Raw genomic sequence first — 112,980 nt, forward strand, 5'->3', positions numbered from 1 at the left:
CCGCACCCGGGCCGTCCTGGACGGCAACGAGTGGGTGATCAACGGCAGCAAGATCTTCATCACCAACGCGGCCACCGACATCACCGGCGTGATCGTGGTGCAGGCCGTGACCGGCAAGAAGAGCGACGGCCGAAACGAGCTCTCCTGCTTCCTTGTGCCGGCCGATGCCCCGGGGCTCACCCGCAAGGCCATGCACGGCAAGATGATGTGGCGGGCCTCCAACACGGCGGAGCTCTACTTCGACGACGTGCGGGTGCCCAAGGACGCTCTCCTGGGCAAAAAGGGCGACGGGTTCCGCCAGATGCTCTCCACCCTCGACGGCGGCCGGCTCTCCATCGGGGCGATGGGCCTCGGAGGGGCCCAGGGGGCCTTCGAGCTCGCGCTGCGCTACGCCCAGGAACGCCGCCAGTTTGGCCAGCCGATCTTCGAGTTCCAGGCCATCCAGTTCAAGCTGGCCGACATGGCCATGGAGATCGAGGCGGCCCGGAACCTGCTGTACAAGGCCTGCTGGCTCAAGGACAACGGCCGGCCCTTCGGTAAGCACGCCGCCATGGCCAAGCTCTACTGCTCCGAGGTCATGGGCCGGGTGGTGGACGCAGCCGTCCAGATCCACGGGGGCTACGGCCTCATGCGCGACTACGACGTGGAGCGGTTCTACCGCGACCAGAAGCTCCTGACCATCGGCGAGGGCACGAGCGAGATCCAGCGCCTCGTGATCTCCCGCCACCTGCGCGACTGATCCCCCAGCACGACGAACCGACCCACGGCCCGGGCTCGCCCGGGCCGTTTTTCATTGGGAACGTAGCGGCCATCTTGAAGGGGCTGCTCGTGGTGTGTAGTATACACACCATGAGCAGCGAGGAGGTGATCCGCCGCTTGCGAAGGGAAGGGTGGGTGCTCCACCACGTGAAGGGGAGCCACCACCAGTTCAAGCACCCGGAAAAACCGGGAAAGATCACCGTGCCCCACCCGAAGCGGGACCTCCCGGTGGGCACCCTTCGCTCGATTTTTCGGCAGGCGGGATGGGAGTGGAGGTAGACGTGCGTTACGCGGTGGTGATCCACAAAGACCCAGAGAGTGATTACGGCGTGACGGTACCGGATCTTCCGGGTTGCTTCACGGCGGGCTCCAGCGTGGAGGAGGCGCTCGAGATGGCCCGCGAGGCGATTGAGTGCCACCTGGAGGGGCTCATCCTCGACGGGGAGCCCGTTCCTGCGCCACGTCCCATAGAAGAACATCAGGCCAACCCGGAGTACGCGGGAGGAGTGTGGGCCCTCGTGGACGTGGACTTTTCCGCGTTGGACGACCGGGTGGAGCGGGTGAACATCACGCTGCCCAGGCGGCTGCTCACGCTCATCGATGCCCACGCCAAGCGCCACGGCGAGACCCGGTCGGGGTTCCTTGCCCGTGCGGCACTCGAAGAGATGCGTCGTCCTCACGAGTAGATGGGGTGGAGGAGACACACGCGCTCGCTGCTTGAGGTCCTGGCCGCCCAGGCCGGGGTGCTCGTCCTGAGCGGGCCGCTGGGGGTTGCCGTGGGCACCCTGGTGGCCGCGGTCGTCACCCTCGTGGCGGCCCCGGGTCGCGGGGAGGGGGGCTGGGGGTTCGCCGGGGTGTTTGCCCTGTGGGGGCTGCCCCTGGGATACGGGTTCTCCTACCTCGTCTTGTCGTTTGCGGCCTGGCGGGTTTGGTTCCGGAGCCGCCTCGAGCCCGGCCGGTTCCTGCTGGCCTGGCTCGCGTCTCTTGCGCTCCTGTCCCTCGGGTGGGTGGCATGGAGCATCGTGGCGGGGTACCTGCGGTGAGCGGGGCGGCGAAGCGGTGGAGAAGGCTCCGGCTCTCCCGGCGAAAAGCGGCCCGGGCGTCGCCCGGGCCGCTTCGCACGCTATAGCAGCCGGTAGGGCAGGGCCCGCTTCGTCCACGGGCTGTCCGGGTAGTCGGCCGCGAGCTTCTCGTAGGCCTCCTTCAAGGGCTTGGGGTCGCCGGTGTGCTTATACCGGGCCACCCCGCGCACGAAGATCGCCTCGGGAGCCGCGTCGGACTTGGGGTACTGGGAGAGCAGTTCGTCGAGTTCCTTGAGGGCGGCCTCGAACCGTTCGGCGTCGAAATGGCACTTGGCCGAGCCCAGAAGGAGCGACGGGATGAGCTCCTCCGGCGGCAGGAACCCCAGGGTCCGGTGGTGCTCGGTGCCGTCCCGGTCGAGGGTGACCAGGGTCGGGGTCCACTTCACGTTGAACTGGCCAGCGTAGGGCTGGGCGTCCGACGGGATCCGAAGCGGCACCATCCGGGTGGACACGAACTCGGCGACGGCTTCCTGTGGATACGTGACCGCATCCATCTGTTGGCAGCCGATTCACCCCGGGTTAAAAAAGTCGAGGAGTACCGGTTTGTCCTCGGCCTTCGCCCGGGCCACGGCCTTCTGAAAATCGGTTTCCCACTGGATCTGTGGCATGGTCGCTCCCTCCTTCGTTGACGAGCGGGGTCGGATGGACCACCACTGTGCCAGAGGAAGCGGGCCTGTCAAGCCGACCGATCGTGTCGGAGTTTGGGGCGGCGAACCGGGGTAGGACGGGAGAATGCGTGGGGGCGTGGCCTCGTCCGCGGGGGTCAGGTGCGCAAATGGAAAGAACAACTTGCAAACCGCACGAAAGGTCCGTAGCCGGTCATCCTGAGCCGCCGCGATATGACCCGGGGCCTCCTCGAGAACGCCGCCGGGTGAGGCCGGTGGTCCTGGAGCACCTGGAGGCATCCATTTCCGAGAACGAGGAATGGGGGCGACTCCTGGCCGAGTGAGGCGGCTTCGTTCCTCAGGGTGTGCCGCGCACCACGTCTCCCCGTTCGTGCTGGCCCAAGCCCGACCCTTCCGTCCCTTGAACGACTGGTAGTTCGGGGGGGCCCAACGACGCGTATCGGTTCCCGATGGGGCTCCTGGAACGCGGGGAGAGCGACTACGAGCACCTGTTCCCGTGGATCCGGGAGCACATGGTGCGGTTGCACGCTGGTTGACTCACGGCCCCCGTCGCCCCCCAGGACGCCCTTCGTCGCCCCTGGCATGCCAGGGCGTTCGCCGGGCCCGAACCGGGGGCCCAAACAACTTATGAAACCGAACAACGTCCCCCCGATCCCTGCTGGTCTCCGGATTTTCTGGCGAAGGGGGGGTGGCGACCTTGAAGTCGCGGTGTTTTCCCATTACGCTTTGAGTATCGATCGCAAGGAGGTAAGAACAATGCACGCGGCCACCCTCACGTCCAAGTTCCAGATCTGCATCCCCAAAGCCGTGCGAGAGCGCCTGCGGTTGAAGGCGGGCCAGCAGTTCGTGTTCGTCACCAAGGGCGACACCATCAGTCTGGTGCCGAAGCGGGACATCCGGGATCTGCGAGGCGTCCTGCGCGGAGCCGATACCCGCGATGTGCGGGACCGGAGCGACCGCGGTTGAGCGTCGTCGTGGACACGAGCGGGTGGATCGAGTGGCTCACCGACGGGGCCCTCGCCGACCGCTTCGAACCGTTCCTCACCCAACCCGAATCTGTCGTCGTTCCCACTGTCGTCCAGTACGAACTCCACCGGTGGATCTGCCGAGAACGCGACGAACCGACCGCCCTGGAGATCATCGGGGCAACCGAGCAGGGCACGGTGGTCCCCCTGGACACGTCTCTCGCTCTCCTGGCCTCGGACCTGGCCGCCCACCACCGCCTGGCCATGGCCGACGCGATCGTGTACGCCACCGCCCAGCAAGCCCGCGTCGACCTCGTAACCTGCGACGCCCACTTCAAAGACCTTCCCGGAGTGCGATTCTTCGAGAAGGTGTGACCGGCACGCCCTGCACCAACATCCGCGGGGGGTCCCTGAGGAGTTCTCGCGTTGAGGATCCGGCGACCCGACGGCGGATGGCCTCCCCACGGGCAACCCTGGCCGGTGCACCACGTGGGTGCACGCCGTGGCAGCCGCAAATACTCGAATAGTCATGGGACGCCGTAGCGTGGAAAACGGCGAGGTCCGGGGTTCGCCGAGGGAGAGGGATCGCCGGCCCTTCCGTTCCAAGGACTCGTGTGCCCTGAAGCCGCACAAAACCACAAGATTCGATAATTATTAGATATTTTTCTCATTGGCGGAGGACCTACGGAGTGTCCCGCCTGTCACCCCGAGGAACATCTCGCGGTCCTTCTCGTCGCGAAAGATCGCCGCCCCCTTGAGGCCCCGGGCCATCACGTGTTGCACCACCCCCAACACGTCCAACCGCGCCATCCCCGGCATCACCACTCTCGCTTGCCGGCCGCTGAAACCCAAGGACCCGCCCCGAACAACTTCATAACTTGTCAACGTTATCGATCCCACACGTCAGCAATGTGCCCATCGCCACCCCTCCACGCTTCAATGGGGCCGCGGCTCTACGGCCGCGGATACCGCCGTGGACCAGATTCGGTTCTGCTGGACCAACAACGCGCTTCAATGGTGCCGCGGCTCCTACGGCCGCGCATACTTCGATCGAAACCTGCTGGTGCGGGCGGTCGAGGAGCTTCAATGGGGCCGCGGCTCCACGGCCGCGGATACCTCGTGGCCGAACTCCAGCAGGGCGACGCCTACACGCTTCAATGGGGCCGCGGCCCTACGGCCGCGGATACGTCCCGGGCTCCACGTAGTCGAAGCAAAGCCCGTACTCGCTTCTATGGGGCCGCGGCTCTACGGCCGCGGATACGGGCCGAACTCGGTGTAGATGCGGCGCTCCGTGATGCTTCAATGGGGCCGCGGCTCTACGGCCGCGGATACACTCTGAAGCAGTACGGTAACTACATCACGATTACCGAGCTTCAATGGGGCCGCGGCCCTACGGCCGCGGATACCTCGTCGGCCGGCGGGATGATGAGCCGGCCCTTGGCGCTTCAATGGGGCCGCGGCTCTACGGCCGCGGATACACCGGGCCCGGGGCCCCCAGTGCCACAGCTACGCCTAGCTTCAATGGGGCCGCGGCTCTACGGCCGCGGATACGCGACCACCAGGAGCACGCCATCATGATCGGTGCGTCGCTTCAATGGGGCCGCGGCTCTCCGGCCGCGGATACCCCTGACGACTCTCCCGCGTTTATCGGGTGCCCTCCGTCCTTGCGAAGACACCCAGGCCGCAGTGCCGGCCGGCCCCCAGCGCCACCGGGCCCGGAATCGGCTCCCGAAAACCGAGTCGCACGTGCCAACCCGGAAGGTGCCTGAGGTAATGCGGCCGACGATACAGGCGCGGGTGCTGCGACCCGGGCCAGAATGGTGCCTTCCGCAGCGTCAATTCAGCCAGGGCGTCAAGTGGGTAACCCGCCTGGGTGATGGCCTTGAGGAGCAACTTCTCCGCCTTCCCATGTTTTCCATCATCGAACCCGGGCGGGAACACCGGCGTCACGGTGGACCAGTCCCGACCTTCTCCGACATACCGATCTAGCATCGCCTTGGACGTGCTCGAGCGGAGATCGAGGAGCACGCCCCGCTCATTCCCCGCGTTGTCGCGCAGGACCTGATTCGGAAGACGAGCCCGCGCCCAGCGGGCGTGCGAACCGTCTCCCCCATATGGCTCGGCGAGCAAGAGGCGGCGGATCAGACCGTCGGCGTGCTCGTGGCCGATCGACGGAAGGGGTAGATAAGAGAAGCGAGGTGGTGTCGCGCCGTTCTTCTCGGTAACGTGCCCCGCTACGTAGGTCGCCGAGCCGCCTGGAAATTCATGCGTATCCGCCTTGGCACAGGCGCAGGCCAGGGAGCGAAGCATTGCGGCGACCTCGCTCGCCGCCTCTTGGCGAAAGGCGACACCCGCTGGGAGTTCGAATGCCGCGTAATGGCGGGGCGGCATCGTCGTGCCTGTCAAGTAGAGAACCGTGTCGAACTGCCTGGGTTTGCGGGGTGGATGGTATGTGCCGCGGTCGATGCGTTTAGCGAACGACTCGTAGCACTGCTCGAGATCCTCAAGGGACCCTTGGCGGGGAATGCGCCACACTCGCCCCCCGCTTCCTGCTGCACGCCACGGACGCCACCGCTGGCCAGGAAGGCGGGCAACCTCATCGCCGCTGAGGATCCAGCCGTCACCGATCGCCTGATCAATGCCCCAGCCCAAAGCGACGATGTGGCGTGCCTCGCGGCAGATCGCCTCCGCGTGCGAAGCGTTGTCAATTCGCCACACGTAGTAAATTGTGTTCCCCTCGATCAGGCGGTGGGGGTGCGCGACCTTGCTCGTCAAACGCTCTTGGCGTTCGAATACAGCATCGCTGTCGTTGTTCGGGACGAAAAAGGTATATTCCGTGGCCTGCCGCGCCTCGGGGGCCACGATCAGAGGCGGTCCCTGGCGCTCCAGCCACCGGAACGCGGCTGCACGACTTTCCTCCCACCTCGCGCCCCGACATCCCGTGCGTGCACCTGCGAGCAGCGCCTGGAAGAGGCGCATCGGAGACGGGGGCCACTCGGGCTCGCCATCATCGCCCTTGCCGTGGAAGAGCGGGTCGAGCAAAGTCACTGAGATGCAGAGATGGCGGGTCATCTTGCCATCACCTACTCGGAGCCCTTCTTCGTTTTTTTTCTGATCCTCTCGAGCGCTTCCTCCGTGATCGCCCCCTGCCTGAGCAGTTTCTTCGCGTCTTCCCCCTTCATGGTGAGGATCTCCTTCGCGATCTTCTCCTTGAATTCGCCAGTTCTGTCCTCGCCCACACGGAAAGACTCGGCCGCTGCCGTAGCAAAAGCCAACGCTTCCTCGTGAGCAATCGTGTAGTTTTCCCTGGTTCCGTCGTGTTTCACCACGGTCCACTGCGTTCCTCTTTGGGGGTCGGCTACCAACTCGCATCCTTCGCGTAGATTTGGCTCCTGCGGTGCGGTGATAGCGACCAGGGACAAGCCGAGCAGGTAGCGCCGGAGTCGCATCGTTCTTTCCCTGTACGGCGCCGCGACCGCGCGGAGGGCCGCAAGGTTGAGAATGGCGTCTCGCCGGATCTCTCCCCGGACCCTTACACCGCCATGGGTCCGGGCCGCTGGAACGTGCGCTAGGCCGAGTTCGGCCTTGAGCCCTCTCGTTGTCACTTCGGCCTCTCCCTCTTCGAGGATCTCGCCGGCGATGGTCGTGTATTGGGCAGACCGGGTCAATTCGTCCACGTCGTACGCCCGGATCACCGACCGTACGATGCGAGGCAGCTTGACCTGTGTGGCGCGCGAGTCCCACGCCCCGAACACAATCGACGTGGGCGCGATTTTCGCGAGTGGTTCTGCATCGCCATTCTTCCGGTAGGCGTCGAAAGCCGAAAAGAGATCCCCCCCAAGCGTCGAAAAACGAACGATCGCGTCCGCTGCCCGGTGACCGGCATCCAGCAGATGAACGGTGCGTGTGCCGGCCTTGATGGTCACCTGGGGCACGAGGTGCTTGTACTTCTTCCGCTTGAAGATGGGTTCCATGCGGTTGGCCTGCGATCCGACGCTGTCGATCTGGCAGACGTTCGACCCGTCGTTGAGTGGGTCGATGTTATAACCCGCTTTGTTCTGTTCAAGCGGGTACGTCGGGGGGAAGATCACAGCGTCCTTTCCCTCGACGGGTTCCAGCCACTGGCGCATGACGAGGGCAGCAACGTCGCTCTCGTCTACGAGCCAGTCATCAAAGCGGGCCGCCTCGTTTCCTTGTTTGTTCATGTGTCACCTCCGATCTGGGTTGCAATGCCGAATGCCTTATACCGTTTCTGGTCGTCTCTGAACTGAAGGCGGAAGCGGAAGCCTCTCGTCCGCACGAGCGGGACCGCTCCGCAGGCGACCGCAGCGGCGACAGAGACGCCCAGCGGTTGTGTCCACGTAAAATACTCAAACCACCATCGTTTCCCATTGACCGGTCGGGGCCGAAAGCGCTGGAGGCCGATCAGGGCCAACAGTTCCGTGAGAGGCGCTGCCATCGCTCGTAATCGCTCCTCGTGCTTATCTAAGGAGAATCCGGCGTCGAGAGCGTGGGCGAATCTCTCCGCATCGAAGTAGAAGGGCTCAACTTTCTTTCCCTTTTCATCGTGGAGGAGACAACGATACTCGAACGGGCGGGCGTCCTGGATGGCTTTTTCAATTTGTCTGTGTAGCGCAGAGACCATCCGAAGCACCTTTTGCTGGCCCGCGAAGGTCTTGGGGACGTCGTCGGAATTCTCCTCCCACCAGCCGATGCGGAGGTTGAACGGCTTTCCAACTCTGATGGCCCCTTCTCGCTGCCGCTTGCCCAGGGATTTGCGTCGTTTTTCCTCTTCGCTAGAAAGTGGTCCCCCTTCGTTTGTGGGGTCCCGCTTCCTCTTCTCCAGATTATCCAAATCCTGTCTCTCTTCCTCCGACAAGTCTCCTTCTAGATTGGCCCTCGCAAGTTGAGCCACGATGTCTTTCAGGCCGCACGGCTCTCCGGCTGTGCCGATACAGAACGCGTTCCCGTCGCCATCGAACCATCCCTGCGCCCCACGCCAGAGGCGGTGTGCGACCTCCAACAGCCCGCAGCACGCAAAGAACTGGCCCGGATTGGTCAGGTCAACGGGGACCGAGAAGCGGGTTTCGCACTTACTCACTTCTGAGCCTCCCCTCTCTGGGGCCCTGCAACAGCCCCCTCAGCGACTGCTCGTGAGGTAGCGACGTCGGCACAGCGCAACAACGACTCCAGCCACGCCAACCCCCAACGACCGAACCGCCTTTGAAGCCGCTCGTATCGGCGCATCACTTCGACGGCGGCTTCTTCGTTGTCGGCGGTGGTACGAGTGCTATCGAACGACCTGGGCGGGAAGTGAGGCCTGGCCCAGCCGTGGTGCGCGGCGATGAGGTGCAGCACGAGATCTCGTTCAGGGTGATTCTGGATGCTTGGGTCCCTCTTCGCGTCAAGCAGCGAGCCAAACTCGTGCCGGTAGCCTCCGAGCGCTTGGGGATGTAGATACCTCTCGGTCTTGGCGACGGGCTCCCCACCTAAGTCATTTCGGGCATATCGCTGCCACACCCGACGATCTTTGCCCTTGTCGTGCCATCGCGCGGCGGTGACCAGCGCTTCGCGAATCGCGTTCGGTAGGTTCAACTGTTTGGCAATCGCGGATATCCGGTCGGCGATTGCTCGGCCGTGTTCCTCCAGCGTCTGGCGGGCGCTGGCCGTCTCCGGGTCTTCCAAAGCTGATCGCCGCGGGGATACGAACAGCACGAGGTCGACCGATTCGCCGTTTTCCTCGCTCTCGCCGGATCGGGTCAGCTCTACGCGCACCTTTTCGCGCAATCCACGCGGAGGACCATTTTGGATTTCCCCGGAGTCGAGCCGCTCGAATCGGGCGCTGTCCGCCGAGGTCCGGCACAGCCACCTTTGCCGTTCGTCAGGGTCTGGCCCCGTTTCTGCCACATCCACTGCGGGGGAATGGAAGTCGGGGTCGAGCATGCCTTTCTCGTTAACCCCGCCGGCTTCAACCGGGAGCACGAGTGTCCTGTACTCCAATCGCGCCTCGTTCTCCTTTTGGACGATCTCCGAGAGGTTGCACCACTCTGCGCGCCCGCGCTCGTCCAGCAGGACAACAGGAAAGTCCAGGTCCTGGTTGCTCTCCTTCTTCCGACGCTTCTTCAGAAGTTTCTCAAGCGCGGCTCTTACCCGGACGGTTCGGCCACGCAGTCGTTCTCGGGATTCGACACGGCAGGCGAGGAACCAGGCTCGGAGTCCGGCGTCCGTAACCTGGGCCTTGGCGAGGGGCGTGACCTCCCGCCGCCAAGCGACATGAGTCTGGGGGGGATCCTTTGTGAGCCCGTGAAGAAAGGCCGCCACTTCCGGTACGCCCGGCATCTTATCGACACTCGTGAGCGACCAGCCGTCAAGCAGAATGTCCGTGAGCTGCGGGGCCTGCGGCGCTGGCGAAAAGGCGCTTTCACGCTCCGCGGCATCCAGTCTTGCGAGGAGTTCCCGCACGTTTCCGGGGCTGACATCAATGCCGTCGGTTTGCTCTCCGCCCCATCGCTCCAGAATGCGACGCGTTGCCGCAATGGCCCTACCGAGTTCGGACCCATTTCCTTCCTTCGGGGGCTCTACCACCACGTCCACATGAGCCTCGCGATCCGTACCGCCCCGACGATTGACCCTCCCCAGGCGTTGGATCAGGCTGTCGAGCGTCGTCAGGTCACAGACCATGTGATCGCCGTCCAGGTCAATGCCCACCTCCCCCGCGGACGTACTAACGAGAAACACGGTCTGGCACGGCGTCGTTCCATCGAGGAAGTGACGAATCACCCGGGCTGCGGAGTTCTTTGGCGGCTGTCGCAGCAGTTGGTCGCGCTCGTAGCCGCGGATCGTTCCGGTGAGCACAGCGACCCGCTCTGCGCCACCTGCCCCTAATTTCTTTGCGAGCTCCACGGCAAGTTTCGAGGCTTGCTCCGGAGAGCGGACATAGATCAGGACCCTCTCGCGACCATCTTTGTAGGCGAGGGTGCGCTCTACGATCTCCCGGGTCAGCTCCTTCTGCTTGGCGGGATGCAGGCGCAGTCGCTTCGATGCATTCAGTCGATCTCGAACGATCCTGTCTTTGCTGTCTTCCTCCTCTAACGTGACCCGCACGCCGCTCGTTCTCCGCGATGTGGCGGACAGCTCCAAGACGCGGATCGGGCGCACGATAGCGCCGTCCCGGCTGTGCTGCCGCTGTTCCTCCGCCACGCCACTCAGAAGCTCGCCGAACACCGGCGTGAGGTGCGCCTCGTCATGCACAATCAACGCGTCCTGCCCGATGAGCCCCGCGTGATGCGCGCGACCGTACCGGCCGTCACCATAGCCACTGAAGAGCAGCTTGCTGCCGATCATGTCGATGGTGCCAACGACGATTGCCGGCCGTGCGGGGTCGGCCTTCCATTCCTCGTTGTCGGCGAGTTCGCCTCGCAACGTGCTGACCGCCACAGGGGGCGGCCCCGCGGTTCCCAGTTGCTGAAGCACGTGGGCTAGCCCGCGCAGCCGTTGTCTGTGCTCCCTCCAATCTGCGTGATCGGGTTCTACGAGCCGGGCCCGCATTCGCTCGACGACCTCGGTTGCCTGATCGACGACGGTGCGCCGGTTTACGATGTAGACAAGACGCCGGGGCAGCCGCAAAGCGCCCGCCTCGGCCTGTTGAGCCACGGCGAGAAGCCAGATCGGGAGCACGGAAGTCTTGCCAAGGCCGGTCGGGATATCACAGACTTCTGGCAGATCATTTTGGACAAATCTGGCGAACAGGTTACGCTGCCACCTCATCGGCCGGTAACCTGTTAGAGCGCAGAAGTTGCCCTCGAAATTGAAAAGAACTCTCTCGCTCATGCCGTTATTCAACGTCATTCCTGCTCCGACGGTTTAACTGTAGCGCTTTACGTTGTTGGATATGCTGGAGAGCCGGGAGTGGTTCCTACAGTCGCTGCATCCGGCACTCTGAAATTGCCCCGGTTTCACGGACAGTTTACGGCCGCGCTGTAGGCAGCCTTCCGGCGCTGCTCTTCCTCGTACCGCTCCCTGCATCCCGCGCTTTCCTTTCTGATATTACCGCGCCGGGGAGGCGTTCAACGAACTTTACCCTTCATTGCGGTCAGATCCTGTCCGATGAGCGCCTGACGGCGCGTGCGGACGGGTGGACGTTCGGACGTTGGACGTCTGGACATCTCAGGCCATAGGGGTGGGGGCCCCACACCGCGGCCGGGTTCATGGGCCATCCTTGGGCGACGTTGTCGCGCTGGAAGGCTGGAAGGCCAGAAAGCTGGAAGGCTCGGGCGTCCCGGAAGCAGGGGCGCCGATCACCGCGTCGCTCCCGGGTCACTGCCCATCCTCCTCGTTCCGCCCGTACCGTTCGGCCGTGGCCCGGGCCTGGGTGGCCACGTGGGCGCGGAGGTCCGGGGGGGCGAGGAGTTCGGCCAGGGGGCCGAACCGGAGTACGGTCTGGGTGATCTCGGCCTTGCCGCGCACGGGCACGCGCACCACGAGGTGGCCGTCGGAGCGCTCTAGCACCTCCTGCCGGGGGTGGAGGGGGCGGCGGGCCAGGTAGCGGGCGGCCCAACCCTCGAACCGCACCACGGCGTGGCCCTCGGGTCCCAGGAACACGCCGAGGCTCTTGGCAAACTCCTCCTCGGGGTCGAACCCGGCGGGCGGGGTGAACTCCTCGTCCAGGGGTTCGGCGTCCAGGATGCGCTCGGTGTGGAAGAGGCGCACCTGGTTTCGGAGGTGGCAGTGGGCCAGGAGGTACACCTCGCCGCCGTGCTGGCGCAGGAGGTAGGGGTCCACGACCCGCTCGGTGATCTCGCCCTCCAGGCTTTGGTAGCGCAGGCGCACCCGGCACCGGTCGGCGGTCTGCTCGGCGAGCACCCGGAGGATGTGGGGCAGGTTCTCGCCCGCGCTGGGCGGGGGGCGGTGGGACCAGGCGGTGGCGATGCGGCCCAGCAGGTTCCGGACCCCCGGGGGCAGGGCCTGGAGGAGCTTGGCCACGGCCGACTCCAGGGGGTGGTGGAAGGCGGGGTTCTGGAGGATCGCGGCGGTCACCGCGGCCTGGTGGAGAGCCAGGGCCTCGTCCAGGGTCAGGGGCAGGTTGGGAAGGGCTTTGGCCCGGGCCAGGCGGTAGCGGACCTCCCGGCCGCGGTGCTCCCGCTCGATGGGGAACCCGGCGGCCTCCAGGTCGTGGAGGTCGCGGCGCACGGTGCGCTCCGAGGCGTGGACGGCCCGGGCGAGTTCGGCGGTGGTGCGGCCCCACCGGGCGGCGGCGAGTTCCTGGAGCAGGGTCCACTGGCGGATGAGCTGGGTGGAAGCCACGGTCCCCCCTTTCGGGCCCTCGGCCCCGTTGGCTTCGGTGGACGGAACGCCCTCGGAACCCCCCGCGGTGGGGATCCGGGGGGATTCCCCTCTTGGTAGCAGATCGGGGAAAGGGTTCGCAAGGCTGCGGGGCATGCCGCGGGCCTCGCGTCGAAGTTAGGAAAGGAGCGTGAACCCTTCCTCCTCGAAGTGCCGGTCGAAGGCGAACGCCGCCGGGAGATCCTCTTCCCGGATGACGAGAAACGAAACCACGTCCACGAGGCTCAGCTGGCGGACCGAGCGCCGCAGCCACTCTTCCACCGCGAGCGCGTGAAGGGTTTCGTCCACCCACACCACCCGGAGAAGGGGAACGAACTTGTGCTGGAAGGATCGGGCGGCGTCGAGTCCGAATCGCCGGCCGAGCAGGGCAAAGGTTTCCACCAGGACGTACGAGGTGGTGAAGAGAGGAACCTCGTCCGCCGCGAGCCGGAAGAAGATCCGCTTCGCGGTTTCGTGGACCCGGTCGGCGGGGTTGAGGAGCCCCAGGATCGCCGATGTGTCCAGGAAGACGCCCCTCACTCGAGCGACTCCTCCAGGTATCGGTCGTGGTGTTCGGCGAGATCGGGGATGTCCTCCGGTCCCCGGAGGGTTCCGATCAGTTCCGCCGCTCTGGCGTAGAGACCTCGGAGGTCCCCCTCGGGGGCCGAGAGACTCCGGTCGAGACAGCGGCGAACGGCTTCCGCCAAGGTGATCCCCTCGCGCCGCGCGATGATCTGGAGCCGCCGGTGTTGCTCGTCGGTGAGTTCGATCTGCGTCCGCACCATGTCCGCCACCTCCATGGCGCCATCATAGCGCCCCGGGTCCGTGTGCGCCATCCGTGGGCGTTGCGGCACAGGAACTCAGCCCTCCTCCAGGTGGGCGATGCGGTTCGCGTACTGGACGAGGAGGGGTTCGTTGCGGATGGCGTAGCGGCCTCGGTCGGGCTCGCGGGCGACGAACCCCCGGCCCTCGAGGAGGGCGAGGGCGCCCGGGAACTCGCCGGCCCGCTCCGGGCCCAGGAGGGCACGGAACCGGGCCTCGGCCTCCTCGGGCCAAAACCACCCGGCCTCGGGCTCGCCGTGGCGCACGGCCAGGACGGCCCGGGCCAGGGCCGAGGTGGCCGGGGGCACGATGCCGGCCGCGATCCGGGCCACCAGGTCCTCGCCCACCCGGTCGGGGGAGTCGGAGTCGGCCGTGAGTTCCACGGGCTCGCCGAACCGGAGGTAGATCGGCGGGTCGCCGTAGCGCTTGTAGCTTCGGTCGAGCCGGGTCAGCTGGCTCACCAGATCGCGCCGGGAGATCTCGGCGCCGGTGCGGGCCGCCTCGATCTCCTCGTCCTCGGGCACCACGGTGTAGGACAGGGAGACCGGCACGGCCCAGGCCGTGCGGCCGGTGTCGGCCAGGTACTCCAGGAGGTCGCCCAGGATGCCCCGCTTGGGCCGGCCGATCCGGCCGTCCCGGGACCGGGTGCCCTCCAGGTAGAAGAGGAACGGTTCGTTGCGGTCCCACCCGTACCGCAGGTAGGCCGCGTGGACCCGGCGGTAAATCGGGTTCTGGAACCACCGCACGTTGTAGGGCCAGCGCTCCTCCTGCCCGATCTGCTCCCGCCGGATCTTGTAGGCGTTCATGGCCGGGAGGACCACGGTGGAGACCCCCCGGAACAGGTTGGCCCCGGCCGCGATGCGGGGCTGGGGGATCCCGCTGAAGTTCAGGGCGAAGCAAAGCGGCACGTGGTCGGCGTTGGAAACGTGGTTGGGCAGGAGGAGCACGGGCGCCCGGGCCGCGAGGTCCCGCACCCGGTCGAGCACGCCCTCGGCGGCCTCGACCACCCGGATGCTCTTCACAAAATGGGGGAACAATCGCCTCGCAATCGAGCGAAACAACAGGAAAAACGCCGGATCGAAGTCGGCGATCATGTCCTCGGCGTAGTACCGGGCCAGGTACCGCACGATGGCGGCCGTGTCGTCGAGGCGGGCGAGTTCGGCGTCGCGGCGGCGGTACCCGGCCGCGGCCGGGTGGTCGGGGGGGAGGCGGCGCAGTTGCTGGCGGAAGTACACCCGCTGGTACACCCGGGCCTGGCGGGCCGAGAGCGCGGCCTCGATCCGGTGCTCGGCGTAGTACGCCGCAACCGTATCCACCACGGCCTCGACGGCCTCGGCCTTGGTGTACCGGGTGCGGTTGAGGGCGAACCGGTCCACGGCCCGCCGCACCGCCGGGGCGCGGCAGGCCTTGAGCGCCCCGGCCAGGAGGCGCTCGGAGACGGTCTGGGCCAGGGGGACGAGTTTGGGGGCCACGGTGAAAGCCCTCGGTCGGGGGGCGGCGGTGTTCGGGTTCGGGCGAAGGGAGCTCGGGACTCCCGGCGGTGATTCTGGCCGGTCCGGCCGGCCGGGGTCAATCGCCGCCGCAGGCCGGGGCGTCGGCCGGTTCGATCCGCAGATCATCGTACCAGGCGGTCACGGCCTCGCCGGTCTGGTCGGTGTCGGTCATGAGGGCCACGGCCCCGGCCCGGGGCGGGTCGGTTCCGAAGGCGGCCCGGAAGTCCTCCACCAGGTTCCGGCGTTCCTCGACCCACCGGCCGACCCGGTCGGCCCCGGCCTCGGCCGCGATCATGACGGCGTTGGAGAAGAACGGGTTCGGCACGGGGCCGGGGAGCGGCCGGGTGGCCCAGATGTAGTTGAGGGTCTTCGTCTTCGGGGGGAACCAGTGGGGGAACACCACGTACACCCGGGCCGCGTAGTCGTCGCCCTGCTTGCGGGTGGGGTCGCTCCGGGCGACCACCCGGTCCACCCTCCAGCGCCACGACAGGATGGGATAGCGGCAGGGGTCGAACTCGAGCTCGTACACGAGCCCCGAGGCGCTCGCCCGGGCCTCGGCCCGGAGGGCGTGGTTGCCGTCGGGTTCGGCCACCACCTCGTACGCGGTGCGGCCCTGGAACCGCTTTTCCTCCCAGCCCGGCCCGAGCCCGGCCTCGAAGTCTTCGTGCCAAAGGGCGCCGGCCGCGGCCGCCGCGCCGGCCCAGAGGACGAGGACGAAAAGCCCCGGGGCTCTCACGGCCCGCTTCGGAGCACCCGGGCGTAGTTGGCCCGCACCAGGGCGGCCGGGTCCGGGGCCTTGGCCGCCGAAAGGGCGCCTCGCGCCTCGGCGAGGGAGGCGTAGCCCCGGCGCTCCACCCACGTCCGCAGCCCCTCGACCATCTCGGTCAGGCGGGCCGGGCCGTGGCGCAGGAGGGCCGAGGCGGTCTGCACCGCGGTGGCCCCGCACAGGAGCGCCTTGGCCGCGTCGTCGGCCGTGTGGACCCCGCCCGTGACCGCGAGTTCCAGAGGGACCCTTTCCCAGAGGAGGGCGGCCCACCGGATCCGCAGGCCCAGTTCTCCGGGGTCCGAGAGCCGCAGCCGGGGCACCACCTCGAGGCGGTCCAGGTCCAGGTCGGGCTGGTAGAACCGGTTGAACAGCACGGCCGCCTTGGCCCCGGCCGCCGCGAGCCGGTCCAGCAGGTTGGGCAGGCTCGAGAAGAAGGGGGAGAGCTTCACGGCCACCGGGATCGAGACGGCCCGGACCACCGAGGAAACCACCTGGACGACCCGGTCGTCCACCTGCTCCGGCCCCTCGGCCGGGTCGGTGGCCAGGAAGAAGACGTTGAGCTCCAGGGCGTCGGCCCCGGCCTCCTGGATCTGGCGGGCGTAGGCCGTCCAGTCGCCCGGGGCCGAGCCGTTCAGCGACGCGATCACCGGGATGCCCACGGCCTCCTTGATCGTCCGGACCCTCTCCAGGTAGGCCTCGGCCCCGGCGTCCGCCTCGGCCACGAGCCGGGGGAAGTAGGTCAGGGCCTCGGCAAAGGAGTTCTCGGCGGCCTCGATGACCTCCTGGCGCGCGGCCCGCTCCGCCTCGATCTCCTCGGCGAAGAGGCTCGGCAACACCAGGGCCGGCGCCCCGGCGTCCTCCAGGCGCCGGGCGCCGTCGGCCGTGGCCGTGAGGGGGGAGGCCCCGGGCACGACCGGGTGGGCGAGGGAAAGGCCGAGGTAGGTGGTCGTAAGGTCCATGGGAAGCTCCTTGCGGCTGGGCGGCTAGGCAGCCAGGCGGCTAGGCGGCTGAACTGCCGGGAATCGGGAATCGTTTAGCTGGGCGGCCAGGCGGCTCAACTGCCGTGAATCGGGAATCGTGAAATCGTGAATCGTTTGGCTGGGCGGCTAGGCGGCGAGGCAGCCAGGCAGCTAGGCGGCGACGGCTCCCTCGGGCAATCCCGCTCGATTTTCTCCGTGCTCTCCGTGTCCTCCGCGGTTTCCCCGAACGCCACGGTAGCGCAAAAAAAGGGCCCGTCAACCGACGGGCCCTCTCGGTATTTCCGGGCACGTGCCGCTACTCGGCGCTGCCGCCCTCCAGGCCGTGCATCTTGAGGTGGGCCAACTGCTCGTAAAGCGCGTAGTGCCGCCGCACCTCCTCCTGGGCCGCGGCCAGGAGTCGCTTGGCCCGCTCGGGGTCCATCTGCTGGAGCATCCGGTACCGGGTTTCCTGGTACACGTAGTCCTCGAGCGGGATCTTGGGCGGATTGGAGTCGAGCTGGAAGGGGTTCAGGCCCTGCTCCCGCCGCCTGGGGTCGAAGCGGTACAGCGGCCAGTACCCGGACTCCACGGCCTTCTTTTGCTGCTCGCAGCCGTAGCGCAGGTCGTACCCGTGGGCGATGCAGTGGCTGTAGGCGATGATGATCGAGGTGCCGGGGTACGACTCGGCCTCCACAAACGCCTTCACCGTGTGCTGGTCCTTGGCGCCGAACGCCACCCGGGCCACGTACACGTCGCCGTAGGCCATGGCCATGAGGCCCAGGTCCTTCTTGGGCTTGGCCTTCCCGGCGGCCGCGAACTTGGCCGCCGCGCCGAGCGGGGTGGCCTTGGACATCTGGCCGCCGGTGTTGGAGTACACCTCGGTGTCCATGACCAGGATGTTCACGTCGCGGCCCATGGAGAGCACGTGGTCGAGGCCGCCGTAGCCGATGTCGTAGGCCCAGCCGTCGCCGCCCAGGATCCACACGCTCTTGCGGACCAGGTAGTCAGCGAGCGACGCGAGCCGCCGGGCCGCCGGGTCGTCGAGGCCCGCGAGCTTCTCCTTGAGGGCAGCCACGCGCTTGCGCTGCTCCCGGATGCCGGCGTCCGAGGACTGGTCGGCCGTGAGGAGCGCCGTGACCAGGTCGTCGCCGATCTGGGGCGCCAGGCTCTTCAAGAGCTCTTCGGCCATCTCCTTTTGCTTGTCGATGGCCAGCCGGAATCCGAGCCCGAACTCGGCGTTGTCCTCAAAGAGCGAGTTGGACCAGCTGGGGCCGAACCCCTCGTCGTTCGTAGTGTACGGCGTGGTCGGCAGGTTCCCGCCGTAGATCGAGGAGCAGCCCGTGGCGTTGGCGATCAGCATCCGGTCGCCGAAGAGCTGGGTCATGAGCTTCACGTAGGGGGTCTCGCCGCACCCGGCGCAGCACCCCGAGAACTCGAACAGCGGCCGCCGGAGCTGGCTCCCCTTCACGTCGGCCTTGAGGATCGAGGGGTCGAGGTCGGGGATCGTGAGGAAGAAGGCCCAGTTCTCCCGCTCCTGGTCCCGCAGGGGAATCTGGAACTGGAGGTTGATGGCCTTCTTCTTCGGGTCGGCCTTGTTCTTGGCCGGGCAGGTCTGCACGCACAGGCCGCACCCGGTGCAGTCCTCGGGGGCCACCTGGATCGTGAATTTCTTACCCTTCCAGTCCTTGCCCTTGGCGTCGGCCGATTTGAAGGTGGCCGGGGCGTTTGCGAGCACCTCGGGGTCGTAGATCTTGGGCCGGATCGTGGCGTGGGGGCACACGAACGAACACTTGGTGCACTGGATGCAGGTGTCGGGGTCCCACACCGGGATCTCCAGGGCGATGTTCCGCTTCTCCCACTGGGTCGTTCCCGTGGGGAACGTGCCGTCGGGGGGCAGGAGGCTCACCGGAATCTGGTCGCCCTTCATGGCCATCATGGGCGCCTCGACCTTCTTCACGAACTCGGGCGCCTCGTCGGAGACGATGGGCGGCCGGGTGCGGGTGGCCGTGACCCGGCCGGGCACCTTGACCTCATGGAGGTTCGCCAGGGTCTCGTCCACGGCCTCGAAGTTCTTCCGGACGATCTCCTCGCCCTTCTTGCCGTAGGTCTTCTGGATGGCGCCCTTGATCTTGGCGATGGCCTCGTCCCGGGGCAGCACCCCCGAGATGGCGAAGAAGCAGGTCTGCATGATGGTGTTGATGCGGCCGCCCATGCCGGTGTTCTTGGCCACCTCGTAGGCGTCGATCACGTAGAACTTGAGGTTCTTCTCGAGGATCTGCTCCTGCATCTCCCGGGGGAGCTGGTCCCAGACCTCGTCGGGGCCGAAAGGCGCGTTCAGGAGGAACACGGCGCCGGGCGCGGCGAACTCCAGCACGTCGTACTTGTCCACGAACGAGAACTGGTGGCAGGCCACGAAGCTCGCCTTCTTGATCTGGTAGGCGCTGCGGATCTGCCGGGGCCCGAACCGGAGGTGGGAGACGGTCACCCCGCCCGACTTCTTCGAGTCGTACACGAAGTAGCCCTGGGCGTAGTTGTCGGTCTCCTCGCCGATGATCTTGATGGAGTTCTTGTTGGCGCCCACCGTGCCGTCGGCCCCGAGGCCCCAGAACACGGCCCGCACCACGTCCTCCGGCTCGATGTCGAAGGCCGGGTCGTAGGGCAGCGAGGTGTGGGTCACGTCGTCGTTGATGCCCACGGTGAAGTGGTTCCTGGGCGTGGCCGCGGCCAGGTTGTCGAACACCGCCTTGACCATGGCCGGGGTGAACTCCTTCGAGGAGAGGCCGTACCGGCCGCCCACCACCCGGGGCCGTTCGGCGTAGGGGGCCGTGCCGGCCGCCTCGGCCTCGGCCAGGGCGGAGACCAGATCGGTGTAGAGGGGTTCGCCCACGGCGCCGGCCTCCTTGGTGCGGTCGAGCACCGCGATGCCCCGGACGCTCCCCGGAAGCGCGGCCATGAGGTGCTCGGTGCTGAACGGCCGGTAAAGCCGGACCTTCACGAGGCCCACCTTCTCCCCCTGGGCCACCAGGTGCTCCACGGTCTCGTGGGCCACGTCGGCGCCCGAGCCCATCATCACGATCACCCGCTCGGCCTCGGGGTGGCCCACGTAGTCGAACAGGCGGTACCGGCGGCCGGTGAGCTGGGCGAACTGCTCCATCACGTCGGCCACCACCCCGGGGCAGGCCAGGTAGAAGGGGTTACAGGCCTCCCGGGCCTGGAAGAACACGTCGGGGTTCTGGGCCGTGCCCCGGATCTTGGGGCGTTCGGGCGAGAGGGCGCGCTCCCGGTGGGCCCGCACCGCCTCCTCGTCGATGAGCGATCGGAGATCGTCGTCGGTGAGTTCCTCGATCTTCGCCACCTCGTGGGAGGTGCGGAACCCGTCGAAGAAGTGGAGGAACGGCACCCGGGCCTTGAGCCCGGCCGCGTGGGCGATGGCCGCGAGATCGTGGGCCTCCTGCACCCCGTTCGAGGCGAGCAGGGCGAACCCGGTCTGGCGGCAGGCCATCACGTCGGAGTGGTCGCCGAAGATGGAGAGAGCGTGGGTGGCCACGGTGCGGGCCGACACGTGCATGGTATAGCTCGTGAGTTCCCCGGCGATCTTGTACATGTTGGGGATCATCAGGAGCAGGCCCTGGCTCGCCGTGAACGTGGTGGTGAGCGCCCCGGCCTGGAGCGCGCCGTGCACGGCCCCGGCCGCGCCGCCCTCGCTTTGCATCTCCACCACGTGGGGCACCGTGCCCCAGATGTTCTTCTTGCCCACGGCCGACCATTCGTCCGCGAACTCGCCCATGGGCGACGAGGGGGTGATCGGGTAGATCGCGATCACCTCGCTCAGTCGGTGGGCCACCGAGGCGGTGGCCTCGTTCCCTTCGATGGTGAGCCTTCTGCGCTGGGACATCGGTACCTCCTTCGTCTGGGATGGCGAGAGGGTAAAGCCGGACCCTCACCCCCGCCCGGCGGGGCGGGGGGCTGGCCTCAGGCTTCGTTCACGGACAGGAAATCAGTCCCGGGACCGCCCGAAGATGCGGAGCAGGAAGAGGAACAGGTTCACGAAGTCCAGGTAGAGGGCAAGGGCCCCCAGGATGGCCTGCCGGGAAAGGGCGGCCTCGCCGTGGGCGGCGGCCGTGAGGCCGATGCGCTGGATTTTCTGGGCGTCGTAGGCGGCGAGCCCCGTGAACACGAGCACCCCGATGTAGCTGAGGGCCCAGTCCAGGGCGGGGCTCCGGAGGAACCAGTTGGCCACGCTGGCCACCAGGAGCCCCACGAGGCCCATGAACAGGAACGACCCGATTCCCGCAAGATCCCTCTTGGTCACGGTGCCGTAGAGGGCGGCGGCGCCGAAGGTGGCGGCGGCCACGAGCAGGGTCAGCGCAATGCTCGTGCCGGTGTACACGAGGAACACCACCGAAAGGGTCACCCCGTTCAGCACGGAGTAGGCCAGAAACGCCCAGCTCGCGGCCCGGACGCTCATGCGGCCGATCCAGGCCGACAGGGCCACCACGAGCCCCAGTTCGGCCAAGATCAGAACGAGAAACGCCCCGCGGTTCAGCACCAGGGCGCCCATGAGGGCCGGGCTCTTCAGGACGAGCAGGGCGCTCGCGGCCGTGAGCACCAGGCCGCCAGCCATCCACTGGTACACCGTGCGCACGAACCGGGTGCGCACGAGGGCCATGGCCCGGGGGTCGGCGGCGGGGGCGGCTTGGGCGAAGGGGTAGGGCATCGGCGTCGGTCCTCCGGCGTTAGACGGGCGGGTGGTAGGGCTTGCGGTACCAGGCCAGGGCCTCGGCGGCCGAGGGGAACGGACGGCGGTGGCTCACCATCTCCCGGAGGATCGCCAGGCTCTCCTCCCAGAACGCCCCGGCCCGGAGGAGCTCGGCCTGGAGGGGCACCCACCGCTCCCGGACGGCCCGGGGCAGGGTGTCGTCGGCGGGAAGTTGGGCGAACGCGGTGTTCTCGGTGGCCATGGCATTCCTCCCCGAAACGGTTTCGTTTCCCGAAATCTGGTTGAATCAAGGCGAAAACCGCCGAATCGGAAATCCATTTATACCGGGAGCGCCCCACCCGATCAAGGCCGGAGCACCACCCGGTCGCCCCGTTCCAGCCCCAGTTCTCGGCGGGCGCTCCCGTTTCGCACGGCGATCTCGAGGCGATCCGACGAGCCCCAGAGGGCAAGGGGTTGGCCGGGCGCCACCTCGGCGTAGGTGCGAAGCAGGGGAAGGTCCCGGCCGGCCACCCGCACGGCGCGGCCCGCGGCCCCGGGCCGACGCAGGTTCGTGATCGCGTTCCCGAAGCGGTCGAACCCCAGGATCTCGCCCTCCAGTCCCTCGGGCGTGGGGCGGGGGCGGGGGAACGCGAGCCTCTCGAACCGGTCTGCGAGGGGGCCCACCCGTTCGGGGGCGGTTCCGGCGGCCAGGTGGGCCGCCACCGGGGCGAACACGTCCCGGCCGTGGAAGGTGGCGCTCACCGGGTGGAGCCACAGGTCCGGGTTTTCGATCCGCCGGATGTCCCGGATTTCCCCCTCGGGGAGAAACGAGAGGAGCCCGTTGTCGGGCGCCACGAACCAGTACCGATCGGTCCGGACGGCCAGGGCCGGCCGGTCGGTGCCCACGCCGGGGTCCACGACGGCCAGGTGCACGGTGCCCGCCGGGAAGTAGCCGGCCGCGTCCTCCAGGGCGATCCCGCCCGCGAGCACGTCCTGGGGCGGGATCTCGTGGGTGAGATCCACGAGCTGGGCGCGCGGGCAGATTCCGAGGATCACCCCTTTCATGACGCCGACGAAGGGATCGCGGGTGCCGAAATCGGTGGTTAGGGTGACGACGGGCGGTTCCTTGACAACCCCGGGGGTCGGTTTTAGGCTGGCTCCCATCAACCATCCTCACACGAAGGGAGGTGAAGGCGATGACGATGAAGCGGTTCATGGTGCCCCGCGTGGCGCACTGCAGCGAGGGCTGCCCTAGTCGGTCCTGGGCACGACGGTAAACTGCCCACCGGAACCCGACCCGGGACCCGGGAAGGCCGAAGGCCTTGCGGGTTCCGGGTTTTTTGTGCGGGCGGGAAGGCGGCCCGGCGCGGCCTACATGGGAAACGCCCCCGACTGGCCCGGGGCCGGGGGAGGGGGGGCGAGGCGCTCCGAGGGGGGGAGCTCCCGCACCCGGGATTTCCACACCCCAGCCTCTCGGGCGCCCCACAGGGCCAGGGCGAAGCCGGCGGCTACGAGAAGCGCGAACCACCCCGCCGAAACCCTCACGGCCGGACCTCCAGCCGAAGTTCCAGGGCGTACTCGGGGCAGGCGTCGAGGCACCTGAGGCAGTTGGTGCACCGGCCATCCCGGACCCGGTCGCGGCGGGCCACCGGGATCCGCTGGGGGCAGATGGTTCCGCATCGGCCGCAGCGGGTACAGGCCCCGTCGCGTCGGACCACCCGGATCCGGCCCCACCGCGACAGCGGTTCGAGGGCCACGCCCAGGGGGCAGAGGTACCGGCACCACACCCCGGGCACCACGAGGCCGGCGGCCAGGAGCAGCCCGGCGATGGCGTAGGCCGCTTTCGGGGCCGTGGCGCTTCCGAGGGTGTAAAGGGCGAAGAAGGGATCCACCTCCTTGAACACGAGGTAGCCCGCCCAGCCGGTGAGGCCCACGATCCCGGCCAGAACGGCCCACCGGAGCCGGCCCAGCCGGGCGTCCCATGGGGGCGCGGGCCGCACCCGGGGGAGGCCAAGGCGCCGGCCCAGCCAGTCCAGGAGATCGAACAGGGCGCCGAAGGGACAGAGCCAGCCGCAGAAGGTGCGCTTGGTGAGGAGAACCAGGGCCGCCACGGCCACGAGCACCCCGAGGTTCCGAAGCGTCACCGGGCCCACGAAGGACAGGCCGCGGCCGGCCCAGAGGCCCTGGACGGCCCGGATCGCCCCTTCCAGCGGGCCGAAGGGGCAGTAGTCCTCCAGGGTCAAACTCCCGGCCTCAGGGCCGAAGGGAAACCACGGGGCCAGGGCCGCGAGCCAGGGCGCGGGCGTGCGGGCCTGGTCGGCCAGGGCCGCGAGAAAGGCGGCGTTCAGGCCGATCCACGCGGCCCACCCCATGGAGGCCGCCTGTACGGCCGCCCTGAGCGGCCAGGCGGGTCTACGCAACCCGGTCCCCCGGATCCGCCGCCCGCTCGATTCCGGGCCGGGGAAAGCAGGCCCCGCAGGCGACGCAGGTGCCCAGGGGGCACCCAGGGCCCGCGCCGCGCCCCAGAAATCCCAGGGCGATCCCCCAGAGACCCACGATCACGCCGAGCCAGCTCACTCGGATCCGCATGGCTCACCCCGCGAGCACCCGGGCCACGTCGCCGAGGTCGAGCCGGCCCAGGGTCTCGGCCGTGGGCGCCGCGGCCGCGGGGTCCCACCCCCGCTGGCGGTAGTAGTCGGCGAGGAGGCGTTCCTCGTCGTCCCGGGAGAGGGCAGCCCCGGCCCGGGGGCCCTGGGTGAAGGCGTCGGCCCCGCACCGGGCCGGGAGCCGGTCGTCCTCGGGCCCGAACCCCTCCCGGGCCGCAAACGCCCGCTCCAGGTTCCAGATGCGCTCGCCCAGCGTCCGAAGGTCGTCGGCCGAACGGTCGATCCCGGTGACGGCGGCGAGCGCCCTGGCCTGGACCTCGAGGGGGTTGGCGTAGAGGTGGAACCGACACAGGCCCAGGGAGTCGGAGACGGCCCGTTCGTCCTGGACCCGGGGGGTGTGGCCGAACTCGTGGGCCGCGCCCACCGGCGCGGTGCCAAAGGAGATGGCGAGCGCCGGCAATCCCGGCGGGTTGTAGGTGTCCATCTCGAGGCCCTTGACCTCCATGGCCCAGGCCTCGGCCCCCTTGCCCAGGTGGGCCGCGGCGGCCCGCACCCCGGCCGACGCCCAGGCCACCGACCGGTCGGCCCGGCCGATCCGGTCCAGCAGTTCCCGATAGGCCTCGCCATCCCCCCACCGGGGCGCCACGCCCCCGAGGTCGGCCGGGGTCACGAGGCCGCGCTCGGCCGCCTCGGTCAGGAACCCCAGCAGGTTCCCGGCGCTCGAAGGGTCGAGGCCGAGGCGGTCGCAGCGGTCCTTGAGCCGGAGCACGGCCTCCAGGTCGGCAAGCCCCAGGTTCGTGCCGAGCATGGCCGCGGTCTCGAGCTCGGGCCCGGCCACCGCGAGCCCCGGTCCGACCCGGCCGGGGAGCCGGGCCACCTTGCGGCAGTGGAGCGGGCAGTAGTAGCAGGCCTCGCTCCGGAGCCAGTACACGGCCTCGGCCCGCACGGCCCCCACGGCGGCCGCGCTGGGGGTCCAGCCCTCCCGGAAGTTCCGGACGGCCAGGAACCCGGCGTCGTTCCCGGCCTCCAGGAGGCACGCCGTGCCGTACCGGCGCCAGGTCTCGTACCGGTTCCACCCCTGGAGGTTCCTGGCCAGTTCGGGGGTGAGCTTGTCGAGCTGCGCCGGCCGGGCCGCATCGAAGGGGGTGAGGGTGCCCCGCACCGCGACGGCCTTGAGATTCTTGCTGCCCCAGACCGCGCCGATGCCCCCGCGCCCGGAGTGGGCCCCGTAGGGGTGGCTGTGCACGGCCGAGGCGAGGGGGATCCGGTTCTCCCCGGCCGGCCCGATCGCCACGACCTGATAGGGTTCCCGGGGGAGGTCTTCCCGCAGGAGCGCCTCGGCCTCGGGGATCTCCTTGCCCCACAGGTCCAGCGACGGGCGCAGGGTGGCCTCGCCGTCCCGGATCACGAGGGACACGGGTTCCTTGGCCCGGCCCCGCAGGATCACGGCGTCGAACCCGGCGTAGCGAAGTTCGGTCGCGAAATGGCCGGGGATCTGGCCGATGGCGAGGGTGCCGGCATGGGGCGTTCCCGCGCGGGGCGAGGTGGCCGGGCTCTTGGTGACCACGCTGGTGCGCGAGGCCCCGGGCACGGGGAACCCGGTGAGGGGTCCGGCGGCCAGCACCACCACGTTCTCCGGGCCCAGGGGGTCGGTATGCGGGGGCACGTGGTCCCACACGAGGCGCGCGGCGAGGCCCCGGCCGCCCAGGTACCGGAGGGCCAGGTCCCGGTCGAGGGGCACGCGCTCCGTCCGTTCCCGGGTCAGGTCCACATCGAGCAAGAATCCGGCGTAGCCTTCCATGGGTTTCACGCTAGGATGCTGGGACGCTGGGAGGCTGGGACGCTAGGACGCAAACCCCTTTTCTTGCGTCCCGCGTTTCCGCCCGACCCAGCGTGGGTGACAGGCTCCACAAGCAGCTTCGGCGGGGCCGCTGGCCGGCGATGCCGGGCGGAGGCGTGGATGCGCCAACGGCCGTGGGGCGTGGGTCGCGGGTCGTGCGTCGTAGGTCGTTCCAACCCCACGGCCAACGACGAACGACCTGGGACGGTCCCGTCATTCCCGACTCCCGATTCACGGCAGTTGCGCCTCCCAGCCTCCTAGCCTCCCAGCCTCCCAGCCTTATTCACCGATACCACAGCTTCGCCAGTTCCTGGCCCAACAGGTACGGGTTCCGGGCCAGGTAGCGGCCGTCGAAGGTCACCGGCACCCGGGCCATGGCGTCGTTGGGGCAGAACTTCACGCACGAGGGGTCGCCGTCGCACAGGGTGCAGAACCCCTCGGGCCTCTTGGAGGCCTCGTTGCGCCGCAGGATCCCGCTTCGCTCCCGCTGGCACACGTCCACGCACTTCCAACACCCCGTGCATGCCACGTTGTCGAGCTTGAGCCCCTTGACCTTGGGGTCGTGGTACAGGGCCCGCTTGCCCGTTTTCGCGTCCACCACCACCGGGCACTCCGCGATGCAGGGGGAGTCCTTGCAGAGGTAGCAGTGGTTCGGCACGCTCACGGGCGGCACGAGGTGGATCACCTGGAGGTTCGCGTGGCGGGGGTTGTAGGTCTTGTAGTTCTTGCGGGCGCACTCCACCTCGCAGATTCGGCAGCCCACGCATTTCTTCACGTCGACCACCACGAGGGTGGGCGGTTGCTCCTCGCCGGGGGCGCCTTGGGACCGTCGGGGGAGCAAAAGGCACAGGGCGACGAGCGAGGCGCCCGCGGCGGTGCGCCGCAGGAACTCCCGGCGGTCGAGGCCCCCGTCCAGGGGCGTCCGAACGCGGGCGAGGCAGTAGTCTTCGGGTCCGGGCGGGTGTAGCATGGGGCCCCCCTTGCTGAGCCTGCCGCGGCGGGTTCGTTTGGAAAGGTTCAACGAGGGTAGGGGAGGGGCTTCGGCGTGTCAAGGACGGCACCGGCCGGCCGGCGCCCGGCAAGGGACCCACGGAGGGCACGGAGAACACGGAGGGGGAGGGCATCTGGGAGGGTGCGAATGAATCCTGGACTTCCCGGCGGTTCCCTCACCCGGCTTCCGAGCGCCCCGGCCGTCTCTGGCCGGGCGCCGCAGATGGGGGATTCCCCGTGAACGAGAAGCTGTGGGCGGTTGCGGCCGCGCCCGTTTTCGGGTTCGTCATCGGGTACGCCACCAACGCCCTGGCGATCCGGATGCTGTTTCGCCCCTACGAGGAGCGCCGCTTCCTGGGCTTGCGGTTCCAGGGCATGATCCCCCGCCGCAAGGACGAGATCGCCCGGAAGGTGGCCGAGGTGGTGACCACGGAGCTCCTGCGGGAGGAGCGGGTGGCCGAGCGCCTGGCCGGCGCCGAGGTGCGGGGGCCCCTGGCGGACCTGGTGGTGGATCTGGCGGGCCGGTACCTGGGCCCCGGCGCCCGGTCGTGGTGGGCGGCACCCGAGCACCGGGAGGCCGCCGGCCGCGCGGTGGAGGCGGTGGTCCGGGAGACCGCCAAGGGGCTGACCGAGTGGTTCCGGACCCCGGACGGGCGGGCAGCGCTTCGGGAACTGGCCGACCGGGTGCTGGGGCTCGCCCCGGCCCAGTTGCTGCCCGGGGAGCAGGGGGTGCTCCGGCGGGTGGCGGCCGGGAAGGCGGCCGAGCTTCTGGCCTCCCCGGACCTGGAGAGCCGGGTGCGCCTCGGGCTCGACCGGTTGGTGGTCCGCCTGGCCGGGGTGGACCGGCCGCTCCGGGAGGTTCTTCCCCCGGAGATCGCGGGCGCCCTGCGCTCGGCCGTGGACCCGCTGGTGGACCCGTTGCTCCAGCGGTTCGAGGAGGCGGTGCTCTCGCCGGCCAACGTGGAGCGGATCAAGGGGGCGGTGCGGGCGGGGATCGTCGGGTATCTGGCCGAGGTGAAGGGGGGGCTCGTCAAGAACGCGATCCGCCACGCCGCGCTCCTGGCCCGGGAGCGGATTTTCCGCGAGGCCGACGAGATCGTGGACCAGAACCTGTTCCGGCTGCGGGAGTTGGTCCGCCAGGAGGAGCATCGGCAGCGGATCCGGGAGGGGATCCTGGAGGCCGTGGACCGGCTGCTGGCCCGCACGCCGGGGGAGGTGCTGGCCGGGCTCCCCCCCGAGGTGCTGGACCGGGTCTACGGCCAGGCGGCTTCCTGGGTCGTGGGGCGACTGCGGAGGCCCGAGGTGGCCGAGGCCCTCCTGGGATTGCTGGAGCGGGAGCTGGAACGCTGGTACGGCGCGCCCCTTCGCACCAGCCTGGGAGACGCCGCCGGCCGCTGGGCCGACTATGCCGCCCGGTGGATCGAAGGGGGAGGGCTCGAGCGCCTGGCCGACCGGGAGGCGCCACGGTTCGCGAAACTCGCCCGGGAGGCCCTCGCCCGGGGCGGGGTGCCGCCGCCGTCGGAGGCGTTCGTCCGGGAGGTGGCCTCGCTCGCTTTGGACCGGCTGCTGCCCATCGTGGCGGAGCAGGTGCCGGCGCTCCTCGGGATCGTGGATGTGCGCGGATTAGTGGAGCAGCAGATCCGGGGGTTTTCGGCGGCCGAGGTGGAGCGGGTGATCCTCCAGGTGGCCCGCAGGGAGCTCCGGGCCATCACCTGGTGGGGCGGGGTGCTGGGGGCGCTGGTGGGCGGGGTGCAGGCCGGTCTCCTCCTGATGGGTGGATGATCTTGCCGGCACCCAACGGCCTCTGCTAGGGTCCGCAGATTCGGGTTTCGGGGTGACCGGTGGCCTCTCCTAACCGGGAAGGCCGCCGGTGACGGCGAAACCCCGAAGGAGGAAGTCGAGAAGCCATGGGACTCAAGGTCTACAACACCCTCACCGGCCGGAAAGAGCTCTTCGAACCTCTTCAGCCCGGGCGGGTGGGGATGTACGTGTGCGGCGTCACGGTGTACGACCTGTGCCACGTGGGCCACGCCCGCTCGGCCGTGGTGTTCGACGTGGTGTACCGGTACCTGCGGTACAGCTCGTTCGACGTGGTGTACGTGCGCAACTTCACCGACATTGACGACAAGATCATCCGGCGGGCCAACGAGGAGGGGGTGTCGGCCGCCGAGATCGCCGAGCGCTACATCCGGGCCTTCTACGAGGACATGGACGCCCTGGGGGTCCTGCGGCCGACCCACGAACCCCGGGCCACCGAGCACGTGGACGACATGATCGCCCACATCGAGGGCCTGATCGCCAAGGGCCACGCGTATGCGGTGGACGGGGACGTGTATTTCTCGGTGGACAGCTACCCGGGCTACGGCCGCCTGTCGAAGCGGCCGCTGGACGAGATGGTGGCCGGGGCCCGGGTCGAGGTGGATCCCCGCAAGCGAAACCCCCTCGATTTCGCCCTCTGGAAGGCGGCGAAGCCCGGCGAGCCCTCCTGGCCCAGCCCCTGGGGCGAGGGGCGCCCGGGCTGGCACATCGAGTGCTCGGTGATGAGCCAGAAGTACCTGGGCCCCACGATCGACATCCACGGGGGCGGGAAGGACCTGGTGTTCCCCCACCACGAGAACGAGGTGGCCCAGGCCGAGGCGCTGACCGGGAAACCCTTCGTCCGGTACTGGCTCCACAACGGGTTCGTGAACATCAACCAGGAGAAGATGTCCAAGAGCCTGGGGAACTTCTTCACGATCCGCGACGTCTTGAAGGCCGTGCACCCCGAGGTGTTGCGGGCGTTTCTCCTGGGCCACCACTACCGGAGCCCCCTGGACTACTCGGACCAGGCGCTCCACGACGCCGCGGCCGGCCTCGACCGGCTCTACGGCCTCCTGGAGCGGGCCGATGCCGTGCTCCGGGACCGGGAAGTGCCCAGCCAGGTGCCGGTGGCCGAGTTGGGCAACGGCAGCCGGGCCGTGCACGAGGCCGTGCTCGGGCTGTTCTACCAGTTCGAGCAGGCGATGAACGACGACTTCAACACCGCCGAGGCCCTGGGTCACATGCACCGGTGCGCCCGGGAGGTGGGGGCGTTCCTGCACGAGGGGTTCGACCCCCAGCCCCACCATCTGGCCGTGGTGCGGTACGCGGCCGACAGCCTCCGGAAGGTGGGGGCGGTGCTGGGCATCCTGCAGGACGACCCGGTGGCCTACCGGGAGGCCCGCCGCCGCGGCGGGGCGGCCTCGCTGGGGATCGACCCGGCTTGGGTGGAGCAGAAGATCGCGGAGCGGGCTGCCGCCCGGAAGGCCCGGGACTGGGCCACGGCCGACCGGATCCGGGACGAACTGGCCGATCGGGGCATCGTGCTCGAGGACGGCCCGGAGGGCACCCGGTGGAAGGTGAGGTAGGACGACCGTGCGGACGCTGGGACGTGCGGACGCGCGGCCGGACGGGCGTGCCGGACGCACGGGCGGTGGTGGGGCGGCGTGGCGCTCGCGGGCGACACAACCGGCGAGTCACGACGAGCGGACGGTGGCCTCCCCTTCCCAGCCTCCTAGCTTCCCAGCTTTCTAGCTTTTTCGCTTCCCCGCCCGTCGCATGTCGTTTCGTCTCGTCACCGAGTTCGAGCCCCGGGGGGATCAGCCCCGGGCCATCGAGGAACTGGCCCGGGGGGTCGAGGAGGGGCTTCGCCACCAGGTGCTCCTAGGGGTCACCGGGTCGGGCAAGACCTTCACGATCGCCAACGTGGTGGCCCGGGTCGACCGACCCACCCTGGTGATTGCCCCCAACAAGACCCTGGCGGCCCAGCTCTACGCCGAGTTCAAAGCGCTCTTCCCCGAAAACGCCGTCGAGTACTTTGTCAGCTACTACGACTATTACCAGCCCGAGGCCTACCTCCCCGAGCAGGACCTCTACATCGAGAAGGACTCGTCCATCAACGACCGGATCGACCGGCTCCGGCACGCGGCGACCCACGCCCTGCTGACCCGTCGCGATGTTCTGATCGTGGCGAGCGTGTCGTGCATCTACGGCCTCGGGGATCCGGAGACCTACCAGGAGATGGTGCTCTACCTGGAGGAGGGGGTGGAGGCCGACCGGGACAGGGTGCTCCGGAAGCTGGTGGACCTCCAGTACCAGCGAAACGACGTCGATTTCCACCGGGGCACGTTCCGGGTGCGGGGCGACGTGGTGGAGGTGTTCCCGGCCTACGAGGACGAGCACGCGATCCGGGTGGAGTTCTTCGGCGACGAGATCGAGGGGATCCACCTGGTGGATCCCCTGCGGGGCCGGCGGATCGGCCGGCTCAAGCACATCCTGATCCCCCCGGCCAGCCACTACGTGACCCCCCGGGAGGTGCTCGACCGGGCCATCCGGTCGATCCAGGAGGAGCTGGGCGAGCGGCTCCGGGAGCTCCGGGCCCAGGGAAAGCTCCTGGAGGCCCAGCGCCTGGAGCAGCGCACGCTGTTCGACATCGAGATGCTCCAGGAGATGGGGTACTGCACGGGCATCGAGAACTACTCCCGCCACCTCACGGGTCGCCGGCCCGGCGAGCCCCCGCCCACCCTCCTCGACTACTTCCCCGAGGATTTCCTGCTGGTGGTGGACGAAAGCCACGTCACGATCCCGCAGCTCGGCGGCATGTACCGGGGGGACCGGTCGCGCAAGGAAACGCTCGTCGAGTACGGGTTCCGGCTGCCGTCGGCCCTCGACAACCGGCCGCTGCGGTTCGACGAGTTCGAGGTCCGGGTGAACCAGGCGATCTACGTTTCGGCCACCCCGGGCCGGTACGAGCTCGAGAAGGCCGGGGGCCGGGTGGTGGAGCAGATCGTGCGGCCCACGGGGCTGGTGGACCCCGAGATCCTGGTGCGGCCGGCCGAGACCCAGGTGGACGACCTCCTGGAGGAGATCCGGCGCACGGTGGAGCGGGGCGAGCGGGTGCTGGTGACCACCCTCACCAAGCGCATGGCCGAGGACCTCACGCGCTACTACGCCGACCTGGGGGTCAAGACCGTGTACCTCCACTCCGACATCGACACCCTGGAGCGGGTGAAGATCATCCGGGAGCTCCGGCAGGGGGTGCACGATGTGCTGATCGGGGTGAACCTGCTGCGGGAGGGGCTCGACCTGCCCGAGGTGAGCCTGGTGGCCGTGCTCGACGCCGACAAGGAGGGGTTTCTCCGAAGCGAGACGAGCCTCATCCAGACGGCGGGCCGGGCGGCCCGCAACGTGAACGGCCGGGTCATTTTCTACGCCGACCGGATCACGGGCTCCATGGCCCGGGCCATCGCGGAGAGCCGCCGCCGCCGGGCCGCCCAGCTCGCCTACAACGAGGCCCACGGCATCACCCCCGAGTCGGTGCGCAAGCGCATCGACGACGTGCTCTCCTCGGTCTACGAGATGGACTACGTCACGGTGCCGGTGGCGGCCGAGGACGAGGCGGCCTACCGGACGCCCGAGGAGCTCGAGGCGGAGATCGCCGGATTGCGAAAGAAGATGCTCGAGGCCGCGGCGGAGCTGGAGTTCGAGAAGGCCGCCCAGTACCGCGACGAGATCCGGCGCCTGGAGGACCTGGCGCTGCGGCTCTTTCCCGACCGGGCCGCGGGGTGAACCTCACCCGCCCAGGCCACCCGCCCGTTTGACCGTTTGCAGGCTTTCCGATAGCTTAGCCGGAGGACTCCATCGGCTCCGCATGGCCGCGGCGGGGTGCGCCGTCCAGCCGCCAGGCCACCGAGCCGCCTAGCGGGGAACCCGCAGGGTTTCCGCCTCGCCTCCGAAAGGACCGAACCGAACCATGGAGCGATTTCCCTGGCAGCGGGCGTTGGGACTGCTCCTTCTCCTGCTGCTCCTGAGCGTGATGGTGGAGAACCTCTCCCGCACCCCCACGGGGCCGGCAGCCACCGTGTCGTACACCGCGTTCAAGCGGGAGTTGCGGGAGGGCAACGTCCGGCAGGTGGAGCTGGGAGAGGAGGAGCTCACGGCCGCCCTCTACCGGGAAATCCCGGTGGGAACGACCGGCCAGAAAACCACGACGCTCCGGACCCAGTTGCCGCCGCTGGACGACCGCGAGCTCCTTCCGCTCCTCGAGGAAAAGGGGGTGGAGGTGAAGGTGCGGCGGAGGGGGCCGGAGAACATGTGGTGGATGTTCCTGGTGAACAGCCTCCCGTGGCTCCTGCTGCTGGGATTCTGGGTGTGGACTATGCGCCGCGCCCAGAACGCCCGGTTCGGACCCTTCGGGAACTTCGGCCAGGTGAAGGCCCGGGTGTACGAGGGCAAGGTGCCCAAGGTCACGTTCCAGGACGTGGCCGGCATGGAGAACCCCAAGAGGGAGCTCTCCGAGGTGGTGGACTACCTGCGGGATCCCGAGCGGTTCCAGCGGACCGGGGGACGGGTGCCCAAGGGCATCCTGCTGATGGGCCCGCCGGGGACCGGGAAGACCCTGCTGGCCCGGGCCGTGGCCGGGGAGGCCGGGGTGCCGTTCTTCTCCACCAGCGCCTCGGAGTTCATCGAGATGTTCGTGGGGGTGGGGGCAGCCCGGGTGCGGGACCTCTTTGAGAAGGCCCGGGCCAAGGCCCCGAGCATGATCTTCATCGACGAGATCGACGCCGTGGGCCGATCCCGGGGCACCGGCCTGGGGGGTGGGCACGACGAGCGGGAGCAGACTCTGAACCAGCTCCTCGGGGAGATGGACGGGTTCGAGGGCCACGAGCGGGTCATCGTGATCGCGGCCACGAACCGGCCCGACGTGCTGGACCCGGCGCTGCTGCGGCCCGGGCGGTTCGACCGGCACGTGGTGATCGACCTGCCGACCCTGGAGGAGCGCCGCCAGATCCTCCGGATCCACACCCGCAAGATGCCGCTCGCGCCCGACGTGGACCTGGACGTGATCGCCCGCTCCACCCCCGGCATGAGCGGGGCGGATCTGGAGAACCTGTGCAACGAGGCGGCCCTGTTCGCGGCCCGGGAGAAGAGCGACCTGGTGACGAGGTCCCACTTCGAGCAGGCCAAGGACAAAGTGCTCATGGGCCTCGAACGGCCCGGGCTCACCGACGAGAACGAGCGGCGCATCACGGCCTACCACGAGGCCGGCCACGCCGTGGTGGCCCGGCTCATCCCCGGCATGGACCCGGTGCACAAGGTCACCATCGTGCCCCGGGGCGCGGCCCTGGGGGTGACCCAGATCGTGCCCGAGGCCGACCGGCACTATTACCCGAAGTCGTACCTCTTGGGGAAGATCACGGTGAACATGGGGGGGCGGGCGGCCGAGCGGCTGGTGTTCGACGACCTCTCCACCGGGGCCCAGAACGACCTCAAACAGTCCACCGACCTGGCGGAGAAGATGGTCTGCCAGTGGGGCATGAGCGAGCGGGTGGGGCCCGTGACGTTCGGCCGGGGCGAGGAGCATGTGTTCCTGGGGAAGAAGCTGGCCCAGGAGAAGACGTACTCGGAGCAGATGGGCTGGATCATCGACCAGGAGATCGAGACGATCGTGCGGGACTGCGAGGAGCGGGCCGTGGCGCTGCTGACCGAGCACCGCGGCGCCTTGGACCGGGTGGCGGGGGCGCTCCTGGAGCGGGAGGAACTCACGGGCGCGGAGGTGGACGAGTTGATCGCGGGGGAACCGGTGGGCGTGGGCGCGCAGCGGGGATGACCCGGTCCCGGCCGGGAGGATGCCGGCGGCATCCAACCCGTGGCCGGAACGGTGGTGGGAAAAGAGGGAAAAAGATTTCCACAAATGGGCTAAATTTGCCACGCTCATTTGCGGGGGGAACGGTCGGCTTTCTTGCGGAAGCCGGCTGTTCTCGGTGGGTCCCGAAAAAGTCGAGTCGCGGCAAGATGTTTGCATTCGTGCACCGAGACGGTTAGGTGCGTGCCTGCTGCGACCACTCTCCCCCGGCGGAAAGGATGATGTTTCGCCATGGCGACCGCGATGCCCCCTTCCAGTGTGATTCCCGTGCCGCTCGAGATCCCGGGCGATTGGGCGTCCCGGTACCCGCGGGAGGTGAACCTCCTCTTCCAGGCCCAGTGGGCGGCGCGAAGCGCCACCTCGCTGGAGGATGCCCTGCGGCTCCTGGTGGATCTCTCCTCCTCACTCCTGCGCTGGGACGGGGCCGCGGCCCTCTGGCAGGTGGGCCCGGATCCGGTGTTCCTGGAGACCCGGGGCGCGGCCGAGGGGTACGAGGAACCCTTGCGGCGCCTGTTCGCGGCCGCGCGGGGGCCGGCGGTCCATCCGGCCGTGCTCGATGCCGAGCGGGACCCCTCGGTGGCCTCCCGCTGGCTGGATCCGCTGGGGGCGTGCTCCATCCTCGTGGTGCCCCTGGGGCCGTCGGGGCGCGACGCCGGACTCCTCGTGCTGATCCGGAGGGAGGAGCCCGGGTTCACAGCCGACGAGGCGCGAATGGCGCGGCTGTTCGCACTGAGCTTCGAACCGGTGTTGGACGACCTGGCGGCGGGCGACCGCGCCCGGGAACTCGCCTTCGTCGACCGCCTTACGGGAGTGTTCACCCGGCGGTATTTCGACCAGCACTTCCGGGGCGAGGTGGCCCGGGCCGCCCGCACCCAGACCCCGGTGGCCCTGCTGCTGATCGGGATCGACGCGTTGCCCGGGATCCGGGCCGAGCGGGGCGCCGCGGTTGCGGACGCGCTTCTCCAGGCGGTAGTGGCCACGGTGAACCGGACCCGGCGACGCAGCGACACCCTGGCCCGGATCCAGCCGGAGACCCTGGCGATGATCCTTCCGGGTGCGGGGAAAGAGGAGGTGGCGGCCCTGGCGCGGCGGCTGTTTGAGGCCTTTGCCCAGCCCCTCATCCCAGAACTCGTGCCCGGCGGGGGGATCCGGGTTGACCCCTGCATGGGGGCGGCGGTGATGCCCGAACACGGCGACACACCCGAGAGTCTCTGGGACACGGCCCAGGACTCGCTGGGGAGGGCCCGGGCGATGGCGGGGCGGCGCTACTACGTGCCCCCAGGGCCCGAGGCGCCCGACGGCGACCGGTTGATCGACCGTATGACCGCCCAGGCCGTGGTGGGACGGCCCCGGGAGGCGGGGGTGCTCCTGGGCTGGGTCGCCCGATTGTGCCGCGAGGTCGTGCCCGCCGACCGCATCTCCCTCATGGTGCGGGAAGACGGCCATCTCGTGGTCCAGGAGGCGTTCGGGTTCGAGGGCCGGGACCAGGTGATCCGGACCACCCGGGTCCCCCTAGACTCGGAGACCGTGTCCGGATGGGTGGCCCGACACCGAACGCCGCTCCTCGTCCCGGAGGACCTGGAGGCAGACGAGGCCCCGCTGAACCGGGTGGGAGGGTACCGCACCGACTCGTTCCTGAGCGTGCCCCTCCTGGCCCAGGGGGAGCTGGAGGGGGTGGTGCACTTTAGCAACCGTTCCGACGGGGCGGCGTTCACCCCGGACGACCGGGACCGGTTCCTGCCGGTGGCGAACCGGATCGGGTTGGTGCTCCACGCTTTCCGACGGTTCTCGAGGGACCGGCAGGGGTTCCTCCGGGAGTCGCTCGCCTACCTCGTGGACATGGTGGAGAACATGATCCCGGGGATGCCCGGCCACTCCCGCGCCGTGGCCGATTGGGCCGGCCGGTTGGCCCGGGCCCGGGGATACGACGAGGAGACCGTGGAGCGGATCCGGGCCAGCGCCCGGTTCCACGACCTGGGGGAGGCGAGCTTCCGGATCCGGCGGCTCGCCGAGCCGAGGCGGCTCGGACCCCGGGAGCGACGGGACCTGGCCGAACACCCCCTCCTGGGCTGGCGGTTCCTGGAGCAGTTGGGCGTGCGCGGCCTCGACCGGGACGCCATCGTGTACCACCACGAGAGGGAGGACGGCTCGGGGTACATGGGCCGGCAGGGCGAAGAGATTCCCCCGGCGGCGAAGATCGTGGCCGTGGCCGAGGCGTTCGTGGGGCTTACCTCCGAGCGGTCGTACCGTCCGCCCGTCACGCCGTTGGAGGCCGTGGCCCAGTTGGAACGGGGGGTCGCCGGCGCCCTGGACCGGGACGTGCTGGCATCGCTGCGGCGGTTGGTCGCCGAGTCAGCCGCCTAGCCGTTCCCCGTCGGGAACCCGGAGGGGCTCCCCGCCCGGGTTTTCGACGATGGCATCCCCCACGACCACCACGCCCCTTCCGAAGCGCACGTCCCCCCGGACCTCGAGCCGGCGGGCCCGCACGAGGCTCGGCGGGTCGGGGATCCGCAGATCCAGGTCCGCCACCGACCGGTAATAGCGCGGGTCGAGCCGGATCACCAGCGGGCCGAGGGCGGGGTCCCGCTCGGGGTTGGGCACGAGGGGGCTTTCGTCGCCCGGCACGTAGGCGTCGCTCCGCCGGGCCAGGAGGTCGTCGGTGGTTTTCACCGGCGCGAACCGCTCCCGACCCACCACGATCCCCCGCGACCGCTCGAACGCACCGATGGCCGCGCCCATGGCCGTCTCCAGCTGCACCACCCCCACCCCCCGGGCCTCCTTGCGGTTCACGATCAGGGGCAGCTCCAGGCCCCGCCCTTGGGACACGAGATCCCGAACGGCGGCCAGGTCCACCCAGAGGTTGTTCGTGTTGAACACCCGGAACCGCCGGATGTCCTGGAACTCGGCCTCCCGGCCCGGGGGCACCTGGGCGATCTCCAGGAGCTCCAGCCTGCCGTCCTTCACCACCAGGGTTCCCCCCTTCACGTCCGCCTCGGTCTTGGGCGTCACCTCCAGGGCGAACTGCAGGTTCTCGTTGGCGAGGTGACCGAGCAGTCCCAGGTGGGGGCTCGCCCCCAGGTTGTCGGCGTTCGACACGAAGGCCCAGCGGATCCCGGCGTCGAGGAGGCGTTCCAGCACCCCCGAGCCGGCCAGGGCGGCATACAGGTTCCCGTGGCCCGGGGGGGCCCACGCGTCGCGATCGCCCGCGGCGCCCAGCGGGCCGCCGTCGTCCTCGCGGATCCGGGGGAACCGGTGTTGCACGAAGTCCAGGGGGAGGCCCCGGACCTCCAGCCCCTTGCCCGCCAGCGCCCTCAGGGTGTCGTCCCGGGTGGCGAACGAGTTCATAAAGAGCACGGGCAGCTCCACCCCGGTGCGCCGGCGGAGCCGGAGCACGTGGTCGGCCAGGAGGTCGAGGAAGCTCCGGTTCCCCTTCACGGGTACGAGGCTCTTGGCCCGGTCCATCTTCATGGACGTGCCCAGCCCGCCGTTGAGCACGATCCACACGAGCTCCCCCCATCGCCGCTCGCCCTCGCGCCGGGCCTCGGGCGTGTCCGCCGCCTCCAGGGGCACCATCTGCTCGGGACCGGCGGGCTCGATGCGGTCCCACTCCACCGTTCCCGTTTCCCCCTGCCGGTAGCGCCGGTACAGGCGGGCAAAGGTCTCGAAGGCCTCGGGAGGCTCCCCCGCCTCCCGGAACATCGCCTCGAAACGCGCCAGAGCTTCTTCGATCGGAAGTGCCATGGGTGACTCCTTCGGGGCGGGTCCATGGGCGCCCGACGAGGTGGCGAACGTCCTCTCGGATTCCAGCGGACTCATGCGCTCGGACCGTTGGGCGCGCTCCCCGACCTGGGGCGGAGTGGAGAAGGACCCCTTCCGTGGCCCCACGGGGACGTGCCCGGTGGGAGAATACGAAGGTTGGGCCCCGCGCGCAAACGGCGGCCGAGGGCCGGACCGGCTTGCACGGGGGGCGGGGTTCGGGGTAGAACCCCCGGTCTTCCCCGGACCCAGGGAGGCTTGCGTGTTCCCCGAGTTTCTCCAAGCGTTTGCCACGCTGTTCGCCATCTTGGACCCCATCGGCAACATGCCGGTGTTCCTGGCGCTCACGGCCGACCTGCCGGCCGAGGCCCGCCGGCGGGTGGCCCTGCGGTCCACGGTGTACATGATGGCGGTGCTCGTGTTCTTTTCCCTGGCGGGTCGGGCCATTTTCGGCCTGTTCGGCGTGACCCTGGCCGCGTTTCGGGTGACCGGCGGGTTGATCCTCCTGAAGGTCGGCTTCGATATGCTCGAGGCCCGGGGCAACCGGATGAAGCGCACCGAGGAGGAGGAGTCGGCCGCGCGGGAGAAGGAGGACGTCTCCCTGATCCCGCTGGCGATCCCCATGCTGGCCGGGCCCGGCGCGATCTCGGCCGTGTTGGTGCTGACCGATACGGGTCACGGCCTGGCCGAGGCGGGAATCGTGTGGCTCGCGGTGGTGGCGAACGCCGTCCTGGTGTTCCTGGCGTTTCGGCTGGCCGAGCCCCTGTCGCGTTGGCTCGGCCCCACGGGGGTCCGGCTGGTGACCCGGCTGATGGGCCTTTTGCTGGCGTCGCTGGCCGTGCAGTTCGTGATCCAGGGAGTCCAGGAGATCTGGCGGGGGTGAAGACCGGCGGAACGGTCCGTGCCCGCTTGCCGAATCCTTAGCCCGGGGTAGGCTGAACGCCATGGACCGATCCCACTCCTCCCTAAGATGGCGCCGGACCCGCCAGCGGGCCGCGCACCGACGGCGGGATTCCGCAGCGGCCCGGCGGCCCTTCGGGCCGGTGCTTCTGGACCGCCTCGGCGACCTGGACCCCAGGGTGCGGGCCGTGGTGAACGAGTTCGTGGACCGGGCCGTCACCTATCCATGGATCCTCGGGTGTTTCCTCGAGTGCCGCGACTGCGGGCACCGGCTGATCCTCCACGTGCCCCGACCCATGACCCGGGCCATTGCGTGCCTCGCCCGGACCTGGGTGGAGGAGCTGCGGGCCCGCCGGAACGGGCCCGGGGTGGAGGTGGCCGTGTCGGCTCGGGAACCCAAGGGCCCGGAGGCGATGCGCACGGTCTTCCGGCGGTAGCCGGACGGGGGGAGGGGAGAGGGAGCCCTGACGAACCCCGGTAAACGTATTGCGGGCCGCGGGTGGGGGACTGGTTCCGGCCGGGCGCGAGTGCGGCACCTTTTTCGCCGCGCCTTTCCATGCCGTTGTCGGCTCGGCAGGCCGGGGCGGCGGTGGCGGACGTTCCGGATCTTCCAAAACAATCCAGACGTGGTGGGGCGCGGCGACGTGCGGGGCCGCCCCCGGCTCTCCACCAGCCCCCCACCCGCGAGTTTCCGTAGCAACGAGTCCTTCGGTGGGTGTTGGTTATGACCCGATGGCTGCTCGAACGAACCGACGCCGTCCTGGTGGTGGTGGACCTGCAGGTCCGGCTTCTGCCCCACATTCCCGACGCCGACCGGGTCGTCGACCGGGCCCGGCGGCTCGTGGAGGCCGCGCGGATCGTCGGCCTGCCGATTCTGTGGACGGAACAGGAGAACCTGGGCGAAACGGCCCCGCCGCTCGCCGCCGTGCTCGCGCCGGGGAGCCCCATCCAAAAGATCCACTTCGGCTGCTTCGGGTCCGAGGCGTTCGTGGGGGCTTTGGAGGCGACCGGTCGCCGAACCCTGGTCCTGTGCGGGATCGAGGCCCACATCTGCGTGGGCCAAACGGCGCTCCAGGCCCTGGAGCGGGGCTACGGCGTTCACGTGGTCGCCGACGCCGTGGCCTCCCGGAATCCCGCCGACCGCGACGTGGCTTTCGAGCGGGTCCGGCAGGCGGGGGGCGTGGTGACCTGCTGGGAGTCGGCCCTGTACGAACTCCTCGGCCGGGCGGGCAGCGACGAGTTTCGGGCGTGCCTGCCCCTCGTGAAGGGGGGATGATCCGGGGCAGGCCGGGGTTCTCAGGAGAGGGGGGCCGTGTCAGGGTCCAGTGGACCGACGACAGCGGACAGGGTTTCTCTGATACCTGGCCTCTGAATTCTGACCCCTGGTACGGCGTCGGCCCCCACAGGAAGGGACGGGTGGAAACGCTGAAGCTATGAAAGGTTTTCGCGTCCCAGCGTCCTCGCGTCCGGGCGTCCTACCGTCCCCGCCGAAACAAGCCTCACCCGGACCTGCCCTTGCCCGGCCGGGGCTCGAAGAAGAGGCAGTCGCGGCCCGAGGCCCGGCGCACCTCGTCGGCCGGGATCCCCTGGGTCTTGAACCCGAGGGCCCGGCAGCCCCGGGGAAACCGGGGGTCCCAGGTCACGTAGAAGTGTCGGCACCGCAGGCAGTTGGGCCGGGTCATCCGTTCGGGGTGCGGGCGCGGTGGCGCCAGACGTAGATCCCGCACAGGGCCACGAGGGCCGGCAGCAGGTACCAGAACGCCCGGTGGGCGTACTCCACGACCTTCTCCTGGTTGTTCCCCACGAAGTAGCCGATCCAGGCCAGGATCGCCACCCAGATGCCGGCGCCCAGCGCCGTGTACAGGCAGAAGGGCACGAGCCGCATGCGGGCGAGCCCCGCCGGAAACGAGATGTACTGCCGCACCCCGGGCACGAGCCGGCCCACGAAGGTGCTGATCTCGCCGTGCCGGCGGAAGTAGTCCTCTACCCGTTCGAGCGCCCGGGGCGTGAGCCCCACGTACCGGCCCCAGCGCAGGAGGAACGGCCGGCCGAGCCACACGGCGAGCCCGTAGTTGAACAGGGCCCCCAGCAGGCTCCCCAGAACGCCCGCGGCGATCACGAGGCCGAGGTGCATCTCGCCGCGGCTCGCCAGGTACCCCGCGGGCGGGACCACGACCTCGCTCGGAAACGGGAAGAACGAGCTCTCCAGGAACATGAGGGCCACCACCCCGGGGTACCCCAGAGCTCCCACGGTGGCCACGAGCCAGGCGGCCGCCCCTTCGAGCCAACCCCTCATCGGTTCTCCACCAGCACGTATCCGTTCCCCCGGGCGAGGTCCCGCCCCCCCGGGAGGTCCTTGCGGTACTTGGGCCGGGTGAGCGCCACCACGCGGCGCGGGCCCCTCCAAAAGTCCAGGAACGCCTCCCGGTTCAGCACGCGTCGTTCGACCTCGGGTCCCTCGAACAGGGTCTCCCGGGAGATCCCGCCGAGCACCGGGAGTCGGCCGGTGTAGAACGCGAAGCCCGCCGACAGCGACCTGTATTCCGCGAGCAGGGTATCCGGGCCCAGTTGCTCGAGGGCCTTGCGGGCGGTGGGTCTGGCGGTTCGCAGGGGGAGGGCGTCCCCCCGGCTGAAGGCCCAGCCCACCGTGAGGGCCAGACCGGCCGCGATGCAGAGGGCCGCGAGATCGGGACGAAACCCCCGGTCCGCGGCCCAGGTGGCGGCTCCGGCGCCGGCGGCGGCGAGGACCGCGGCGATCGGCAGGAACACGGTTCCCAGGGCTGCCCGGTCCATGGCCGCCAGATCCCCGCCACGGAGCGGCACGACCCCGAGCCCCACCACGAGGGCCGCCACGGCCACCAGCACGAACCCGAATCCCACCGCCCGCAAAAGAACCCGGACCTCACCGGCCGCGGCCGCCAGGGCCTGGGCCGCGAGCAGGGCCATTGCGGGATAGGCGGCGAGCACGTAAAGGGGCAGTTTCGTGGCGGGTAGGCTGAAAAAGATCGGGGGCACCAGGGCCCACGCCCCGAGAAACCACGCCAGGGGTTCCGACGCCCGGGCCGCAGCCCTGCGGCCCGCGGGGGCGAGGAGCGCCCAGGGGAGCCCCAGGGCCGGGAACACGTACAGGTAGTAGTGCCAGGGATGGGGGTGCCCCATGCCCCCTTCCTTCAGGCGGCTGGCGATCTGGCCCCCGAGGAAATAATCGAGGAGCCCGGGCACCGCCCCCATGGCATAGGCGTACCAGGGAAGCGCCACGGCGAGCGCCAGGGGCACCCCCCACGCCAGGCCCCAGTCGACCCGCTCGGCGGCCCCCCGCCGGTGGAAGGGGAGAAACGCGAGGAGCACGAGCAGGGGCACGATCCACCCCACCGGCCCCTTGGTGAGAAACGCCGCGCCGAGGGCCAGGTAGAGGGCGACCCGCTCCCCCCGCCCGGCCGACCCGTTCCAGATCTCGTACGCCGCCGTGAGCGCCACGGTCTGGCACAGGCACAGGAGAAGATCGGTGGTGACCATGCGCTCGGCGCCCACGACGGCCGGGGTGGTGGCCGCGAACAGGGCGGCCCAGGTGGCCGCCCCGGGCGCGAGATGCCGCCGGGCGAACCGCCAGAGCACCGGGACGAGGAGGGTGGCCAGCACCCCCTGGCCGAGCCGGGCCCCCCACTCCGTGGGGCCGGCCAGCCCGTAGCCCAGGGCCGTGACCCAGTAGACCAGCGGGGGCTTGTGGAAATGGTGGATGCCGAGGAGGCGGGGGAAGAGCCAGTCGCCCGAGGCCCACATCTCCCGGGCGATCTCGGCGTAACGGGCGTCGGAGGGTTCCACGAGGCCGTACGAACCCAGGCCCACCCAGAGGGCCACGGCCGCGAGGCCCCAGGCGGCCAGGTCACGCGCCCTGGGCATCCGCCGGGTCTCCCTTCCACAGCATGAGGTTGCGAACGTACACCACCGACCCGAACGCCTGCCCCAGGATGAACACCGGGTCCCGGCGGTGGAGCGCGTAGATGAGCAGGAGGACGCTTCCCGCCAGCGACAGGTACCAGAACGCCTTGGGCACGGTGCTGCGTCGCTTTCGTTCCGTCACGATCCACTGCACCAGCATCCGGCCGGAGAACATGGCCTGGGCCGTGAACCCCAGGACGAGCCAAGGATCCCACCTCATGGGATCTCCTCCCAGCGGTACCCCAGGTGCCGCTTCTGCATCCAGCGCACCGCGAAGAGGTCCAGGAGCGGTCCCACGAGCCGGTTCCAGAGGTGGTATTTGGGCCTCCCGTACCGTCGGTGCCGGTGGTTCACCGGCACCTGGACCACCCGGGCGCCCTCGAGCTTGAGCAGGGTGGGCAGGAACCGGTGGAGCCCCGTGTAGAGCTTGAGCCGGTCGAGGAAGGCCTTGCGGTACACCTTGAGGGAGCACCCGGTGTCCACGATGTCGTCGTGGGTCACCCGGTTGCGGATCGCGTTGGCGATGCGGGAGCTCACGCGCTTCACGAACGGGTCCCGGCGGTTAGCCCGGATGCCCACCACCACGTCGGCCCGGTCGAGGTGGCCCAGGAGCCGGGGAATGTCGGCAGGGTCGTTCTGGAGGTCGGTGTCGAGGGTCACCACCACCTCTCCCCGGGCCGCCCGGAATCCGGCGTCCATGGCGGCCGTGAGCCCCCAGTTCCGATCGAGGGCCACGATCCGGACCCCGAGCTCCGGATAGTCCCGTCGGATCTCCAGCATGCGCTCTCGGCTCCGGTCGGTGGACCCGTCGTCCACGAACACGGTTTCCACCTCCCAGTCCGGGGCGAGCCCGGCGACCACATCCCGGAGTTCCCGGGCGAGGATCGGGAGGTTTTCCTCTTCGTTGTATACCGGCAGCACGACCGACAGGCGCATCGGGGCCTCCGCGGTGGGGGAACGCGACAGTATAGGACCGGTCGGCCCCCGGGATCCAACCCCAGCCTCGGTCAGGTGCGGGCGGCCGGGTGCCCCGGGCCCGCCACGATCCGCAGGGCCAGGGCCAGCACCAGGATCACCACCACGTTGGCCCCGATGTCAACAAGGGGCGGCCAGAGGGCCTGCCACTGACCCTCGTGCACCTTGGAGGCGAGGGAATGCTCGGCCTCGAGCAGGAGGATCCGCCGGGTGCTCGAGATGATGCCCACGTACAGGAAGGGGTTCAGGCTGAAGGGCTCCCGTTTGAGAAACCGGACCACGGGCCAAAGGAGCTCCATGATGATGAGCACGAGGAGCACGTCGTTGAGCGCATGGAGCACCGCGGCGAGGCCGGGGCGGGCGAGCTGCGCCACGGCCTGCACGAGCACCACGCCCGCGCAGGCGAGCATCACGAGCGCCACGGCGAAGTGAACGAGGTCGTCGGCGGCGATGAGGAGCCGGCGGAGGAAGCGGACGTTCAAGGGGTAGGGGGTGTTCACGGTCGTTTCCTTTCTCGCGGTGCCGGGCTACTGAAACCGTTCGGGTTTTCGTGGGAGCGCCCGAGCCAACCCGTGGGGGCGGGGCCCACGCCGCGGAGTTTTTTTCTTGGACCTTCGCCCCGGGGGAGCGCCGGGGGCGCGCCCCGAGCGCCGGTTTGCGGCAGGCGACCGGAAATCGAAACCGCCCAACGGGCGTGAAGCGGCGGCGGAGGGTACCGGATTCCGAGCCCGGGCACAACGGGCGGCCGAACCAGGTGAGAGAGGGGGGCGATGGACACCCGGGTGAACCGACGCCCTAAAGTTTCCGTGTTCCCGTCCGATCCGTAGGAGCATCGGTTTTTCTCCACCCCCTAAACGGAGGTTCGCTGCGGTGAAGATCCTTACGGTCGACGACTCTTCCACCATGCGACGGATCATCAAGAACACCCTGAACCGCCTCGGCTACACCGACGTGGTCGAGGCCGAGCACGGCGTGGACGGCCTGGCGAAGATGGCCGGGGTGGGGCTCGTGCTCACCGACTGGAATATGCCCGAGATGGACGGGCTCACCTTCGTGAAGGCGCTTCGTTCGAACCCCCAGTACAAGGAAATCCCCATCATCATGGTCACCACCGAGGCGGCCAAGAAGGAGATTCTCGAGGCGATCAAGGCCGGGGTCACGGACTACATCGTCAAGCCCTTCACCCCTGACACTCTGAAGGAAAAGATCGAACGGGTGCTGGGCGCGTAATCGCGGGGGCCGACCCATGTTCAACGTGGAGTACATCAACCCCTTCATCGCGGCCACCGTGAACGCACTGGAGGTCATGGCAGGCATCCAGCCGAAGCGGGGCAAGCCGTTCGTGAAGACCGAACGGGCGGCCGCGGGGGACATCAGCGGGGTGATCGGCCTGGCCGGCGAGGCCGTGGGTTCCGTGGCCGTGACGTTCTCGGAGGCGCTCGCCCGGCGGGTGTACGCCGCCATGGTGGGGGAGGAGGCCAACGGCCTCGACGAGGGGGTGCGGGACGCCGTCGGCGAGATCGCCAACATGATCGCGGGAGGCGCGAAGGCCGCCCTCACCAAGGAGGGTTACCAGTTCCGGATCGCGATCCCCACCATTGTGGCGGGCAAGAACCACGAGATCGAGCACAAGGGCCAGGGCCCGTGCCTCGTGGTGCCCTTCGAGGTGGAGGGAGACACCTTCTGGGTGGAGGTAAGCTTCGTTCCCAAGCCCGGGGCCTGAAGCCTCGACGCCGCGCGGGGGCCGCGAGGCTGCCCCCGTCGCCGCCCCCCGGCGAAAAGGTGTTCCCCCCGGGGCGGTTGTGGTACATTCCGGCGCACGTGCGCGGACGTCATCTAACCCCCCAGGAGGCCCACCCCGCGTCCCATGGATCGAGGAGCTAGCCTTTCGGTTCCCGCCTTTTTGAACCGCCACAGCGGGGTGCTCGTGGCGGCCGGGGTCATGAGCATCGTGTTCCTCATGATCCTGCCCCTGCCCCGGGGAGTCCTGGACCTCCTGCTGGCCCTCAACATCAGCTTCTCCGTCCTCATCTTCCTCCTGGCGATGTACACGGAGCGGCCGCTCGATTTTTCCCTGTTTCCGAGCGTGCTGCTCATCGCCACCCTGTTCCGGCTGGCCCTCAACATCTCGTCCACGCGGCTCATCCTGACCCAGGGGAGCCAGGGCATCGAGGGTGCCGGCCGGATCATCGCGGCCTTCGGCTCCTTCGTGGTGGGGGGGAACTTCGTCGTCGGGATCGTGATCTTCCTGATCCTGGTGGTGATCAACTTCGTGGTGATCACGAAGGGCGCCACCCGGATCGCCGAGGTGAGCGCGCGGTTCACCCTGGATTCCATGCCCGGCAAGCAGATGGCCATCGACGCCGATCTGAACGCGGGCCTGATCGACGAGGCCGAGGCCCGGCGCCGGCGCGACGAGATCGCCCGGGAGGCCGACTTCTACGGGGCCATGGACGGTGCGAGCAAGTTCGTGCGGGGCGATGCCATCGCCGGGCTCGTGATCACCGGCATCAACATCCTGGGCGGCCTTGTGATCGGGGTGCTCCAGCTCGGGATCCCCCTGGACCAGGCCGTCCGCACCTACACCACCATGACCGTGGGCGACGGCCTGGTGAGCCAGATGCCGGCGCTCATCATCTCCACCGCGGCCGGCATCCTGGTCACCCGGGCCGGGAGCCAGTCGAACCTGGGGGAGGTGCTGCCGAAGCAACTGGGCCAGGTGCCCGAGGCCCTGGGGGTGGCGAGCGGGGTGCTCCTCGTGCTTGGGGTGGTGCCCGGGCTGCCCTTCTTTCCGTTCGCCGTGCTCTCCGGGGTCATGGGGGGTGCCGCCTATAGCCTCAAGAGGGTGCGCGAGGCCGAGGCCCGCCGCCGGGAGGAGGCGGCTCGGCGCGAGGCCCAGAAAGCCCCCCCGGCGCCGGCCGGGCCGGAGGACGTGACCCCGCTCCTCCAGGTGGACGTGCTCGAGCTCGAGGTGGGCTACGGCCTTCTGCACCTGGTGGACCCCGGGCAGGGCGGCGACCTGCTGGAGCGGATCCGGTCGATTCGCCGCCAGATCGCCCTGGAGATGGGGGTGGTGGTGCCGCCGGTGCGCATCCGCGACAACCTTCAGCTCCGGCCCGGGGAGTACATGATCCTGGTCAAGGGCATCGAGGTGGCCCGGGCCGAGCTGAAGGAGGGCCATCTGCTGGCCATGAACCCGGGCATCGGGGAGGAGGGGCTCCAGGGGATCCCCACCAAGGAGCCCGCCTTCGGCCTCGACGCCCTGTGGATCCCGGAGGAGCGGCGGGAGGAGGCCCAGATCAAGGGGTACACGGTGGTGGACCACTCCACCGTGATCGCGACCCATCTGACCGAGATCATCAAGCAAAACGCCCACGAGCTCCTGGGCCGGCAGGAGACCCAGAACCTGCTGAACGTGGTCAAGGAGCAGGCGCCGGCCCTGGTGGAGGAGCTCGTGCCGGGGCTCCTGCCCCTGGGGGTGGTGCAAAAGGTGCTCCAGAACCTGCTGCGGGAGCGGGTGAGCATCCGGGATCTGCGCACGATCCTCGAGACCCTGGCCGATTACGCCCCGGTCACCAAAAACCCGGAACCGCTCACGGAGTACGTGCGGGCGGCCCTGCGGCGGGCGATCACCAAGCAGTACCAGGACGAGGACGGAAAACTTCCCGTGATCGCGCTGGACCACCGGCTGGAGGAGACCCTGCTGGGGGCCGTGCAGCGCACCGAGCACGGGTCGTTTCTGTCGCTCGAGCCGGCCCTGGCCCAGCGGGTGCTCACGGCCCTGGGCCGGGCCGCCGAGGCCGCCACGATGGAGAACCTGGTGCCCGTGGTGTTGACCAACCCGGCCCTGCGGTTGCCCCTGCGGAAGCTCACGGAACGGGTCCTCCCGAGCCTCGTGGTCCTGAGCCACAACGAGGTGGAGGGCCCGATTCGCACCGTGCGGGTGGTGAGCCTTGAGGGTTAAGAAGTTCCAGGCCGTGGACATGGCCGAGGCCCTCCGGAAGATCAAGGAGGAGCTCGGGCCCGACGCCGTGATCCTCTCGACCCGGCAGGTCAAGCCCGGCAAGGGCGTGTTCGGGATGTTGGGTCGGCCGATCCTGGAGGTCACGGCCGCGGCCGATCTGGACGACCTCGCCAAGCGGGCCGGGCCCCCGGTGCCGCCGGCCCGGGCCGAGCCCGCACCCCCCCCGCGCCCCGGGCCCGCGCCGGACGGCGGAGCCATCCTGGCCCTCCAGGCCGACATCGACAGCCTGCGGGAGGAGCTCGACCTCCTGGCCCGCCGGCCCCGGCCCGGCCCGGCCGATGCCGTGACCTCGGAGGTGCGGGCCCTGGTGGCCAAGGTCGAGCGGCTCCTGGAGGAGACCGGCCGGTTTGAGCGGCTCAAGCTCGCCCCGGCCCTGCGCCGGCTTCACGACCACCTGGAGGCGATCGACGTGGACCCGTCCCTGGCCGCCCGGGTGCTCGGGTTCCTCCAGCAGAAGGTGGACGAGGGCGCCGTGCCCCCGGGCCGCGAGGTGGCGGCGTTCCGGCAGCTCGTGTCCCGCACCGTCAGGGTGGCCGGCCCCCTGGAACCCGGGACCGACGGGCCCCGGGTCGCCGTGTTCGTGGGCCCGACCGGGGTGGGGAAGACCACCACCGTGGCGAAGCTCGCGGCCCGGTTCGCCCTCCAGGAGAACCGGCGGGTGGGGCTTCTGACCGTGGACACCTTCCGGATCGCGGCGGTGGAGCAGCTCAAGACCTACGCCAACATCATGGGGGTGCCGATCCGGGTGGCCCTGGACCGGGCGTCCTTTGTGGAGGCGGTGCGGGGCTATGCCGACCGGGAGCTCGTGCTCGTGGACACGGCCGGCCAAAGCCCGCGGGACGAGGAGAGCCTGGCCGAGCTCCTGGAGCTCCTGCCGCCCGAGGTGGAGGCCGAGGTCCATCTCGTCCTCTCGGTGACGACCCGGGGCCGGGACCTGGAGCGGATCCTGCGGCATTACGCCGCGGTCCGGCCGAGCCGGCTGCTTTTGACGAAGCTCGACGAGACCGAGTGCCACGGCCCGCTCCTGGGGCTGCCCCTCGTGTCGCGGCTCCCCCTGAGCTACCTGACCACCGGCCAGAACGTGCCCGACGACATCGAGGAGGCCCGGCCAGATCGGGTGGCTGCGTACCTGGTGCGGGGGGTGGAGGGGGAGGCGTGAGGGACCAGGCCCAGCGGCTGCGGGAACTCGCCCGCACGAGGCAGGCGGCCGGCCCGGTGGCGGCCGACCGGGCCCGGGTGCTCGCCGTGACGAGCGGGAAGGGCGGGGTGGGAAAGACGAGCCTCGTGGCCAATCTGGCCGTGGCCCTGTCGGGCCGAGGCCGGCAGGTGGTGGTGCTCGACGCCGACTTCGGGCTGGCGAACCTGGACATCCTCCTGAACCTGAACCCCGCCCGGAACCTGGGCCACCTGCTCCGGGGCGAGGCGCGGCCCGAGGAGATCCCCGTGGAGGTGCTGCCGGGCCTGCGGGTGATCCCCGGCGCCTCGGGGGTGGAGGAGCTCGCCGACCTCGACCCGGCGGCCCGGGAGCGGTTGGTGGCCGAGGCCGGGCGGCTGGCCGCCGGGGCCGAGTTCTTCCTGATCGACACCGCGGCCGGCATCGGCCGCAACGTGGTGGACCTGTGCGCGGCGGCCCGGGAGGTGTGGGTGGTCACGAACGCCGAGCCCACCGCCCTGACCGACGCCTACGGCCTCATAAAGGTGCTGTGGGCCCGGGAACCCGAGGCCCGGGTCGGGGTGGTGGTGAACAGCGCGGACGACGAGGCGGCCGCCCGGGCCGTGTTCGGCCGCCTGGACGAGGTGGTGCGGCGGTTCCTGGGGCGCACCGTGGAGTGGGCGGGGTATGTGATCCGGGACGAGCACGTGGCCCGGGCCGCCCGGCGCCAGGCCGCGTTCGTCTCGGCCTTCCCCCGGAGCCCGGCGGCCCGGTGCGTCCAGGCCCTGGCGGACCGCCTGCTGGGCCGGGAGGCCGAGGCCCGGGGGACGGGGGGGTTCTGGCGGCGGCTGGCCGGGAGGGACGCATGAGGCGGATCGTGGCGACACTGGTTCTCGGGGCGACGCTTGCGGCGGCGGGGCCGGCCGGGGCCGTGGTGCTGGCCGCCGTGGACCCCGGGTGGAGCCCGTTCCTGTCGGCGGGCCCCGTGCCCGGCAAGGAGGCCCTGTGGGCCGAGGCGGGCCGCACCCTGGCCTCCGATCCGGCCCGGGTGGCCCAGGTGGTGGGGCGGGAGGCGGCCCGGGCCGACGCCCCGGCCCGGCTGCGGGGGCTGTGGGCCGACGCCCTCTACCTCGCGGGCGGCGACACCCTGTGGCAGGCCGAACGGGTGTTCCGGATCCTGGTGAAGGAGGATCTGGCCCCCGAGGAGACCGCCTGGTGCTGGTTCCAGTTGGGGAACATCCAGCGGATCCAGGGGTTTCCCGAGGCGGCCGAGACCTCCTACGAAACGGCGCTGCCGGAGAGCCGGGAACCCTGGCGGGCGGCCCTGCGGTTCGACCTCGCGGCTCTGGCCCTCGAGACCGGGCGGTACGGCCGGGCGGCGGAGTTGTGGGAGGCCTGGCTCCGGGACTACCCGGGGGCCGAGGGCCGCGCCACGGCCCTCTACCTCCGGGCCGAGAGCCTCTGGCGGGCCGGGGAGGAGCGCGGGGCCCTGGCCGCGTTCGACGAGGCCCGGCGCGCCGACCCGGAGGGCTGGCGGGTGCGGGTCGAGACGGCCCGGGCCATGGCCGACGCCTTCCGGAAAGCGGAAAGGGTGGAAGAGGCGGCGGCGCTCCTGGAAACCCTGGCCGCCGACCGGACCGGCACGCCCGAGGGGGCCCAGGCCCTCCTGGACGTGGGGGCCCTCTGGGAGGGCCGGGGGGAGGTGGCCCGGGCCGCCGCGGCCTACGGCCGGCTCCTCGACGGGCCGGCCCCGGCCGAGGCCGCCCGGGAGGCCCGGCTGCGGCTCGCGCTCCTCGGGGTGGAGCACGCCGACGAGGTGGAGCTCACCGAGCCCTACCCCGCCTACCGCATCTTCTACCGCCCAAGGCCGGAGCTCGAGGCCCTGGCGGCCGGACCGGATGCCCCGACAGCCCAGCGGGCCCTGACGGGGTTGGCCGCCCTGGCCCGGAGGGAGGGGGACCTGCCCGCGGCGCTTCGGTACCTGGAGCGGGCCTTCCGGGACTACCCCGAGTCGCCCGAGTCCGGTCGGGCGTACGAGCGGTTCATGGGGTGGCTCGAGGCGGCCGTGGGGGCCCCGGGGGATCCGGCCGGGGCGCTCCTCCTGTTCGAGCGGTTCCGGGAGGCGGCCGCCTGGGTCCCCACCCGGGACCTCGGGGGGCTCTACCGCGATGCGGCCCGGGCCGCCGAGGCCGTTGGGGCCTACGACCGGGCCCTGGAACTCTATGCCGAGCTGCGGACCCTTCCGACCCGGGCCGTGTCGCCGGCCGAGCTGGAGGCGGCCGAGGTGCGGGTGCGGGCCAAACGGGGCGAGCCCGAGGCCGTGGAGCGGTGGGCGAGACGCCGGCCGGGCGACTGGCGGGCGCTTTTGGCCTGGGCCCGGGTCGAGGCCGACCGGGGGAACGCCGAGGCGGCGCGGAAGGCCTTCCAGGCGGCGCTGGCCCAGGCGCCGGACGCGGCCGCCCGGTACCGGGTCCGGGTGGAGGCCGACCGGATCGGCCGCGCCGAGGCCGATGCCGACGCCCTGCTCCACGCCTGGGAAACCCGCCGTCGGCTGTGGGCCGAGATCCCGCCGCCGGCGCGGGAGGGTCTCGTCGCCCCGGACCCGGTCGTGGGGGGGCGGCTCGCGTTTGCGTCGGGCCGGTTTGGGGAGGCGGCGGCGGAGCTGAAGGGGGCCACCGAGCCGGTGGACCGGCTCCTCGCGGCCCTGGCGCAGGCCCGGCCCGGTGAGGCCGGGGCGGATCCCGAGGTGTGGAAGGGGCTCCAGGAGTCGCCCGACCCGGTCGTGGCGGCCGTTGCGCGCGCCCTTTCCGGGGCCTGGGAGCTCCGGGCGGCGGAGGGGAAGCGGTGAGCCCCGCGGTGCCGGAGGAGCTCCGGGAGGCCATGCTCCGGTTCCAGGAGGCCACCGAGCGCCTCCAGGGCTCCTACGCGCGCCTCCAGGACGAGGTGCGGGAGCTTCGGGCCCGGCTCGAGGCGAAGGACCGGGAGCTCGGCCGGTCGCGGGCCGAAACCGAGCACCTGGCCCGGTACCTCGAGCACCTCCTGGAAAGCGTGCCGAGCGGGGTCGTGGCCGTGGACGCCGAGGGCCTCATCGCCACCATCAACCGGGCGGCCCAGGAGATCACCGGGTTCGGCCCCGAAACGGCGGGCCGGCCCTTCGGCGAGGTGTTCCGGTTCGAGGAGCCGGAGGCGGCGGACCTGGAGGCCCTCCAGGGGAAGGCCCGGCCGACCCTGACCCTGGTACGGCCCGACGGCGAGCGGGTGCTCCTGGGGCTTCGGGTGTCGCCGCTGCGGGGCGGCCCGGAGAACCGGGGGGGCTGGGTCGTGGTGTTCCAGGACGTCACCCGGTTGCGGCGCCTGGAGGAGCAGGAGGAGCGGAACCGCCGGCTCGTGGCCATGGGGCAGATGGCGGCCGGCATCGCCCACGAGATCCGAAACCCCCTGGGGAGCCTGGAGCTCTTCGCGAGCCACCTGGTGGAGGAGCTGCGGGGGTCGGCCCACGAGGACCTGGCGGCCCAGGTGCTCAAGGGCCTCCAGAACCTCTCCCGGATCACCGGGAATCTCCTCCTCTTCGCCCGGCAGGTGGAGCCCCGCCGGGCGGCCTGCGACCTCGCGGAGGTGGTGGCCGAGGCGGTGCTGTACGCCCGGTCGGCGCTCCGGGCCAAGGACGCGGTGCTGGAGGAACAGGTGGAACCGGCCCCGGCCCGGGTCGATCCGGACCTGGTGCGCCAGGCGCTCCTCAACGTGCTCCTCAACGCCGCCCAGGCGGTGGAGGCGGGGGGGAGGGTGCGGGTCGTCTGCGGCCCCGCTCCCGACGAGGGCCCGGGCGCGGTGCGGGTGGTGGTGGAGGACGACGGCCCGGGGGTGCCCCCGGAGGAGCGGGAGCGGATCTTCGACCCCTTCTACACCACCCGGGCGCGGGGCGTGGGCCTGGGGCTCGCGATCGTCCAGCGCATCGTGGCGGCCCACGGCGGCTGGGTGGGGGTGGACGGATCCCCCTGGGGCGGAGCCGCCTTCACCCTGGTGTTCCCGGCCGATGCCCCGACCTGAGCCGGTGCCAAGGGCCGGTGAACAGAGGACAGAAGACAGAAGACAGGACTTCCCTGGACTCCGTTTCTGAACTCTGACCCCTGCCACGGAAGCGGCTCCCACGGAACCGGGCTCGTCCAGGTGTCGGAACAGGGGATTTTCCCGGGCTTCTCGCGTTTCGGCGGAAGTCCCATACAGGGCTCGTCCATGGTGTGGCCCGGGCCGAAGGCGAAGATTCAGGATTCCGAGAGGTCTTGCGTCCTAGCATCCGAACGTCCCAACGTCCCAGCGGTGCCCCCGGAGTTCCCGTGAGCGAGGCGAAACAGCTTCTGGTGGTGGACGACGATCCCGACATGCGCCTGGCCTTGCAGTTGACCCTGCGCAAGGCGGGGTACGACTGCACCCTGGCGGCCGACGGCCAGGAGGCCCTCGACCTCCTGCGGCGGCGGTCCTTCGACCTGGTCGTCACCGATCTCCGGATGCCCCGGGTGGGGGGGATCGAACTCCTCGAGCGGATGAGCGCGGCGGCCCCCCACACCCCGGCCCTGGTCATCACGGCCCACGGGTCGGTGGACGCGGCCGTGGAGAGCATGAAGCTCGGGGCGCTGGATTTCCTGCAAAAGCCCTTCGGCCCCGAGGTGCTCCTGGCCAAGATCTCCTCGGTGTTGGCCCGGGCGACGCCCCGGCCGAGGGGGCGGCCCAAGACCGCGTTCGTGGCCGAGGACCCGGCGATGGAGCCCGTGCTGGCCCTGATCGAGGCGGCCGCGGCCACCCGGGCCACGGTGCTGATCACGGGCGAGAGCGGCACCGGCAAGGAGGTGGTGGCGCGCCGGATCCACGAGCTCTCCCCCTGGGCCGACGGCCCCTTCGTGGGTGTGAACTGCGCGGCGGTGCCGGCGAACCTCATGGAAAGCGAGCTCTTCGGCCACGAGAAGGGGGCCTTCACCGGGGCCACGGAGGCGCGGCCGGGCCGGTTCGAGCAGGCCCAGGGCGGCACGATCCTGCTCGACGAGGTGAGCGAGATGGAGCCCGCCCTCCAGGCCAAGCTCCTCCGGGTGCTCCAGGAGCGGGAGGTGGAGCGGGTGGGGGGGCGCAAACCGATCCCCCTGGAACTGCGGGTGGTGGCCACCACGAACCGCGACCTGCCCGAGGAGGTGCGGCGGGGCCGGTTCCGGGAGGACCTCTTCTACCGGCTCCAGGTCATCCCCATCGAGGTGCCGCCGCTGCGGCGCCGCCCGCGGGACATCGTGCCCCTGGCCCGCCACTTCCTGGAACGGGCCCGCCGGGCCTACGGGCTGGCCGAGGCCGAGCTCACGGCCGAGGCCGAACGGGCGCTCGCCTCCCACGACTGGCCCGGCAACGTGCGCGAACTCCAGAACACCGTGGAGCGGGCGGCCGTGATCTCCCGGGGCGGGCCGATCCGGCCCGAGCACCTGCTGCTCGGCAAGGGCGCGGTGCGGCAGGAGGGGGAGCTCCGGGTGGATGGCACCCTCGAGGAGATGGAGCGCCGGATCATCCTGGCCGCCTTCGAGCAACACGGCCGCAACAAGAAGGCCACGGCCCGGGCCCTCGGGATCAACGTGAAGACCCTGCGGGCCAAGCTCAAGGCGTACGGGGTCGGGGGCGAAGGGGACGAGGAGGACGGGGGAGCCGACTGACCCCCCGGGGGGAATCGTTCGGACCCCGGAGGTGGGGGCCGGCCTCCGGGAGTCGGCTGTGCGCCGGCCCTCCGAGGGGGCGGAACCGTTGGCCCGCGCCTTGCAAAGGCCGGGGCGGAGGTGCACACCGGCGGTTCCGGAGGGGTTCCCATGGGGTTCCTGCAGGCGATGGATGGGGCGGTCGGCCCCCTGGTCGACGAGTTGCGGTACCGGCAGCGGCGGCAGGCGGTGATCGCCGCCAACGTGGCGAACGCCGACACCCCCGGCTACCGGGCCCTGGACGTTAGGTTCGAGCGGGCGCTGGAGCGGGCCGGGCTTCCGATGGCCCGCACCCATCCCCGGCACCTCGGGGGCGCGCGGGCCCCCGGCCGGGTGGAGGTGGTGGCGGCCGGCGGGGTGCCCCGCCGCGACGGCAACGACGTGGACATCGACCGGGAGATGGCGAAACTCGCCCAGAACCAGATCGAGTACCAGTTCCTGACCCGGGTGCTCGGGGCCCGGTTCCGGAAACTCAAGGAGGCGATCTCCGGGAGGACGACGCCATGACCGGATGGTTTCGACTGCTCGACGTGTCGGCCTCGGCGCTCGCCGCCCAGCGCAGCCGCATGGAGGCCGTGGCCTCCAACCTCGCCAACGCACAGACCACGCGCACCCCCGAGGGGGGGCCGTACCGCCGGCGGGACGTGGTGTTCGAGGCCGCGCCGGTCGCAGGCACCTTCGACGAGGCCCTGGCGGGCGCGGTGCGCGGGGTGCGGGTGGCCGACGTGGTGGTGGACCCCTCGCCGCCGAAGCTCCGGTACGAACCGGGCCACCCCGACGCCGACGCCCAGGGGTTCGTGGCCTACCCCAACGTGGAGGTGCCGGTGGAGATGGTGAACCTCCTGAGTGCGGCCCGGTCGTACGAGGCGAACGTAACCGTGATCGAGGCCACGAAGAACATGCTCTTGCGGGCCCTGGAGATCTAGGGAACGGGGGCCCGGCGAGGCCCACGGACGGGCGAAGGAGTGTCAGATGGTGAAGGAGATTGCGGGACTCGGGGTTCCCCAGCCGGCGGGAGCCAAGGGGACGGCCCAGGCCAAGGCGGAAAAGGGGTTCGGGGAGTTCCTGACGGAGAGCCTCCAGAAGGTGGACGCCCTCCAGAAGGAGGCGGACGAGGCGGTGACCCGCGCCGCCCAGGGGGAGGGGGACGTCCAGGAGGCGATGGTGGCCGTGGAGAAGGCTGACGTGGCCTTCAAGCTGATGATGGAGGTCCGCCAGAAGATCCTGGACGCCTACCAGGAGATCATGCGGATGCAGGTGTAGCCCGGGGGCGCTGCGCCGTTGGCAAAACCCGTACTGGAAATTTCGGCCCGAAACAAGGAAACTAAGGCCGTTCGCACGCGGCCCAGCCCAAAGGACTCTGGCCCGGGATGAGAATCTAGTCGATGGCCATCTGGGATGCCGGCCTGGCCCAGGCCCGAGAACTGTGGGCCAGGCTTACCACTGCCCAGCGGATCACCCTGATCGGGGTGACCGCCCTCATCACCGCCCTTCTGGTGACGCTGGCCCTGTGGGCCGGCGCCCCCGAGTACTCCCTTCTGTTCAGCCGGCTCTCCCCGGAAGACGCCTACCAGGTCGTGGAAAAGCTCAAGGCCGAGGGGGTGCCGTACCGCCTGGAGTCGGGCGGCACCACGGTGCTCGTGCCCTCCGACCGGGTCTACGAGGTCCGCCTCCAGTTGGCTGGCGAGGGCATCCCCCAGGGCGGCACCGTCGGGTTCGAGATCTTCGACCGCACGAGCTTCGGCATGACCGACTTCGCCCAGCGGGTGAACTACGCCCGGGCGCTGGAGGGGGAGCTCACCCGGACCATCCGCCACATGGACGGGGTGCGGGGGGCCCGGGTGCACCTGGTGCTCCCCGAGAAGAAGCTCTTCGAGACCGAGCAGGAGCCGGCTTCGGCCTCGGTGGTTCTCGATCTCGTGCCCGGCCGGCAGCTCACGGCGAAGCAGGTGCGCGGGGTGGTGTACCTCGTGGCCTCGAGCGTGGAGGGGCTGCCGCCCGACCGGGTCACCGTGGTGGACACGAAGGGGAACGTGCTCTACCGGGAGAGCGGGGAGGAGCCGGGCCTCCTGGCTGCGAGCCAGCTCGAGTACAAGCGGGCCTTCGAGAAGGACCTGGAGCGCCGGGTCCGGGACCTCCTGGAGCGGGTGGTGGGCCAGGGGGCCGCCGTGGTCCAGGTGGCGGCCGAGTTCGATTTCTCCAAGGTGGAGGAGACCGCCGAGACCTTCGACCCGGAGGCGGTGGCCGTGCGGAGCGAGGAGCGGGTCACCGAGTCATCCACGGGCCCGCCCGGGCCGGCCGGGGTGCCCGGGGTGGCCTCCAACGTGGGGCAGGGCCAGCCGGCCCAGGCCGGGGCGGCCGGCTCGAGCTCGAGCCGGGAGACCGAGACCGTGAACTACGAGGTCTCGAAGAAGGTGACCCGGGTCGAGAAGGGGCCGGGCACCCTCCGGAAGATCTCGGTGGCCGTGGCCGTGGACGGCACCTACCAGGAGGGGGAGAACGGCCGGGAGTTCGTGCCGCGGCCCGCCGAGGACCTGGCCCGGCTGAAGGCCCTGGTGGAGAAGGCCGTGGGCGCCGACCCCGCCCGGGGCGACGCCGTGGAGGTCACGAGCATCCCGTTCCAGCCGGCCGAGGTCGGGGTGGCGGAGGCCGGGCCGTGGTGGACCTCGCCGGCCGTGCTGCCCTTCGTGCGGTACGGCCTCGTGCTGGTGCTCGGGGTGCTCCTGGTGTTCGGGGTGCTCAAGCCCCTGGTGCGCTGGCTCACCCGTCCGGCGGAGGTGCCCGAGATCACCGAGCCGGTCACCGTGGCCGAGATGGAGCGGCGGCTCGAGGGGGAGGTGCCCGAGGAGGAGGTGGAGATCGAGGAGAAGGCGCCCACCGAGACCGTGCGGCGCGAGTTGATCAAGCAGCGGCTCCTGGACATGATGCGAAAGGAGCCCGAGGTGGCGGCCCAGTTGGTGCGAAGCTGGCTGACGGAGGAGTAAGCGGTGCCTGACGCTGCGCCGGAATCCACGGCCCAAGCCCTGCCCGGCCTCCGGAAGGCGGCCATCCTGTTCCTCGCGCTGGGCGAGGAGGCCACCGAGGCCGTGTTCCCCCACCTCCGGGACGACGAGATCCAGGAACTGACCCGGGAGATCGCCGTGCTGGAGAAGGCCACCCCGGAGGAGGCCGAGGCGGTCCTGGGGGAGTTCCACACCCTGGCTTTGGCGCGCTCCTACGTGCTCCAGGGGGGCGTGGAGTACGCGAAGAAGATCCTGCGCAAGAGCCTGCCGCCCGAGCGGTGCCGGGAGATCCTGGACCGGCTGGTGAAGTACCTGGACCAGGGCCCCGGGTTCCAGAACCTGCGCAAGGCCGACCCGCGGCTCCTGAGCAAGATCATCCAGAAGGAGCACCCCCAGACCATCGCGTTCATCCTGTCGCACCTCGACGCGGCCAAGGCGGCCCACGCCATCGCGAGCCTGCCGAGCGAGCTCCAGGTGGAGGTGGCCCGCCGCATGGCGAGCTTGGAGGAGATCAGCCCCGAGGTGGTGAAGAAGGTCTCGGAGATCCTGGACAAGAAGATCACCTCCATGGCGGGCTCGTCCATCGAGGTCCAGGGCGTGAAGACCGTGGCCGAGATCCTGAACCGGATGGGCCGCAACGAGTCCAAGAACATCCTCGACAGGATGGAGCAGGAGAACCCGGAGCTCGCCGCCCACATCCGGCAGCTCATGTTCGTGTTCGACGACATCCAGTACCTGCCCGACAAGGCGATCCAGGAGATCCTCAAGCGCGTGGACAAGAACGTGCTGGTGGTGGCCCTGAAGGGCGCGAACCCCGAGCTCCAGGAGAAGTTCTTCCGGAACATGAGCTCCCGGGCCGTCGAGACCCTCAAGGAGGAGATGAGCTTCCTGGGGCCGGTGCGGGTGAGCGAGGTGACCGAGGCCCAGTCGTCGGTGACCGAGATCGTGCGCCAGCTCGAGGAGGAGGGGCTGGTGGTGCTCGCCGGCGGCGACGAGGACGAGTACATTTAGGGCGGCTGGGCGGCTAGGCGGCTAGGCGGCTAGGCGGCTAGGCGGCTGGGCGGCTGGGCGGCTGGGCGGCGGAAAACCTTTGGGGTTTCGGCGTCACCGTCCAAGCCGACCTGTGGGAGCGGGGTCCGTATCGGGGATCAGAGTTCAGAGGGCAGATGTCAGACCCCCCTGTCCTCTGTCCTCTGTCTTCCGGCACCTGGCACCTGGCCCCTGGCACGGTCGCCGGTCCCGTGGTCCACACCGCGGCCCCTCGTAGCCGGAAGCGAACGGGTCTTGTACCTCCGGGCCGGCCGCCCCGCGGCCTGCCGGAGATTCCAGCCTTCTGGCGTTCCAGCTTTCCGACGAGAAGCGTTCCATGGCCAAAGATTCCCCCGCGCCCTTTCGCCCGATCCGGTGGGACGACTCCGGCGACCCGGCCGGCCCCAAGGGAAAGGTGCGCCCGTTCCGGCCTCTGGAGTTGGACGAGAGCGCTCCCCCGGAACGGGATCCCCCCGCCGCGGCGGGGCCCGAACCCGAGGCCCCCGGCGGGGAGGCCCCCGGCCCCGACCCCCGGGAGGCGGCCCGGGCCGAGGCCGAGGCCCTCCTCGCCCGGGCCCGGGCCGAGGCCGAGGCCTTGCGGGAGGCGGCCCGGGAGGAGGGGTTCCGGGAGGGCCGGGAGCGGGCCCGGGAGGAGGCGGCCCAGCGGATCGAGGCCCTCGAGGGGCTGCTCCGGGAGCTGGCCGGGTGGAAGCCCCGGCTCTACGAGGAGGGCCGGGCCCAGGTGCTGGAGCTCGTCCTGGCCCTGGTGCGGAAGATCCTCGGGCCCCTTTCCGAGCAGTGCGAGGAGGCCGTGGTGTACGTGACCGAGCGGGCGCTCCAGGCCATCGCCGACCGGGAGAGCGTGACCGTCCGGGTGCACCCCGACGACCTCCAGGCCGTGGTGGACGCGAAGCCCGCGTTCCTCGAAACCGTGGACGGGATCCGCCAGCTCACCGTGGTGGAGGACCCGTCGGTCGGCCGGGGCGGGTGCCGGGTCCAGACCCCCACGGCCGAGATCGACGCCCGCCTCGAAACCCAGCTCGAGGAGCTCGTCCGGGTGCTCCGGGGGAACGCATGAGGCTCGATTTTTCCCCCGAGATCGAGGCGGTCCGGGAGGCCGACCTCCTTCGCCCCTACGGCAAGGTGCTCCAGGTGGTGGGCATGGTGGTGGAGGCCTCGGGGCCGGCCGCCCCCGTGGGGGACATCTGCCTCGTGTACCCCGAGCAGGGGGGACTCGAGCGCACCCGGGCCATCCCCTGCGAGGTGGTCGGGTTCCGGGAGGGCCGGATCCTGCTTATGCCCTACGGGGAGATGCGGGGCATCCAGCCCGGGAGCCGGGTGGTGGCCACCCGAACCCAGAGCCTGTGCCAGGTGGGCGAGGAGCTCCTGGGCCGCGTGATCGACGGCACGGGGAACCCCATCGACGGCAAGGGCCCGCCCCGGTGCCGCCGCAAGTACCCCCTCTACGGCAAGGACATCAACCCCATCGCCCGGGCCCGGATCCAGGAGCCCCTGTCCACCGGCATCAAGGCCATCGACGGGCTCCTCACCCTGGGCAAGGGCCAGCGCATGGGCATCTTCGCCGGGAGCGGGGTGGGGAAGAGCGTCACCCTGGGCATCATCGCCCGCAACACCTCGGCCGACGTGAACGTGATCGCCCTCATCGGCGAGCGGGGCCGGGAGGTGCGCGAGTTCATCGAGCGCGACCTGGGGGAGGAGGGCCTCCGGCGCTCGGTCGTGGTGGTGAGCACCTCCGAGAAATCTCCCCTGGTGAAGGCCCGGGGCGCCCTGGTGGCCACCACCGTGGCCGAGTACTTCCGCGACCAGGGCATGGACGTCCTCCTCCTGATGGACTCCGTGACCCGGTTCGCCATGGCCCTGCGGGAGGTGGGCCTCGCCATCGGCGAGCCCCCCACCACCAAGGGCTACACCCCCAGCGTGTTCGCGGCCCTGCCGCGCCTCATGGAGCGGGCCGGCATGGGGGAGGGGGGGAAGGGCTCCATCACGGGGCTCTACACGGTGCTCGTGGAGGGCGACGACATGAACGACCCGGTGGCCGACACCGTGCGCTCGATCCTGGACGGCCACGTGGTGCTCTCCCGCGATCTTGCGGCGCGGAACCACTATCCGCCCATCGACGTCCTGACCTCGGCGAGCCGGCTCATGATGGAGGTGGCGTCCCCCGAGCACCGCCGGGCCGCGGCACGGATGAAAAGCCTGCTGGCGGCCTACGGGGAGGCCGAGGACCTCATCAACATCGGCGCCTACCGCCCGGGGTCGAACCCGGCCGTGGACGAGGCCCTGGAGAAGCGCGAGGCGATGCTCTCGTTCCTGACCCAGGGCATCGAGGAGTCCTGGACCCTGGAGCAGGCGGTGGCGCGGTTGGTCGAGATGTTTCCCGAGGTGACGTAGGGTGGCGTTCCGGTTCCGGCTGGAGAAGGTTCTGGCGGTCCGCCGCCGGGAGGAGGAGGAGGCCGAACGGCGCCACGCCGAGGCCCGGCGGGAACGCGACCGCGCCCGCGAGGAGGTGGAACGGCAGCGCGCGGCCCTCTTGCGGGCGAACGAGGCGCTCGACGCCCTGAAGCGCAAGGGGGAGATGAGCGCCGACGACCTGTTTCTCCACGCCTCCCACGTGGCCGGGGTGCGGCGTCGGCTCCGGGAGGCCGAGGCCGGGCTCGCCGCGGCCGAGGACCGGGTGCGCCGGGAGCACGAGGCGCTCCTCCAGGCCCACCAGGCCCGGGAGGCCCTGGAGAAGCTGCGGGAGCGCGAGGAGGCCCGGTGGAAGGAGGCCGAGCGCCGCCGGGAGACCCAGATCCTGGATGAGGTGGCCCTGACCCGCCGGCCCCTCGGGGAGGAGGAACCCCATGGCCCGTGAGGTCCGATTTCTGGCCCCCGCGGCCGCCCTGCTCGGGCTCGTGCTCGCCCTCGGGACCCCTGTTTTTGGGCAGGAGTCCCAGGAAAAACAAGAAGATCCCCAAACTCTCCAGGCGAAGGCCCGCCTCTTGCAAGAGCTGGATCGGCGAATCGAGGAGCGCCGCCAGCAGCTCGCGCAGGAGGAGGAATCCCTGGAGGCGCTCCGGAGGGCCGTGGACGCCGCCCGGCAGGCTCTGGTCGAGGAGGCCGGCCGGCTCGAGGCCCTCAAGCGGGAGGTCGAGGCCGCCATCGCCCGGCGGGAGAAGGCCGAGGACGAGCGGCTCGACCAGATCGCCAAGGTGTACGGGGCCATGAAGCCCCGGGAGGCCGCCCAGGCCCTGTCGGGCCTGGAGGACGACATGGCGGTGGCGATTCTGGAGCGCCTGCCGGGCCGGACCGTGGGAAAGATCTTCGACCTCATGGATAAGGACCGGGTCCGGGAGTTGACCCACCGCCTGGAGGAAGGGCGAACCCCCTCCCCGTCGCCCGCGAAGAAGTAGCCCGCCTCCCCACCCCGCGATCGCCCCGCACCGACGTCCCCCGGCCCTCCTGCGAGGGCCCCAGCGGCAAAGGAGTGCCCCATGGACGTGGTGCCCGTGGCCGTCGTGCCCCTGCCCGACCCCGGTACAACCGGCCGGCAGCCCGCCGCCCCCGAAGGGTTTCCCGACCTCTGGGCGGTGCTCGCGGAACTGCTCTCGGCCGAGGCCGGGGCCGAACCCCTGCCCCCGGAGGCCGTCCCCGCGCTGGCTGTGGGCGGGCCGGCCCCGGAGGAGGCCTCCGGCGATCCGGAGCCCCAGGACCCCGGGACGGACGCGCCCCAGTCCGACCCCGGGGGGCTCGCGCTGGTCCTGGCGGTGCCGACCCCCGCGCCGGTGCCGGACCAGGCCGGGTTGCCCTCGGGCGAGACCGCGGGGGCCGATGCGGAGCCGGCGCGGCCGCGTCTCGGTTCCCAGGCGGTGGACCTCCCAAGTCTGACGGAAACCGAAACCGCCGCCGAAGCGGAGGGCCGGGCCCAGGCCCCGGCCGACCCCAGGGCCGAGCGGCTCTGGGGGTTCTGGCTGCCCCGGGCCCGGGGGGCGCCGCCCCCGGGCGAGACCGCGGGGGCCGGCGCGGAGCCGTTACGGCCGCCTCTAGGTTCCCAGGCGGTGGACCTCCCAAGTCTGACGGAAACCGAAACCGCCGTCGACGCGGACGGTCGGGTCCAGGCCCCGGCCGACCCCAAGGCCGAGCGACTCTGGGGGTTCTGGCTGCGCCGGGCCCGGGGGACGCCGCCGGCCGCCGCCGGTCTGCGAGGCCCGGACGGCATCCTGCTCCAGGCCGGCGAGGCGAAGGCCGAGGGGCGGGGGCCCGCGCCGGGACCCGGCGCGGCCTCCCCGGTAGCCCCGGAGGCCCGGGGGCCGCAGGGGTTCGCCGCGGTCTCCCGGCCGGCGGCCGGGACCCGGGGGGAGCACTCCCGGGAGCGGCCCCCGGGGGAGTCCGACCCGAAGCCGGTACCCGCGGTCGGGGGGACGGCGGGCGCAGAGCCGGCGGCTCCGGCAGAGCCCCAGGCGGCCCAACCCAACCCCTCCCGTCCCCCTCAGCCGCCCCCGGCCGTGGACCAGGTGTCCCGGGCCGTGCGGGTGGCCATCCGCACCGGGTCCGACCGCATGACCGTGCAACTCGAGCCCGAGCACCTGGGCCGGGTCCAGGTGGAGGTGGCCCGGGAGGCCGGGGGGCTCACGGCCCACATCCGGGTCGAAACCCCCCAGGCCCACCAACTGCTCGTGAACGAGCTTCCGGCGCTTCGGGCCGCGGCCGAGACGCGGCAGGTTCCCCTGGTCCAGGTGGCCGTGGAGTTCGACCGGGGCGGCGGCCGGCACGGTGGCCGGCCGGATCCCCGCCCCCGGGGCCGCCGGAGGGCGCCGGACCCCCTCGACGACGAGGTGACGGTGCGGTCGGCCTGGATGCCGTGGGGTTTCGAGACCCGGATCTGACGAAGGAGGTTCGCCATGGACGTGAGTACCGTGACCCAACAGGCGGCGGCTGCGGCCGCCTCGTCGGCCCCGAAGGGCGAGGTGACCATCGCCGACTTCCAGGACTTCCTGAAGCTCTTCGTGTCCCAGCTCAAATACCAGGATCCCCTGAGCCCCACGGGGGGAGAGGAATTCCTCGCCCAGACGGCCCAGTTCTCAACGGTGGAGCAACTCGTGAACCTGAACCGCCGGGCCGAGACCGCGGTCCAGGGCGGCGAGGTGCTCCGCCGGGCCACCGCGGCCGGGTACCTGGGCCGGAGCGTCACGGCCTGGGCCGGCGAGGGGGAAGATCGCTCCCAGGTGACCGGCCGGGTCGTGTCCGTGGAGTTCGGGGCCGACGGGGCGCTCCTCCTGGGCCTCGACACGGGCCAGGAGGTGTCGCTGACCGACGTGACGTACCTCTCCGAGACCTAACCCGCATCCCCCATCCACAGGAGGTGGACCCATGCTCCGATCGTTCTACTCCGGCATCGCAGGCCTTCGGAACCACCAGCAGGCGATGGACGTCATCGGCAACAACATCGCCAATGTGAACACCCCCGGGTTCAAGGGGAGCCGCACGACCTTCATGGATACCCTGAACCAGACCCTCCAGGGCGCCCGGGAGGCCTCGACTGCCCTGGGCGGCCGGAACCCGATCCAGATCGGGCTCGGCATGACCGTGGCTGCCGTGGACAAGAACATGACCCAGGGGGCGCTGCAGTCCACGGGCAACAACCTCGATCTGGCCATCGAGGGCCAGGGGTTCTTCATCGTGGGCCAGGAGGACAACTACTTCTACACCCGGGCCGGGGCGTTCCAGGTGGACGACGAGTTCAACCTGGTCACCAACACCGGTGACCGGGTGTTCGGCTGGATCGACAGCGACCAGAACGGCGTCGTGGATCCGGACCGGGACGTCCTGGGGTTCATCAACCTGGACCGCCGGGGCGACGGCCAGATCACCAACGTGCTCGCGAGCGCCACCCCGGCCGTAAACGGCCCCAACCTGGGCGATGCCTCCATCGGCCCGGTGACCACGTTCCCCACCACGGTGACCGACGAGTGGCGGATCGAGTGCACCGACGCCACAACCGGGGAGTTCACCGTAACCGGCGCCCGCAGCGGGGTGCAAGGGACCGTGCGGGTGGGCGAGACCTTCACCGACCCCGACCTCGGCACTTTCGTGGTGAACGGTGGCACCCCGGCCCAGGCGGCCCTCACCCTCGACACCAACGGCGACGGCGACGCGATCGTGCTCACGGCCGTGGACTACGGCGCCGGGGGCAACGACATCCACGTGGAACTCGTGAACGAGGGGGCGAACCGGAGCCTCGGGGTGAGCGTGAGCGGAACCAAGATCACCGTGAGCCTAGGCACCGACAACCTGGGCCGGGTCACGAGCACCGAGGCCGATGTGGCCGCCGCGATCGCGGCCCACCCCCAGGCCTCGGCCCTGGTCACGGCCACGGTGTCGGGCACGGGGGCGGGCGTGGCCGAGTCCACCCTCGACCGGTTCCTCCAGGGCGGGAGCGGCCCGAACCAGGGGGACTACTTCACCCTGACCACCACGGCTCCGGGCGGGGCGGCCCTCGAGAACCTCACCGTGAGCCGCGACGGCGCCATCATTGGCATCTTCGAAAACGGCACCACCGAGGAGATCGCCCGTGTGGCCCTGGGGCTCGTGCCGAACCCCCAGGGGCTCCTGGCCATGGGCGGGGGGCTCTTCGCCGAGTCGCCCACCTCGGGGTCCGGGTTCCCCCCGGTAGTACCCGGCCTCGATGGCGCCGGCACCGTGGCCTCGGGGTTCCTCGAAATGTCCAACGTGGACCTCACCCGGGAGTTCACCGACATGATCGTGACCCAGCGGGGCTTCCAGGCCAACTCCCGCATCATCACCACGAGCGACGAGATGCTCCAGGATCTTTTGGCCCTCAAGCGGTAAAGATTTTTCGAACTCGGGGCGATGAGGAGAGGGGGCGGGCCCGGGCGGGCTCGCCCCCTCTCGCCTTGTCTGGATTTGTGCGGCCGTGGTAAAGGAAGGCGCCATGAACAAGAAAAAGCTCATCCTGATCGTGGGCGGCGTGGTGCTCCTCCTGGTTCTCGCGGGAGGGGGGTTTTTCGCGTACAAGATGTTTTTTGCGGCGCCTCCCCCGGAGGAGGCCGAACAGGCTCCGCCGCCCCCCCAGCCCAAGGTCACCCTGGGCCCGATCTATCCCCTGGATCCGTTCCTCGTGAACCTGGCGGACCCGGGCCGGCCCCGGTTCCTCAAGGTGGTCATGCAGCTCGAGCTCGACGGCGACGCCGTGAGCGCCGAGCTCGACACCCTGCGGCCCAAGGTGCGCGACGCCCTCCTGACCCTGCTTGCGAGCAAAACCTCGGCCGAGCTCGTGACCGTGGCCGACAAGGAAAAGCTCCGCAACGAGATCCTCCACCGGCTGAACTCCTTCCTCGGCACCGGCAGGGTGGTGGAGGTGTATTTCACCGAGTTCGTGGTGCAGTAGGGAGCCCATGGCCCAACCGGACGAAAACCGGCCCCCCGAACCGTCCCCGGTCCAGCGAGACTGGGGCATCCTCAAGGACGTGCCCCTCCGGCTCAACGTCGAGGTGGGCCGGGCGCGGATGCGCCTGCGGGACCTCCTGGGGCTCGAGGTGGGGAGCCTCGTGGTGACCCAGAAGCTCTCGGGGGAACCCATGGACCTGAGCCTCGACGGCGAGATCTTCGCCCGGGCCGAGGTGATCATCATCAAGGACCGGCTCTGGGCCCGGCTGACCAAGGTGGTGGGGGGGGAACCGTGAGGCGGCTCGCGCTGGTGGTCCTGGCCCTCCTCGCGGCCCTGCCCGCCTGGGCCGGCCAGGCCGTGGTGGACTGGGAGTACGGGTACGTGAACGTCCGGTCGGCCCCCCAGGGCCGCAAGGTGGCCCGGCTGGACAAGGGCGCCCGGGTCGAGACCCTGGACGAGCGGGGGGGCTGGACCCGGATCCGGTTCGACGGCCGCACCGGGTGGGTCGTGACCCAGAGCCTCAGACCCGTGCCCGCCGCCGCCCCGGAGCCCCAGGAGGCCCCGGCGGCCGAGCGGGCCCCGACCCCGGAGGCGCCGGCGGTGCCGGCGACGGAACCCGTGGCCCCGGCACCGCCGGCCGTGCGGGAGGAGCCGGCGGCGCCCCCGACCGAGGCGGAGCCCGAGGCCCCGCGGCAGGCCGGCCGGTACCTCGCCGAGTACCTGGACCGGCCCGAGGAGGCGCCCCCGGCGGCAGGGGGGGCGTGGCTTCGGATCCTCTCGGGGTTCTTCCTGGTGCTCGCCCTCATCGGCGGCGGGGTCTGGGTGGCCCGGATGGTCCTGGGCCGCCGGTCCGGCCTGGGGCGGGGCACCGGCCCCATCCGGATCCTGGCCACCCGGCCCCTGGGCCCCCGGCAGGGGCTCCTCCTGGTGGAAACCGGGGGGCTCGTGTGGCTCCTGGCCCAGGGGCCCGAGGGCATCCGGCCCATCGCCGAGATCCGGGACCCCGACGCCATAAAGCGCCTCAACGAACGCTACGGGTTTCTGGAGAGCCCCTTCGAGGCCGAGCTCCGCCGCCGGGTGGACCTGGAGTCCGGGGAGCCCGAGCCCGGGCCGGCCGATGAGCCCGCCCCCGAGCCCTCGCCCGAGGAGCGGCTCGCGGCGCTGCGGCGCCGGCCCCGACCGGGGGAGCCCACGTGAGAGGCGCGGCCGCGGCCCTGCTGGCGCTCGTGTGGGCCGGCGCGGCCCAGGCCCAGGAGTTCGCCCTGCCGGCCCTCCGGTTCGGGCTCGACCGGGCCGCCGGCCCCCAGGACGTGAGCCTCACCCTCCAGATCGTCTTTCTGCTGACGGTGCTGACCCTGGCACCGGCCATCCTGATCCTGCTCACCTCGTTCACCCGCATCATCGTGGTGCTCTCGTTCCTCCGGAACGCCCTGGGCACCCAGGCCATGCCCCCGAACCAGGTGCTCGTGGGGCTTGCGCTGTTTCTCACCTTCTTCGTCATGGCGCCCACCTGGAACCAGGTGTACGACGGGGCGCTCGCCCCCTACCTGGACGGCCGGATCACCCAAGCCGAGGCCCTGGAGCGGGCCCGGCCGCCGGTGCAGCGGTTCCTCCTGGACCACACCCGGGAAAAGGACATCGCGCTCTTCGTGCGGCTCGGCGGGGGCCCCCGGCCCCAGAGCCCCGAGGAGGTGTCCTTCGCGGCCCTGGTGCCCGCCTTCGTGATCAGCGAGCTGCGCACCGCGTTCACGATCGGGTTTCTCCTGTACATCCCGTTCGTGGTGATCGACCTCGTGGTGGCGAGCGTGCTCATGAGCATGGGCATGTTCATGCTGCCGCCCATGATGGTGAGCCTCCCGTTCAAGATCATCTTCTTCGTGCTCGTGGACGGCTGGAACCTGGTGGTGGGGAGCCTGGCGAGGAGCATTCTCGGATGACCCCGGACGACGTGTTGGCCCTGGCCCGGCGGGCGGTGGAGTTGACCCTGATACTCTCAGCCCCGCTCCTCGTGACCTCGCTGGTGGTGGGGGTGGTGATCAGCCTCCTGCAGGCCGTGACCCAGATCCAGGAGCAGACCCTGACCTTCGTGCCCAAGTTCGTGGCCATCGTGGTGGTGTTCCTGCTCATGCTCCCCTGGGCCATGAACCTGATGCTGGGCTACGCCACCGAGCTCTTCCTGAGCTTCCACCGGTTCGCACCGTGACGGGGGGCAGAGGACAGAGGACAGAAGTCAGAAGACAGGGCTCTTCCTGACATCTGTCCTCCGAATTCTGGCCCCCGACAACGGGCGCGCCTTCCAAGGCCCGCCCCTAGCACCCTCTCCCCTCAGGGGGGAGAGGGCTGAGGGGACGGGGGAACCGCTTCGCGCCGGCAGGAAGCCCGCGCCGTCCGTCTCCCTCTCCCCCTGGGGGGGAGAGGGCCGGGGTGAGGGGGGGAACCCCGAGGACAGGCCCCGGGAACCAGTGGACAGAAGACAGGTGTCGGAATCGAGATGACCCGAAGCCTTCCGGCCTCCCCGCCCGCCCGGCCGCCTGGCCGCCCAGCCGCGCAGCCATGTTCGGCCTGACCGACGCCCGTTTCTTCGCGTTTCTTCTGGTGCTCCTTCGCACCGCCTCGCTCTTTTCCTTCGCGCCGGTGTTCTCGAGCCCGTTTGTGCCGGTGCAGGTCAAGGCCGCCGCGGCCCTGGGCCTGAGCGTCGGGCTCACCGGGCTCGGGCTCGCCCCGGCTGTCGAGGTGCCGGCCACGACGCTCGGCATCGCGGCGCTCGCCGGGCGCGAGGTGGTGGTGGGGATCCTGGCCGGGTTCGTGGCCCGGCTCGTGTTCGCGGCCGTCCAGTTCGGGGGCCAGCTCGTGGGGTTTCAGATGGGGCTCGGGATCGTGAGCGTCATGGACCCCCAGTTCGAGACCCAGATCTCGGTGGTGAGCCAGCTCGAGTTCATCCTGGCGCTGCTGCTCTTCCTCTCGGTGGGGGGCGACGGCATGCTCATCGAGGCCTTCGCCGCGAACCTCCGGGCCGTGCCGCCGGGCGACTGGTGGACCTCGGCGGCCGTGGTCCAGGCCCTCGTGACCCTCACCGGCGAGGTGTTCCGGCTGGGGCTCGCGCTCGCGGCGCCCGTGGTGGCGGCGATCTTCGCCTCCCACGTGATCCTGGGGGTGTTCGCCCGGGCCGTGCCCCAGATGAACATGCTGATCCTGGGGTTCCCGCTCCAGATCCTCGTGGGGTTCACGGTGCTGGGGCTCTCGCTGGGGCCCTGGGGCCGGGCGTTCCTCCGGGCGCTCCAGGACGCGTTCCGGGCCCTCGAGGCCCTGGGCCGGGTGTGGGGGTAAGCCGTGGCGGCCGACGATCAGGAACGAACCGAAGCCGCAACCCCGAAACGCCGGCGGGAGGCCCGGGAGGAGGGGCAGGTCGCCCGCAGCCCCGAGGTGCTCACGGCCTTCGTGCTGGGGGCCGGGGTGCTCGGGGTGTGGGTGGGGGCGGGGCACCTCTACCGGGAGATGGCCGGGCTCACGGCCGACGTGATCCGGCTTGGGGCCGGGCTCGAGCTTACCCGGGACACCGCCGTCACTCTGGCCCTGCGGGTGTTCCGGGCCCTCCTGAGCGGCCTTGCCCCGGTGTTCCTCGCGGCCCTGGTGGGGGGCATCGCCGGCAACGTGGCCCAGGTGGGGTTCCTCGTCTCCTTCAAGGCCATTACCCCCAACCCCGACCGCCTGAACCCCTTCACCGGGTTCAAGAACCTGTTCCAGTGGTCCAAGGTCGTGGACCTGGGGAAAAACCTCCTCAAGGTGGTGGCCGTGGGGTGGGCCGCCTACCTGGCCCTCAAGGGCCACCTCTGGGAGTTCCTGTCGCTCGCGGGCCTGCCGCCCAACACGCTCCTGGAGTTCCTGCTCCTCCGGGTGGCCTTCCCCATCCTCAAAAACGTGCTCCTCGTGTACGTGGCCATCGCGATCCTGGACTACGCGTTCCAGCGGTGGGAGTTCGAGAAGAAGATCCGGATGACCAAGCAGGAGATCAAGGACGAGTACAAGGAGACCGAGGGCGACCCCCTGATCCGCAGCCGCATCCGGAGCCTCCAGCGCGAGATGGCCCGGCGCCGCATGATGGCCGAGGTGCCCCGGTCCGACGTGGTCATCACGAACCCTACTCACTTCGCCGTGGCCCTGCGGTACGTCCCGGGCGAGATGGACGCACCCGAGGTCACGGCCAAGGGTGCCGACAAGGTGGCCGAGAAGATCCTCGAGGTGGCCCGGGAGCACGGGGTGCCCGTGGTGGAGGACCCGCCCGTCGCCCGGGCCCTCTACCGCCAAACCGAGCCCGGCGATCGGATCCCGGTGGATCTCTTCCAAGCCGTGGCCGAGATCCTGGCCCACGTGTACCGGCTCACCGGAAAACTCCCCGGAGGGGAGGGACGGCCAGGCGGCTAGGCGGCTGGGCGCGCCCGTGTCAGGGATAGGTGAACGGAGGACAGAAGACAGGGCTTTTCCTGTCCTCTGTCCTCCGACTTCTGGCCCCCGACCGTGGGAGCGGCGTCTACGCCGCGACTCGGGCCGAAGGCCCGCCCCTGGCACCCTTTTCCCCTCCCACGAGGGGAGCGGGAACCGCTTCGTGCCGGCAGGATGGCCGTGCCGTCTGTCTCCCTCTCCCCCCAGGGGGAGAGGGCCGGGGTGAGGGGGCCACGGGCCCCAGGCCCGAAACCCGCTCCATTCGGATTCTTTTCACCAGTTACGGTTCCGGCCGGATGGGCCGGCCGCCGAGCCGCCAAACCGCCCAGCCGCCGGCCAACGAGAGGTTCCCATGGTTGCCCTGTCCACCGCGTACTTCACGCTTCGATCGCCCGAGCCCGCGGGCGCCGACATGGCCGACGGCCTCCGGCGCCTGGGGTTTGGGGCCGTGGAGATCGACTACCGGGTCACGGCCGAGCAGATGCGCGCGCTGCGGCCGGTGCTCGCCGCGGCCGGCATCGCGGTGGCCTCCGTCCACGCCCCCTTTCCCCGGGACCCCTGGGCCGACCCCCGCCGGGCCCACCTGGAGGGCCCCAAGCTCACCTCCCCCGACCCCGACGAGCGCCGCGCCGCCGTGCGGCTCGTGGCCGAGAGCCTGGCCTGGGCCGAGGATCTGGGGGCGCCTGTGGTCGTGGTGCACGTGGGCGCGGTGGAGTGGCCGGGCGAGCCCGACCCCCTCGACCTGGAGCGGCGGTTCCGCGAGGCCGGCCGCGACGGCCCCGGCTACGAGGACCTGCGCCGGGCCGTGGCCGAGGCCCGGGAGCGGTGGGCCCCGCGGTTTCGGGACGCGGCCCTTTCGAGCCTCGACCGGCTCGCGGCCGAGGCCCTGCGCCGCGGCGTCGCCCTGGGCCTCGAGAACCGCTACCACCCGGCCGAGATCCCCTCGGCCGACGAACTCGCGCTCTTCTTCCGGGAACTCGACGGCGCCCCCCTGGGCTACTGGCACGACACCGGCCACGCCGCGGCCCAGACCTGCCTCGGGTTCCAGGAGGGCCCCGAGGAACTCCTGGAACGGTTCGCGGACCGGGTGGCCGGTTTCCACCTCCACGACGCCGTGGGCCTCGACGACCACCGGGCCCCGGGGGAGGGCGAACTCGACTTCGCGCCCCTGGCCCCCCACTTTCGCGCCGACCGGCCCCGGGTCCTGGAGATCCACCCCCGCTCCCCCGAGCCCGCGGTCCTCGCCGCCCGGGAGCGGTTCGAGGCCTGCCCGCCCGGGCTCGGCACCACCCCCGCCCCGTAAGGTTTCGCGCCCCCGGGCCGTTAGGGTAAAAAGCACGGGTGCGGTTGTGGCAGTGGCGCCCATGCCAGGGACCAGAGCAAGGTGGACAGTGGACAGGTTTTCCCTGGCATCTGTCGTCTGACGTCTGGCTCCTGACAGTGGGAGCGCCTTCCAAGGCGCGATCCGGGCCGAAGGCCCGCGCCTAGCCCCCTCTCCCCCCCCGGGGGGGAGAGGGCCGGGGTGAGGGGGGCCAGGCCGAGAGCCAACGATGCCCCATTCCCCATTCCCGGACGTCCCGCGTCCGGGCGTCCCAACGTCCCAACGTCAGAACGGAGAGGCACCTACCCATGATCCGCATCCTCCACACCTCCGACTGGCATCTGGGGCACTCGTTCGGCGCGGTGAGCCGGGAGCACGAGCACCGGGTGTTCCTGGACTGGCTCCTCGACGTGCTCGAGGAGCGCCGGGTGGACGCGCTCCTGGTGGCCGGGGACGTGTTCGACACCTCGAACCCCTCGGCCCGGGCCCAGGCCCAGTGGTACGCCTTTGTGGCTGAGGCCCGGCGCCGCCTGCCCCGGCTCCGGGTGGTGGTGATCGCGGGAAACCACGACTCGGCCGGCCGGCTCGAGGCGCCCGGGCCGCTCTTCGACGCCTTCGGGGTGCACGCCGTGGGCACGCTCGGGGGCGACGGCGGGTTCGAACGGGTCGTGGTGCCCCTGGAGAACGCCGAAGGGGAGGTGGAGGCCTGGGCGCTCGCCGTGCCGTTTCTGCGGCCGGCCGATCTTCCGCCGGGCGCGGGGTCGCCCGAGGAGGGGGTGGCCGAGGTGTACCGCCGGGCCGTCGAGGCGGCGGCCGAGCGCCGGGCGCCGGGCCAGGGGTTGGTGGCCCTGGGGCACGCCTACGTGCGGGGCGGAACCGTGAGCGAGTGGAGCGAACACCGCATCCTGGGCGGGAACCAGCACGCCCTTCCGCTCGAGACGTTTCCGGAGGAGATCGCCTACGTGGCCCTGGGACACCTCCACCGGCCCCAGGCCCCGGGCGGTCAGGAGCGGGTGCGCTACAGCGGCGCGCCCCTTCCCCTGGACGTCTCGGAGGCCGGGTACCCGAGCCAGGTGGTGCTGGTGGAACTGGAGGGCGACCGGCTCCTTGGCACGGAGGCCCTGCGGGCGCCCCGGCCGGTGGAGATCCTGCGGGTGCCCGGGGACGGGGCGGGTCCCCTCGACGAGGTCCTCGACCGGCTCCGGGCCCTAGAGCCCCTGGACGGCGACCCGGCCGACCCGCTCCGGCCGTACCTCGAGGTGCGGGTGCGGCTCGACCGGCCCGACCCCGGCCTGCGGGCCCGGGTGGACGAGGCCCTGGAGGGGCGGGCGGCCCGGCTTTTGCGGCTCAGCGTCGAGTACACCGGGACCGGGGAAGCCCTGGCCGAGGCCGCCCCGAGCCGGACGCTGGAGGAGATCACCCCGGAGGACGTGTTCCGGGCGGCCTGGGCCCGGTCGTTCGAGGCCGACCCGCCGCCCGAGATGCTCGCGGCGTTCCATGAACTCGTGGACCGGGTGCGCCACGGGGAGGGGGCGGCATGAGGATCCTGGCGATCCGGGGGGAGAACCTGGCGAGCCTCGAGGGCCGGTTCGGGCTCGAGTTCGAGGAGGCCCCCCTTTCGAGGGCGGGGCTCTTCGCGATCACGGGCCCCACGGGCGCGGGGAAAAGCACGATCCTCGACGCCCTGTGCCTCGCGCTCTTCGACGCGGTGCCCCGGCTCGTGGGGGCCGGCGGCGAGCGGATCGGCACGGGCGCCGAGGACGAGGCCCTGCGCCTCGGGGCGGGCGACGTGCGGCACGTGCTCCGGCGGGGGGCCGGGGAGGGCTGGGCCGAGGTGGACTTCGTCGGCGCCGACGGCCGGCGCTACCGGGCCCGGTGGGCCGTGCGCCGGGCCCGGGGCCGGCCCGACGGCCGGTTCCAGCCCCAGGAGATGAGCCTCGAGGACCTGGAAACCGGCCAGCGGCTCGGGGGGACCCGCACGGAGACCAAGGCCGCCATCGAGGAGAAGGTGGGGCTCACCTTCGACCAGTTCCGCCGCTCGGTCCTCCTGGCCCAGGGGGACTTCGCCGCGTTCCTGCGGGCCAAGCCCGACGAGCGGGCGGCGCTCCTGGAGCGGGTCACGGGCACGGAACTCTACGGCCTCGTGTCCCAGGCGGCCCACGAGCGGGCCAGGGAGGAACGGGCCCGGCTCGAGACGCTCCGGGCCCGGCTGGGGGAGATCCGGGTGCTGGCGGACGACGAGCGGGCGGCCCGGGAGGAGGCCCGCGCCGAGGCGGAACGCCGGGTCGCGGCGGCCCGGGTCGCGGTGGAGGAGGCCCGGAGGGCCGTGGAGTGGCACGGCGCGCGGGCGCGCCTGGCCGCGGCCGTGGCCGAGGCGCAAGAGGAGTTGGCCCGGGCCGAGGTCGCCCGGGCCAAGGCCGAGCCCCTGCGCCGGGAACTCGCGGAAGCCGAGGAGGCCTGGACCCTCGCCCCCCTGGTGGCCGAGCGGGACCGGAGCGCCGCCGAGGAACGGGAGGCGGCGGAGGCGGTGAAGGCGGAGGAGGAGCGCCGGGCCGAACTCGAGGCCCGGGCGGCGGGGGCCGCGGCCGCCGACGAGGCGGCGGCCCGGACCCTGGCCGACGCCGAGGCCGAGGAGGAGCGGCTTCGGCCGGAGATCGACCGGGCCGTGGAACTCGACACCCGGCTCGGCGCGGCCCGGGAGCGGCTGGCCGGGGCCCGGGCGGCGGCCGAGCGGGCCGAGGCCCGGCACGCGGCCGCGGCCGAGGACCGGGCCCGCCTCGAAGAGGAGAAGAAGCGCACGGCGGAGGCCCTCGGGGCGGTGGACGCTTGGCGGGAGGAGCACGCCTGGGTCGGGCCGGTGGCCCAGGGGTGGGCCCGGTGGGAGCGGGACCTCGGCCGGTACGCCGAACTCGCGGGCCGCGCGGGGGAGCTGGCGGACGCGGTGCGCCGGGCCGAGGCGGCGGCCGAGACGGCCCGGGCGGACGAGGCGGCCCGGCGCTCGGCGTGGGAGGCCGCCCGGGAGGCCCAGGCCCGTGCAGAGGAGCGGCTCGGGGCGGCCGGGGCCGCGGCCGAGGGGCTCGACCCGGAGGCGGTGGGCGGGGAGATCGAGGCCCTGGGGGAGCGGCTCGGGGCGCTCGAGCGGCTCGCCGGGCTCGCCGAGCGGGCGGCCCGGGAGGCGGCCGACGAGGCCGCGGCCGTGGAAGCCCAGGCCCGGGCCGACCGGGAGGTCAAGGCCCGCGACGAGGCCCTGTCGGCACTCGACGCGGAACTCACCCGAAGCCGCGCGGCCCTCGAGGAGGCCGAGCGGGCGCTCGAGGGCCTCCGGGCGGCCCTGGGCCTCGAGGAGCACCGGGCCCGGCTCCGGCCCGGGGAGCCTTGCCCCCTGTGCGGGGCCACGGAGCACCCCTGGGCCGAGGGCGGGGCCCCGGCGACCGGGGCCCTGGAGGCGCAGGCCGAGCGCGTGGGGGAACTCCGGGCGGCCCAGGAGGACCTGGTGTCCCGCCGGAGCCAGGCCGCGGCCGAGCGGGAGGCGTGGGCCCGCAAAGGGGCCGAGGCCGCGGAGGCGGCGGCCCGGCACCGGGCGGCCCTGGAGGCCCTTCGCGCCCCCTGGGCGGAAGGGCGGGCCCGGGCCGGGGATCCCCGGGTGCCCGAGGCGCCCGAGGTCCCCGGGGCGGCGGAGGCGGTGGGCCGGATCGCCGACGAGGTGAGGGGTCGCCTCACGGCGCTGCGGGCCGAGGCCAGGAGGATCCAGGGGCTTCTAGCGGAGCGGGAGGCCGCCCGGAAGGCCTGGGACGGGGCCCGGTCCGCGGCCGAGGCGGCGAAAGCGGCGTGGGAGGCGGCCCGGGGGCGGGCGGAGGAGGCCGTTCGGGAGTTCGAGGCCCTGCGGGCCGAGGGGGAGCGGGTGGCCCGGGAGGCCGAGGAACTCCTGGCGGGCATGGAGGCAGCGTTCGCCCGCTGGCCCGGCTGGCCCGAGGACCTCCGGGACGATCCGGAGGGCTTCGGCCGCGATGCCCGGGGCCAGGTGGAGGCCTGGCGGGGGAAGGAGGCCGAGCGGGCCCGCCTGGCGGAAGCCCTCGCCGCCGCAGGCCCCCGGATCGAGGCGGCAGAGGGGCTCCTGGCGGCCCGGGCCGAGGAACTCGCCCGCGCCCGGGACGAGGAGGCCCAGGCCCGGGCCGAGGTGGAGCGGCTCGAGGGGGAACGGGCCGGGGTGCTCGGCGGGCGGCCGGTGGACGAGGTGCGGCGGGAACTCCAGGCGCGCCTCGCCCGGGCCCGCAAGGCCCGGGAGGCCGCCGCGGCCGATCGGGAGCGGGCGGTCCGCGAGCTGGCCCAGGCCGGGGAGCGGGTGAACGGGGCCCGGGAGCGGCTCGGGGGGGCCCGGGCCGCCCGGGAGCGGGCCGAGAAGGCCCTGGCCGACGCGCTCGCGGCCCGCGGGGTTCCGGAGGAACGGGTGCGGGAACTCCTGGCCCGGGGGGAGGCGTGGGTCCGGCAGACCCGCCAGGCGCTCCAGGACCTCGACACCGCCCTCGCCCGGGCCCGGAGCGTGGTGGAGGACCGGAAGAAGGCGCTCCAGAACCACGAGGCCGCGGGGGCCCCGGCCCTCGGCCCCGACGAGGCCGCGGCCGCCCTCGAGGGGGCCGAGGCCGAGCGCCGCGCGCTCGAGGAGGAGCGGGGCCGGATCCTGGCCGAACTCCGCGCCGACGACGAGGCCCGGGCGCGCCGGGCGGAACTCGGGCCCGAGATCGCGGCCCAGGAGGACCGGGTTCGGGTGTGGGGCGGGCTCGCGGAGGTGATCGGCTCCCACGACGGCAAGAAGTTCCGGTCCTTCGCCCAGAGCCTCACCCTGGAGGTGCTCCTCGGCCACGCGAACCACCACCTGCGGGATCTGGCGCCCCGGTACCGGCTCGGCCGGGTGCCGGGCCAGGACCTGGCCCTCCAGGTGGTGGACCGGCACCTGGGAGACGAGGTGCGTTCGGTCCAGAGCCTTTCCGGGGGCGAGAGCTTCCTCGTGTCGCTCGCGCTGGCCCTGGGGCTCTCGTCGCTGGCCTCGCGGCAGGTGCAGGTGGAGAGCCTGTTCGTGGACGAGGGGTTCGGGAGCCTCGACCCCCACACGCTGGACACGGTGCTCGAGGTGCTCGAGGCCCTCCAGGCCTCGGGCCGGCGGATCGGGGTGATCTCCCACGTGCCGGGCATGGCCGAGCGGATCGGAACCCGGGTCGAGGTGCTCCCCGACGGCACGGGCCGAAGCCGGGTGCGGGTGGTGGGGGCCGGGGGGTAGCCCGACCGACCGGAACCCCACACCGCGCGAACGGAACGTCCGGGCCGAAGGCCCGAAAGGCTATTGTCGCGGCTTGGAAGCCGCTCCCACAGGTTGGGACAGCCGTTGACGCTGGGATCCAAAAGGATTTTCGCGTCCTAGCATCCCAGCCTCCCAGCGTCCCAGCGGAAGTTGCCCCCCTCTCACACCCCCAACGCCTCACGCAGGCCCCGTTCGCCCCGGGGGCCGGGGAGCTTGGCGAGGAGTTCGCCGTCTCGGAACAGGAGCACGGTGGGCACCCCCTCCACGCCGTACCGGGCGGCCACCTCGGGGTGGGCCTCGATGTCGAGGCGCAGCACCCGGGCCACGCCGTAGAGGTTCACGGCCATGTCGAACACGCTCACCTCGTACTCGGCGCACACCGGGCAGGCCTCGCCCCACACCACCACGATCACGGGGGCCGTCGAGCCCAGGACCTCCCGGTCCCAGTCCTCGGCCCCCACGTCGGTGGGCAGACAGTTTCCGGGGATGAGCCACGCCCCGCACCGGCACCGCCGGCGTTCGTGGGTCTGGCCGTGGGGTACGTGGTTCTCCGCACCGCAGGTCGCGCACTGAAGCAGGTATCCGCTGTCCATGGGCAAGTCCTTCTTGGCTGGGCGGCCAGGCCGCGAGGCGGCAGGGCGGCCCAATCTTCCCCTCCCTGTGACGCGGGCGCAAGTCTGGCCCCCGAGGGCTTGACGGCGTCAAACAAATGATTGAAGCTCCCGTTTCATCGACAGGACCTGGTGTCCGCTCACCAGGAGCGGTGGCCAGAAGGCGGGGGTCGCATATGAACCCGGCGTCCATGAAGGCGCGTGTGGGCGCCCGGGCGTCCCGCCGTCCCAACGTCCCAGCGTCCTAACGTCCTAACGTCCTAACGTCCCAGCCGTCTTTACCCATCTTTACGGGCCCCGGGGGCGCCCGTTTGGTAGGATCGGGCCACCCGGCGATGCGGAGGTGAATGGTGACCCAGCGGGCGGAACCGGGCACCCGGGCGCGGCTCCTCGAGGCGGCCGAGCGGGTGTTCGCGGAAAAAGGGTACCGGGGAGCCACGGTGCGGGAGATCACCCGGGCCGCCGGGGCCAACGTGGCCGCGGTGCATTACCACTTCGGGGGCAAGAAACCCCTGTATCTGGAACTGTTCCGGGAGCGGATCGAGCGGCTCGCCCGGGTCCGCGAGGCCGCACTGGCCCAGGCCCGGGGCCGGGACCCGGTGGAGGACCTTCGGACCGTGGTGGGCCACTTCGTTCGGGCCTGGATCGAGCGGATCCTGGACGAGGAGCGCCGAGACCGGGGCCGGTTCCCGCTCCTGGTGATGCGGGAGGTGGGGGACCCCGGGCCGGCCTACCCGTTGCTCCTGGAGCGGATCCTCCGGCCCAACCACGAGGCGTTCCGGGACCTGATTCTGCGGGCCCGGCCCGAGCTGGGGGAGGAGGGGGCCCTCCTGGCCGCGGCGAGCCTGATGGGCCAGGTGATCCACTTCCTGCGGGGCCGGCGGGTTCTGGAGGACCTGCTGGGCCGAGCCTACGACGGAGAAACCGTGGACCGGATCTGCGATCACGTGACCCGTTTCACCCTTCGGGGCCTGGGGGTTGAACCGTGAGCCCCCGGGCGGTGTGGGGCGGGCTGCTGGTGGCCGCGACGCTCGCGGGCTGCGCCGGCCCGGCGGAACTCACCCGGCCCGAACCGCCGGTGCCCCTGGAGGCGCGCACGTTCTCCCGGGTGCGGGCCGAGGCCGCCGGGCGGGTGCTGGCCCACCGATGGTGGCGGACCTTCGGCGATCCGGCCCTGGACGGGTTCGTGGAGCGGGTGGTTGAGGGGAACCTGGATCTCCGGAGGGCGGCGGCGCGGGTGCGGGAGGCCCGGGCCGCTGCGGCGCGGGCCGGCGCGGCACGGTTGCCCACGGTCACCGGATCGCTCGGGGCCCAGCGGACCCGCACGCCCGGAGAGGTGCGGGTGGGCGACCGGGTCAACGACAGCTACGACCTCACCGTCTCCCTCTCCTGGGAAGCCGACCTGTGGGGCCGCGTGGCGAACCTGGAGCAGGCCGCTCGCCTCGACCTGGAGGCGGCCCGGGACGACGCCGAGCGGGCGTACCACCTCGTGGTGGCCGAGGCGGTGCGGGCCTGGCTCGATCTCGCCGCGGCGCGGGAGAAGACCGCGGTGGTGGAGCGCATGCTGGAGGCCGACCGCCAGCGCCTCGCCGTGGTGGAGTCCCGGTACCGGAGGGGCCTCGTGCCGGCGGCCGACGTGCACCAGGGGCGCCAGCTCGTGGAGGACGACCGGGCCCGCCTGGCCTTGCTCCGCCAGGAACGCGAGGTCGCAGCGCACCGTCTCATGGTGTTGATGGGCGCACAATCTGCAGAATATGAAGACTCGGCCCCAACCCTTCCCCCGCCCCCGCCCCCCGTGCCGGCCGGCCTTCCGTCGGACCTCCTGTGGCGTCGGCCCGATCTGCGGGCTGCCGAACGCCGCGCGCTGGCCGGACAGGCCCGGGCGGCCGCAGCGGACGCCGACCGCTACCCGCGGTTCGCCCTGACGGCCTCGGGGGGGCGGTCGAGCGACGTGCTTCGGGATCTCTCCCTGGGGACGAACACCTTCTGGACCCTGATCGCCAACCTGGCCCAGCCGCTTTTCGACGCGGGGAGTCGGAAGGCGGCTCTGGCCGAGGCCGAGGCCCGGGCCGAGCAGGCCCGGCTCGCGTGGGGTCAGGCCGTGCTCGCGGCGCTCCAGGAGGTGGAGGACGCCCTGTCCGTCGAGGCGGCGCAACGGGAGCGCCTGGCGGCCCTCGAGGAATCCCGGCGCCACGCCGAGCGGGCCGTGGAGACCGCGACCCTCCGGTACCGGAGGGGATTGGAAGATCTGACGCGCACGTTGGTTGCTAGAAGAACGCTTTTGGCTGCGGAACTAGAGAAAGTGGAGACGCGGCACCAGCTTTGTTCCGCCCGCGTGTCCCTCCTGCTCAGCCTGGGGGGTGCGTGGGGGGACGAGGACCGGGTGGCCGGCGAGCCTGCGGCGAACCCGATCGAGGCCTCGACGCAGAGAGGGGATCCATGAACGAGACGTCCCGGGGCCGGAAGGTTTTCCGGCTCGTCCTGATGACCGTGCTGCCCCTGGTCGTGCTGGCCGGCGGGCTCCTGGGGTTCAAGGCCCTGGTGGAGAGCCGAAAGGCCCCGCCCCGGCGCGAGCGGCCCCATCTCGGACCCCTGGTGCGGGTGTCGGCCGTGCAACCGGTGGACGTGCGGGTCGAGGTGGAGGCCCACGGCACGGTGCGGCCGGCGGCCGAGATCGACGTGGTGCCCCAGGTGGGGGGCGAGGTGGTGGAGGTGTCGCCGAACCTCGTCACGGGCGGGTTCGTGGCCGAGGGGGAGGTGCTCCTGCGGATCGACCCCCGGGACTACGAACTCCAGCTCCGAACGGCCGAGGCCGGGGTGGAGCAGGCCAAGGTGCAGCTCGAGCGGACCGAGGCCGAGGCGGCCGCGGCCCGGGAGGAGTGGCAAGAACTCTACGGCGACCGGCCCCCGCCCGAGGATGGGGGGCTCCTGTTCCGCGAACCCCAGCTCCGCCAGGCCCGGGCCGACCTGGAGGCGGCCCGGGCCCGGGTGGAGGCGGCCCGGCTCGCCTTGGAACGCACCGTGATCCGGGCCCCGTTCGCGGCCCGGGTGCGCTCGGAGAGCGTGGATCCGGGGCAGTACGTGACGGCCGGCCGGGCCGTGGCCCGGCTCTACGCCACCGACGCCGTGGAGGTGGTGCTCCCCGTGGCCACCGAGGAGCTGGGCTGGCTCGCCCGGCCCGACCCCCAGAACGGGCCCCGGGTGGTGCTGGAGGGGACCTACGGCGCCGGGCGCGGCCGGTGGGAGGGCCGCATCGTGCGCACCGAGGCCGAGGTGGACGCGGCATCGCGTACCGTGGGGCTGGTGGCCCGGGTGGCCGACCCCTTCCGGCCCGGCCGGACCCCGCTTCCGGTGGGGCTCTTCGTGACCGCCCGGATCGAGGGGAAGCCCCTGCGGGGCGTGGTGCCCCTGCCCCGGGAGGCCCTGCGGGAGGGCGGGGTGGTGTGGGTCGTGGACGGGGACGGGCGGTTGCGGTTCCGGCCGGTGGAGGTGGCCCGGGTCGAGGCCGACCGGGTGCTCGTGACGAAGGGCCTCGAGGCCGGGGACCGGGTGGTGGTGAGCCGGGTCGATGCCGCGGCCGACGGCATGGCCGTGCGGGTGGCGGAGGCGGCGCCGTGATCCCGGGCGTCAAGCGAGGCCCCATCGCCTGGTTCGTGGAGAACCACGTCGCCGCGAACCTGCTCATGATCTTCGTACTCGCGGCCGGGGCCCTCACCCTGGGCACCATCCGGCAGGAGGTGTTCCCCGACATCGAACTCGACGCCATCTCGATCACGGTGGCCTACCCGGGGGCGAGCCCCGAGGAGGTGGAGGAGGCCATCTGCACCCGGATCGAGGAGCGGGTGGCCTCGGTGGAGGGGGTGAAGAGCATCACCTCCCGGGCCGCCGAGGGCGTGGGCACGGTGACCCTGGAACTCGAGCGGGGGGCCGACAGCTTCCGGGTGCTCCGGGACGTGGAAAGCGAGGTGGACCGGATCACCACCTTCCCCGAAGACGCCGAGGAGCCCGTGGTGACCGAGGTCACCCGGCGGCGCCAGGTGGTGGATCTCGTGATCTACGGCGAGGTGCCCGAGCGCACCCTGAAGGTCCTGGCCGAGCGGGTGCGCGACGATCTCACGGCCCTGCCGAACATCTCCCAGGTGGAGGTGCTCGGCACCCGGGACTACGAGATCTCCGTCGAGGTGCCCGAGGCCACCCTGCGCCGCTACGGCATCACGCTCTCCCAGGTGGCCGACGCCGTGCGGCGCTCGAGCCTGGATCTCCCCGCCGGGACGCTCCGGACCCGGGGAGGCGAGATCCTGGTCCGCACCAAGGGCCAGCGCTACACGGGCCGGGAGTTCGAGGACGTGATGGTCGTCGCCCGGCCCGACGGCACCCGGGTGACCCTGGGGGAGATCGCCCGGATCCGCGACGGGTTCGACGAGGACGCCGAGCGGATCACCCGGTTCGACGGAAAGCCCGCGGCCCTCCTCGAGATCTACCGCACCGGCGAGCAGGACGCCATCGACGTGGCCGAGACCGTGAAGCGCTACGTGGCCGAGCACGCGGCCGATCTGCCGGCCGGGGTGAGCCTGGCCGTGTGGCGCGACCGCACCGACATCCTGAAGGCCCGGCGGGACCTGCTCCTTCGAAACGCCCGGCTCGGGCTCCTTCTCGTGTTCGGCAGCCTCCTTCTCTTCCTCGCCCCCCGGCTCGCCTTCTGGGTCACCATGGGGATCCCGGTCGCGTTTCTGGGCGCCCTGGCGCTCCTGCCCCACCTGGACGTCACCATCAACATGATCTCGCTCTTTGCGTTCATCCTGGCGCTCGGGATCGTGGTGGACGACGCCATCGTGGTGGGGGAGGGGGTGTACCACCACCTGGAGGAGGGGAAGACCGGCCCCGAGGCGGCCGTGCGGGGCGCCCGGGAGATGGCCGTGCCCGTGACCTTCTCGGTGCTCACGACGATCGCCGCCTTCGTGCCCCTTCTTTTCGTCGAGGGCACCATGGGGAAGTTCATGCGGGTCATTCCCATCGTGGTGATCGCGGCGTTTGCGATCTCGCTCCTGGAGGCCCTCTTCATCCTGCCGGCGCACCTCTCCTCGGTGCCGCCCCCGCGGGCGAAGGCCGGGCCCCTGGAGCGGTTCCGGCGGCTCTTCGGCCGGGGGCTTTCCGCCTTCGTGAACGGCCCCTACGCCTGGGTGCTCCGGCGGGCCTTGGCGTGGCGGTACCTCACCGTGGCCCTGTTCGCCGCCGTGTTCCTCGTGACCCTGGGGTGGATCGCGGGCGGCCGGATCAAGTTCGTGTTCTTCCCCAAGGTGGAGTCCGACCGGGTCACCGCCAGCCTCGTCATGCCCCAGGGCACCTCGCTTGCCGAGACCGCGGCCGCCGTGGCCCGGATCGAGGAAGCGGCCCGGCGGCTCCGGGACGAGATGACCGAGGGGGGCCGGCCCCTCGTGACCCACGTCTACACCCTGGTGGGCCAGAGCGCGGGCGGGGCGGGGCCCCAGGGCGGGGGGGCGAGCGGTTCCCACCTCGCCACGGTGCGGCTCCAGCTCCTGCCCTCAGAGGAGCGCGACACCCCCTCGGCCAAGGTGGCGGCCCGGTGGCGGGAACTCACCGGCTCGATTCCGGGCGCCGAATCCCTCACCTTCGCCTCGAGCCTCTTCTCCTCGGGCGAGCCCATCGTGGTGCGCCTTTCGGCCGACCGGTTCGACACCCTGGAGGCCGCGGCCGCCCGGGTCAAAGACGCCCTTTCCGCCTACCCGGGGGTTACCGACATCCGCGACTCGTTCCAGGAGGGGAAGCTCGAGATGCGGCTTCGCTTGAAGCCCGAGGCCCGGCTCCTGGGGCTCACCCTGAACGACCTCGCCCGGCAGGTGCGGGCGGCCCTCAGGGGCGAGGAGGCCCTCCGGGTCCAGCGGGGCCGGGACGAGGTCAAGGTCATGGTGCGCTACCCCGAGGCCGAGCGCCGGAGCCTGGGGAACATCGAGTCCATGTGGGTGCGGGCCCCCGGCGGGGCGGCCGTGCCGTTCTCCGAGGTGGCCGAGGTGGTGCTGACCCGGGGCTACGCCACCATCGGCCGCGAGGAGCGAAAGCGGGTCATCAACGTGCTGGCCGACGTGGACGAGGACGTGACGAACGCCCAGGAGGTGCTCTCGGATCTCGCCGCCCGGCACCTTCCGGGCATCCTCTCGGACTACCCGGGGCTCGCCTACAGCTTCGAGGGCCAGGAGAAGGACCGGCGGGAATCCCTGGGGAGCCTGTGGAAGGGGTTCGCCGTGGCGCTCCTGGCCATCTACACCCTGCTCGCCATCCCGTTCCGGTCCTACGTCCAGCCCCTGATCGTCATGACCGCGATCCCCTTCGGCATCGTGGGCGCGGTGTGGGGCCACGTGCTCCTGGGGATGCCGCTCACGCTCCTGTCGATGTTCGGGATCGTGGCCGCGGCCGGCGTGGTGGTGAACGACGCCCTGGTGCTCATCGACTACACGAACCGGGCCCGGGCCGCGGGAACCCCGCCCGCGCGGGCCGCCGTGGAGGCCGGGGTGCGGCGGTTCCGGCCGGTGCTCCTGACCACCCTCACCACCTTTTTCGGCCTGGTGCCCATGATCGCCGAGCGAAGCGTCCAGGCCCAGTTCCTCATTCCCATGGCCGTGAGCCTCGCCTTCGGCGTGGCCGTGTCCACCACGGTGACCCTGTTCCTCGTGCCCGCCCTGTACCTGGTGGTGGACGACGCGGCCCGGGTGGCCCGCTTCCTTCTCGGCCGTCCGGCCCGCGGGCACCGAGGGGGAGCGGGGGAACCGGTCGGGCCGCCGCCCCTGGACAAGGCCCTGGCATCGGGGGAGTGAGGGCCGGCCGGACGACGGTACGGCCGCCCGCCAAACGAAACCGCCCGCCCCGGCGCGTCCGGGGCGGGCGGTTTCGTTTGTGGTTTAGGGGCTTCCTCAGAACCAGAAGCTCACGTTGGCGGCGAAGAGATGGGCCTCGCTTTTGTATTCGCCGTCCTGGATGTGGTTGGAGACGCTCCGGTCCTTGAACAGCACGGCCATGTAGGCGAGGTCGAGCGCCCCGTGTTCGTTGTGCCACCCAAGCCCCAAGGTCACGTTGTGCCGGTCGGAGTCGGGAAGATCGGGGCCCAGGGTGTCATCGGGTACCGGGGTGTTGTCGTAGGCGTACCCCGCCCGCACGTCCAGGTTCGCCGTCACGGCGTACTGGGCCCCGAACCGGAAGGTCCAGGTGTTCTCCCAGTCCTTGGGCAGGGTCTCGTCGTGGAGCACGGCCTCGTCTTCGAAGTCGAGGGTGAGTTCGTCGTAAGAGCTCCACCCGAACCGGTCCACGTCGAATTCGAGCGTGAGCCGCTTGGTGGGACGCCACGCCACGGCGAAGCTCCAGGCGTCGGGCAGCGTAAGGTCGGTGCTTCCGTCGGTGTTCACGTGGCTGGGAAGGCCCAGAACCTCCTGGGCCTTTTGACTCACCATGAGGTCGGCGTCGCCGTCGTCCACCTCGAGCTTGATCCGGCTACGATAGGAAATCCCGAACGACCACTGTTCCACCGGCTTCCAAAGGAGCCCGAAGTTGAACCCCCACCCGTCCCCCATGCCCTCGACCTCTAGGTCGCCGACATTGAGGTTCACCGGGTTTCCGGCCCCGTCGTACACCGTCGTGTAGGGGCTGTTTTCGAGCCACAGGCTGCCGTAGGTGTAGTCCACTCCGAAGGCGAGGCCTAGGTTCTTCCACCGGAACGCCACGGTGGGGTTGATGTTGATCGGTTTGATTGCCACCTCCTTCACATCGTCTCGGAACGGGCTCGTGGTATCCCAGCGTTTCGCGAGCGGGAACAGCGAGTTGACGGCGATACCGAAGGCCACCGGGGACGACTTGAGGGAGTGGGTCAGGTAGAGGTTTGGGGGGAAGAAGATGTCGGGCCGTGCGCTCTGTTTGCCCGAAAACTCGGAACTCGCCACGTTGGGGTCGCCGAGCCAGGTTTTCCCCTCGAACTCGGTCTCCGGGACCTGAATGATCGTAACGCCAAGACTCGCCTGACTTCCGTTCTGGAACGCAAGACCCGCCGGGTTGAAGAAGAGGGCGGAAGCGTCGTCGGCCTGGGCCACGAAGGCGTTGGCCATGCCCATGGCCTTGGCCCCTTGCTCCCGGATGTGGAACCCGGCCGGGAAGGCGGGGGCCGAGAGTCCCACGATCGCCAGCCCGGCAATCCAGCACGTCCAACTGCGTCTCATCGCTCAACCTCCTGGAAAAAGGGAAGATCACTCGTTCTAGGTTCTTAGTCGCCGGCTGACGGGGCCAGGAACAACGCGGTCTGGGCTTGGGCCCCCGCGGTCGCGGCCGCCTGGAGGGCATCGTCGTACACGCCCTCGGGGTAGTATGGAATCCGTTCGCCGGTTTCGGAGTCGATGGTAGCCGGGCTCAGGAGGAAGCTGTGCACGACCGGCTTTCCGGGCAGTCCGTACTGGAAGGCGCCGGCTACGGGCGTGGGAACCGTGGTGAAGTCGCCCCCCATGATTGCCACGGGATCGATCGCGTCAGGGTCAACCTCGAAAACGTCTCCCTCGTTGATCCCGATCTCGCTCAGGAACACCTTGCTCGCCACGTACGTGACAACCGGGTCCCCGTAAGCGAACAGGGCCAGGAGTTTGTCGGTGCCGTTCTCGCCGATCCCCATGTAGGCGCCGTCCACAGGGTCCATGAGCCATTGGACGATGTTCAGGAACACGTAGTACTCCGTGGTGCCCTTGGTGAACCCGAGGCTTCCCACGAGGTCCTGAAGCTGGGGCAGGGCCGAATCGTCGAGGACGTTGGCCAGGACGGCCGACGGGCTCGAAAGAACGATCTTCTCCGGGCGGGTGTCGGCGTTCAGAAACACCGAACCGATGATGGAGCCAAGGGAGTGGGCCACGAACCGGGGGTTCGTGAGGTCGGGCGCCTCGTCGCCGTCGAGATCGACCGTGCCGACCACGTCCATTGCCTCCCAGAGGTCGATGGCGGCCTGGTACACGTTGGCCCGGTCGGCGAGCAGGTTGGCGGTGAAGAACTCCTGCCCCTCGACGGCGCGGTCACCGTGGAACGGCGCGTCGATGGCCAGGGTGGCGAGGCAGGCGCCGGCGAGCGAGTTGGCCAGGGCGAACGCGTCTTCCTTGGTGCGGCCGAGCCCGTGCTGGAAGAGCACAGCGGTGTACGGGCCGGTCCCGCAGGCGTCAGGATCCGGGGTGAGAAGGACGAAGGTCACGTCCGTGCCCGTGGGGCCTCCCTCGGTCTGGAGTGTGTTCAGGAGGGGGGATGAGAATTTACCGAAGTACACCGATTCGAGGGCGTCGTTCGGGACGACGCCGGTGAGACCCGCCCCATCCCACACGGTGGCGACGGGCAGCGGGATCGGGATGGCTCCGTAGCTTCCGTCCGCCGGGTTCTGCCACGCCACGGCGTTCGCCGGGGCAGGCCATTGGGCCGAGGCACCCCTAAACAAGGCCACGGTGTCCTCGAACTCGTCGTAGGGGAGTTTCAGCGCGTCGGGGTTTCCCGCACCCAACGCCGCCATGATCGAGTCTTCATCCGCCAGGGTCAGGGTGGCGTCCGCCGTGTGGAAGGTCCACAGGAGCAAGACGTCGGAGCGGTCCCACCCGAAGTTCGCCTGGAGGGCCGGAAAGAGCTGGGCGTCGAACGCGGCCCGCAGGTCCTCCAGGGCCGCGAAGGCGGTGCCCTCCAGGGAGGTCTTGCTCTTGAGGGCGTTCATCACCGGACTGGGCTCCACGGGAAAGCCGTTTTCGTCCAGGAGTCCCATCTTGACCGCCACGGCGTAGGACCCGCCGGCCGCGAACGGGTTCTTGGGAATCAACTTGAGCACACCGTTCGCCTCTTCCACGGTGAAGGCCGCCGTAGTGCGGGGCAGTTCCTGGGCGTCGAGCCGGAACACGAGGACCTCGAGGGTGGACTCGTCCACGGCCCCGGACACCGGGATCGTCAGGAACATGTTAGGGGAAAGCCCTTTGAGCCCCATGGCCTCGATCACCTGGGCGAGTTGCACGAGCTCGGGAGCTGCGTCGGCGCCCAGGGCCAACTCCACCTCCTCGTCCCCGTCGGCGAGCCACACGAGGTCGTTGGGGAGCGGCATGATCTCGCGGGTGGGGTCGTAGACCGCCGTGACCTTGGCCGTGCCGGCCGGGGTGGTCGGCGTGGGCGCGGGTTTCGCCGCCACGTTGTCGTCGGGGGGGGAGCCGCAGGCCGCGAGCACGAGAGCCGCGGCCAAGGGCAGAGTGAGGAACCGGACCGTTCGTCTCATGGGACCCTCCTTTGTGTAAGAGTGGTGAACGGGCCTTCGTGCCTTGTAAACGATGTTTGAGGGCAAAATCCAGCGAAAAAGGGGGAGGGGCCGGGGTCGGTGCCGGCCCCTCCCAGGGAGAGAAACCCGTTTACCAGACCACCCGCTCCATCTCCACCAGCTTCGCGGCGATGGTCTCCCGGGCGGCCACCGTGTTGGCCGGGGTGCGCCGCACGAGGCGCCGCAGGGCGGCCAGCATGGTCATGAGGGTGTCGCCCTCCTCCATGGCGGCCAGGGCCTCGCGGGCCGTGGCCTCGGCGATGCTCGCGGCCTCCTCGGTCACGATCTTGGCCGCGGCGATCGGCAGGGCCGCCTTCTCCTCGCCCCGCCTGGCGGCGTCCTTGAGGGCCCGGAGCACGGTGGACTCGGCCGCGTAGGCCTGGATGGCGAGGTCGGCGAGCCGCAGGAGCACGTTTTGCTGCTCGGCCAGGGCTTTCCCGTATTTCTGGGCCGCCACCCCAGCCACGAAGAGGCAGATCTTCTTGAGATTGGCGGCGATCTTCCTCTCCGCGGCCAGGAGCTCGAGGTCGGCCTCGATGTCGAGGCTCGGGATGCCCATGAGCTCCTCCTGCAGGGCCTTGGCCGCCTGGAAGAGCGGCACCTCGCCCTTCATGGCCTTGCGTAGCAGCATGCCGGGCACCAGGAGCCGGTTGATCTCGTTGGTGCCCTCGAAGATCCGGTTGATCCGGCTGTCTCGGTAAAACCGCTCGGCCGGGTACTCGGCGCAGTAGCCGTACCCGCCGTACACCTGAACCGTCTCGTCCACCACGTAGTCCAGCACCTCGGAGCCGAACACCTTCACCATGGCGCACTCGACGCTGTATTCCTCGATGGCCTGGAGCGCGGTCTCACCGTGGCCGCCTCCGCTCTGGGCCAGGAGTTGGTCGATCAGGCCCACGGTGCGGTACACGACCGACTCGGCCGCGTAGGTGCGGGCGTACATCTCGGCGAGCTTCTCCCGGATCGCCCCAAAGTCGGCGAGTCGCCGGCCGAACTGCTTGCGCTCGAGGGCGTAGGCCAGGGCGTGGTCCAGGGCGCGCTTCGAGCTTCCCACCGCGCCGGCCCCGAGTTTGAACCGGCCGATGTTCAGAATGTTGAAGGCGATCTTGTGGCCCTTGCCGACCTCGCCGAGCACGTTTTCCACGGGCACCTTGGCGTCTTCGAGGATCACCGTGGTGGTGGAGGACCCGTGGATGCCCATTTTATGCTCTTCGGGGCCGATCTTGAGCCCTGGGGTGTCCTTGTCCAGGACGAACCCGGTGAAGTGCTCGCCGTCCACTTTGGCGAACACGGTGAACACCTGCGCGAATCCGCCGTTGGTGATGAACTGCTTGGTGCCGTTGAGGATGTAGTGCTTGCCGTCCTCGCTCAACACGGCCTTGGCGCGGATCGACAGGGCGTCGGAACCGGCCGTGGGCTCGGTGAGGCAGTAGCAGCCGATCGTCGTCCCGTCGGCCAGGCCCGGAAGGTACTTTTTCTTTTGCTCCTCGGTGCCGTAGTACACGATGGGCAGAGTGCCGATGCCCACGTGGGCCCCGTAGGCCACGGAGAACGAGCCCTGTCCCGACATGTTCTCGGTGATGAGCGCGCTCGAGGCCTTGTCGAGCCCGAGCCCGCCGTACTCCTCGGGCACGTCGGCCATGAGGAGTCCCAGCTCCCCGGCCTTGCGCATGAGTTCAGGCACGACGCCGGGCTTTTTCTCCTCGATCTCGTCGTTGCGGGGGATGACCTCGTTCTCGATGAAGTCCCGGGCCGTCTTGGCGAACTGGAGCTGCTCCGAGGTGAAATCCTCGGGGGTGAACACCTCGTCGGGGGTGGTCTCCCGGACGAGGAAGCTGCCGCCCTTCACATAGGTCTCGCTCATGGTGGGTTCCTCCCTCTTACCGTTGCAGGTTTTCGAAAACGCCTGCGGCGCCCATGCCGCCGCCGATGCACATGCTTACGATGCCGTACCGGGCCTTACGGCGCTTCATCTCGTGGAGGAGCGTCGCCGTGAGCTTGGCGCCGGTGCACCCCAGGGGGTGGCCGAGGGCGATGGCGCCGCCGTTCACGTTGACGATCTCGGGGTTGATCCCCAATTCCCGGATCACGTAGAGGCTCTGGCTCGCGAAGGCCTCGTTGAGCTCGATGAGGTCGATGTCGGCGAGCTGGAGCCCCGCGATCTTGAGCGCCTTCGGGATCGCCACCACGGGCCCGATGCCCATGACGGCCGGGTCCACCCCGCCCACGCCGAACGACACGAACCGGGCCAGGGGCTCTAGGCCCAGGGCCTGGGCCTTCTCGGCGCTCATGACCACGGAGATGGCCGCGCCGTCGGACATCTGGCTCGCGTTCCCGGCCGTGACCGTTCCGCCCTCGCGAAAGGCCGGGCGGAGCTTCGCCAGGGTTTCCAGCGAGGTGTCGGCCCGGGGGCCCTCGTCCTTGGTGTGGGTGAAGGACTCCTCCACCGGCTTTCCGTTCTTGCCGGGCTTATAGCGGGTCACGGGCACCGGCACGAGCTCCTCCTCGAACCGGCCCTCGGCCTGGGCCGCCAAGGCCTTCTGGTGGCTCGAGAGCGCGAAGGCGTCCTGGTCCTCCCGGGTGATGCCGAACCGCTCGGCCACGTTCTCGGCCGTGAGCCCCATGTTGAGATACGAGTCGGGCACGCTCTGCACCAGATCCGGGTTCACCATGATCTTGTTGCCGGTCATGGGCACCCGGGTCATGCTCTCGACCCCGCCGGCCAGCACCACCTCGGCCATGCCGGTCATCACGGCCTGGGCCGCCATGGCAATGGTCTGGAGGCCCGACGAGCAGAACCGGTTCACGGTCTGCCCGGGCACGGTCTCGGGAAGCCCGGCCAGGAGCAGGGCCAGCCGGGCCACGTTGAGGCCCTGCTCGGCCTCGGGGAAGGCGCAGCCCAGAATCACGTCGTCGATCTCGGCCGGGTCGAGGTTGGGTACCCGGGCCAGGGCGCCCTTGATGGCCACGGCCGCCAGGTCGTCGGGCCGCACGGTGGCCAGGGCGCCCTTGAACGCCTTGCCCACCGGCGTGCGCACGCTCGAAACGATCACTGCCTCACGCATGGTTCATCTCCTTCGAGAGATCCGAAACGAGGAAGTTGCAACCCAGAGGCTGGAAACGGGAACTCCGGCCCGGAGCCGTCAGAGGCCTTCCGGCCTCCCAGCTTTCCAGCGTTCTCGCCTTCCCGCCTCGACTAGTTCCGCAGCGGCTTGCCGGTCTTTAAGATGTGCTGGATCCGCTCCAGGGTCTTTCGCTGGGCGCAGAGCTCCACAAACCCCCGGCGCTCGAGGTCCAGCAGGTAGTCCTCGGTGACCACGGAACCGTTGTCCACCTCGCCGCCGCAGAGCACCCAGCCCACCTTCTCGCCCACCACCGCGTCGTATTCGGTGATGTGCCGGCCTACCTTCATGTTGTGAAGCATGGAGCGGATGTTGGCGAGCCCGTCCCGGCCCAGGACCTTCACGGTTTCGGGCCGGGTCAGCGGTTGCCACCCGGTCTCCAGGAGATCGAGCGCCGCCCTCTTGGCGTCGTGGATGAGGTGCTCCCGGTTCATGGTGATCCGGTCGCCGGTGCGCAGGAACCCGAGGTCGAAGGCCTCCCGGGCGCTCAGGCTCACCTTGGCCATGCCGATGGCCTCGAAGGCCTTCTGCACGAAGGGCATGGGGTCGGCGCCGGTGCCTTCGGGGTAGCGGCTCATCCAGCGCAGCAGCAGCTCTTTGGTGCCGCCGCCGGCCGGCAGAAGCCCCACGCCCACCTCCACGAGGCCCATGTAGGTCTCGAGGCTCGCTTGCACCCGGTGGGAGTGGAGCACCACCTCGGCCCCGCCGCCGAGCACCCGGCCGAACGGGGCCGCCACCACGGGCACCGGCGCGTACTTTAGGGCCATGGTGGCGTTCTGGAACGCCCGGACCATGGCGTCGATCTCGGGCAGGTTCCCCTCGAGGGCCTCGAACAGGAGCATCATGAGGTTCGCGCCCACCGAGAAGTTCTCGCCCTGGTTCCCGATGACCAGCGCGTCGAACCGGGTGCCGGCCTCGGCCATGGCCTTGTGGATTGCCTGCATGATGCCGCCGCCGATGGCGTTCATCTTGGAGTGGAACTCGAGGCAGGCCACGCCGTCGCCGAGGTCGATCAGGCTGGCCTCGGGATTGCGGTACCACTCCCGCTCGATCCGCTTGAGGTCGGCGAGCACCACCACCCGGGGCCGGGCCTCCAGGGGCACGTGGGCTTTCTTCACCGGATCCCAGATTTTGACGTCGAGCCCTTCGCGCACGTAAAAGCTCGGGGTTTCCGACTCGGCCAGGGCCAGGATGCCCTCGGGCACGTCGCGGCCATCGGCCTGCATGCGCTCCACGCTCTTGGGCACCCCCAGGGCGTCCCAGATCTCGAAGGGGCCCACCTCCCAGCCGAACCCCCATTTCAGGGCCCGGTCGATCGAGACGATGTCGTCGGCCACGTCGGGAATCCGCCGGGCGCAGTAGAGAAGTGTCTCGGCCAGGATGTCCCAGACGAACGCCCCGGCCGGGCTCTTGTCGGCCACGAGCCGGGCCACCCGGGCCGCGGGATCCTCGATGTTCTTGGTCTCGGCGAGCACCGGGAAGTCCGCCTTGCCCTTGGGCCGGTACTCCAGGGTGGCCGGGTCGATGACCAGGGTCTCCTTCTTCCCGTTCTCCTTGACCCGCTTGTAGAAGCCGGCCTTGGCCTTCTGGCCGAGGAGGCCCTTTTCGATCATCGCGTTGACCCAGCCGGGGAGTTGGAACACCTCGCGGCGCTCGTCGTCGGGAGCGCCCTCGTACTGGGTGCGGGCCACGTGGGCGAGCACGTCGAGGCCCACGAGGTCGGCGGTGCGGAAGGTGGCCGACTTGGGCCGGGCCAGGGCCGGGCCCGTCAGGGCGTCCACCTGCTCGATGGTGAGGCCGTGCTTCTCCATGGCCCGCAGGGTATAGAGCATGGAGAAGATCCCGATCCGGTTCGCGATGAAGTTGGGGGTGTCCTTGGCGTACACGACGCCCTTGCCCAAGCGCTTCTCCGCGAACGCCGCGAACTCCCGCAGGATCTCGGGATCGGTCCCCCGCGCCGGGATGAGCTCCAGAAGGTGCATGTACCGGGGCGGGTTGAAGAAGTGGGTGCCGAAGAACCGCGGTCGCAGATCCTCGGGCAGGGCCTCGGCCATGGCGTTGACCGAAAGCCCCGAGGTGTTGGTGGTGAGAAGGGCGCCCGGCTTGAGGTGGGCGGCCACCTTCTGGAAGAGCGACACCTTGATGTCGAGCCGCTCCACCACGGCCTCCACCACCCAGTCCGCCTCGGCGAGCTTCGGGAGATCGTCCTCGAAGTTCCCCGGGGTCACGAGCCGGGCGAGGCTCTTGTGGGCGAACGCGGCGGGGCTCGCTTTCAGGGCGTTTTGGAGCCCGTTTTGGGCGAAGCGGTTCCGGACCTGGGGGCTTTCGAGGGTGAGGCCCTTCTTCTTTTCGTCTTCCGTGAGCTCCCGGGGCACGATGTCCAGGAGCAGGCAGGGGATGCCGGCGTTGGCGAGATGGGCCGCGATGGCGCTTCCCATGACGCCGGCGCCTAGGACGGCGGCCTTTCGGATGGGGGGCATGGCAACTACCTCCTTTCGACGGGTTCGTCGTGGACGTTACTGCCCCGATCGGGGCGCGCGGATGCCGTGGAATACGATGTCGCAGATGGCCTGCGCCTTGGGTTTGAGCGGCCCCCGGCGGGGGTTCAGAACCCAGGCCGAGACGGTCTCGTCCACCGCACCGAACAGGACGCGGCGGATCACGTGGGTGGCGAGATCGGTCCGGACCGCGCCGGCGGCCTTGGCCTCGTCCACCACCTGCTCGATCTTGCGGGCGTAGGCCCGGAGCGGCTCGGCGATGGCCTGGCGGATCGAGGCGTCGGGCTGGCGGAGCTGGAGTTGGAGGAACGCGGCGAGCTCCGGGTCGCGCTCCATGACCTCCAGGTGGCGCTCCACGAGGAACCGGATCCGCTCCAGCGGGTCGGTGATGTCGGTGAGGTCCCGGTCGAGTTCCTCGAGGATGGTTTCGAGCACGTGGCGAAAGGCGCACACCAGGAGATCGTCTTTGCCCTTGAAGTAGATGTAGATGGTGCCGTCGGCCACCCCGGCCTCCCGGGCCACCTGGGCCACGGTGCACTGGTGGTAGCCGTGGCGGCTGAAGGCCCGGATCGCGGCTTCGAGGATCTGGCGTTCGCGCTCGGCCCGTCTCTCCTGCGCGGCGCCCATCTCAATCCTCCTCGTACAGGGCTTCGAGTTTGTCCTTGTAGTGCTCGGTGATCACCTTTCGCCGCATCTTGAGGGTGGGGGTGACCTCGCCCTGGTTCGCCGCGAACTCGTGGTCGAGGAGCACGAACTTCTTCACCGACTCGTAGGAGGCGAGCTCGGCCTTCTGCTGGGTTTCCTGGATCAGCCGGTGGTAGAAGTCCTGGACCTGGGGGTGGTTCACGAGGTCGGTCATCGAGGAGTAGGCGATGCCCTTGAGTTCCGCGTAGCGTTTGAGCCACTCGAAGTCCGGAACGACCAGGGCCGTGATGAATTTTTTCTTGTCGCCGTAGAGCATCACCTCGGAGATGTACTTGCTCATCTTGAGGACGTTTTCGACCTTCTGGGGCGCCACGTTCTTGCCCCCGGCCGTCACGATGAGGTCCTTCTTGCGATCGGTGATCCGGAGGAACCCCTCCGCGTCGAGTTCGCCGATGTCGCCGGTCATGAAGTACCCGTCGGGCGTGAACACCTCCCGGGTTTTCTCCTCGTCCTGGTAGTACCCGATGAACACGTTGGGTCCCTTGACCAGGATCTCCCCGTCCTCGGCGATCTTGACGTCCACGTTGGAGATGGGCCGCCCCACGGTGCCGATCTTCCAGCGGCGCGGGGTGTTCACCGTGATCACGGGCGACGTCTCGGTGAGGCCGTAGCCCTCGAAGATCCGAACCCCCATGGCGAGGAACGCCTTGGCGAGCTCGGGGGCGAGGGGAGCCCCGCCCGAGATGAAGAACCGCAGGCGCCCCCCGAGACGCTCGCGGATCTTCTTGAACACGATCCGGTCCGCAATGGCGTGGCGGAGCTTGAGGCCGCCGGTGAGGGGGCGCTTTTCGGCCAGGACCTCCCCGGCCTCCCGGGCCACCTTGAGGGCCCAGAAGGTGAGCATCCGCACCGGCGCCGGCGCCTCGGCGGCCTTGGTCTGGACCCCGGCGTACACCTTCTCGAAAATCCGGGGCACGCTGACCGAAATCGTAGGCCGCACCTCGCCGAAGTTGTCGGCCACGGTCTGGATGCTCTCCGCGTAGCCGATGGTGCAGCCGGTGTAGAGCATGAGATAGTACCCGGCCATGCGCTCCAGGATGTGGGCCAGGGGCAGGTGGGCCAGGTGCACGTCCCCCGGGCCGATGTCGAACTCCTCGATCGCGGCCTCGCAGTTGGAGAGGATGTTCCGGTGGGTGAGCATGACGCCCTTGGGTTCGCCCGTGGTGCCCGAGGTGAAGATGATGGTGGCCACGTCGTCGGGCTGCCGGGCGGCCAGCCGCTCCTCGAGCACCGCGGCGTCGGTGCGATCGGCCTCGGCCGCGAGGGCCTCGAGGGGCAGCACGTCCGGCCGGCCGACGCCCCGGAGGGCGTCGGCCTCGAACGCCACGAGGAGCTCCAGTCCCTCCACCGCGTCGAGGAGCGGCAGACATTTTTGGACCTGGTCCTCGTCCGACACGAACAGGATCCGGGCACCGCTCCGTTCCAGGAGGTGTTTCACCTCGGGGCGGGTGAGGGAGGGATACAGGGGTACCGTGATCCCGGCCGCGGTGAGGATGGCCGTGTCGGCCACGGCCCATTCGAACCGGGTGTGGCTCAGGATCGCCACCCGGTCGCCCACCTCGATGCCCCGCCCCACCAGGGCCCGGGCGACCCGGCAGGCGAGGTCGTAGTACTCGCCCCAGGTCACGTCCTGGTAGGCCCCGCCTCGCTTCACCAGGAAGCCCCGGTTCTTGGACCAACGGTTGTGGCGGTCGCGGATCATCTGGGGTAGGGTCATGGGTGTTCTCCTGAATGAGCGTTCATTCGGGGTGCGGATGCTACGGTGAATGAGGGTTCAATGTCAAGCCAAGTAAACCCGGTTTTGTCGAAAAGTCTAGAGGGGCGGGTGGGGCTTTTTGTAACCTCCTGGCAGAAAACGAGAAGTGGCTCGGTCTTCGGGAGGGCGGCGGCCGGGGCCGGGCGGCTGGGGCCGGGGTGGGAAAGGGCGGCGAAATGAATCATACGACGTTCGGGCCGGGAGGCCGGCGCCTTCGGATCGCGCTGGTGGAGCCGTTTTTTGGGGGGAGCCACCGGGCGGTGGCCGAGGGGTGGGCCCGGCACAGCCGCCACGAGATCGAACTCGTGACCCTGCCGGCCCGGTTCTGGAAGTGGCGCATGCGGGGGGCGGCGGTGCACCTGGCCCGGGTCCTCGCCGGCCGGATCGGGCGGTTCGACCTCCTGTGGGCCACGAGCCTTCTGGACCTGGCCCACCTCAGGGCGCTGCTGCCCCGGCGGGTGCCCGCGGCCCTCTACTTTCACGAAAACCAGGTGGCGTACCCGACGCGGCCCGGGGAGCCGCCGGCAGAACGGGACCTCCAGTACGCGTTCACGAACCTGACGAGCGCATTGGCGGCGGACCGGGTGTTTTTCAACTCCGCGTTCCAACGCGACGCGTTCCTGGAGGGGCTCGACCGGCTTCTCGGCCGCATGCCCGACGCCCGACCCCGGTGGGCGGTGGCCGAGATCGCGGCCCGCTCCGGGGTGCTCTGGCCCGGGGTGGAGGTGGCCGACATTCCCGAGCCCGGGCCGCGGGAGGGGCCCCCCGTGATCCTGTGGAACCACCGGTGGGAGCACGACAAGGATCCGGAACTCTTCTTGGGTGTTCTCCTGCGGCTTGCCGACGAGGGGGTGCCCTTCCGGGTGGCCGTGGCCGGGGAGCGGTTCGGGAGGGCCCCACCCGTGTTCGAGGAGGCGAGGGCCCGGCTGGGATCCCGGGTGGTCCACTGGGGCTACGTGCCCGACCGGAAGGCCTACGGCCGGCTTCTCGCCCGGTGCCACGTCGTCGTGAGCACCGCCCGGCAGGAGAACTTCGGCCTGAGCGTGGTGGAGGCCGCCTACGCCGGGGCCCATCCCCTCGTGCCGGCCCGGCTCGCCTATCCCGAGGTGGTGCCGGCCGAGCTCCACGCCGCCTGTTTGTATGGCGACCCCGACGATCTTGCCGCCCGGATCCGGTCGTTGTGCACCGGTAGAGAAAAGCTCTTGGATCCCGGGCGGTTGCGCGTTTCGTTCGGTCGCTATGCCTGGGAAAAAAGGGGAACGGCGTTTGATGAAGCGGCCGAGCGCCTTTCCGGTTCCGCGGCGGATGTGGTATAAAGGATTCCTTCCCGCCCAGGAGGCTGACCGTGCGCCCCACCCTCTGGCTCTGGATCCTCGTCGCGGTCCTGGCGTTCGCCATGGCCTGGACCCTGTGGGCCGGGCGCACCGGGCGGATCCGCTCGCTCCACGGGGCCGAGGGCCGGGCTCCCGCGCCGGTTTACTCGTCGAGCTGGGTGAGCGTGTAGCTCCGGGACCCCAGGCCGATCCGCTCGGCGTGGACGAGCTGCACCGACCAGTCGATCTCGGGGTAGACCCCCCGGAACTTGTCGCCGCCGGGTTCGTGATGGGCCTTGAGGGCCGAGTCGGGCCGGCCCGGGCAGGCGTTCACGAGGTCCACGCAGGCCTGGTCGAGGGCCACGGGGTCGCGGCCCGACGCGAGCCCCACGTCGGCCACGATGGGCGCGTCGTTGTGGGCATGGCAGTCGCAGGCCGGGCTGACCTGGGCGACGAAGTTCAGGAACACGGCGCGGTCGCGCTTGCCGTGGAGGGCGGCGCAGGCGTACTCGGCCATTTTCTCCTGCATGGATTGGGGGCCCTCGGTCCAGCGGATCTGGATCGCGCCGGTGGGGCAGGTGAGGATGCACTCCCCGCACCCCACGCACCGGTCGGGGTCGATGGAGGCCTTCTCCCCCACGGCGATGGCCCCGTGGGCGCACCACCGGGCGCACTCGCCGCAGGCCACGCACCGTTTGGCCTTGACCTTGGGGGACACCCCGGAGTGCTGGGCCATCTTGCCCTCGCGGGTGGCGCACCCCATGCCGAGGTTTTTCACCGCGCCGCCGAACCCGGCCACGTCGTGGCCCTTGAAGTGGCTCAGCACCACCAGGGCGTCGGCGTGGGCGATCTCGGCGGCGATCGAGGCCTCCCGGAAATGGACCCCGGGCACCGGCACCCGGACCCCGGTGTTGCCCCTCAGGCCGCCGGCGATGATGACCGGCGCGCCCACCGTAGCGTAGGTGAACCCGTGGAGGATGGCCGTTTCGAGGTGGCTAACCGCCTCGGTGCGGCTCCCCCGGTACAGCGTGTTCGTGTCGGTGAGGAACGGCTTGGCGCCCAGGCCCCGGATCCGGTCCACCACGCGCCGCACGAACACGGGCCGCAGGAACGAGGCGTTTCCCCGTTCCCCGAAGTGAAGCTTCACGGCCACGAGATCGCCCTTGCCGACACATTGGGCGAGGCCGGCCCGTTCCAGGAGATCGTCGATCTTGTGGAACAGGGTGCGGCGGTGGCTGGTTCGCAGGCCGCAGAAATAGACGTCGGACGCCATGGCACGCTCCTTTGCGGGAACCCGGGAAGAACGGCTCGGCCGCGAAGGGTAATACACGGGCCGCCGGGGCGCCAACCGGGGCGCCCGGAGGCGTCGAAGGCCCCCGGGGCGCGGCGCCCAGGGGGTGGGACAAGGGAAGACGCTGGACTCCGAATGGGCTCGGCCTTCCAGCCCCCCAGCTTTCCAGCGTGCCAGCGGGAAGTGACACCGAAACGGACAGGGGAACGGGCTCTCATCGCGGGGTTGCGGCCGGATGGGCCGCGGAAGGAGACGGGTGATGTACCAGATCGGCGACAAGGTGGTGTACCCGGGGCACGGGGTGGGGGAGGTGGTGGCCATCGAGTCCCGCGAGATGATGGGGACGAAGATGGACGTATACGTCCTGCGGATCCTCGACAAAGGGATGACCATCATCGTGCCCGTCTCCAAGAGCGAGGAGGTCGGGCTGCGGCAGGTGATGGGCGGGGAGGAGATCGACCAGGTGTTCCACGTGCTCCGCCAGCGGGGCCGGGTGAGCGACGGCCAGACCTGGAACCGCCGGTTCCGGGCCTACAGCGAGAAGATCCGCACGGGTTCGGCCCTGGAGATCGCGAAGGTCCTCCGGGACCTCTACCTGCTGCGGGCCGGGAAGAGCCTGTCGTACGGGGAAAAACGTATGCTCAACACGGCCATGGAGCTCCTGGCCCAGGAGATCGCGGTGGCGAGCGGTGAGCCGCCCAACCGGGCCCAGGCGCGGATCCTGTCGGCCTTCTCGGACGTGGCGACGAAAACGGAGGTCTAGCGGGTGGCGCTGTTCTGGGTGCGGGCGATCCTTCTCGGGATCTGCCTAACGGCCGGGGCCTTCGCGGGCCCCGGTTTCCTTCCGGGCGAGATGGCCCGCTGGATCGGGGCGGCCGGCGGGCTGCTCCTGTTCCTCGGGTGCTGGGCCGCCGAGCGATGGGTCCGTCAGGCCCCCTCGCTCGTGGTGTTCGGCGGCGGGGTCGGGGTGCTGGTGGGGCTCCTGGCCCTGGCGGCCATGCGGGCCGGCCTGGGAGTCAACGATCCCCTGATCCTCCTGCCGCTGGGCGGGTGCCTCCTTTATCTCGCGGGCGCGGCCGGGGCCCGGGGCGTGAGGGCATTCCGGGTGGCCCCGGGGAAACCCGGGGTGGCCGCCAGCATCGCGCCCAAGATCCTCGACACCTCGGCCATCATCGACGGCCGGGTGGCCGACATGGTGGACCTGGGGTTCATCGGCGGCCCCTTGGTGGTGCCCCAGTTCATCCTGAACGAGCTCCAGGGCATCGCCGACTCCACCGATCCCCTGAAACGCGCCCGGGGCCGCCGGGGGCTGAGCGTGCTCGAGCGGCTCCAGGCCATGGAGGGCGTCGAGGTCCGGATCACCGACCAGGACTTTCCCAAGGTGAAGGAGGTGGACGCAAAGCTCGTGTCGCTGGCCAAGACCTCGGGCGCCACCCTGATCACCAACGATTTCAACCTCTCGAAGGTCGCCGAGCTCCAGGGGGTGCGGGTGCTCAACATCAACGAGCTCGCCAACGCGCTTCGGCCCGTTGTGCTCCCCGGTGAGTCGGTGCAGGTGACCCTCCAGAAGGAGGGCAAGGAGCCCGGCCAGGGGGTGGGGTACCTGGAGGACGGCACCATGGTGGTCGTGGAGCAGGGCCAGAGCTTGATCGGCCAGCCGGTGAAGGCCGTGGTGACGTCGGTGCTCCAAACCTCGGCCGGCCGGATGATTTTCGCCCGGCCCGAGGGGGCCGAGCCCGAGGCGGAATCCGGAAAGCGCCGGCGGGTCTGGAGACGCCGGGCGTGAGGTGCTGGGGGGTGGTGGCGGCCGGGGGGGCGGGCCGCCGGATGGGGGCGGGGGTGCCCAAGCAGTTCCTGCCGCTCGCGGGGGAACCGGTGCTCGCGCACACCCTGCGGGCCCTGGCTGGCTGGCCTCGGTTCGCGGCCCTGTGCGTGGCCGCGCCGGCCGACGCCCTCGACGAAACCCGGCAGATCGCCCGGACGGCCGGCGTCGAGATGCCGGTCGACGTGGTGCCGGGCGGGGCCGAGCGGGGCGAGAGCGTGCTCGCGGGCCTCCGGGGGGTTCGGGACCGGGGGGCGGCCCCGGACGATCTCGTGTTCGTGCACGACGGGGCCCGGCCGTTTCCGCCGACCGGCCGGTTCGACCGGCTGGCCGAGGCCGCCCGGCCGGACGGCGCCCTCCTGGCCGTTCCCGTTGCCGACACCCTGAAGCGGGCCGATGACGACGGTCGGGTCGAGGCCACGGTGCCCCGGGCGGGCCTGTGGCGGGCCCAGACCCCCCAGGTGTTTCCCCTCCAGCTTTTGTTCGACGCGCTCACACAGGCCCTGACCCGGGGCCTACCCCCCACGGACGAGGCGGGGGCCGTGGAGGCCCTCGGCCGAAGGCCGCGCCTCGTGGAGGGGGACCCCCGAAACCTCAAAATCACCTTCCCGGAGGACCTCGGGATGGCCGAAGCCCTCCTTGCCCCGGCCGTGCCCACGGCCGTGGGGCACGGCTACGACGTTCACCGCCTCGTGGAGGGCCGGCGCCTCGTGCTGGGGGGGGTCGAGATCCCGTACGACCGGGGGCTCCTCGGCCACTCCGACGCCGACGTGCTGGCCCACGCCGTGGGGGACGCGGTGCTGGGGGCCTGCGGCCTGGGAGACCTGGGCCGCCACTTCCCCGACTCCGATCCGAGGTGGAAAGACGCGCCGAGCCTCGACCTCCTCGGGCGGATCGGGGAACTCGCGGCCCAGGCCGGGTACCGGGTGCTCCGGGTGGACGCCACCCTCGTGGCCCAGCGGCCCAAGGTGGCGGCCCACGTGGCCCGGATGGAGGCGAACCTCTCCGGGGCCCTGGGGCTTCCCCCGGGTTCCGTCACGGTGAAGGCCACCACGACCGAGGGGCTCGGGTTCGAGGGGCGGGGGGAGGGGATCTCGGCCCACGCGGTGGCGTTGGTGACGAGGCGGCTAGGCGGCTGGGCGGCGGAGGCTCAGCCGTATCATTTGTATGAATGAGGACTCATTCACGATACCGTGGCTCGATCGGCCCCCTCGTGGGGCGATTTTTGGTTCCCCCATTTTCAAGGAGGTAGTCCCGTGAACGACCTGACCATCCCCCGCACCCCCTCGGCCTACGGCTACCCGCTGTTGATCAAGCAGCTGTGGCACTCCCCGTTGGCGTCGACCCCCGACCAGGAGATCGTGTACCGGGACCGGAAGCGGATGACCTACCGGGAGCTCCGGGAGCGGGTGGGGCGGCTCGCCTCGGCCCTGGCCGGCCTCGGTGTGAAGCCCGGGGACACCGTGGCCGTGATGGACTGGGACTCCCACCGGTATCTCGAGTGCTTCTACGCCGTGCCCATGATGGGGGCCGTGCTCCACACCGTGAACGTACGGCTCTCCCCCGAGCAGATCCTCTACACCATCAACCACGCCGAGGACGACGTGATCCTGGTGCACACCGACTTCGTGCCGGTCGTGGAGGCGATCCGCGACCGCATCGAGCGGCCCGTGAAGTTCGTGCTCCTCTCCGACGACGGGTCCCGGCCCGAAAGCTCGGTGCCCTTCGAGGCGGAGTACGAGGAGATGGTGGCCGCGGCCGATCCGGGCTACGCGTTTCCCGACCTCGACGAGAACACCCGGGCGACGACCTTTTACACCACGGGCACCACGGGGCTCCCCAAGGGCGTCTATTTCAGCCACCGCCAGCTCGTGCTCCACACCCTGGCCGTGACGGCGGCGCTCGCGATGCCCGGCGCCCAGGGCCGGTTCCACCGGGACGACGTGTACATGCCCATCACCCCCATGTTCCACGTGCACGCCTGGGGCATTCCCTACGTGGCGCTGCTTTTGGGGGTGAAGCAGGTCTATCCCGGACGGTACGCCCCCGATGTGCTCCTGAAGCTCATCCGGGACGAGGGGGTGACCTTCAGCCACTGCGTGCCCACGATCCTCCACATGCTGCTCTCCAGCCCGGCGGCCCAGGAGGTGGACCTCTCGGGCTGGAAGGTGATCATCGGCGGATCGGCCCTGCCCCAGGGGCTCTGCCAGGCCGCGCTGGCCCGGGGCATCGACATCTACACGGGCTACGGGATGAGCGAGACCTGCCCCGTGCTCACCCTCGCGCACCTGGACACCGAGGCCCTGTCGCTGCCGCCCGAGAAGCAGGCGGCGATCCGGTGCAAAACCGGCCGGCCGATCCCGCTCGTGGACCTCAAAATCGTGGACGAGGAGATGAACCCCCTGCCCCGGGACGGGAAGAGCTCGGGCGAGATCGCGGTCCGGGCGCCGTGGCTCACCCAGGGGTATCTCAAGGACCCGGCCAACTCCGAGAACCTCTGGCGGGGCGGATACCTGCACACCGGCGACGTGGCGGTGCAGGGGCCCGACGGCTACGTGAAGATCACCGACCGGATCAAGGACGTGATCAAGTCGGGCGGGGAGTGGATCTCGTCGCTGGACATCGAGGACCTGATCTCCAAGGTCGAGGGCGTGAGTGAATGTGCCGTGATCGGGGTGCCCGACCCCAAATGGGGCGAGCGGCCCATGGCCCTGGTGGTGCCGAAGCCCGGGTTCGAGGGCAAACTCACGGCCGACGAGATCCGCGCGTTTCTCCAGGGGTACGCCGAGAAGGGCATCATCTCCCGCTACGCCGTGCCCGAGCGGGTGGAGTTCGTGGAGGCCATCGCGAAAACGAGCGTCGGCAAGATCGACAAGAAGACCCTCCGGGCCCAGTACGGCGGGAGCTGATTCCGCACCGGCCGGGTGCCCGCCGCCCCGCAGAGCGGGCGGCGGGCACGTTCGTTCGTCCGGGCTAGCCCGCGTTCTCGTTGTAGAGATGCACGTCCCGCTGGGGGAACGGGATCGAGATGCCTTCCCGGTCGAAGGTCTCCTTGATCGTGCGGTTGAGATCGAAATAGACCTCCCAGTAGTCCGGGGTCTTGACCCAGGGCCGGACCACGAAGTTCACCGACGAGTCCCCGAGTTCGGCCACCTCGATCACCGGGGCCGGGTCCGGAAGGACCTTCGGGTGGTCCCGCACGATCTTCTCCAGAACGGCCTTGGCCTTGCCCAGGTCGTCCCCGTACCCCACGCCGACCGTGAGGTCCACGCGGCGGGTGTCGTTGGCCGAGTAGTTCACGATCGTGCCGCCCATGATCTGGCTGTTGGGGACGATGATCTTCTTGTTGTCGGGGCTCGTGAGCACCGTGGTCAGGATGCCGATGTGCTGGACCGCTCCGGTCACCCCGCCGGCCTCCACGAAATCCCCCAGGCCGAAGGGGCGGAAGAGCAGAATCAGCACCCCGGCCGCGAAGTTCGAAAGGCTCCCCTGCAGGGCCAGGCCCACGGCCAGGCCGGCGGCGCCCAGCACGGTGACGAACGACGTGGTCTGGATGCCGAAGTTGGCGAGGGCGGCGATCACCGCGAAGGTGAGCACCCCGTAGCGCACGAGGCTGCCCAGGAACCCCACGAGGGCCTTGTCCACCTTGGCGCGGGTGAGGCCCCGTTCGGCCAGGCTTTCGATAACGCCCGCCGCGATCTTTCCCACGATCAGGATGACGATCGCCCCCAGGGCCTGGAGGCCGTAGGTGGTGGCCAGCGGGATCAGGGACCGCAGGGCCTCTTGCACGGTGTCGATGCTCATGGCACATCTCCTTGTTCGAAACGGGATCACGGGGCAACGAAGGGGGTGAACCCTACAACCGCCGCGGCAGACGTCAAGCCGGCGGACGCGCGGGGAGGGTCAGCATGGGGAGGGCGGTTGCGCTGGGGCTGTTGGGCTTGGGATGGGCCGCGGTCGCCGCGGGGGCGCCGGTCGTGGTGTTTCCGCCGGACGGGTTCGTCACGGCGACCCGCGAGGGGGTCGTGATCGGGTACGAGCCCGACCCCGGCGCCTCGTCGGTCCCCGTGCGGGTGAACGGGAGGGTCCGGGTCGCCTGGGCCGGGGAGGGGGTGTTCCGGGTCGAGGTGGCCTGGCGTCCGGGGGAGAACCGGGTCGAGGTGGGGGGCACCCGCGTCGCGGTGACCTACGCACCCGAAGTTGCTCCGCCCTCCTCGGTCCACCCCGCCTTGGAGAAGGACTGCCGGGTGTGCCACCGGCAGGGGCCCGGCCGGCAGTGGGGGTTGGCGGTCCGGAGGGCGAGTTTGTGCCTGGAGTGCCACGAGGTGACGGGGGGAGGGCTCGAGCACGAGGCGACGCCCTGCCTCAACTGCCACGCGCCCCACGCCTCGCCCGAGCCCGCCCTGATCCGCCCCTCGAACGAGGTGTTTTGCCTGGCCTGCCATTTCGTGCTGCCCGGGGTGCGGGGGCGGCACGACGGGGCATACGGGGCGGCGGGCCGCGCCTGCACGGCGTGCCATTTCCGCCCGGCGGGCAACGGCATGTGCCACGCCTGTCACACCGAGAAGACCGAGGACGTGACGCTTCCCCACCGCACCCTGATCCAGAACAACCGGTGCACCTCCTGCCACCCGCCCCACCGGGAGGGGGCGCGGGCCACGGTGCGCTGCCGGGGATGTCACCTGGGCGTCCGGGTGCCCGAGGGGCCCCACCGGGGGCTTTTTGCCTCCTCGTGCGAATGGTGCCACACGGTGCACCCGGACCCGGACCGCGGGCTCGGGAAGCCCGACACCGTGGCCTGCGTGCCGTGCCACACGGATCGAGCCGGGGCCCACGCCGAGGGGAAGCCGTGCCGCGACTGCCACGCCCTTCACGGGGAGTGAAGGCCGGCACATATCGCTTGACCGGAAACGGGGCGCTCAGTAGAATGCCCGTCTTCGTGGGTCGGAGAGGTGGCCGAGAGGCTGAAGGCGCTGGTTTGCTAAACCAGTGTAGGGTTCCCCCCTACCGAGGGTTCGAATCCCTCCCTCTCCGCCATGTTTTTGTTTGGACGAACGGAGAGGTGACCGAGCTGGCCGAAGGTGCACGACTGGAAATCGTGTGTACCCCACAAGGGTACCGGGGGTTCGAATCCCCCCCTCTCCGCCACTCCCTTTCCGTCTTTTTGGTGAGGAGTTGAGGATGCGGGCGAAGATCCTGGTGATGCTCCTGGCGGCCCTGGCGCTCGGCGCGTGCTCCAAGTCCGAGGAACCCGCCCCCCAGGCCGAGGCGCCGGCCCAGAAGGTGGAGGCGTCCGCGTCCCACGAGGCCCAACCGGCCGCCCCGGAGGGGCACGGTTCCATGGGAGCCCCGGCCCAGCGCCAGATCGTGGTGCCCGACGACGTGAAGGCCACCTGGAAGGCGGTGGTCCTGGAGATCACGGACAAGCAGGAGAACAAGACCGAGGAGATCACGGTCAACGTGGGCGACACGGCCACGGTGGGCTCCCTGGAGATCACCGTGGAAAGCTTCCTGCCCTCGTTCACCATGGGGGGCGGAACCATCACCTCCAAGTCCAACGAGACCGAGAACCCGGCCGCCCGGCTCGTGGTGAAGGAAAACGGCCAGGAGATCTTCTCCGGGTGGCTCTTCAGCATGTACCCCGAGGCCCACCCCTTCGAGCACGAGCGCTACGGGATTCTGCTCAAGGACTTCGTGAAAGCCGAACAGTAAGGTCGAGGAGTTTGCGCGCGTAGCTCAGATGGATAGAGCGGCGGACTACGGATCCGCAGGTCAGGGGTTCGAATCCTCTCGCGCGCACCAGTAAAAACAAGGGCTTAGCCGACGAGGCTAGGCCCTTTGTTTTTGGGTGTGGATGCGTTGCCGTGGTGGGGAACTGAAAAGGAGTGACCGAAGGGATCCGGTTTGGACTGCGCCCACGGGAGGCCCCCTTTTCTCCGGCGAGGCATGCGGTGGGGGCGCATGGACGCCGGAACACAAGAGCGCCCACCTCATCCGTTCGTGCCGCCCCGGAGGGTGGCCCGGCGCCAGGCTGGGCGGGACGCTTACCGGAAAGGAAGGTGCTCCCCCGTTACCCCTGCCTCTCGGCCCCCAGGCGCTCGAGAATTCCCGTCAGCGCTTCTTTCTGCGCCTTAAGTTGCTCCCGGAAGTCCTTGCGGTCGGTGTCCGCGATCTCCATGCGCAGTTCCGAGAGCGCGTATTCGAGCACTTCTTTGAGAACGGCCGCCTCGGATTGCGTCAGTTCGAGCTGTACCATGGGCCTTCTCCTTTCCCCAGGTGCCCGTCCGCGTTACGACCGCAACGTTGGGTTTGTGCGGGTGTCCTGATCGTTGGGCCCTTCTGCCGCCTGGATGGTCAGGGGGCACCCGGGCGCGTGTTCCTCGTACCGCGATTCGTACCCGCAATCGACGCACCGCGAGGCAACGTGGGCCCCACACTCCTCGCAGCGAATCCTTTCCAGCCCGTATGCATGATTGCACATCTTCGTCCTCCTCTCAGGGGTAGGTGTGAACTTTACCCTCAATGAATAGCCACCTGGCACTTGGAGGGGAAGGGCACGAGCGGGGAAGTACCGGTTTGGTTATGCGGAATATCCGTTCGTTCCGGATAGTTTCAGAATACCGGACGGGTTGAGTTTGCAATTTTGGCTGATCGGATAATACGCGGTACCCATCGGATACAAGTGAAGCCCTCCCATTGATTTCACTGAGCCGTGTTCTTAAGCTACGTGCCCAACCAACGGGGGACTGTTAATCCACGTGAGGAGGAGTGACGCCATGAGCCTGACCTGCTACACCTGTGGAAGCACGGCGCCGACCATCGTTGAGACGAGGCCCGAGGCCTTGGATCGTTGTGAGGCCTTGGGCCGGCAGTATTTCGGGTTGCCCCAGGAAGCTGCGTTGTGCGCCACCTGCGCGCAAGACGTGATCTCGGTGGGGCGTACGCTGTGGGAAGAGGAGATCGCCTCCTTCTGCCCGGCCTGCCGGAAGGAGACCGGCCTCGAGCAGGGTTGGATGGCTGGTGTTGGGGAAACCGGAACCTACCGCGTAAGCCGGGGCGCCCGCGCATAACGCATCAGGTGGTTTCCCTTTCCGGCGGGCCTGAGTGCCCGCTTTTTTTCTTTGCAAGGCCTACAAGACGGCTACTCCAGGGTTTCAAACCGGAGGCCGTGGGAGTCCAGGACCGCAAGGTCGAACGGGCCTCCCACGGCCTCATCGCGTTGGGCGATGCGCCGAAGAGCCACGGCCACGAGTTCCTCCACCGCCCCGGGGGCCGGCTCTCCTGCGAGTTCTTGGGCCAGGCGCGCCTCGAGGCCCAACCGGCGAGGTGCGGTGACCACGTTCCCCACGGGAAGGGGCGCGTGGGGGCAGTCGTGGGCCTCCGACGCGTAGAAGGCGATCCGAAACGCCCCCGCGCTGTCTTTGCCGCCCAGGAGCAGGTAGGACCGTTGGTGCGCCTCGGGGTGGGCCGCGAACCACCGGGCCCCCTGCTGGACGAACGCTTCGTATTCCCGGCAGAATACCTTGAGGATGTAGGGCTCGATCTCGTCCAGGAACGGCGCGGCCCGTCCATGGAAGGCCCGGGCGATGCGCCGGGTGAGACCGATCCCCACGGCGGCCCCCGCGGTGGCGGCCGCGGCCCAGTGTCCCAGGGGGTAGAGTTTGCGAACGCTTCGGGTCTGTTCTCCCTCGTCCGTTCCCACCGTCACCCTGCGATCCGCCGCGAGAACCACCCCGCCCGTCCATGCGCACCCCACCAGTTGGGACATCCCATGCCTCCGATCCTGCGCCTCACGCCGGCTCCGGTGGGCGTGACGCCTCCCGCCTCTTGGTGTTGAAAACTCCATAGGCCGCGGGGCGCGGCCTGCTCGAACGATTACTTCTCGTCTTCGCCCGCTCACTTGGCCGCCGCCTAGACCGGGGGACCACAGACCGACGACCGAAGGTAGCGGGACGTGCCCAGTGTACCGGAGCGTCCCGACCCGGCAAACCCGAGGTCGGGAAGCCGGGCGGGTCGACCGCGCTGAGACGAAGAAACGGCGGACCCCGGGGGCCCGCCGTTTCCGCTTCTGGATCACCGTTGTTGAGGGAGCCTATTCCACCTTCTGGTGGTAGCGTTCCTCGTAGTACTTTTTGATCTCCTCCACCCGCTTGGGATCGAACCCCTTCACGAACCACTCGTGTCGGAGGTCGGAGGTAATGTACTCGGCCAGGATCTTCTCGTAGAGTTCCGGCTTGCCGGCCCGCTCGCAGGCCTCCTTCGCCTCGGGCAGGAGCTCGGTGTAGAAGTGCTTGGCCACGTCGTAGATGCCGTGCCACCAGGCGTAGTCCGGCCCTGACATGGCCGCGCCGTGGCGCGCCCGCCGGCCCTCGTGGTGCCACAGCTCCCACCAGATCCAGTCGATTTTGTCGTCAAAGTCCTGGGCCGTCAGCACCCCCTCCTCGATGAGCCGGGCGCGGATGGCCTGGGCGGTTTTGGCAAACTTCTCGTTGTAGAGCTCCACGAAGGCGTCGAGCTGGCCGTAGAACCCTTCCACGAAATCTCCCCCGTGGCAGGCCGAACACACGTCCTTCATGGCCGCGAGCTTTTTCTCCCAGTCCTTGGTTCGGCTCGAGATGGGGGCGCGCAGATTCCAGCTCAACCGCGCCCCGACGTCGTGGGTCACGCTCTGGTTGGGGGTGGCGCTCATGTGGCAGGTGGCGCAGGTGGGCGCGTCGTAATAGTCCTGTCCGGCCACCCATTTGGGCCGGGTCAGGTTAAGCTGATCGGCGAAAGCGGCGTAAAGGATGCCGTGTTTCGACTCCTCGTAGACCTCCTTTTGGGGGTGGTCCGGCCCCAGATGGCATTTGCCGCACACTTCGGGCCGCCGGGCCTGGGCCTTGCTGAACCGGTGCCGGGTGTGACACGCGCTACAGGTACCCTTGGAGCCGTCGGGGTTGACCCGGCCGATGCCGGTGTTGGGCCAGGTGGCTGGGTCGAGTTTACCTCCGTCCTTTACCCGCACGACCGAGCCGTGGCATTGCCGGCAGCCCACGGCTACGGCCGGTTCCCCGCCCACGGTCTGGCCGAGGAGTCCGTCTTTCGAGTTCAGGATGTTCCCGGCCTCGGCGTGGTGGCTGGCCTCTTGCTCGGCGGCTTCCCTTTCGTGGCATCGCCCGCAGTCCCGAGGGCTCACGATGATCGACACCGTCCAGCCATTGTGCTCCATCGCGTCCGGGTCGTTCGGATCTGCCTTGTGGCACTCGTAGCAGCCAACCCCGGCGTTCCAATGGGCACTGGAGGCCCATTGGGTCACAAGACCCGGCATCTGGTCGGTGTGGCACTCCAAGCACTCACGGGTCTCCGACGACAGGTCTGCCGCCCACGCGGGGAGCGCAAGCGCTAAGAGGGCGAACCAGAGAACGACGGCGGATCGTGGCTTCATTGCGCACCTCCTGGGATGAGAGAGAAAGTGAGGGCTTTCACACGGGCACGCTACCCGGAGGTCACATCCCCGTTCCATGACTTAGGTCAAGGAATCTGATTACCACGATCCGCCGCGGGGGCAAGGTGGGGTCACGAAAATTCTGTCAGGAGGCAGGCGCCTACCCGATGCCGGAAGGGCGGGCCGGGCCGGCAAGGTGGAGAGAACCAATCAACGTCTGCGCGGGCGTCCCCTTACGGATCTGGGACGGGGTGGTAGGGGCAGTTGTTCCGGGATCATTCCTCGTCCACGAGGTCGGGGTAAAGCCTGCGCAAACACTCCGGGCACAGGCCGTGGCTGAAAAAGGCGTGGGAGTGCTCCTGGATGAACGCCTCGATCGCCTCCCAGGACTCGTCGTCCCGGCGGATCTTTTTGCAGGCCGCGCAGATGGGCACGAGGCCCCGGAGCCGATGCAGGACGGTCACGTCCTGGAGGAGGAGCACCACCAACCGGCTGCCCTCGTGCTCCAGAGGGGCGGCGGTGAGAAGCACGATGCGCTCCTCCTCGGCCCCCTGGGCCGTGCGCACCCGAACCCGGAACTCCTCCTGCTCCACGGTCTCCCCCTCGAGGGCCCGCCGACCGGTGCGGCGCAGGAGGCACTGCCCACAGTCCACCGAGTGGCCGCACCCGGCGTCGCTGGCGAGGGCGTTCACGCAGTGGAACGCGTCGCCGGGGCGCTGGCCCACGACCTCGACCGGGGGACCGCCGAACACCCGTTCGGCCCGGCCGTTGATGGCACGGATGGTGAAGTCGGGGTCGAGCACGACGAGCGCCACGGGAAGCGCCGTGAGCACCCGGGGGGCGAGCTGTTCGAGGGACACGGTATTGTCGGACATGGGGGTTCTCCGAAAAGGGTGCAAGCTTCCGATCGACCCGCGCCGGTCGTCCCTTGAGGCGGGGGAGGGCCCGATTTCCCCCCCGGGGGGCACGGTTGACTCCCCCGGGGCGGGACGGCTCCGCGCAACGCCGCGGAACGTCGATGGAATTCCGCGTGGCACCCCCCTTGCATTTCGGGCCGGGCGAGGAGGAACCGAGATGATCCGAGCCCTCTACACGGCCACCAGCGGGATGCTCGTCGAAAGCCGCCGGCTCGATCTGGCGGCCCGCAATCTCTACTACGCCCAGGTGCCGGGGTACAAGGCGGCCGGGGAGCTCCGGGCGGCCCAGCGGCCCACGGAGGGGCCGCTCCCCCTGGACGTGCAGACCGACTACCAGGGGGAGTTCGTGAACCCCGCGCCGGGACCGGTGCGGCCCACGGGGCGCAGCTGGGACCTGGCGCTTTCCGGGGACGGGTTTTTCGTTCTCCAGGGGCCGAACGGACCCCTGTACACCCGGGACGGCCGGTTCTTCCGCGCCCCGGACGGCACGGTGCGAAACGGGCCCGGCTACGCGCTCTTGGGCCAGGCGGGGCCGATCGTGGTGCCTGCGGACACCGAGGTCCGGGTGGACGAAGGGGGGTGGGTCTGGGCCGGCGGAAAGCAGGTGGACCGGCTGCGGATCGAAAACTTCCCCGGGTACCGGGGGCTCCTTCGCCTTGGGGGAAACGTTTTTGCGGCGGCGGGCGCCCTGCAGCCCGCGCCGGCGAACCCCCAGGTGCTCCAGGGGGCCCTGGAGGACGCCAACGTCCAGCAGGTGGAGCAGATGACCCGCATGATCGAGGCTGTGCGGGGATTCGAGGCCTACCAGAAGGTGGTGCAGACCGTGATGGAGGACGTCACCGGCGAGGCCGTGCGCCGCATCGGCCGGGTGGCGTGAGCCGATAGGGAACCCGACAGGGAGGTGAACCCATGATCCGAGCCCTTTGGACCGCCGCGGCGGGCATGAACTGCCAGCAGATCAACGTGGACGTGATCGCGAACAACCTCGCGAACGTGAACACCACCGGGTTCAAGCGAAGCCGGGTAGACTTCCAGGACCTCCTCTACCAGACCCTCCTCACCCCGGGCACGGTGTCGAGCGCCGGCTCCGAGTACCCGGTGGGCATGGAGGTGGGCCTCGGGGCCCGGGTGGTGACCACCGAGAAGCTCTTCAGCCAGGGCGACTTCCGGGAGACCGGGAACCCCTTGGATCTGCTGATCGAGGGGGACGGGTTCTTCCAGGTGACCCTGCCCAACGGGGGCACCGGGTATACCCGCTCCGGCTCGTTCAAGCTCGACTCCCAGGGCCGGCTCGTCACCAGCGAGGGCTGGGTGGTGTTCCCCGAGGTCACGATCCCGCCGAACGCGGTGGAGATCACGGTGGGAAGCGACGGGTCGGTGTCGATCCTGAACGGGGACACCGGCCAGGTGGAAGACCTCGGGGTCACGATCGAGTTGGCCCGGTTCTCCAATCCGGGGGGCCTCAAGTCCATCGGCCACTCGGTGTACGTGGCCACCCCGGCCTCGGGCGACGCCATCACGGGCACCCCGGGGACCCTGGGCCTTGGGAGCCTCAACCAGGGGTTCCTGGAGATGAGCAACGTGAGCGTGGTGGAGGAGATGGTGAACCTGATCGCCGGCCAGCGGGCCTACGAGGTGAGCTCCAAGGC

100 protein-coding genes and 3 tRNA genes (1 of these 103 only partly in view) are annotated in these 112,980 nt (G+C 70.4%); 62 read left to right on the forward strand and 41 right to left on the reverse strand.

Annotated elements, in window-relative coordinates; translation table 11 throughout:
• The 4 genes from ACY0I8_RS00005 to ACY0I8_RS00020 form a co-directional block, all read left to right on the forward strand.
• A partial coding sequence (locus ACY0I8_RS00005; RefSeq protein ID WP_461393068.1) for an acyl-CoA dehydrogenase family protein occupies window positions 1–739 on the forward strand: 739 nt, incomplete at its 5' end.
• 110 nt (window positions 740–849) lie between these two features.
• Entirely contained in the window at window positions 850–1,038 is a 189-nt protein-coding gene (locus ACY0I8_RS00010; RefSeq protein WP_461393155.1) for a type II toxin-antitoxin system HicA family toxin, read from the forward strand.
• Window positions 1,039–1,040: 2 nt separating this feature from the next.
• Entirely contained in the window at window positions 1,041–1,445 is a 405-nt protein-coding gene (locus ACY0I8_RS00015; protein WP_461393069.1) for a type II toxin-antitoxin system HicB family antitoxin, read from the forward strand.
• Entirely contained in the window at window positions 1,446–1,802 is a 357-nt protein-coding gene (locus tag ACY0I8_RS00020; RefSeq protein ID WP_461393070.1) for a hypothetical protein, read from the forward strand.
• Between the two features lie 80 nt (window positions 1,803–1,882).
• Here ACY0I8_RS00020 and ACY0I8_RS00025 read toward each other — a convergent pair whose 3' ends face one another.
• Window positions 1,883–2,293, reverse strand: a complete 411-nt coding sequence (locus ACY0I8_RS00025) for a tetratricopeptide repeat protein (RefSeq protein WP_461393071.1) — start codon at window positions 2,291–2,293, stop codon at window positions 1,883–1,885.
• A gap of 930 nt (window positions 2,294–3,223) precedes the next feature.
• Here ACY0I8_RS00025 and ACY0I8_RS00030 point away from each other — a divergent pair.
• The gene (locus tag ACY0I8_RS00030; RefSeq protein WP_461393072.1) at window positions 3,224–3,433 is read left to right on the forward strand and encodes an AbrB/MazE/SpoVT family DNA-binding domain-containing protein; all 210 of its coding nucleotides are present in this window, start codon (window positions 3,224–3,226) and stop codon (window positions 3,431–3,433) included.
• Window positions 3,430–3,807 (forward strand): PIN domain-containing protein, encoded by a 378-nt coding sequence (locus ACY0I8_RS00035; protein WP_461393073.1) that lies wholly within the window; start codon window positions 3,430–3,432, stop codon window positions 3,805–3,807. The genes ACY0I8_RS00030 and ACY0I8_RS00035 overlap by 4 nt, the downstream gene beginning before the upstream one ends.
• Before the next feature lie 1,269 nt (window positions 3,808–5,076).
• On the opposite strand, the gene csb2 is transcribed toward ACY0I8_RS00035, so the two are convergent.
• The 19 genes from csb2 to ACY0I8_RS00130 all read right to left on the reverse strand — a co-directional run bounded on the left by csb2 (window position 5,077) and on the right by ACY0I8_RS00130 (window position 26,908).
• Window positions 5,077–6,504 (reverse strand): type I-G CRISPR-associated protein Csb2, encoded by a 1,428-nt coding sequence (csb2, locus tag ACY0I8_RS00040; RefSeq protein ID WP_461393074.1) that lies wholly within the window; start codon window positions 6,502–6,504, stop codon window positions 5,077–5,079.
• A gap of 11 nt (window positions 6,505–6,515) precedes the next feature.
• Window positions 6,516–7,637, reverse strand: a complete 1,122-nt coding sequence (cas7g, locus tag ACY0I8_RS00045; RefSeq protein WP_461393075.1) for a type I-G CRISPR-associated RAMP protein Csb1/Cas7g — start codon at window positions 7,635–7,637, stop codon at window positions 6,516–6,518.
• On the reverse strand, window positions 7,634–8,533 hold the full coding sequence (gene cas8g2, locus ACY0I8_RS00050) for a type I-G CRISPR-associated protein Cas8g2 (RefSeq protein WP_461393076.1): 900 nt from the start codon (window positions 8,531–8,533) through the stop codon (window positions 7,634–7,636). The genes cas7g and cas8g2 overlap by 4 nt, the downstream gene beginning before the upstream one ends.
• Window positions 8,530–11,280 carry a type I-G CRISPR-associated helicase/endonuclease Cas3g gene (gene cas3g, locus ACY0I8_RS00055; RefSeq protein ID WP_461393077.1) on the reverse strand — a complete coding sequence of 917 codons (2,751 nt, stop codon included), beginning with the start codon at window positions 11,278–11,280 and terminating at the stop codon, window positions 8,530–8,532. The genes cas8g2 and cas3g overlap by 4 nt, the downstream gene beginning before the upstream one ends.
• Before the next feature lie 468 nt (window positions 11,281–11,748).
• Window positions 11,749–12,735, reverse strand: a complete 987-nt coding sequence (locus ACY0I8_RS00060) for a helix-turn-helix transcriptional regulator (RefSeq protein WP_459940752.1) — start codon at window positions 12,733–12,735, stop codon at window positions 11,749–11,751.
• A gap of 156 nt (window positions 12,736–12,891) precedes the next feature.
• Complete coding sequence (locus ACY0I8_RS00065) at window positions 12,892–13,293, reverse strand: type II toxin-antitoxin system VapC family toxin (RefSeq protein ID WP_461393078.1); 402 nt, start codon at window positions 13,291–13,293, stop codon at window positions 12,892–12,894.
• Window positions 13,290–13,538: a CopG family transcriptional regulator gene (locus tag ACY0I8_RS00070; RefSeq protein WP_461393079.1), complete on the reverse strand. Its 249-nt coding sequence runs from the start codon at window positions 13,536–13,538 to the stop codon at window positions 13,290–13,292. The genes ACY0I8_RS00065 and ACY0I8_RS00070 overlap by 4 nt, the downstream gene beginning before the upstream one ends.
• Before the next feature lie 75 nt (window positions 13,539–13,613).
• Window positions 13,614–15,047, reverse strand: coding sequence for a 1-acyl-sn-glycerol-3-phosphate acyltransferase (locus ACY0I8_RS00075; RefSeq protein WP_461393080.1), 1,434 nt, complete (start codon window positions 15,045–15,047; stop codon window positions 13,614–13,616).
• 97 nt (window positions 15,048–15,144) lie between these two features.
• A complete protein-coding gene (locus tag ACY0I8_RS00080; RefSeq protein WP_461393081.1) occupies window positions 15,145–15,804 on the reverse strand; it encodes a DUF3047 domain-containing protein in 660 nt (219 codons plus the stop codon).
• A complete protein-coding gene (locus ACY0I8_RS00085; protein ID WP_461393082.1) occupies window positions 15,801–16,793 on the reverse strand; it encodes a dihydroorotate dehydrogenase-like protein in 993 nt (330 codons plus the stop codon). The genes ACY0I8_RS00080 and ACY0I8_RS00085 overlap by 4 nt, the downstream gene beginning before the upstream one ends.
• A gap of 316 nt (window positions 16,794–17,109) precedes the next feature.
• Window positions 17,110–20,688 carry a pyruvate:ferredoxin (flavodoxin) oxidoreductase gene (nifJ, locus tag ACY0I8_RS00090; protein ID WP_461393083.1) on the reverse strand — a complete coding sequence of 1,193 codons (3,579 nt, stop codon included), beginning with the start codon at window positions 20,686–20,688 and terminating at the stop codon, window positions 17,110–17,112.
• Window positions 20,689–20,790: 102 nt separating this feature from the next.
• A complete protein-coding gene (locus ACY0I8_RS00095; RefSeq protein ID WP_461393084.1) occupies window positions 20,791–21,510 on the reverse strand; it encodes a Bax inhibitor-1/YccA family protein in 720 nt (239 codons plus the stop codon).
• A gap of 19 nt (window positions 21,511–21,529) precedes the next feature.
• Window positions 21,530–21,754 carry a hypothetical protein gene (locus tag ACY0I8_RS00100; RefSeq protein WP_461393085.1) on the reverse strand — a complete coding sequence of 75 codons (225 nt, stop codon included), beginning with the start codon at window positions 21,752–21,754 and terminating at the stop codon, window positions 21,530–21,532.
• 101 nt (window positions 21,755–21,855) lie between these two features.
• Window positions 21,856–22,656, reverse strand: coding sequence for an SAM hydrolase/SAM-dependent halogenase family protein (locus ACY0I8_RS00105; RefSeq protein WP_461393086.1), 801 nt, complete (start codon window positions 22,654–22,656; stop codon window positions 21,856–21,858).
• 207 nt (window positions 22,657–22,863) lie between these two features.
• Window positions 22,864–23,037 carry a hypothetical protein gene (locus ACY0I8_RS00110; protein ID WP_461393087.1) on the reverse strand — a complete coding sequence of 58 codons (174 nt, stop codon included), beginning with the start codon at window positions 23,035–23,037 and terminating at the stop codon, window positions 22,864–22,866.
• Complete coding sequence (locus tag ACY0I8_RS00115) at window positions 23,034–23,864, reverse strand: 4Fe-4S binding protein (RefSeq protein WP_461393088.1); 831 nt, start codon at window positions 23,862–23,864, stop codon at window positions 23,034–23,036. Before ACY0I8_RS00115 ends, ACY0I8_RS00110 begins: the two co-directional genes overlap by 4 nt.
• Window positions 23,865–23,904: 40 nt before the next feature.
• Window positions 23,905–24,081 carry a hypothetical protein gene (locus ACY0I8_RS00120; protein WP_461393089.1) on the reverse strand — a complete coding sequence of 59 codons (177 nt, stop codon included), beginning with the start codon at window positions 24,079–24,081 and terminating at the stop codon, window positions 23,905–23,907.
• A gap of 3 nt (window positions 24,082–24,084) precedes the next feature.
• Window positions 24,085–25,899: an aldehyde ferredoxin oxidoreductase family protein gene (locus tag ACY0I8_RS00125; RefSeq protein WP_461393090.1), complete on the reverse strand. Its 1,815-nt coding sequence runs from the start codon at window positions 25,897–25,899 to the stop codon at window positions 24,085–24,087.
• A gap of 322 nt (window positions 25,900–26,221) precedes the next feature.
• The gene (locus tag ACY0I8_RS00130; protein WP_461393091.1) at window positions 26,222–26,908 is read right to left on the reverse strand and encodes a 4Fe-4S dicluster domain-containing protein; all 687 of its coding nucleotides are present in this window, start codon (window positions 26,906–26,908) and stop codon (window positions 26,222–26,224) included.
• A gap of 257 nt (window positions 26,909–27,165) precedes the next feature.
• Here ACY0I8_RS00130 and ACY0I8_RS00135 point away from each other — a divergent pair, with 257 nt between their 5' ends.
• From ACY0I8_RS00135 to ACY0I8_RS00155, 5 genes are all read left to right on the forward strand, one after another.
• Window positions 27,166–28,710 carry a DUF445 family protein gene (locus ACY0I8_RS00135; RefSeq protein ID WP_461393092.1) on the forward strand — a complete coding sequence of 515 codons (1,545 nt, stop codon included), beginning with the start codon at window positions 27,166–27,168 and terminating at the stop codon, window positions 28,708–28,710.
• Window positions 28,711–28,835: 125 nt separating this feature from the next.
• On the forward strand, window positions 28,836–30,314 hold the full coding sequence (cysS, locus tag ACY0I8_RS00140) for a cysteine--tRNA ligase (RefSeq protein WP_461393093.1): 1,479 nt from the start codon (window positions 28,836–28,838) through the stop codon (window positions 30,312–30,314).
• Window positions 30,315–30,504: 190 nt separating this feature from the next.
• Window positions 30,505–32,514 carry an excinuclease ABC subunit UvrB gene (gene uvrB, locus ACY0I8_RS00145; protein WP_461393094.1) on the forward strand — a complete coding sequence of 670 codons (2,010 nt, stop codon included), beginning with the start codon at window positions 30,505–30,507 and terminating at the stop codon, window positions 32,512–32,514.
• A 184-nt stretch (window positions 32,515–32,698) separates the two neighbouring features.
• Window positions 32,699–34,555, forward strand: a complete 1,857-nt coding sequence (gene ftsH, locus ACY0I8_RS00150) for an ATP-dependent zinc metalloprotease FtsH (RefSeq protein ID WP_461393095.1) — start codon at window positions 32,699–32,701, stop codon at window positions 34,553–34,555.
• Between the two features lie 267 nt (window positions 34,556–34,822).
• Window positions 34,823–36,955: a bifunctional diguanylate cyclase/phosphohydrolase gene (locus ACY0I8_RS00155; protein WP_461393096.1), complete on the forward strand. Its 2,133-nt coding sequence runs from the start codon at window positions 34,823–34,825 to the stop codon at window positions 36,953–36,955.
• Here the strand turns inward: ACY0I8_RS00155 and ACY0I8_RS00160 are convergent.
• Window positions 36,944–38,332 (reverse strand): UTP--glucose-1-phosphate uridylyltransferase, encoded by a 1,389-nt coding sequence (locus ACY0I8_RS00160; protein WP_461393097.1) that lies wholly within the window; start codon window positions 38,330–38,332, stop codon window positions 36,944–36,946. The two genes, ACY0I8_RS00155 and ACY0I8_RS00160, sit on opposite strands and share 12 nt — an antisense overlap.
• Window positions 38,333–38,609: 277 nt before the next feature.
• On the opposite strand from ACY0I8_RS00160, the gene ACY0I8_RS00165 reads away from it, so the two are divergent.
• From ACY0I8_RS00165 to ACY0I8_RS00175, 3 genes are all read left to right on the forward strand, one after another.
• The gene (locus tag ACY0I8_RS00165; protein WP_459940774.1) at window positions 38,610–39,230 is read left to right on the forward strand and encodes a MarC family protein; all 621 of its coding nucleotides are present in this window, start codon (window positions 38,610–38,612) and stop codon (window positions 39,228–39,230) included.
• A 61-nt stretch (window positions 39,231–39,291) separates the two neighbouring features.
• Window positions 39,292–39,684, forward strand: coding sequence for a hypothetical protein (locus ACY0I8_RS00170; RefSeq protein ID WP_461393098.1), 393 nt, complete (start codon window positions 39,292–39,294; stop codon window positions 39,682–39,684).
• Window positions 39,685–39,971: 287 nt separating this feature from the next.
• Window positions 39,972–40,523, forward strand: a complete 552-nt coding sequence (locus ACY0I8_RS00175) for a hydrolase (protein ID WP_461393099.1) — start codon at window positions 39,972–39,974, stop codon at window positions 40,521–40,523.
• 223 nt (window positions 40,524–40,746) lie between these two features.
• On the opposite strand, the gene ACY0I8_RS00180 is transcribed toward ACY0I8_RS00175, so the two are convergent.
• The 6 genes from ACY0I8_RS00180 to ACY0I8_RS00205 form a co-directional block, all read right to left on the reverse strand.
• A complete protein-coding gene (locus ACY0I8_RS00180) occupies window positions 40,747–40,929 on the reverse strand; it encodes a uracil-DNA glycosylase (RefSeq protein ID WP_461393100.1) in 183 nt (60 codons plus the stop codon).
• A complete protein-coding gene (locus ACY0I8_RS00185) occupies window positions 40,926–41,543 on the reverse strand; it encodes a DedA family protein (protein WP_461393101.1) in 618 nt (205 codons plus the stop codon). Before ACY0I8_RS00185 ends, ACY0I8_RS00180 begins: the two co-directional genes overlap by 4 nt.
• Entirely contained in the window at window positions 41,540–43,147 is a 1,608-nt protein-coding gene (locus ACY0I8_RS00190) for an ArnT family glycosyltransferase (RefSeq protein ID WP_461393102.1), read from the reverse strand. The genes ACY0I8_RS00185 and ACY0I8_RS00190 overlap by 4 nt, the downstream gene beginning before the upstream one ends.
• The gene (locus ACY0I8_RS00195) at window positions 43,131–43,406 is read right to left on the reverse strand and encodes a lipid-A-disaccharide synthase N-terminal domain-containing protein (protein WP_461393103.1); all 276 of its coding nucleotides are present in this window, start codon (window positions 43,404–43,406) and stop codon (window positions 43,131–43,133) included. Before ACY0I8_RS00195 ends, ACY0I8_RS00190 begins: the two co-directional genes overlap by 17 nt.
• Complete coding sequence (locus ACY0I8_RS00200) at window positions 43,403–44,122, reverse strand: glycosyltransferase family 2 protein (RefSeq protein WP_461393104.1); 720 nt, start codon at window positions 44,120–44,122, stop codon at window positions 43,403–43,405. The genes ACY0I8_RS00195 and ACY0I8_RS00200 overlap by 4 nt, the downstream gene beginning before the upstream one ends.
• Window positions 44,123–44,193: 71 nt before the next feature.
• Window positions 44,194–44,661, reverse strand: coding sequence for a phosphate-starvation-inducible PsiE family protein (locus ACY0I8_RS00205; RefSeq protein ID WP_461393105.1), 468 nt, complete (start codon window positions 44,659–44,661; stop codon window positions 44,194–44,196).
• A 370-nt stretch (window positions 44,662–45,031) separates the two neighbouring features.
• Between ACY0I8_RS00205 and ACY0I8_RS00210 the strand changes: the two genes are divergently transcribed.
• The 30 genes from ACY0I8_RS00210 (at window position 45,032) to ACY0I8_RS00355 (ending at window position 77,536) form a co-directional block, all read left to right on the forward strand.
• Window positions 45,032–45,391, forward strand: coding sequence for a chemotaxis response regulator CheY (locus tag ACY0I8_RS00210; RefSeq protein ID WP_459940783.1), 360 nt, complete (start codon window positions 45,032–45,034; stop codon window positions 45,389–45,391).
• Between the two features lie 16 nt (window positions 45,392–45,407).
• Window positions 45,408–45,884, forward strand: coding sequence for a chemotaxis protein CheX (locus ACY0I8_RS00215; protein WP_461393106.1), 477 nt, complete (start codon window positions 45,408–45,410; stop codon window positions 45,882–45,884).
• Between the two features lie 180 nt (window positions 45,885–46,064).
• A complete protein-coding gene (flhA, locus tag ACY0I8_RS00220; RefSeq protein ID WP_461393107.1) occupies window positions 46,065–48,125 on the forward strand; it encodes a flagellar biosynthesis protein FlhA in 2,061 nt (686 codons plus the stop codon).
• The gene (gene flhF / locus ACY0I8_RS00225; RefSeq protein ID WP_461393108.1) at window positions 48,115–49,344 is read left to right on the forward strand and encodes a flagellar biosynthesis protein FlhF; all 1,230 of its coding nucleotides are present in this window, start codon (window positions 48,115–48,117) and stop codon (window positions 49,342–49,344) included. Before flhA ends, flhF begins: the two co-directional genes overlap by 11 nt.
• The gene (locus ACY0I8_RS00230; RefSeq protein ID WP_461393109.1) at window positions 49,341–50,207 is read left to right on the forward strand and encodes a MinD/ParA family protein; all 867 of its coding nucleotides are present in this window, start codon (window positions 49,341–49,343) and stop codon (window positions 50,205–50,207) included. Before flhF ends, ACY0I8_RS00230 begins: the two co-directional genes overlap by 4 nt.
• Window positions 50,204–52,186 (forward strand): tetratricopeptide repeat protein, encoded by a 1,983-nt coding sequence (locus tag ACY0I8_RS00235; RefSeq protein ID WP_461393110.1) that lies wholly within the window; start codon window positions 50,204–50,206, stop codon window positions 52,184–52,186. The genes ACY0I8_RS00230 and ACY0I8_RS00235 overlap by 4 nt, the downstream gene beginning before the upstream one ends.
• Complete coding sequence (locus ACY0I8_RS00240; RefSeq protein ID WP_461393111.1) at window positions 52,183–53,385, forward strand: two-component system sensor histidine kinase NtrB; 1,203 nt, start codon at window positions 52,183–52,185, stop codon at window positions 53,383–53,385. Before ACY0I8_RS00235 ends, ACY0I8_RS00240 begins: the two co-directional genes overlap by 4 nt.
• Window positions 53,386–53,672: 287 nt before the next feature.
• Window positions 53,673–55,022: a sigma-54-dependent transcriptional regulator gene (locus tag ACY0I8_RS00245; protein WP_459940790.1), complete on the forward strand. Its 1,350-nt coding sequence runs from the start codon at window positions 53,673–53,675 to the stop codon at window positions 55,020–55,022.
• A 150-nt stretch (window positions 55,023–55,172) separates the two neighbouring features.
• Complete coding sequence (flgB, locus tag ACY0I8_RS00250) at window positions 55,173–55,568, forward strand: flagellar basal body rod protein FlgB (RefSeq protein WP_459940791.1); 396 nt, start codon at window positions 55,173–55,175, stop codon at window positions 55,566–55,568.
• Window positions 55,565–55,987 carry a flagellar basal body rod protein FlgC gene (gene flgC / locus ACY0I8_RS00255; protein ID WP_459940792.1) on the forward strand — a complete coding sequence of 141 codons (423 nt, stop codon included), beginning with the start codon at window positions 55,565–55,567 and terminating at the stop codon, window positions 55,985–55,987. The genes flgB and flgC overlap by 4 nt, the downstream gene beginning before the upstream one ends.
• A gap of 46 nt (window positions 55,988–56,033) precedes the next feature.
• Window positions 56,034–56,324, forward strand: coding sequence for a flagellar hook-basal body complex protein FliE (gene fliE / locus ACY0I8_RS00260; RefSeq protein ID WP_459940793.1), 291 nt, complete (start codon window positions 56,034–56,036; stop codon window positions 56,322–56,324).
• A 122-nt stretch (window positions 56,325–56,446) separates the two neighbouring features.
• Window positions 56,447–58,045: a flagellar M-ring protein FliF gene (gene fliF / locus ACY0I8_RS00265; RefSeq protein WP_459940794.1), complete on the forward strand. Its 1,599-nt coding sequence runs from the start codon at window positions 56,447–56,449 to the stop codon at window positions 58,043–58,045.
• A gap of 3 nt (window positions 58,046–58,048) precedes the next feature.
• Complete coding sequence (gene fliG / locus ACY0I8_RS00270) at window positions 58,049–59,074, forward strand: flagellar motor switch protein FliG (protein WP_459940795.1); 1,026 nt, start codon at window positions 58,049–58,051, stop codon at window positions 59,072–59,074.
• A gap of 355 nt (window positions 59,075–59,429) precedes the next feature.
• Complete coding sequence (locus ACY0I8_RS00275; RefSeq protein ID WP_459940796.1) at window positions 59,430–60,170, forward strand: FliH/SctL family protein; 741 nt, start codon at window positions 59,430–59,432, stop codon at window positions 60,168–60,170.
• Window positions 60,167–61,504, forward strand: coding sequence for a FliI/YscN family ATPase (locus ACY0I8_RS00280; RefSeq protein ID WP_459940797.1), 1,338 nt, complete (start codon window positions 60,167–60,169; stop codon window positions 61,502–61,504). Before ACY0I8_RS00275 ends, ACY0I8_RS00280 begins: the two co-directional genes overlap by 4 nt.
• A gap of 1 nt (window position 61,505) precedes the next feature.
• Entirely contained in the window at window positions 61,506–61,967 is a 462-nt protein-coding gene (gene fliJ / locus ACY0I8_RS00285; RefSeq protein ID WP_459940798.1) for a flagellar export protein FliJ, read from the forward strand.
• Window positions 61,957–62,505, forward strand: a complete 549-nt coding sequence (locus tag ACY0I8_RS00290) for a MotE family protein (RefSeq protein WP_461393112.1) — start codon at window positions 61,957–61,959, stop codon at window positions 62,503–62,505. Before fliJ ends, ACY0I8_RS00290 begins: the two co-directional genes overlap by 11 nt.
• A gap of 81 nt (window positions 62,506–62,586) precedes the next feature.
• Window positions 62,587–63,978: a flagellar hook-length control protein FliK gene (locus tag ACY0I8_RS00295; protein ID WP_461393113.1), complete on the forward strand. Its 1,392-nt coding sequence runs from the start codon at window positions 62,587–62,589 to the stop codon at window positions 63,976–63,978.
• Window positions 63,979–63,993: 15 nt separating this feature from the next.
• Window positions 63,994–64,431, forward strand: coding sequence for a flagellar hook capping FlgD N-terminal domain-containing protein (locus tag ACY0I8_RS00300; RefSeq protein WP_461393114.1), 438 nt, complete (start codon window positions 63,994–63,996; stop codon window positions 64,429–64,431).
• A gap of 31 nt (window positions 64,432–64,462) precedes the next feature.
• Window positions 64,463–65,941, forward strand: a complete 1,479-nt coding sequence (locus ACY0I8_RS00305; protein WP_461393115.1) for a flagellar hook protein FlgE — start codon at window positions 64,463–64,465, stop codon at window positions 65,939–65,941.
• A 103-nt stretch (window positions 65,942–66,044) separates the two neighbouring features.
• Window positions 66,045–66,500 carry a flagellar basal body-associated FliL family protein gene (locus ACY0I8_RS00310; protein WP_461393116.1) on the forward strand — a complete coding sequence of 152 codons (456 nt, stop codon included), beginning with the start codon at window positions 66,045–66,047 and terminating at the stop codon, window positions 66,498–66,500.
• A 7-nt stretch (window positions 66,501–66,507) separates the two neighbouring features.
• Window positions 66,508–66,795, forward strand: coding sequence for a FliM/FliN family flagellar motor switch protein (locus ACY0I8_RS00315; RefSeq protein ID WP_459940804.1), 288 nt, complete (start codon window positions 66,508–66,510; stop codon window positions 66,793–66,795).
• Window positions 66,792–67,697 carry a flagellar biosynthetic protein FliO gene (locus ACY0I8_RS00320; RefSeq protein ID WP_461393117.1) on the forward strand — a complete coding sequence of 302 codons (906 nt, stop codon included), beginning with the start codon at window positions 66,792–66,794 and terminating at the stop codon, window positions 67,695–67,697. The genes ACY0I8_RS00315 and ACY0I8_RS00320 overlap by 4 nt, the downstream gene beginning before the upstream one ends.
• Window positions 67,694–68,437, forward strand: coding sequence for a flagellar type III secretion system pore protein FliP (gene fliP, locus ACY0I8_RS00325; protein ID WP_461393118.1), 744 nt, complete (start codon window positions 67,694–67,696; stop codon window positions 68,435–68,437). The genes ACY0I8_RS00320 and fliP overlap by 4 nt, the downstream gene beginning before the upstream one ends.
• Window positions 68,434–68,703 (forward strand): flagellar biosynthesis protein FliQ, encoded by a 270-nt coding sequence (gene fliQ / locus ACY0I8_RS00330; RefSeq protein WP_461393119.1) that lies wholly within the window; start codon window positions 68,434–68,436, stop codon window positions 68,701–68,703. Before fliP ends, fliQ begins: the two co-directional genes overlap by 4 nt.
• A gap of 350 nt (window positions 68,704–69,053) precedes the next feature.
• Complete coding sequence (fliR, locus tag ACY0I8_RS00335; protein WP_461393120.1) at window positions 69,054–69,827, forward strand: flagellar biosynthetic protein FliR; 774 nt, start codon at window positions 69,054–69,056, stop codon at window positions 69,825–69,827.
• A gap of 3 nt (window positions 69,828–69,830) precedes the next feature.
• The gene (gene flhB / locus ACY0I8_RS00340) at window positions 69,831–70,922 is read left to right on the forward strand and encodes a flagellar biosynthesis protein FlhB (RefSeq protein WP_461393121.1); all 1,092 of its coding nucleotides are present in this window, start codon (window positions 69,831–69,833) and stop codon (window positions 70,920–70,922) included.
• Window positions 70,923–71,292: 370 nt separating this feature from the next.
• Window positions 71,293–72,243 carry a sugar phosphate isomerase/epimerase family protein gene (locus ACY0I8_RS00345; protein WP_461393122.1) on the forward strand — a complete coding sequence of 317 codons (951 nt, stop codon included), beginning with the start codon at window positions 71,293–71,295 and terminating at the stop codon, window positions 72,241–72,243.
• A 329-nt stretch (window positions 72,244–72,572) separates the two neighbouring features.
• Window positions 72,573–73,802: an exonuclease SbcCD subunit D C-terminal domain-containing protein gene (locus tag ACY0I8_RS00350; protein ID WP_461393156.1), complete on the forward strand. Its 1,230-nt coding sequence runs from the start codon at window positions 72,573–72,575 to the stop codon at window positions 73,800–73,802.
• The gene (locus tag ACY0I8_RS00355) at window positions 73,799–77,536 is read left to right on the forward strand and encodes an AAA family ATPase (RefSeq protein WP_461393123.1); all 3,738 of its coding nucleotides are present in this window, start codon (window positions 73,799–73,801) and stop codon (window positions 77,534–77,536) included. The genes ACY0I8_RS00350 and ACY0I8_RS00355 overlap by 4 nt, the downstream gene beginning before the upstream one ends.
• Before the next feature lie 182 nt (window positions 77,537–77,718).
• Here the strand turns inward: ACY0I8_RS00355 and ACY0I8_RS00360 are convergent, their stop codons facing one another.
• On the reverse strand, window positions 77,719–78,150 hold the full coding sequence (locus tag ACY0I8_RS00360) for a thioredoxin family protein (RefSeq protein WP_461393124.1): 432 nt from the start codon (window positions 78,148–78,150) through the stop codon (window positions 77,719–77,721).
• 368 nt (window positions 78,151–78,518) lie between these two features.
• On the opposite strand from ACY0I8_RS00360, the gene ACY0I8_RS00365 reads away from it, so the two are divergent.
• The 4 genes from ACY0I8_RS00365 to ACY0I8_RS00380 are packed head-to-tail and all read left to right on the forward strand — an operon-like array spanning window position 78,519 to window position 84,998.
• The gene (locus tag ACY0I8_RS00365) at window positions 78,519–79,157 is read left to right on the forward strand and encodes a TetR/AcrR family transcriptional regulator (RefSeq protein ID WP_461393125.1); all 639 of its coding nucleotides are present in this window, start codon (window positions 78,519–78,521) and stop codon (window positions 79,155–79,157) included.
• Window positions 79,154–80,611, forward strand: a complete 1,458-nt coding sequence (locus ACY0I8_RS00370; RefSeq protein ID WP_461393126.1) for an efflux transporter outer membrane subunit — start codon at window positions 79,154–79,156, stop codon at window positions 80,609–80,611. Before ACY0I8_RS00365 ends, ACY0I8_RS00370 begins: the two co-directional genes overlap by 4 nt.
• Window positions 80,608–81,786, forward strand: a complete 1,179-nt coding sequence (locus tag ACY0I8_RS00375) for an efflux RND transporter periplasmic adaptor subunit (protein WP_461393127.1) — start codon at window positions 80,608–80,610, stop codon at window positions 81,784–81,786. The genes ACY0I8_RS00370 and ACY0I8_RS00375 overlap by 4 nt, the downstream gene beginning before the upstream one ends.
• Complete coding sequence (locus ACY0I8_RS00380; RefSeq protein WP_461393128.1) at window positions 81,783–84,998, forward strand: efflux RND transporter permease subunit; 3,216 nt, start codon at window positions 81,783–81,785, stop codon at window positions 84,996–84,998. The genes ACY0I8_RS00375 and ACY0I8_RS00380 overlap by 4 nt, the downstream gene beginning before the upstream one ends.
• A 96-nt stretch (window positions 84,999–85,094) precedes the next feature.
• Here ACY0I8_RS00380 and ACY0I8_RS00385 read toward each other — a convergent pair whose 3' ends face one another.
• The 7 genes from ACY0I8_RS00385 to ACY0I8_RS00415 form a co-directional block, all read right to left on the reverse strand.
• On the reverse strand, window positions 85,095–86,387 hold the full coding sequence (locus ACY0I8_RS00385) for an OmpP1/FadL family transporter (protein WP_459942124.1): 1,293 nt from the start codon (window positions 86,385–86,387) through the stop codon (window positions 85,095–85,097).
• 44 nt (window positions 86,388–86,431) lie between these two features.
• Window positions 86,432–88,444 (reverse strand): hypothetical protein, encoded by a 2,013-nt coding sequence (locus ACY0I8_RS00390; protein ID WP_459942125.1) that lies wholly within the window; start codon window positions 88,442–88,444, stop codon window positions 86,432–86,434.
• Window positions 88,445–88,574: 130 nt separating this feature from the next.
• The gene (locus tag ACY0I8_RS00395; RefSeq protein WP_459942126.1) at window positions 88,575–90,347 is read right to left on the reverse strand and encodes an acyl-CoA dehydrogenase family protein; all 1,773 of its coding nucleotides are present in this window, start codon (window positions 90,345–90,347) and stop codon (window positions 88,575–88,577) included.
• A gap of 16 nt (window positions 90,348–90,363) precedes the next feature.
• Window positions 90,364–91,548, reverse strand: a complete 1,185-nt coding sequence (locus tag ACY0I8_RS00400; RefSeq protein WP_461393129.1) for a thiolase family protein — start codon at window positions 91,546–91,548, stop codon at window positions 90,364–90,366.
• A 131-nt stretch (window positions 91,549–91,679) separates the two neighbouring features.
• The gene (locus tag ACY0I8_RS00405; protein WP_461393130.1) at window positions 91,680–94,085 is read right to left on the reverse strand and encodes a 3-hydroxyacyl-CoA dehydrogenase/enoyl-CoA hydratase family protein; all 2,406 of its coding nucleotides are present in this window, start codon (window positions 94,083–94,085) and stop codon (window positions 91,680–91,682) included.
• Window positions 94,086–94,121: 36 nt separating this feature from the next.
• Window positions 94,122–94,730, reverse strand: coding sequence for a TetR/AcrR family transcriptional regulator C-terminal domain-containing protein (locus ACY0I8_RS00410; RefSeq protein WP_459942129.1), 609 nt, complete (start codon window positions 94,728–94,730; stop codon window positions 94,122–94,124).
• A 1-nt stretch (window position 94,731) separates the two neighbouring features.
• Window positions 94,732–96,525, reverse strand: coding sequence for an AMP-dependent synthetase/ligase (locus ACY0I8_RS00415; RefSeq protein WP_461393131.1), 1,794 nt, complete (start codon window positions 96,523–96,525; stop codon window positions 94,732–94,734).
• A 215-nt stretch (window positions 96,526–96,740) separates the two neighbouring features.
• On the opposite strand from ACY0I8_RS00415, the gene ACY0I8_RS00420 reads away from it, so the two are divergent.
• Both ACY0I8_RS00420 and ACY0I8_RS00425 read left to right on the forward strand, forming a co-directional pair.
• Entirely contained in the window at window positions 96,741–97,880 is a 1,140-nt protein-coding gene (locus ACY0I8_RS00420; RefSeq protein WP_461393132.1) for a tRNA-queuosine alpha-mannosyltransferase domain-containing protein, read from the forward strand.
• A 29-nt stretch (window positions 97,881–97,909) separates the two neighbouring features.
• On the forward strand, window positions 97,910–98,068 hold the full coding sequence (locus ACY0I8_RS00425) for a hypothetical protein (RefSeq protein WP_461393133.1): 159 nt from the start codon (window positions 97,910–97,912) through the stop codon (window positions 98,066–98,068).
• Here the strand turns inward: ACY0I8_RS00425 and ACY0I8_RS00430 are convergent.
• Entirely contained in the window at window positions 98,041–99,150 is a 1,110-nt protein-coding gene (locus ACY0I8_RS00430; RefSeq protein ID WP_461393134.1) for a DUF362 domain-containing protein, read from the reverse strand. The two genes, ACY0I8_RS00425 and ACY0I8_RS00430, sit on opposite strands and share 28 nt — an antisense overlap.
• A gap of 277 nt (window positions 99,151–99,427) precedes the next feature.
• On the opposite strand from ACY0I8_RS00430, the gene ACY0I8_RS00435 reads away from it, so the two are divergent.
• The 4 genes from ACY0I8_RS00435 to ACY0I8_RS00450 all read left to right on the forward strand — a co-directional run bounded on the left by ACY0I8_RS00435 (window position 99,428) and on the right by ACY0I8_RS00450 (window position 103,899).
• Entirely contained in the window at window positions 99,428–99,931 is a 504-nt protein-coding gene (locus tag ACY0I8_RS00435) for a CarD family transcriptional regulator (RefSeq protein WP_459942134.1), read from the forward strand.
• A gap of 3 nt (window positions 99,932–99,934) precedes the next feature.
• A complete protein-coding gene (locus tag ACY0I8_RS00440) occupies window positions 99,935–100,954 on the forward strand; it encodes a PIN/TRAM domain-containing protein (protein ID WP_459942135.1) in 1,020 nt (339 codons plus the stop codon).
• Window positions 100,951–102,165 carry a bifunctional 2-C-methyl-D-erythritol 4-phosphate cytidylyltransferase IspD/2-C-methyl-D-erythritol 2,4-cyclodiphosphate synthase gene (ispD, locus tag ACY0I8_RS00445; protein ID WP_459942136.1) on the forward strand — a complete coding sequence of 405 codons (1,215 nt, stop codon included), beginning with the start codon at window positions 100,951–100,953 and terminating at the stop codon, window positions 102,163–102,165. The genes ACY0I8_RS00440 and ispD overlap by 4 nt, the downstream gene beginning before the upstream one ends.
• Before the next feature lie 81 nt (window positions 102,166–102,246).
• Window positions 102,247–103,899 (forward strand): fatty acid--CoA ligase, encoded by a 1,653-nt coding sequence (locus ACY0I8_RS00450; RefSeq protein ID WP_459942137.1) that lies wholly within the window; start codon window positions 102,247–102,249, stop codon window positions 103,897–103,899.
• A 64-nt stretch (window positions 103,900–103,963) separates the two neighbouring features.
• Here the strand turns inward: ACY0I8_RS00450 and ACY0I8_RS00455 are convergent, their stop codons facing one another.
• Window positions 103,964–104,794, reverse strand: coding sequence for a mechanosensitive ion channel family protein (locus ACY0I8_RS00455; protein WP_459942138.1), 831 nt, complete (start codon window positions 104,792–104,794; stop codon window positions 103,964–103,966).
• Between the two features lie 104 nt (window positions 104,795–104,898).
• Here ACY0I8_RS00455 and ACY0I8_RS00460 point away from each other — a divergent pair, with 104 nt between their 5' ends.
• The 5 genes from ACY0I8_RS00460 to ACY0I8_RS00480 all read left to right on the forward strand — a co-directional run bounded on the left by ACY0I8_RS00460 (window position 104,899) and on the right by ACY0I8_RS00480 (window position 106,792).
• Entirely contained in the window at window positions 104,899–105,873 is a 975-nt protein-coding gene (locus tag ACY0I8_RS00460; RefSeq protein ID WP_459942139.1) for a cytochrome c3 family protein, read from the forward strand.
• A gap of 63 nt (window positions 105,874–105,936) precedes the next feature.
• Window positions 105,937–106,027, forward strand: a tRNA-Ser gene (locus ACY0I8_RS00465).
• Window positions 106,028–106,046: 19 nt separating this feature from the next.
• Window positions 106,047–106,138, forward strand: a tRNA-Ser gene (locus tag ACY0I8_RS00470).
• A 33-nt stretch (window positions 106,139–106,171) separates the two neighbouring features.
• Window positions 106,172–106,702 (forward strand): DUF2155 domain-containing protein, encoded by a 531-nt coding sequence (locus ACY0I8_RS00475; RefSeq protein ID WP_459942140.1) that lies wholly within the window; start codon window positions 106,172–106,174, stop codon window positions 106,700–106,702.
• Between the two features lie 13 nt (window positions 106,703–106,715).
• A tRNA-Arg gene (locus tag ACY0I8_RS00480) sits at window positions 106,716–106,792 on the forward strand.
• 268 nt (window positions 106,793–107,060) lie between these two features.
• On the opposite strand, the gene ACY0I8_RS00485 is transcribed toward ACY0I8_RS00480, so the two are convergent.
• The gene (locus ACY0I8_RS00485; RefSeq protein ID WP_461393135.1) at window positions 107,061–107,246 is read right to left on the reverse strand and encodes a hypothetical protein; all 186 of its coding nucleotides are present in this window, start codon (window positions 107,244–107,246) and stop codon (window positions 107,061–107,063) included.
• Window positions 107,247–107,766: 520 nt separating this feature from the next.
• On the opposite strand from ACY0I8_RS00485, the gene ACY0I8_RS00490 reads away from it, so the two are divergent.
• A complete protein-coding gene (locus tag ACY0I8_RS00490; RefSeq protein ID WP_459942948.1) occupies window positions 107,767–108,060 on the forward strand; it encodes a hypothetical protein in 294 nt (97 codons plus the stop codon).
• A gap of 71 nt (window positions 108,061–108,131) precedes the next feature.
• On the opposite strand, the gene ACY0I8_RS00495 is transcribed toward ACY0I8_RS00490, so the two are convergent.
• The 3 genes from ACY0I8_RS00495 to ACY0I8_RS00505 form a co-directional block, all read right to left on the reverse strand.
• Window positions 108,132–108,758 carry an Ntn hydrolase family protein gene (locus ACY0I8_RS00495; RefSeq protein WP_459942947.1) on the reverse strand — a complete coding sequence of 209 codons (627 nt, stop codon included), beginning with the start codon at window positions 108,756–108,758 and terminating at the stop codon, window positions 108,132–108,134.
• A 324-nt stretch (window positions 108,759–109,082) separates the two neighbouring features.
• Window positions 109,083–110,414, reverse strand: a complete 1,332-nt coding sequence (locus ACY0I8_RS00500; protein ID WP_461393136.1) for a multiheme c-type cytochrome — start codon at window positions 110,412–110,414, stop codon at window positions 109,083–109,085.
• A gap of 275 nt (window positions 110,415–110,689) precedes the next feature.
• On the reverse strand, window positions 110,690–111,289 hold the full coding sequence (locus ACY0I8_RS00505; protein WP_461393137.1) for a PAS domain-containing protein: 600 nt from the start codon (window positions 111,287–111,289) through the stop codon (window positions 110,690–110,692).
• 199 nt (window positions 111,290–111,488) lie between these two features.
• On the opposite strand from ACY0I8_RS00505, the gene ACY0I8_RS00510 reads away from it, so the two are divergent.
• Window positions 111,489–112,208, forward strand: coding sequence for a flagellar hook-basal body protein (locus tag ACY0I8_RS00510; RefSeq protein WP_461393138.1), 720 nt, complete (start codon window positions 111,489–111,491; stop codon window positions 112,206–112,208).
• Between the two features lie 32 nt (window positions 112,209–112,240).
• A protein-coding gene (gene flgG / locus ACY0I8_RS00515; protein ID WP_459942943.1) for a flagellar basal-body rod protein FlgG crosses the window boundary here: on the forward strand, window positions 112,241–112,980 show its 5' portion. The gene runs 52 nt beyond the window's last position; the window shows 740 of its 792 coding nt (coding positions 1–740); its start codon is at window positions 112,241–112,243; its stop codon lies off the right edge, out of view.

Source organism: Deferrisoma sp. (assembly GCF_054681715.1).

What these genes read in the sequence shown, in the direction of transcription:
- ACY0I8_RS00420 (WP_461393132.1), top strand. Translation starts at nt 96,741, where the DNA reads ATGAATCATACGACGTTCGGGCCGGGAGGCCGGCGCCTTCGGATCGCG.
- cas3g (WP_461393077.1), bottom strand. Translation starts at nt 11,280, where the DNA reads ATGACGTTGAATAACGGCATGAGCGAGAGAGTTCTTTTCAATTTCGAG.
- ACY0I8_RS00070 (WP_461393079.1), bottom strand. Translation starts at nt 13,538, where the DNA reads ATGGTGCGGACGCAGATCGAACTCACCGACGAGCAACACCGGCGGCTC.
- ACY0I8_RS00400 (WP_461393129.1), bottom strand. Translation starts at nt 91,548, where the DNA reads ATGCGTGAGGCAGTGATCGTTTCGAGCGTGCGCACGCCGGTGGGCAAG.
- ACY0I8_RS00160 (WP_461393097.1), bottom strand. Translation starts at nt 38,332, where the DNA reads ATGGCACTTCCGATCGAAGAAGCTCTGGCGCGTTTCGAGGCGATGTTC.
- fliE (WP_459940793.1), top strand. Translation starts at nt 56,034, where the DNA reads ATGGTGAAGGAGATTGCGGGACTCGGGGTTCCCCAGCCGGCGGGAGCC.
- ACY0I8_RS00405 (WP_461393130.1), bottom strand. Translation starts at nt 94,085, where the DNA reads ATGCCCCCCATCCGAAAGGCCGCCGTCCTAGGCGCCGGCGTCATGGGA.
- ACY0I8_RS00275 (WP_459940796.1), top strand. Translation starts at nt 59,430, where the DNA reads ATGGCCAAAGATTCCCCCGCGCCCTTTCGCCCGATCCGGTGGGACGAC.
- ACY0I8_RS00200 (WP_461393104.1), bottom strand. Translation starts at nt 44,122, where the DNA reads ATGCGCCTGTCGGTCGTGCTGCCGGTATACAACGAAGAGGAAAACCTC.
- flgC (WP_459940792.1), top strand. Translation starts at nt 55,565, where the DNA reads ATGACCGGATGGTTTCGACTGCTCGACGTGTCGGCCTCGGCGCTCGCC.
- ACY0I8_RS00130 (WP_461393091.1), bottom strand. Translation starts at nt 26,908, where the DNA reads ATGCTACACCCGCCCGGACCCGAAGACTACTGCCTCGCCCGCGTTCGG.
- ACY0I8_RS00170 (WP_461393098.1), top strand. Translation starts at nt 39,292, where the DNA reads ATGGACCGATCCCACTCCTCCCTAAGATGGCGCCGGACCCGCCAGCGG.
- ACY0I8_RS00215 (WP_461393106.1), top strand. Translation starts at nt 45,408, where the DNA reads ATGTTCAACGTGGAGTACATCAACCCCTTCATCGCGGCCACCGTGAAC.
- ACY0I8_RS00290 (WP_461393112.1), top strand. Translation starts at nt 61,957, where the DNA reads ATGGCCCGTGAGGTCCGATTTCTGGCCCCCGCGGCCGCCCTGCTCGGG.
- ACY0I8_RS00485 (WP_461393135.1), bottom strand. Translation starts at nt 107,246, where the DNA reads ATGGTACAGCTCGAACTGACGCAATCCGAGGCGGCCGTTCTCAAAGAA.
- ACY0I8_RS00305 (WP_461393115.1), top strand. Translation starts at nt 64,463, where the DNA reads ATGCTCCGATCGTTCTACTCCGGCATCGCAGGCCTTCGGAACCACCAG.
- ACY0I8_RS00435 (WP_459942134.1), top strand. Translation starts at nt 99,428, where the DNA reads ATGTACCAGATCGGCGACAAGGTGGTGTACCCGGGGCACGGGGTGGGG.
- fliF (WP_459940794.1), top strand. Translation starts at nt 56,447, where the DNA reads ATGGCCATCTGGGATGCCGGCCTGGCCCAGGCCCGAGAACTGTGGGCC.
- ACY0I8_RS00085 (WP_461393082.1), bottom strand. Translation starts at nt 16,793, where the DNA reads ATGGACCTTACGACCACCTACCTCGGCCTTTCCCTCGCCCACCCGGTC.
- csb2 (WP_461393074.1), bottom strand. Translation starts at nt 6,504, where the DNA reads ATGACCCGCCATCTCTGCATCTCAGTGACTTTGCTCGACCCGCTCTTC.
- ACY0I8_RS00280 (WP_459940797.1), top strand. Translation starts at nt 60,167, where the DNA reads ATGAGGCTCGATTTTTCCCCCGAGATCGAGGCGGTCCGGGAGGCCGAC.
- ftsH (WP_461393095.1), top strand. Translation starts at nt 32,699, where the DNA reads ATGGAGCGATTTCCCTGGCAGCGGGCGTTGGGACTGCTCCTTCTCCTG.
- ACY0I8_RS00125 (WP_461393090.1), bottom strand. Translation starts at nt 25,899, where the DNA reads ATGGAAGGCTACGCCGGATTCTTGCTCGATGTGGACCTGACCCGGGAA.
- ACY0I8_RS00475 (WP_459942140.1), top strand. Translation starts at nt 106,172, where the DNA reads ATGCGGGCGAAGATCCTGGTGATGCTCCTGGCGGCCCTGGCGCTCGGC.
- uvrB (WP_461393094.1), top strand. Translation starts at nt 30,505, where the DNA reads ATGTCGTTTCGTCTCGTCACCGAGTTCGAGCCCCGGGGGGATCAGCCC.
- ACY0I8_RS00095 (WP_461393084.1), bottom strand. Translation starts at nt 21,510, where the DNA reads ATGCCCTACCCCTTCGCCCAAGCCGCCCCCGCCGCCGACCCCCGGGCC.
- ACY0I8_RS00355 (WP_461393123.1), top strand. Translation starts at nt 73,799, where the DNA reads ATGAGGATCCTGGCGATCCGGGGGGAGAACCTGGCGAGCCTCGAGGGC.
- ACY0I8_RS00180 (WP_461393100.1), bottom strand. Translation starts at nt 40,929, where the DNA reads ATGACCCGGCCCAACTGCCTGCGGTGCCGACACTTCTACGTGACCTGG.
- ACY0I8_RS00430 (WP_461393134.1), bottom strand. Translation starts at nt 99,150, where the DNA reads ATGGCGTCCGACGTCTATTTCTGCGGCCTGCGAACCAGCCACCGCCGC.
- cysS (WP_461393093.1), top strand. Translation starts at nt 28,836, where the DNA reads ATGGGACTCAAGGTCTACAACACCCTCACCGGCCGGAAAGAGCTCTTC.
- fliQ (WP_461393119.1), top strand. Translation starts at nt 68,434, where the DNA reads ATGACCCCGGACGACGTGTTGGCCCTGGCCCGGCGGGCGGTGGAGTTG.
- ACY0I8_RS00495 (WP_459942947.1), bottom strand. Translation starts at nt 108,758, where the DNA reads ATGTCCCAACTGGTGGGGTGCGCATGGACGGGCGGGGTGGTTCTCGCG.
- ACY0I8_RS00155 (WP_461393096.1), top strand. Translation starts at nt 34,823, where the DNA reads ATGGCGACCGCGATGCCCCCTTCCAGTGTGATTCCCGTGCCGCTCGAG.
- ACY0I8_RS00100 (WP_461393085.1), bottom strand. Translation starts at nt 21,754, where the DNA reads ATGGCCACCGAGAACACCGCGTTCGCCCAACTTCCCGCCGACGACACC.
- ACY0I8_RS00360 (WP_461393124.1), bottom strand. Translation starts at nt 78,150, where the DNA reads ATGGACAGCGGATACCTGCTTCAGTGCGCGACCTGCGGTGCGGAGAAC.
- cas7g (WP_461393075.1), bottom strand. Translation starts at nt 7,637, where the DNA reads ATGAACAAACAAGGAAACGAGGCGGCCCGCTTTGATGACTGGCTCGTA.
- ACY0I8_RS00375 (WP_461393127.1), top strand. Translation starts at nt 80,608, where the DNA reads ATGAACGAGACGTCCCGGGGCCGGAAGGTTTTCCGGCTCGTCCTGATG.
- ACY0I8_RS00390 (WP_459942125.1), bottom strand. Translation starts at nt 88,444, where the DNA reads ATGAGACGAACGGTCCGGTTCCTCACTCTGCCCTTGGCCGCGGCTCTC.
- ACY0I8_RS00185 (WP_461393101.1), bottom strand. Translation starts at nt 41,543, where the DNA reads ATGAGGGGTTGGCTCGAAGGGGCGGCCGCCTGGCTCGTGGCCACCGTG.
- flgB (WP_459940791.1), top strand. Translation starts at nt 55,173, where the DNA reads ATGGGGTTCCTGCAGGCGATGGATGGGGCGGTCGGCCCCCTGGTCGAC.
- ACY0I8_RS00120 (WP_461393089.1), bottom strand. Translation starts at nt 24,081, where the DNA reads ATGCGGATCCGAGTGAGCTGGCTCGGCGTGATCGTGGGTCTCTGGGGG.
- ACY0I8_RS00195 (WP_461393103.1), bottom strand. Translation starts at nt 43,406, where the DNA reads ATGAGGTGGGATCCTTGGCTCGTCCTGGGGTTCACGGCCCAGGCCATG.
- fliR (WP_461393120.1), top strand. Translation starts at nt 69,054, where the DNA reads ATGTTCGGCCTGACCGACGCCCGTTTCTTCGCGTTTCTTCTGGTGCTC.
- ACY0I8_RS00115 (WP_461393088.1), bottom strand. Translation starts at nt 23,864, where the DNA reads ATGGGGTGGGCCGCGTGGATCGGCCTGAACGCCGCCTTTCTCGCGGCC.
- ACY0I8_RS00030 (WP_461393072.1), top strand. Translation starts at nt 3,224, where the DNA reads ATGCACGCGGCCACCCTCACGTCCAAGTTCCAGATCTGCATCCCCAAA.
- ACY0I8_RS00105 (WP_461393086.1), bottom strand. Translation starts at nt 22,656, where the DNA reads ATGGGAGCCAGCCTAAAACCGACCCCCGGGGTTGTCAAGGAACCGCCC.
- ACY0I8_RS00315 (WP_459940804.1), top strand. Translation starts at nt 66,508, where the DNA reads ATGGCCCAACCGGACGAAAACCGGCCCCCCGAACCGTCCCCGGTCCAG.
- ACY0I8_RS00510 (WP_461393138.1), top strand. Translation starts at nt 111,489, where the DNA reads ATGATCCGAGCCCTCTACACGGCCACCAGCGGGATGCTCGTCGAAAGC.
- nifJ (WP_461393083.1), bottom strand. Translation starts at nt 20,688, where the DNA reads ATGTCCCAGCGCAGAAGGCTCACCATCGAAGGGAACGAGGCCACCGCC.
- ACY0I8_RS00175 (WP_461393099.1), top strand. Translation starts at nt 39,972, where the DNA reads ATGACCCGATGGCTGCTCGAACGAACCGACGCCGTCCTGGTGGTGGTG.
- ACY0I8_RS00415 (WP_461393131.1), bottom strand. Translation starts at nt 96,525, where the DNA reads ATGACCCTACCCCAGATGATCCGCGACCGCCACAACCGTTGGTCCAAG.
- ACY0I8_RS00490 (WP_459942948.1), top strand. Translation starts at nt 107,767, where the DNA reads ATGAGCCTGACCTGCTACACCTGTGGAAGCACGGCGCCGACCATCGTT.
- ACY0I8_RS00190 (WP_461393102.1), bottom strand. Translation starts at nt 43,147, where the DNA reads ATGCCCAGGGCGCGTGACCTGGCCGCCTGGGGCCTCGCGGCCGTGGCC.
- ACY0I8_RS00020 (WP_461393070.1), top strand. Translation starts at nt 1,446, where the DNA reads ATGGGGTGGAGGAGACACACGCGCTCGCTGCTTGAGGTCCTGGCCGCC.
- ACY0I8_RS00345 (WP_461393122.1), top strand. Translation starts at nt 71,293, where the DNA reads ATGGTTGCCCTGTCCACCGCGTACTTCACGCTTCGATCGCCCGAGCCC.
- ACY0I8_RS00010 (WP_461393155.1), top strand. Translation starts at nt 850, where the DNA reads ATGAGCAGCGAGGAGGTGATCCGCCGCTTGCGAAGGGAAGGGTGGGTG.
- ACY0I8_RS00455 (WP_459942138.1), bottom strand. Translation starts at nt 104,794, where the DNA reads ATGAGCATCGACACCGTGCAAGAGGCCCTGCGGTCCCTGATCCCGCTG.
- ACY0I8_RS00460 (WP_459942139.1), top strand. Translation starts at nt 104,899, where the DNA reads ATGGGGAGGGCGGTTGCGCTGGGGCTGTTGGGCTTGGGATGGGCCGCG.
- ACY0I8_RS00500 (WP_461393136.1), bottom strand. Translation starts at nt 110,414, where the DNA reads ATGAAGCCACGATCCGCCGTCGTTCTCTGGTTCGCCCTCTTAGCGCTT.
- ACY0I8_RS00300 (WP_461393114.1), top strand. Translation starts at nt 63,994, where the DNA reads ATGGACGTGAGTACCGTGACCCAACAGGCGGCGGCTGCGGCCGCCTCG.
- ACY0I8_RS00295 (WP_461393113.1), top strand. Translation starts at nt 62,587, where the DNA reads ATGGACGTGGTGCCCGTGGCCGTCGTGCCCCTGCCCGACCCCGGTACA.
- ACY0I8_RS00310 (WP_461393116.1), top strand. Translation starts at nt 66,045, where the DNA reads ATGAACAAGAAAAAGCTCATCCTGATCGTGGGCGGCGTGGTGCTCCTC.
- ACY0I8_RS00235 (WP_461393110.1), top strand. Translation starts at nt 50,204, where the DNA reads ATGAGGCGGATCGTGGCGACACTGGTTCTCGGGGCGACGCTTGCGGCG.
- ACY0I8_RS00395 (WP_459942126.1), bottom strand. Translation starts at nt 90,347, where the DNA reads ATGAGCGAGACCTATGTGAAGGGCGGCAGCTTCCTCGTCCGGGAGACC.
- ACY0I8_RS00385 (WP_459942124.1), bottom strand. Translation starts at nt 86,387, where the DNA reads ATGAGACGCAGTTGGACGTGCTGGATTGCCGGGCTGGCGATCGTGGGA.
- ACY0I8_RS00505 (WP_461393137.1), bottom strand. Translation starts at nt 111,289, where the DNA reads ATGTCCGACAATACCGTGTCCCTCGAACAGCTCGCCCCCCGGGTGCTC.
- ACY0I8_RS00410 (WP_459942129.1), bottom strand. Translation starts at nt 94,730, where the DNA reads ATGGGCGCCGCGCAGGAGAGACGGGCCGAGCGCGAACGCCAGATCCTC.